Genomic DNA, 115343 nt, shown 5'->3' with positions numbered 1-115343 from the left:
CCTAGCTGCATTACATAAGGATTTGCAGAGGTTTCTAAAATAGATAACCCGCCAGCCAGAATAAATAAAGCAAGTAAAAAGTGGCTGTATAGCATTGTTTGGCTCGCCGGATAAAACAACAACGCGCCACATGCGGCCATGGCTAAACCAACCAGCAGACCTGTTTTGTAATTAAAACGACGATTAATTAGAGCCGCAGGCAACGCTAAGCAAAAATAAGCGCCATAGTAACTAAATTGCACCAATGCTGATTGCAGCGCACTCATCGAAAACGTTTTACTGAAAACCTTTACTAAAGGATCGGTCATGTTTGCTGCTGTACCCCATGCAGCGAAACAGGTGGCGAGCAAGATAAATGGCCATAGCATTTGGCGCGATACAATAGCTGATTGTGTTGGCATAGATCACCAGATTGTTGTGTTCATATTGTTGTGGCCGATAGTATTCACGACTCCAGATAATAAATCAACATAGTTGATTTATTATTTTAACTAGCGGATAGTATGGCAAAAAGGTCTAATAGGTGGGTCTTTAACCGTATTAAGAAGGATGCTATGAAGCGTAGTTTATTGCCGACAAGGCGAAGTAATAATGAACGAGCTATTTTGAGCTTGATTAGGCAATGTGAAACGCTGCCCAAAGCACAAATAGCGAAAGCGCTCTCGTTATCTGCACAAGCTGCTACGGTGAATATTAATAAGTTGGAAGAAGATAAATTATTGCTTCGTGATGCCCCTGTAAAAGGGCGAGTAGGGCAGCCAAGTGTGCCTTTTCGGCTGAATCCTGATGGCGCTTTTAGCTTTGGTTTAAAGATTGGACGCCGACGTTTTGATTTGATTGTAATTGATTTACAAAGCACGCAAAGAGCCAGTGTATCCGTTGAGGTCAATGTGCCTAACATTGACGAACTCAAGGCTTTTTTGAAAACCAATATCCCACAGCTATTGCGAGAGTTAGGCTGTGACTTAAGCACGCGAGTATGTGGTTTAGGAGTGGCAATGCCTTTTGATATTTGGCATTGGCATGCTGAGAATCCTGAGCAACAAGCGCAATTACTTGAATGGCAACATTTCGATTTAAAAACGTATCTAGAAACTGAATTTGAGCTACCCGTTTACATCAGTAATGACAATAATGCGGCGTGCTGCGCAGAGCTTAGCCTAGGTAATCGTCAAAATTACAGTGATTTTTTATATGTTTATTTGGGTGCGTTTTTAGGTGGCGCGGTCGTGATTAACCGCCAGCTTCTTGAGGGTAAAAGTGGCAACGCGGGCGCAATCGGTTCAATGTTAAATGCTCAGCATGAACAGTTGCTTACGTTATGCTCGTTGCTAGAATTACAAAAACAGTTTGACGCTGCACAGTTAAATTTATCGGTGTATCAGCTTACAGATAGTCAATTTAAAGAACATTATGCCCTGATACTACCTTGGCTTAAAAAGGCGGCTGAGGCGATAAGTGTGGCAATGCATCACAGTTTAAGTTTATTAGATATGCAGGCTGTTGTTATCGACTCACCGTTACCAAAAGACGCATTGGATGTTGTAAGGCAATTAACACTTGAAGCATTTGCACGCTTAGACAGCAGAGGGCTGCGTCTGTGTGACGTTAGTGTTGGGGTCTGTGGTGAAAAAGCGCAGTCAATAGGCAGTGCTCAACTTGCGCTTAGTCATCATTATTTTTGAGCAGCAATGAGTCACCCCATTACTGCTCAAAATGATTATTTCTTATATTGATTAAACCACGCAAGCGTGTATTCAATTTTAGAAATCATCCGTGATGGACGACCCGCAATACCATGCGGTGAACCCGGAACACGTATTAGTACTGTATCGACCTTACGTAGTTTTAAAGCTTGATAGAATTGCTCCGATTCAGAAATCGGTGTACGGCGGTCTTCTTCGCCAGTCATGATCAGTGAAGGTGTTGTCACATTTCCCACTAAAGACAGAGGCGAGCGTTGCCAATAGTGTTCAACATTATCCCACGGCATTCCTGGGAATTGGTTACGAATTTGACCAATGTAGCTGTCGGCTGTTAGCGTTTTACTTAACCAGTTGATAACCGGTTTTGTGATAGCAGCCGCATTAAAGCGATTTGTTAAACCCACCGCATACGCCGTTGCAATGCCGCCTGCTGAACCACCAGCAATGAACAAGTTGTCTTTATCAATAAAGCCTTTTTCAATCATGGCATCCACGGCGGTATTATGATCGGCAAAGTCTTCTTTTGAGCTGTATTTACCATCAAGAAGTAAGGCAAAGTCTTTACCGTAACTAGTTGAACCACGGTAATTTACATACACAACCACATAACCTTCAGCAGCATAGCGTTGCAGTTCGGCTGTAAAACTTGGGCCATAGGCTAAATGAGGACCACCGTGAATTTCAACCATCAGTGGGTACTGTTTGCTTTCGTCAAAGTCGGGCGGTGTGATGTACCAGCCTTGAATTGCTTGACCATCAAATTGTGATTTCACATTCAGTTCGTGCACTTTGCCCAGTTTTTTGTGGCCTAAAACATCTTCGTTTAACGAGGTTAACGTTTTGTTTTTGCCTTTGTACAAGTAACCTAAATCAGCAGGGCGGTATTCACTGCCGGTCGTGTAGGCAATGGCACCATTGCGTGCCATGCTAAAGCTACCACTGACATACGGGCGACCTATCGAGGTGCCTGAGACCGTGTCGGTTAAATCGGTGACTTTACCGCGGCTTGATACTTTAGCAAGCTTGCGCTTACCGAAGTCATCATACTGAATAACAAAATCGCCATCACCAAACCATTTGAAGTCAGCCACTGAACGATCCAGCTTTTCTGTTAGGTGTTTTACTGACTTATCATCTAAGTCAAGCACCGACAGTGTCGAGTTTATGTAAGGCACGGGGGCGTTATCACGGGCAATAAAGGCCAGCTCGTCTGCATCTTTAGCGTAATGAGGGTTACTTTCACGACCCGGAAGGTCTGTTAATTGCGTAAGTTCACCCGTTTTTACATTTATTTCGTATAAATCAGATTCAGTGGTGCGGTACTCCCACTCGTCATGGCGGTCTGAAGAAAAGACGACTTTGGTATTGGTTGGATCCCATGCTAATGGACCGCGGTGTTGGTAGTTGCCCGACGTTAATTGGCGGGGTGTACCACCCGAAACAGGAATCACAAATACATGGCGATAAGCGGGTTCTAAGAAACCAGCACCATCGGCTTGGTAACGCGCTTTTTCAATGACTTTGACCGGTTTTGACCAATCGGCACCTTTCGGTTTTTTTGGTAACTTAACCGATTTCGCAAACGCCGATTTACCTTCAGGAATGCTCATTGTAAAAGCAATGTGCTCAGCGTCATGTGACCACGTTAAGTCGCCTACTGATTTTGGTAATTGCGTTAACAGTGCTTGTTTGTCTTGTGCTAACCAGTAAACGTGTAATTGGTTTGAGCCACTTTTATTACTGGTGAACGCAATTTTTTGGCTGTCTGGCGACCACGTTGGCTGACTGTAATTGTGCTCATCAGAAAAAAGTGGAGTGTGTTGCCCTGATTTTAAATCGTAAAGCCAAAAGCTGCGTTTGTTACCATCTTTCATGATGTCGTAGCCACTTCGCACATAAACGATTTTTTTACCGTCAGGGCTTATTTGCGGGTCGCCCGCGTATTCAAGTTGGAAAATATCCTCAGAAACAAATTTGTCGTTCGCGTAAACCTGCGCTGTTGTTGCAGCACACAGCAAACTGGCCCCAATAATGAAGTGTTTTTTTAATTGCATGTTAGCGTCTTTTTTTAGCCGTAAAATTTCATCCTAAAAGCTGACCATAAATCACGCAAGGACAATGAGATAAAGCAGCACTAACTGAAGTTGAAAAACGCATCCCAGCGTTTATCTAAGCGTTGTTTTGCTGTTCTTAAATCAACGGCAAGGTATTGACCCTTGTTTTCACTGACCAATTCAAGATTGACCAGTTTATTAATTGCATCGTCTATTTCAAAATCAACAGTGCAGTGGTGATTGTTGCTAAACCAAGTTTCAATGGTGTCATCGAGTTGCTTGGCAGTCATGGCTGCGTTTGCGTGCAGTAAAAAGGTGTAGGCTAGGAGTGCTTCTTTTACGTCTTCTTCTTCGGCCGCATCGACCAAAGTATGAAACACGCCTGCATTATTATCGAGGTTTTTAAAGTACAGGTTATCGGCTAAGGCTTTCATAAAGCGAATTTTACGGTTTTTAAATTTACTCCACTCTTTAAAGATAAAACTGCCGAACACCCCCATACCAATGGCAAAGGTGATAAAGTGCTGTTGGCTCATATGCACTTCTTCGCTGCGCCAGCCACCCCAAAATGCAAGCATGGCAATTAACAGTAAAATTGATGCGCCAAGCTTAGTAACAAGCACCACCGCTCCCCCGATAAGGGCTGATGAGCCAATAATGAGTTTATCAATGGGGCGCATTTTTACTTCGCTGTTTGGAAACAGCATTTCTAAATCGGCTTTGGGGACGTTTTGAAACAATTTGACGATTGTTGAACTAGGCTCAAAACCCACCGGCATGCGGCCTTTATCGATAAAGTATTGTTGGTCTTTAAAGCGGATAAAAACCGCAACCCGATCGTAATTAGTAAACGATATGTGCTTTTTTTTCAGCCCCCACCAGGTACGTAACGTTTCGGTTTTTTGTGATTCGCCTCGGCGATAAAACACCACTTCAGCGAAGTCATCAAACTCGACTTCTAAACGCACTTTAAACAAAGACTCTTCGGTTAATGCCTCTTGTAAGTCTTGAGTCGTGATGGTTTCAAAATTAGCGGCATTGAGCACTGTGGCAAAGTGCTTAGCAAATTCGTTTTGGTACTTTCTGCGCGCCTCTTCATTAATCGACGTGAGTGAGCGAGTGTCTGAGTTAGGATCAAATGGCGCATAGCTATTTTTTAATGACTCAAGTAAGCCGTGATACTGATAATGAATAACACTTTGCAATAAGCTGCAAAACTCTAGAAATGAGGCACGGTGTTGCGCATCTAAATAATCATTGCATAGGGTGATAATGTCGTGCTTTCGAAAGGGAATAAAACGTGCGTTAGTCATTACATTGGGTATGAGTCGTTAGTGATGGCACAGATAATAAGAAAATATCGGCTTGAATGCGACACCTTATATCCTATGGTACTAATTTGGGTAATTTTATTACCCCTTATGTCTTGTTTTTAGATTAATTACTCCAGCCCAAATGCTGGTTTTTAGGTGAACAGAGTGTAATTTTCTGTACATCTATTTACCCTTTGATACTGTTTGTTCACTTGCTGTAAATTGTAGTTATGCCTATGAATGAGACGATGATTCCTCTTGAGGGGAGTGCTAATTCTGCTCCTGCCCCGATACTTTTGAAGCAATTATTTATTAGCTTCTTTATTGTAACTCTGTTGTGTATTGTGGTGGGTTATTTATCAATTTTTAATCGTCTAGAAGTCAATATTTATATAAATGGCGTACTCTCTGATGTGATTAATTTATTGATCCTAATTTTTATCTTTTCATTTGTACAAACGTCGGCGGTTGCTAAGTTAAGTTACTTATTTTTGAGCAGTGGGATCTATTTATGGAGTATTGGCTTAACCTTCGACTTTCTTGATGAGCTGGTTTATCAACCGGTATGGATTGGTATTTATATCGAAGACATGTTTAGAACAATTGGCATGTTAGTCACCAGCTTTGGGTTGTTTTTGGCTTTGTCAGACTTAGCAAAAGCGCACAAAAACTTAGCCGAAGAGCTTAAAACAGATGTACTCACCAAAGCCTATAACCGCCGCTATTTTTACCATTTTGTTCAGTTAAACCAAACCAAAACACACAGCTTAGTTATTATCGATATTGATCACTTTAAAGCAATTAATGATGAACACGGTCATGATGTGGGTGATCAAGTCTTGATCGACTTTGTTTATCAGTGCCGACAACAGCTTGATCCGAGTATTTTATTTGCCCGCATAGGGGGAGAAGAGTTTGCGCTTTATATTCCCACAGATGATCTCAATGTCGTGCAAACGATATGTGAGCAGTTATTAGGTTTAGCAAATAATGTGATGATTTCACCCGGTAAAACGCTCAGTGTGAGTGCGGGATCAGCGATAAAAAGAGCAACCGAAACCTTTAGCAGCACCATGAAACGAGCCGATCAGGCGTTGTATCAAGCTAAAAATCAAGGACGTAGCCGCTATATCCACGCACCGTAAGCGACGGTTAATCATTTTTGCTGTAACCTTAAAAGCAACACGATTGTTAAGGATAAATGATGGGTATAGCAAAAAAGCTTAAGCAAAAAACACGGCAGTTTGTTGATTCTAAACATATGCTGAGATCAATCACGATCGCCTCGTTTTTAGAATCGACTATTGTGCCCATACCTCTTGAAGCGGTGCTTGTGCCACTTATGCAAGCACGCCGCGAAAAGTTGTGGTTAATTGCGCTGATGGCGACAGTCGGGTGTATTATCGGTGCTGTATTTGGCTATGCGTTAGGGTATTACTTATTTGATGTAGTTGGGGATTGGGTTATCAATACCTTTTCAAACCCTGAGCAATTCGAGCAAGTAAAACAAAAGATGCAAGGGCAAGGATTTTGGTTTGTGTTGAGTCTTGGCATTATCCCCATTCCGTTTCAAATTGCGATGTTAGCCGCGGGGGCAACAAAGTTTTCGTTGGTGCTGTTTTTACTTGCGACCGTGATAGCACGCTCTATTCGATATTTTGGTTTAGCGCTTGTGGTGTATTACGCAGGTAATCATGCTGAACGCATTATTCAAAAGCATAAAACCAAAGCATTGGTAGGGCTGTCGATTTTAGTGTTACTACTTTGGTGGTTAAGTACGCTGATTTAATTTATTTCGTGCCTATAAATTTAGTTATTCTGTCTATACTTAGCGGGTAATGGACGCTAATTATAGACAGGATATATCATGAATACCTTTGTGGCTGCGTTGCCCATTTTTTTACTCATATGGATGATGGTTAAGCGCAGTCCCGTGCCTTCTTATGTTGCACTCCCTGTGTCGGCATTGGCTGGTGTGCTGCTTCAGTTACTTTATTTTCAAGCCGATCCTCGTTTACTCCTCGCCAACTCCTTTATGGGCATGTTGTCGGTACTGACTCCTATTTCAATTATCGCCGGGGCAATTTTACTTAATCGAATGTTAGCGGTGTCGGGTGGTGAAACCACGATTAAGCATTGGTTAGAGTCGATTAGCGGTAATCACGTTGCGCAGTTAATGATTATAGGGTGGGCGTTTGCATTTATGCTCGAAGGCGCGTCGGGGTTTGGCACCCCCGCGGCAATTGCGGCACCTATTTTAGTCGGGCTTGGCTTTTCGCCTTTTAAAGTGATTGTGTTTACGCTTATTTTAAACTCGATTCCTGTGTCGTTTGGGGCTGTGGGAACGCCAACGTGGTTTGGTTTTTCGGCACTTTCGTTAAACGAGCAACAGGTGTTGGCTATCTCTCAGTGGACAGCGCTGTGTCATGTGGTTGCCGCTTTGGTGATACCCATGATTGCGCTGTGTTTAGTATTGCCTTTTCACACGGTGCGCAAAAACAGCGTTTTTGTTTATTTAAGTGTGCTGTCATGTGTTTTACCTTATTGGTTGTTTGCGCAGTGGAATTACGAGTTTCCATCACTCATTGGCGGAGCAGTGGGGTTATTGGTGACTATATTTTTGGCAAAAAAGGGCATTGGACTGGTTAAGTCACAACAGCCCCCCGTCTCTAATAAGCCCATAGATGGCAAGGCGTTATTCTTGGCTTTTTTTCCGCTTGTGTTATTGATTTTGGTGCTTGTGCTGACGCGTATTCATCAGTTAGGTATTAAAGCACTTTTAAATGATGAAACCGTTTGGTTGAGTATTCATTTAGGATTTGCCCAATTTGAGCTCAGTAAAGCACTGATAATATCGTTGCATGAGCTGTTCGGTACAGCCGTTAGTTGGTCATATAAAACCTTGTTTGTACCAGCACTGATTCCGTTTGTGTTGGTTGTATTGGTGAGTGTTCCGCTGCTTAAGATGAATAAAAAGCAGGTGTCGCACATGGTTCATGACACCTTAAGCCGAATTGCATTGCCTTGTGTGGCATTAATTGGCGCGTTAGTGATGGTGAATGTGTTAATGCAAGGAGGGCATAAGGCGCCGATATTTTATATCGCCAATACGTTTGCTAATTTAACCGGTGAGCATTGGGTGTTATTTGCATCATACCTTGGTGCGCTAGGTACGTTTTTTTCGGGGTCTGCGACAGTTTCTAATCTTACTTTTGGGGGGATTCAATATGGTATTGCCCAACAGGTTGGGTTATCAGAAACCTTAGTGCTGGCTCTTCAATCGACAGGAGCGGCAATGGGCAACATGATTTGTATCAGCAACATTATTGCTGTGGCCAGTATTGTTGGGGTGAACAATCAAGAAGGCCCCGTGCTTAAAAAAACCTTTTTCCCTATGCTGATTTATGGGGCGCTGGTGGGCTGTTTTAGTTACCTGTTTTATCGCTAAGGTAATGCCACAGGTCACCTAACTCAATAAAAAAGGTGTTGAGGTAAGCCCAACACCTTAACGGAGTCACTTTAGCGGTTATTTCAGCGCTTTTTTCACTTCACGCCAGTCAATAATCTTAAAGTTTTGCGGTGCTTGTGGCATACGGTTATAGCCATCTTGCACAATTAACACTCCTTCAGGATAGCCCGGCATTGGGGTTGCTGTGACCGTTAATCCGTCGGTTTCTGAAACGCCGTCAATGGCACGTTCAAGGTTATTACTAATTGCGAATTTACCAGCAAATTCAAGGCGCGGCACGTTGCCGTCGATGATTTTATACAGCACATAGCTGTTATCTCCTTGACTAGACACGACTAAATAACGCGTATCTGTGGCGTGATAAATTTCCATGCCTTCTATGTCATCAACCAACATGTCGTTGATTGTTTGTAACATCACGGGCTGTGTGCCTGCTGTTGGTTCAGCGCCAATAAACCAAATACCTTCGTCTTCTTCACCTAAAAAGAGTTCACCGGTTTTATCATCCGCGCTGCAACCCTCTGGTTGGCTAGGTACATTAAATTCTCGCACCAGCTTGGCATTAACTGAGGTGGCGTTACCGGTTAATTTGTACTGTTGAAATAGTCCCGATTTATCATTCATGAACACGTAGTTACCCGTGGATGATGAATACATACACATACCGTAAATCTCAGTCAGTGTGGTGGGCAATTCGGCTAAGTGTTGCACCTTGTTTTGTGTATCAACGGTATACACACTGATACTGTTATGAGTGCGGTTACTGCCGGTGATCCACGTATGGGCTGGGTTATCAATGCTATTATTCTGGCGTACATCAACGTTATTTAAACGGCCCGTTTCTAATGCTTGAAGCTCGTTCCCTGCAAGGTTATACACCATTAAACCGCGGCGTTTATCAGTGCCAAGAATTAAGCTGTGCGCTTTATCATGTGTGTTGATCCATATTGCAGGATCGTCAGCGGCGTCTCCAAAAGCTCGCACAGCATCTGTTTGCGCTTGTGCGGTAATGTAAGTGACCGCCTGTTTGGTAGGTTTTACCTGTTCTTGATACGGCGTGTTGATGAAGCCTTTTACATAATGCCCCGATTCATCATCGTAAAAAACAATATCAGCTTTGGTATTGTTAAAGTGGACCGCTGCTGATTCGAGTGCTAAGTCACCTGCAAATTGCCAGCTGCTGAAGCGTTTATTTTTGCTCTCATAGCGATGTAGCGTGTTATCTTCAGTGGTTGTAAACCACAGGCTGCCATCGCTTGTCGTGCTTAAGCCGCCAATCTCAGGAACCAAGTTGCCAAATGGGGCCATAAGTGCGACAGGCGTTTTATCTGCGCGCGACTCGGCATCGGCATTAATTCGCCAAATACCCACTTCTCCCTCACTTAAGTAAAGGGTTTTATTGTGATCGTCGACCGCACAGCCAGATGTGTCACTTATTCCTGCAAATTCACGTAATTCAAGGTTTAAAGGGTGATTGTTTTTGACATCATAAACCAAGGTTTCGCGAATAAGGCCGCGCGCATCACTCACAAACGCCGACACCGCGTGTGTGGTAGAGTTTGAAAATAAACACACCGCTTCAGGTTTCGCTTTTGGTGGCGTAATTCTGCTTAACGTTTTTAATTGCCATTGGGCATCTTTTTGAAGTTTAAATATAACGGCTTGGTCTGCTTCATTGTCAATACTTGCGACAAGGTAGTGGCCGTTATCAAGCGCCTTCACCGACAAGGTTTCAAAGTTACCGCTTTGTAAAGTATGGCTGTTGCCCATTTCATCAATGAGTTGTAACCCTTGGCTTTCTGAGCTTATTAACCATGTGTTATTGGTGAGTGCTGCTGCTTGTGAACCTTGTACATTTTCAGTGGGTCCAAATGCGCGAACCTGATTAGCACTATCGACAGGGGCGTTCGTTTGGCTACAAGCCGCCACTGTACTGAGCAAAATAGCACTGGCGATAAGGTTAAATGATTGTGTGATATTCATGTGATTTCCCAAGATAAAACAAGGCAGCAATGAGCTGCCTTAAAACGGTCTATTAAAATTAAAATGCGTAACGCAGCATTAATTGAATAACAGGCCCTGCTTCTTCAGACTCCAGCTCATACTCGTCAAAGTCACGGTTGACTTGATCATCAAGCGTATCGAATTTGTTGAACGTTTCGTCTTTGCTTGCATCGAGCAAATTTGAGCCGACTAATCGTAGGGTGATGTCTTGCCAGCGTTTTTCTACGAATACCTCAAGGTCGGCTCCGTAGTGTGTTGTTACTTCTTCACCCACTATGCGGCCATACGCATCGCCTTGTTTACGGTATGTGGCACCAAATGAAGCGCCCAGATCTGGTAAGTCTTGAATAAAGCCAACGTTAAATACGTAGTCAGATTGGTCATTAAATTTACGTGAACCAAAATTGTCATTAACGTCAGAGTCAAGCCATGAATAGTTAAAGAAAATCCCTGTATTAGGCATACTTAAGGCTGTTAAAGGTGTTGATAAATCAAGCTCAATCCCTTTTACATTACCATCACCGGTGTTGCGCGGTTGTAAAATATAGGTGCCTTCGCCTTCAGAACCTTGTTGGCTGGTATTGGCAATTTCAATTAAGTCACTTACATCACGGTAGAACACGTTAACACCCACTACACCGCTTTTACCTAACCGGTATTCGTAGCCAAGATCCATCCCCCACGATGATTCGGGTTGTAGGTCTGGATTACCTAAAAAGTCGTTATCACCCAGCTCTTTTTCAAGCAGAGCAGGGGTAATGTAGTCAAAATCTGGGCGACGTAAGCTACGAGCCACAGAGGCGCTAACACGGCCGTTTTCAGAAACGTTGTAGCGTAAGTGGGCCGATGGTAAGAAAAAATCGTAATCATTCTTCGCCGTCACATAATTAACATTATCCGTGATGGTTGAGTCGGTTGTTTCGTAGCGTACCCCCATTTCCCACGAGAAATCTTGGTCTTCGTGTTTGATGAGTGCGAATACATCTAGACGGTCTTCTTTAAGCTTATTTACACCCCCCGCGGCGGCTTCAAATTCATTGTTAAAGCCGGCAAGCGACAGTGGGTTTTGACTAAATTGATCCCAACTTGCAAAACTTTGCTCATTTTCATCTTCTGCTTGATAAACCGCTGTATCACGCTCTTTACCTTGCACAAATGCACCAAACTGAATGGTTTTATTTTCACCAGCAAATAGGCTATGTTGCCATTGCAGTGACCACTCTTTATCGTCGATATCAACGGTTTCTTCCTCTTCTTCGAACACCATTGGGAGTTCTGAGGTGTCAATTTCGACCTCTTGCTCGTAGACCGACTCTTCGAAGCGGGCATAACCTACTTTAAATTTACTGGTGCCACCAAATAGCGGTAACTCGTAACCAGAGTTAATGTTGTAGTTAGTTTGATCAATGAAAGACACATTGGCGTTATCGGTTTCGAGATTCCCGCCTTCTACAATTGCGTTACTTGTTGCTGTTGGGTCATCGTATTCAAATGAGCGTTCATCTTCAGTCCGGTCGGTATCAACCCAAATGGCACTGATATCAAACTTGCTGCCATTATCAAAGGCAATTTCGTAACTGGCATTCAGTGACGTGTCGTCGCCATCGCGAATATCAGATTGATCTTCGCGGTTATCAAATTCTTCAGTTTTGTAATTTTCGTTGTTTTCAGGGCTATCGCCATACCGCAAGCTAGATTTTTGTTTTGGGTTATAGCGTCCTTGTAAGTTTGCGCCAAGTAACAAACGCCCACCGGCAAATTCAGTTCCGTACACACCTGCAAAGCTTTCTTTTAATTCGCCGTCGTCGTAACGCAGGCCGCCAGCACGAATATAACCACCGTCTAAGCTGTAGCCATCACGCAGAACAATATTAAGAGTTCCTGCAATTGCATCGGCAGAACGATTAGCACTTGAAGCGCGAATGATTTCTACACGCTCGATCAGTTCAGCAGGAATGCGGTCAACAAAGAATGAGCGATCAGCGCCTGCCCCTGGTACTTCTTCACCATTAATAAGTACTTTAGTGTAAGCCGGGCTCAAGCCACGCATACGGGCGCCATCTGACTCTAATACGTCAGATAAAAATGTCACACTAGGAACACGTTTTAAAGCATCACCAGCGGTAAGTGGCTCAAAACGTTGAAAATACTCTTGTGAGTATTCAAGGGTTGGGGCCAGCTCTTGTGAACGGTTGCGATAACCTATTTCACCATACACAACGAGCTCTTCTGATACTTTTACTTTCTTTTCATTGTTGGTGTCTGACTCTTGTGCAAAGGCACCGAATTGACATAAGGCGAGGGCGCTTACAAGTGCCTTCGTTTTAAACTGTTTCATGGATTTGCTCCTACTTGTCCTTGGTTTGGTGAGCAAAGTACCCAGCTTAAATGACGCAAATGTGACAGAAAACCGCTGGCAGCCTTTAAAAACAAGCTATTAGAGGCGTTTATAAAGCATTTTGAGCTGTAATCACCCCGCTTAATCAAGGTAAATACAGCGATTAAAGTCATCAAAAAGGGGGGAGTGTCGTTTTGCTGTCACATCATTGAGCTAATATGACCCTGCTGCTAAAAATGCGAACGGGTTAGCATGGCAGCACGATTCATAGTTAGGTGTCTTTCATGCGATTTAATCCTTTTATTCATCATCGGTTTTTAACAAATGCGGTTATTGCGCTATTTGTGAGCGCTTTTATCCTCAGTGCATATGACGGAGAGCGAAAAGCGCTGGCCGACATATCATGGCTGGATATTGTCGGCGAGGGCGGCATTGTGATGATGACGCTAACATGGATATTTGCACTGCTCATTTCGAGACCCCCCGGAAAAGTCACCTGCTTTTTAGTGTTAGGGCTTGGTCTTTTTATGTTTTCGGCCTCGCTGGACTTATTTGATGAATGGTTACATCAGCCAACGAATACGTGGCTAAGTCTGATTGAGTCTTTACCTGCACCCATTGGTATGGTTTTCACAAGCCTAGGTTTGTATCAATGGCACCAAGAGCAGTTTGTGCTTAATCGTCAGTTAAAGCGCCGTGAAGCAATGCACCGTGAGCATGAATTAGTGTGCTCAATTACTGGGCTTTATAAAGCCGATTACTTACAAACGGTGTTAAAAGAGCAGTTGAATGAGTCGCAGCCGTTGCAACTTGCGGCCATTGATATTCGTGGATTTGCCGATTTTAATGCCGAGTTTGGTTTTATCGAAGGTGACAGGTTACTGCGAGAAGTCAGTGAGCTTATGATAATGAATTGTCGTCTTACTGATGTGGTATGTCGCTATGCGGGTGATTGTTTTATGGTGCTAATGCCAAACACCACCGCGTTACAAGGCAAAGAGCTGGTGGCACAAATATCTTCGGCACTGAGTCACTGCGCATTTAAGGTTGAGGGCGAAAAACACGCGAAGTTTCAGCATGCAACCGTTGCGTTAGTGGGCAGTGAGCAAGGAGATACAGCACACTGTTTGAGCGCGCGTTTACACGCCGCATTACAACAACAAAAACAACACAGAGTCAGCCATTGTGAAGCAGTATCTTAATCAAGATGATAAGTATCTAACCGCGCAAGGTCTGATTACGACTCTGGTAGAGCTTGCTCTAAGTCGCGGTATTGGTTTACATAAATTACTCAGAGGCACGGGGGTATTTGAGCAAGACTTAATGAGTGTACAGCATCAGTTTAGTCTCTCTCAGCAATTGCGTTTATTGATGCAGTTTAAGCTGTTAATGAAATCGGCCGACAGTGGCTTTTTGTTAGGTAGCCAACTTGCTAATGACACCTCGGTTGTGGCGCAAGGTGTTTTGCAAAGTTTGAGCATTGGTCAAGCTCTAAAGCAACTAGACGCCTTGCGTATGCAACTTGCTCCGCTGTTATTTAGCCACAGTTATGTGCATAACGAGCAGTATTATATTGAGTTGCAAAATGCTGTGGGTCTTGATGATGAAATGAGCCAATATGTGCTCGAAATTTACAGTGCTGCATTTTATCAAACGCTTAAAAAAGTGGCTGGCGAGCGGGTGCCATGTCAGTTTGATTTCGCTTATAAACGGGCAAGGCACAGCCAAGAGTATGAGCAACATTTAGGGCTAAACGTTGCGTTTGAACAGCCCATTACTCGCTGGGTATTAAGCAAACAAGCATTAAGGCTTACAAACCCTACCTTTAGTAGTTTTCGCTTTTCACAAGTTAACTCTCAATTGGCAACATTAAACACAGCAAACAGCACCTTTGTTGAAGCGGTGAGCAGAGTCATTTATCAAAACCCAGCGCTTAATTTAGAACAAGTCGCAAGCCAGTTTGCAATGAGCTCTGCGACGTTTAAGCGAAAGTTAAAAGCTCACGGTGTACGTTTTTCAGCGTTGTATGAAGAACAAAGTAAACGCAAAGCCATATACTTACTGGCTATGCGTGAACAATGTAATGAGCAGGTCGCAATGCGCTTATCATTTTATGATATTGCTAATTTCAGGCGCGCGTTTAAGCGCTGGACTGGGCTTACCCCAAGTCAGTTGAAGGTATAAGCCGGTATTTCGTTATAAAGATTAATAAGGTATACAGCGAAAAGTTAATGCACATGACTGAGATGATACAAGGAAAAATAAATCAATGATGGGGCAGTTATTTTAATAAAGCTGCGTTAGACTGTTGTTATTGATGTATTTAACCGAGCTCTTAGATGATTGAGTATCCTGTTGATCAACTTCCACAACTCATTGATGAGTTGCTTCAGTGTGACACCACAACGCGAAAAAATAAGTTACTTGCCGACGCCAAAGAAAAACTGTCGACAGAACATCTCTCGCTGCTGTTTGAAGCATTACCCAAAGAACAACGATTAGAAATTTGGCAACTGCTTGACGAAGACACACAGCATGAAATCTTCATTAATTTGGGGGGAGACAGCTGTCGGTGGTTATTACAAAGTTTAGACGAAGCGCAAGGGTTTAAGTTACTTGATGAAGTGAGCGTAGAAGAGCTACTCGAACTTGAAGAAATTATTCCAGAGCGTTTTGTTGATTATGCGCGTCGCCAGCTTGATGAAGTACAAACAAAGCGTTACGAACTTGCTCAGCAGTATAACCCTGAGCAACTCGGTCACTGGTTAGACTTTGATGCGTTAAAAGTGTCAGAAAAGCAGACGGTGGCGGGCGCTCGTAAAATTTTGCAAAAAGGCTTGCCGCAATACACCGAAGTAATTTATTTGGTAAGTCGTAAAGGCACGTTGATTGGTGAAGTGCCTGTAAATGCCTTATTTAAAGCCAATGATGCCGATACCTTATTAGAGCATGCAAACCTAGATACATCAGCATTACATGCTGATGATGACTTATATGAAGCGGCAGAGGTCGTGATCCACAGTGAAAAAATGGCGATGCCAGTGGTGAATGCCGACAATAAGTTATTAGGGCGTCTAGCGGTGTCATCGGCCTATGAATTACGCCAAGAAGTGACCGACGAAGCCGCTGCGAAAGCGGGTGGTCTACGTGAAGACGAAGACCTGTTCTCAAGTGTCACCAAATCAGCGAAAAACCGCGGTATTTGGCTAGGCATTAACTTAGCGACTGCATTTTTAGCATCTTGGTTTATTGGTTTGTTTGGTGCCACCATTGAGCAAGTCGTGGCACTTGCGGTATTGATGCCAGTGGTTGCGTCGATGGGAGGCATTGCAGGTAGCCAAACATTGACCGTGATTGTGCGCGGTTTAGCGCTTGGACAGGTTACCGACTCTAACCGCAGAGCTTTATTGCAAAAGGAGCTTAGGGTAGGGGCATTAAATGGCTGTGTATGGGCATTGGTGATTGGTGTACTCACTTATTTTTGGTTTAACGACGGGATGTTAAGTGTGACTATCACTATTGCCATTTTACTTAATTTAGTGGCTGCCTCGCTGTCTGGCGTTGTGATACCGTCTATTCTAGATAAGCTTAAAATTGATCCTGCATTGTCTGGTTCTGTAATTTTAACCACGGTGACAGATATTGTTGGTTTTGTGACCTTTCTCGGGTTAGGAAGCCTGTTGCTACTATAAATCACAGTGAAGCCAATAGTTCTTCATACTTATTGGCTTCTATTTAACGGTATCAGTGGATACGTTGTTTACTTATCTTGTGTAAAACTAAAAATTGATACTAATAATTTTTGTATATAAAACGGATACTTAGGGTTAGAGCAGTCTACAATAATACGCAATTTAGCTAATTGGTATAATAAACACGCGATTGCACGTTAAAATTATCAAACACGTCAAAAAGAACTGTCATAAAGTATTACTTTTTGTTATTTTTTTGGTTGTGTTCTCACTGAGATGTTAGTGAATGAAGAAAACGTTAACCTTATTGTTAGGCTTCGGCTGTTTTTATGCGGCCGCGTCTGAAAATTTTAGCGATCACGAGGTATATTGCGCTCAGCAGTCGCAGGTAAGCTGCTTAGACTTCATTGAGCAGCAATTAGCCAGTGCGCAGCTTTATTCTGATAAATGGTATGAGATAAAGTCATACCAATTTGATTATTATTACGACAAACTGGCTTATCAAACGTTAAAAGACAGTACCGAACCTTTTATTGAAAAATCCGACTTACCCATCGTATTTCAAGTTCAAGTGTATTTTTACTATGCTAAATCAATGCACTATTTAGGTGACTATGAAACGGGCCGTAAATACGCAACGAAAGCCTTTGATAAACTGCAAGCCATTTATGACTCGTTTGGTAACCCTATGCGTATGGTCGAATTGGCTAACTTACAGCATGTGTTTGGCAACAAAGAAACTGCTTTGCATATTCTTGATAGAGCTGAGCGTCGTTTTGGTAAAAGTAAAGATCCTATTTTTCATTTTGAGCTGGCGTCAAACAAAGCAAATGTGTTCCATTCGTTAGGCGATATTGAGCGCGCTTTGGTTAGTCGGGTTTCTGCGGTTGAATGGATTTTGAAAACTGACCATAGCCGAAAAATATCAGTGGCAATGGGGAATCTAGCCCGCACTCATCAATTATTGTCACAATACGATAAAGCAAATCACTTTTATGTCGAGTCGCTAAACTACATGGACGCGAAGTCAGACCGACTTGTAATAGCAATCTATAAACTTCGTTTGGCACAAATTCACTGGCAAGCGGGTAACCGAGCTCAAGCTGCACATTGGTTTAAGCAAGTGCATAAAGAAGACATTCGCCCATCTCATGCCAAACTTTATACACAGCTCAAAACGCAGCTTTAGGCTTTATATAGTGTAAAAACACCCCGGTTTTTCAGTTTCACCCGGCGCTAAAATTTGCAAATGGGTCGTCTCATTTTGCTCCATCATTGGTTTCATAGCCTCATCAAATAACGTGGTAGCTTTTTCCATGTGCTTAGCTTGTTCATCTAACGCTTTGAAGTCGGCATCATGCGAGGCGATTAATTCATCAAGCTGTTTAGTTAGTTTATCTTGTTCTTTTAACAGACTTTTATTTATTCTAAGGTGGTTTTCATCTTCGACCACGGCTTTTTTTGTAATCGCTTCTATTTGCTGTGAATAGGCCGTGACTTGCTCTTCCATGTCGCTTAGTGGCAACTCCAGTGATTCAAGCTTTTCTTGTTCACGTTTTAATTGTTGATAGGCGGCAATTTGCTCGTTGTTTAACGTGCCTTCATGAACTTTTTTACAGTCTTTAAACGTGATAACACGGTAGTTGTTATCGTCAATAGTCGTGCTTGCGCTTGAAAGGCCAATACAGGCTGTGGTGGCTGCGGCTAATAGAGCTGATGTCGTAATGCGTACTAAATTCATGATGCTGTCCTAATGGGTTAAGTTATTAAGTTAGTCGCAGCAGGTCTGAAAAAAGTTGGTTACAAGCGAGATATTTTTACTCGCGGGCTTTACTTACAAAGTAGGACGCGGTGCTAGCCTAAGCCAGCACCGCTTATTTTTAGAAGCTATAGGTGATGTTTCCGTAGATAAAACGGCCATCTAAGCTATAAGGTGTGAATGCACTGTAGGTGAAAATTTGATTAAAGTCGCTGTAGCCTATATTGCTTACAGTATCTTGTGGATACTGATCAAATAAGTTGTTTGCGCCAACAGCAAATTTCCACTGTTCAGATGGGCGGTATGCGACTTCTAAGTCCGTGATCCATTTTGCATCAATGACTTCATCACCTTCTGGTGTGCTTGATGTATCCACAACTTCACCATAACGCGTAGCACGTAATGTTGTTTGAAAGTTTTCAAAGTCCCAGGTTGCCGACAAGTTCCACTTATCTGCTGGCGTGCCATCTTCAAAGCGGGTGATTTCACGGCGTGCAAAGTACTCGTAGCTGTCACCAAGCGCTTCCAGCTCAGCGGGGTTTTCTTTAACATGAGTCACTTCAGTATCATTAAAGTTAACAGCCGCACTTAAGCGTAAATCGCCGTAGCTTTCTAAGCCTAATGAATAGGTTGCAACAATATCAACACCTTGCGTACGTGAATCAATGGCATTGGTAAAGTAGCGAACACTTTGAGTATTAACTTCGCCTGCTTCGGCTAAAATAGCCTCTACTTCTGGGCCGCTTAAATTTTCAGACAAGACGATACGGTCATCAATGTCAATGCGATACGCATCAAGTGTTAAACTAAAACCGCCTTGCGTAAAGATAAAGCCTGCAGTCATGTTGACTGATTCTTCTGCATCAAGGTCACGAGCACCCAGTGCTTTTGCGGCAGGTTCATCAACAGGGAACAAACCAACTTCACTTGGAATACCATTTTCAAACACTGTGCTTACCGATTTGTAAGACGTTTGTGCAAGTGATGGTGCTCTAAATCCTGTGCTGATTGCACCGCGTAGCGACAGTGATTCATTAATGCTGTAACGCGAAGCCAGTTTCGATGTAAAGGTACTGCCAAAGTCACTGTAATCTTCAAAGCGACCCGCAAGAACCACATTCCAGTCGGTTGTTAGGTACGTATCAAACTCAGCAAATACCGCGACATTATGGCGGCTCTTGTCGGTGGCACTTTCTGGTGAAAAGCCCGCTAAAACTTGTGCGCCACCCGCCGCAACAGGGTTGCCTTCTTCATCAAGTACTGTGATATAAGAGGCTTTTTCACCTGCTTTGATTTGGTAGTTTTCGTGGCGGTATTCAGCGCCAATTGTCACAAATACATCGTCGGGTAAACCTAAATCAAGGGTATTGCTGGCATCCATGTTAACGAGGTATTGCTCGTAGACAAGCGCACCGTTATCAAACTCAGTTGGGCTATTTACACCCATTGAGGTGTTCAAGCTATTGCTTACCCCTAACGCAAAGTCATTACGACCATAATTGCTGCTTATATCCCATGCCCAGTCATTGGTTTCGCCGTTAAGGCCAATAGCAAATGAGTAGTCATCTACGTCGGTATCAATTTCTGGTAAGAAACCGTCTGGGTAAACCTCAGTTAAGTTACGAGAGTCTTTGGCACGACGGTAAAAACCCGCTGAGTTACCTTTACGGTTTGAGTAACTGGCAAATGAGTAAAGTGATAGCGAGTTATCAAACTCGTAACCTAGGTTATAAAACACAGCAATATCTTCGATATCAGCTTTACCAAAACGGTGGTTGTAGCGGTCAAAGTCGAATTCACGTGGGTCTAGGTTACCGTTTGCATCGCGGCTATATTGCTCACGCTGGTCAATACCTGAGCGGTTGGTTGGCTCGTTATTACGTGATTCAATTGAAATATTAATAAAGCCATTATCTGCAAATGAAAAACCCGCATTAGCGCTTGCGGTGCGTGAAATACCATCGTTTAATTTACGGTCAGCGCCTTTTGCAAAGCTTAAGTTGCCTTCGCTGTCTGTGCCTGTGCTTAATAACTGTGGCGAGCCTGCCATTTGCGTGTCGTACTCACCATAGGTGTAGCTTACACTACCGCCTTCATCGGCATCTTTTAGTACAATGTTAATTACACCAGCAATGGCATCGGAGCCATACTGTGCCGCTGCGCCATCACGCAGTACTTCTACGCGCTTAATCGCAGAGGTAGGAATATTATTTAAATCAACTGCCGTTGAACCACGACCCACTGTGCCACCTAAATTTAATAGTGCACCCGCATGACGGCGTTTACCGTTGACTAATACCAGTGTGTGATCAGGTGCAAGGCCACGTAATACAGCAGGTTTTGCGTGGTCTGTACCATCAGCAAGGGTCGCACTTGGGTAGTTGAAGCTTGGTAATTGAGAGGCCAGTACTTGGCTAATTTCAAGCTGACCTGTGCTTGCTAAGTCGCGGCTTGTTAATAAATCAACCGGTACTGTACTTTCAGACAGGCTACGTAAACTACGACGTGTGCCCGTCACTGAAATAACTTCAATGTCTTTTGCTGTATTTTCAGCAGGTTGCTCAGCAGCGATTGCAGTCACTGATGCAGCAAGCGTACTTGCAATTGCAAGTTGCAAAGGTAATTTGTTGAATAATGCCATTGTTGATTCCCATCTGACTTATCTATTTTAGCGCAGTGTAAAATGCAAAGTGGGAACAAACAAATAATATTAAAGTATAGTATATGCGTAACCAATACGACTTGTTAACTAGGTTTTTAGTTTGTTAATTAAGTGTTTATAGGCTCGTGCTAATTTTATTTCTGCCTTCTGTCTTTGCACGATATAACGCGGTGTCGGCTGCACAAATTAGCGCTTCTGATGTGCGATATTGATTATTATATTCACATGCAATACCTTGGCTTACACTTATTCTAAAGTCGCTCGGTAAACCAATGTCGGTAAATAGCGTATTATTTATTTTAATTTGAATATGTTTAGCGATGGCCTCTGCGGTGTCTTTTTGGCAGCGAGGTAATATAATGGCGAATTCTTCGCCACCATAACGCGCAGCTAAACAATCGCGAGAAGGCAATGATTCGGCAATTATACTCGCGACTTTTTGTAAGCATTTATCGCCTTTAACATGACCGAATCGGTCATTAAATAATTTAAAATAATCAATGTCGATTAATATAGTACTAATCGCTTGATTAGTTTGTACGCTTTCTTGCCAATGTTTTTTTAATGACTCTTCTAATGTAAGGCGGTTTGCAAGACCGGTTAAATGGTCAGTGGTGGCTTGTTTAACTAAGCGATTATATTGCTCTTTGTGTGATGATAAATCATGTAATACACAAATAAATAAGTTTTCTGCAATAGCTATATTTTTTGGCAAGCTTGAAATACATAAATCCGCTTCAAGGGTTTTACTATCGGCACGGTTAATTTTAACTTCGTTTGGCCCAAGGCTAATGGGCGAGTCTTTATGATCTAACCAACTGAGTAGGGTATACATGTATTTGTCACGGTCGGTGTCGTGTAGGTAATGTAACAGGTTTTGACCGATTAACGCTTCTTGGTTATCACCTAAAAGTTGTGCCGCCATCGGGTTTGCAAATTCAAATGTGCCTTGACCATTAATGATAAACACTCCCTCAGGAATGTTCTGAAACATTTGTACAATTAGTGCAAGTTGCTCTGAATTGATAGACTGCGACAGTGTATTTTTCGCTTCTGATTTAGCTGTGTTTGGTTGTTCATTTTTGTTAGTAGACACGTTCGTTTCCTTTTTGCCGATGCAAACGATTTTGGTGTCTATAAAGTTACTTAAAAAAGTGCAAATTAACCTTCCGGTAATCTTCTGGTTTTAAGTTATTGTTTATAAGTAGTAAAAGGCTCCTTGATGGAGCCTTATGTGGGTGTTGTTTAGTTTTCTTTTTCATTGTTTACTTGCGGATCGGCACTTTCATAACTTATGCCATTGCACTCTACAGTGAAAACCATACATGCTTTACCGCTATTCTCATCAGAATCTGAAATCTGAATCGTTTGGCCATTATCAGTAACAGAGTGGTTAAAGTCTTGCGCACATTCGCCCTCAATATTTGAAAAGTTAGCACCTGTAAATACAAATCCTGCTGCACTCGTTGTTTCATCTAATGTATAGATACCTAGGCTGTTTCTTTGGTTAACAGTACCGCCACCAGAAACTTGCTGACCGTCTTGGAAGTATGTAAATACAGCTTCATTTTCAGTGTTAAGTGAAACATTCACTGTAAAATTGTAAGTTTGATTTTCGCTCATGTTTTTCCCTTTAATTTTTATAGTTCAAAGTTAGTGATACCTAACTCAATCAGTTTGTTTTTTAGTGTATTGATTTCACTTTCTTTATTTAAGCAAGTATATGCTTGAATTAGGGGGTAGGTCATTTTAATGCTTTTACTACCATTATTGTTTTCTTCGATTGTATTAATAGTTTCTTGGCATGCTTGTTGTTTTGATATTTTGTCTTTAGCGAGCTTTGCTTTAATTAAATTAGCTTTTATTAGTGCAGAGTTGTTTTCTATTTTGCTAGTGTCAGATATTCTCTCAATAAAATCTGAGTTGCTTTCTAGTTTTAATAGTAGCTCTTCAGCTTCATTTAAAAGGTTTCGATTTATTAAATAATGAATCACACCTATTTGAACGTTTATTAAAGTCGTATCTGAAAATCCCTGTTCATCAATGTAACTTAAAACTTCTGGTACTCTGTCACTTGTTTTACTTTTATCTAATAGCATTAATTGATATGCAAGCGTTCTATAAAAAGTGCGTTGAAACTTTTGATTTTTTGGATCTTGGATCCTAGCTCTATTAATCGCATTAGTTGCTTTTTCTGCTTTTAAAAATGCCGCTCTCTTATTTGGGAAGTAGCTCAATAAAAAGCTTTGTTGCATATAAGTGTTTGCTAAATAATTATGTAAGCTTGCATCATTCGGTGACGTTTCAAGCATGTTGACTAGTTCTTGAGTGGCTTGTTCAAGCAGTTCGAGAGCTGCGTTTAAATTACCTAGCCTTTCTTCTGTGGTTGCAATCCAACTAATGGTGTCTGTTTTATCGCGTAATAAATTTTTGTTATTAGGTTTTAGCTCAAGGGCTTGGTTTTTAAGTTTTAAAGACTCAGTAAAGCTCTGCTTTGCGAGTGCGTAATTAAACTGCTTTAAATACAGTGAACCCAGTGAATTGTGTGAGTAAGATAGCTCCATAATCGAATTAAAGTCATTAGGGGCAAGCTGATACATTTTTTCGCTGTAAGCCAAGTAACGTTTAAACATTGGTTCAGTAGCTAGGTAATTACTTTGCTCATAAGTTAAGTTACCAAGCCAAAAAGCATTAGCCCCTGCAAGCATTAAAACATCAAGGTTGTTGGGTTGAATTTTTAGTAAAGATTCTAGGCGCGTTCGCGCATTTTCAAAGGCGGTGAAGGCTTCGTCGGTTTTGCCGCGCGAATAGGCGACTTCGCCCATGGCCTCTAAGGTTTGAGCGTATTGAAAGCGGTTATTAAACTGAGCTTGTTTATCGCTAAAGTCAAACAACGAGGCAGCTTCTTCGTCTTGATTGGAAAAATACTCAAGAGCCTTATTGCTAATACCATCCAGTAAATCCATACGATTAACGCTTCTGAGTTTGTCGGCAAATTCACCGACCATAAAACCCAATAAACTCTCAGCTTCTTGGCGTTTTTGTTTTGCTACTTGCTCTGCATGGTAGCTGCGCACGCTCATAAATGTGGCAATAAAGGTTAAGCAAACAAGTGCAGCCACCGTTATTTGTAACACGCGTTTTTTACGTTTCGCTTTATTGCTAGAAGCTTTAATTAACGCTTGTTCGTCGCTTGATAAGCTAAACATAGGGTTTTTAACTAGGCTGTGTGCTTCTTGCAGCGGTTTGCCTTGGGCTAATAAAAAGTCGCTGTGTTTTTGTTCAAGCAGCCAACGCTCGGTAGCTAGTTGCACGCGGCTCTTTATTGCTAAGCTTTGTTGGTGTTCTTGCACCCAATCGATAGCGCGTTGCCAATGGCGCAGCAACGCTTCGTGGGCAAGGCTAAAACAGGCTTGCTCATTTTTAAGGTGCGATACAAACAAACGGCTGTCGACCATGGCCTTAACAAGCTTGGTTGCAGCAGGGCTGGTTAATTCGCTCCAACGTGCTGCGCGGCTGGTGAGTGTTTCGCCATCTGGGTTTAGCGTGATCAGCTTTGAAAGGACTGCGGCAAGTTCAGTTTGTTGTTCTTTGGGTAATTGGCAAAATACCTGTTCGGCTTTTTGACCGATGGCTCCTTCGATGGTGCCTAGGGCTTGGTATTCAGTAAACAGCAGTTCGTTGTCTGGGCTGCGCTGCAAGTAAAGCTGTTGCAAAGTGTATTGCAGCATCGGCAGTGCATCAGGGTTATTGGCGGTGTCGTTACAAAGTTGTTCATCAAGCGGTGTGTGATGCTCTGGGTGATGTTGCCAACTTAAGCCTGCTGCAAGTGCTGGCAAACGGATCATTTGCTTAAGCTCAGAGCGAGTTGGCGCTAATAAGTCAAAATGTGCGCCATTGGCTTTACCTGCCATTAAACTTGGTTGACTCACCACTTGTGGGTAAAAATCATTACGACAAGCGCTAAAAATGATTATACAGTCACTGGTTGCTAAGCGCTCAATAAGTGCTAAAAGCTGGTTGCGCTCGTCATCGCTAAATAGCGGCGATGACAATAGCACTTCGAGCCTGTCGATAAATAAAAATAAATAGGGCGTAGTGTGCTCTGTATTTAGCGTTGCAAGGGCTGCTTTACAGCGGGTAATAACCTGTTCTGGATCTGTTAATAACAATTCAGCCAGTGTATCGGCGCTTATATCGCGAAGTACAGGTGCGTCGTTTATTTCTAAATCGAGCAAGGTTGAGGCTAAATCAAGCAGTAAGCGCTCTTTACTCACATCGGCAAAGTCGAGTTGGCAGTAACTGTGTACTCTAATGCCATCGTAGCCATTACTCGACATTAAAGCGGGCAATACACCTGCGTTAACTAACGACGATTTACCTGAACCACTGGCCCCCAATATTAAGCAAAACGCGCGACCAAACTCTATTTGAGCTGACACTCGCTGTAATAAGGTTTCTATTTGTTTATTACGGCCAAAAAACACATCGGCTTGCTCAGGTGCAAACGCACTTAAGCCAACAAAAGGCGAATCACCTTGCCAACTGGTTTGGCTGGCTTTTTGTTCTTCGTTGAGCACAAAGTTGATTTCGGCAATAACGCGGTAACCGCGTTTACGAATGGTCTCGATGTACTGCGGGTTACTTGCTTTATCGTCAAATGCTTTGCGTAGCTGCGTGATCACTTTATGTAGCGGGTTATCGCCAAGCGCTACATTTGGCCAACAGTGATTGATAATTTCATCGCTGGTTAACAGTTCACCTTGTTTTTCGCATAGCAGCAATAATACATCCATTGCTTTTGGTTCGATGTGTTTTACTTGCTCGCCACGTCGTATTGAATTTGTGCTGGGGGTAACTTGCCACTCACCAACGAAAAACAGCGCCGTACTCATAGTGTTATCTTCTTTTTATTAAAATTAATCGCCTGGACCGATTTTGTTCATGCCACGCACACTCTTGATTAATACTATATTATGAGATTCACGGCAAGTGCGTTGCCTTTTTTGAAACAAAAAAATCAACATATCGAGTGTATATATGTTTTTATAAAGTGTATTTAACGTAAGGAACGAAGAGATATTTCGGGATGAATAAAAAGAGAGTAGCAAGTTGAAGGGGGCGTTTTAACGCCACTCCTTCTACGCGATATGAAATCGCGGCTACAAATTTGACTAACTGGTTAACTTTCAACGCGTAACTTTTTCATTTGTATTGCGCTTAATGACCACATCATAAAGCCGCCTAAAAAGAGGGCTGCCGAGACATAACCCGTTTGACTGGGCAATGCACCTTGGGCAATGGCCATACCACCAAGCCAAGGGCCAATGGCATTGGCTGTATTAAATGCGCATTGTACGAGTGCACCTATCATGGCATGGCCTTGTGGTGATACATCCATTAATAGTGATTGAATAACAGTACCCAAACCAACACTAAAACCAATAAAGAAAATCACCGTATAAAGTAGCCAAATATTGTGGCTGGCACTGACATAACTTGCTGCAAATACGACGGCACCTATAAGTGCTGCCCCTGTGGTTTTTAGTGGTGAATGGTCGGCTGCCTTTCCTAACACATAGTTGCCTAAGGTGCAGCCAATACCAAACATGATCATAGCGATTGATATCGTGTAAGCGGGCGTATGAGTCACAATTAAAATAGTGTCGGCAATGTAAGTGTAAACACAAAATACGCCGCCAAAACCAATAATAATGATGCCTAAAATAGTCCATACTAGCTTGTTTTTCAGCACACTTAATTCGTCTAGAATTGAAGTGGGTGATGAGTTCTTAACGTTTGGTACGTATTTTACAATTAGCACTAAAGCAACAAGAGCAAGCACTGCGGTGCCAGCTAAACAATAGCGCCAACTAAAGTTTTGTCCCACTAACGTCACCATTGGTACACCCACGATGGTCGCCACGGTTAAGCCCATAAATACTTTTGACATAAAGCTGGCTCGTTTGTCGGCAGGGGCAATGTCGGCGGCCAGTAAAATAGCGGCGGCAAAATAGGCTCCATGGGGCAAGCCACTTAAAAAGCGAAATAAAATCAATTGCTCAAGAGAATGTGAAAAAGCACTTAAGCCATTGAATAAAAACATCATAGTAACAAACATAAGCAGGGCATTACGTTTTCGCATATTGGCTGTGGTGATCATAAAAAGTGGCGCACCCACCACCACACCAATAGCATAGGCGCTAATGGCATACCCACTTTGTGCCGGAGTTGATGAAAATGTTTCGCTAATAAGCGGCAGCATTGGCATCATTGAAAACTCAGAGAGGCCAAGAATAAATGTTCCTAAGGCTAATACGATTAAGATTGTAAAGGTGCTTTCGCGGCCTTGAGTTTTGGTGACGTTAGTCATGTAACTCCTTTAAAACATGTTTTAAGAGAAATAGAAAATGCCAGAACCATGTTGCGTTCTGATGATAAGAGGTGCGATGCGCTATTGTAATACAAATAAAATAGAGTAAACCAGTACTTTTTGGAACGTTCTATATTAGTTTGCTATAACGAATAAAGTTGAACTTCTTAAGGCTGAGCATTTCAAAATAAATACAAATATAAATCCCAACTATACTGTGTATATAGACTTGGCTTTGGAGGGAGTGGCAATGGAAAAGATATTCGCCTGTATTGATGGTTCAACTATCACCAGTGCAGTGACAGAGGCTGCTATTTGGATAGCCAAACGTACTTCGCACCCCATACGTTTTTTACATGCGCTAGAGCCTCCTTTGCAACAGGGTAGTGATGACCTTACGGCGATTATTGGCTTAGGTTCGCAAACATCATTACTTGAACAGCTTGCCAAACTTGAACAAGAGCGCAATAAAGTCGCTGCTCAACATGGCCATTTACTGTTAGAGGAAGCTGTAAAGAAAGCTGAGCATGCAGGGCTGACCGCTGTTGAAAAACAACAGCTTTCAATGAGTTTAGTCGATGCGTTACTGACACATGAAGACAGTGCCAGAGTAATGATTATTGGCCGTGCAGGAAAAGGACACGGTGATAATTTTAAGATGCTAGGGTCGCATATCGAAACCTTAATTCGTCAAGTTCATACTCCTGTGGCAATTGTGCCGCCGCAGTTTCATGCTCCCACTAATTTTATGCTGGCTTACGATGGCAGTGACAGTACTGACCAAGCAATAAGCCAAATTATTAAAGGGGGGATTTTAAAAGGCTTAGGTTGTCATTTAGTCATGGTCGATAAGCATGATGGTCATTGCCAAGATAAGCTGGACACCGCATCGGCACGCTTAGCAGAGCATGGGTTTAATGTGAGAGCACGCATGCTCGATGGCGATGTATATGAGGCGTTATGGCGTTACAAAAGCGACCATGCCGTTGATCTTATGGTGATGGGGGCATTTGGTCACTCTAAATGGCGACAATTCTTTTTGGGCAGCACCACATTAAAAATGCTTGAAGATAGCCGTATTCCGTTGGTGGTATTACGCTAGTATTTTTTGTGTTCTGTCAGTTTTGGCTGCGCAGCGGGTGCGACAATATGTCACGTGTTCAGCCAAATTAATGCGTTTTATAATCGGTTTATAAATTAACTTTTTATTTTATAGACTTATGAACACGCATTTAACTCCCCCTCGTTTTTTAGTTACTAAAGTTGCTGCATTGATTTGCGCTATTTTAAGTGTCTCTGCTGTTGCTGATGATTCGATTGAAGTGATCGAAGTGCAAGGTCATGCCCAAAATAGTCATCAATTGCTTGGCTCTGCCGATTCGCTGTTATCTGATTTAGGCGTTGATTTTTCAGCGGCGGGTGGTGTATCAAGCTTACCTGTATTAAATGGCATGATGGGAGACAGGGTTAAAGTATTAGTGGATGGTGCGGATGTCACTGCGGCGTGCGCTAATCAAATGAACCCACCCTTGTCCTATGTCTCAGCTAATCAAGTAACATCGTACAGTGTTGTTGCGGGGGTATCACCGGTTAGCAGCGGGGGCGATAATATTGCCGGGGTTATTCGTGTGAATACTATTGCGCCTGAGTTTAGCGATTCGGAGCAGCTGACTTGGCGCTCAGGTTATACCACCGCACAATATAAAAGCGTTAGCGACAGCCAAGCCTATGGGCTAGGTATGGGTATTGCGAGCAACAATGTAAGCGTGTCTTATCAAGGCAGCTTTGAAGAGGCTAACAGTTATAACGATGGTCATGGGGAGCGCGTACTCGACACGTTATATCGTGTGCAAAATCATGCATTAACAGGTGCTATTCGTGATGACAAACAGCAGGTTATAGTAAAATTTAGCCATCAAAAAATTCCCTATCAGGGTTTTCCAAATCAATACATGGATATGACGGATAACACAAGCTTTGGGATGGTGGCACAGTACCAACGTGATCTTGAAGAGGGCGCATTACATGTACAAGTAAATGCCCACGACGTGAAGCACAAAATGGGTTTTTTTAGTACAGAGAAACCCGGCATGATGCCTATGAATACCGACGCACAAGACTACAGTTATCAGTTGCACTGGCGTTTAGACTTATCTGCAGAATCGTCACTTTTGTTTGGGCACGAATATTACAGTTATCGTATCGATGATTGGTGGCCTGCTGTTGAAGGGTCAATGATGATGGGGCCGAACGAATACGTAAATATTAATGATGGTAAACGTAATCGTCTGGGTGCATTCGCAGAGTATGAAAGTCAAGTTAATCAAGCATGGTGGCTGTCGGCAGGCATGCGTATTGAACAGGTAACAACAAATACAGGCGACGTACAAGCCTATAACAAAGGGGCTATGGGCGGTGTGGGTCATATGAACTCAATGATGGACATGTCAAAAACCGATGCACAGGCTGCGATGGAATTTAATCAGCGGGATCGCAAACGTGACGATACTTTAGTTGATATTAGTCTGCTTGCACGCTACCAAATAAGTCGCAATGATGAGCTGCAATTTGGTTTTGCCCGTAAAAACAGAGCCCCTAATTTATATGAGCGTTACAGCTGGGGTGTTGGCACTATGGCAAGTACCATGATTGGCTGGTTTGGTGATGGTAATGGCTACATTGGTAATCCTGATTTAAAAGCCGAAACCGCTCATACGCTAAGCGCTAGCTACACTAAGCAGGCAAAAGATGATAGCTGGCAAATAACGGCGAATGCCTGGTACACGCAGGTAAATGACTATATTGATGCTGAAGTGACGCAAAGCTTTAACCGCACTGACAGTGCTCATACCAAGCGACATATTCTTACTTTTACTAATTTAGATGCGACGTTGTATGGGCTAAAATTAGCAGGCCTTATTGAGCTGTATAATTCGAAGCAAGCAGGTAAATGGCAGTTAAAAGGAGCGTATACCAGCAATTATGGCGAGCGCGATGACAGCCACGAAGATTTATATCAAATTATGCCATGGCACACAGAACTAAGCCTTGAACACGCGTATAAAGGCTGGGAAAGCACCTTGAGTTGGCAATGGGTTGACAGTAAAGACAAGGTGGATGAGCGCCGATTAGAAAACCAAACCGATAGCTATAATTTATTAGGCATTTCAAGTAAAAAAACATGGCAAAATTTAACCTTTAAGTTAGCAGTTACTAACTTACTTGATGCGTATTATCAGCAGCCACTTGGCGGAGTGAACATTGCTAATTATAAGCACGATATGCGCACTGGCTTTGAGCAGCTAGCAGGACAAGGTCGCTCCTATAATGCCAGTATCAGTTATCGGTTTTAGGCAAGGGGTTTTGTATTTGTAGGCGCGATGTCAAATCGCGCCTACAACCTGCTTACACGCTTCGTGTCACTTAATCGGCAAATAAATATCAGTTTGCAAATCACATTCATCCACCTCATGAATTAAATTGAGGTAATGAAAGAAACACGGAAAATCACGCACTTCTTCACCACTTTGTGGTAGCCACTCGCGGTATAAATAATACACTGTATCGCTAATCGTATCGTGTGAACCATTATGGCGCACTACGGCACAGCGTCCCGCTGGGATCTCGCCATTTCTGACTCCTTGTGGGTTATCAGGAATTGGCTTTGTAATGCTGCCGGCAAAGTCAAAACGAAAGGCATGATCTTCAGTTGTTGCAGGGTCACTGTATGGAATACCATAGGTGTTGCTGGTTTTAACCGGTGATAATCCTGAGCTTTTTCGCCAGTCAATAAAATGTGCGGCGGTATTCATAAGGGTATTTGCAGCGCCTTGATGGGTTAATAAAGCAACGGGCTGGGCTTTTAAGTCGACAATGTTTACATTCATAAAACAGTCCTTTTTATCAGGTAAAGAAAATTCAAACTGAGAGTGCCAGTTAGGCCAGTTTGGTTTGCTTCTGAATTCACTAGGAGACTGTGTAAAAGTGCGTTTAAAGGCGCGGCTAAATGCCTCTGGGCTATCAAACTGTGCTTCGAGTGCAATATCAATCACTTTGACTTGATGCTCAAATGCTAGTCGAAATGATGCACGTTTTAAGCGAGCAAGTTGCGTGTACTTAGTCACACTGACTCCCACTGAAGCGGCAAATAAACGGTGAAAATGATATTTTGAACAACAGGCTACATCACTCAAAGTGTCGAGTGATAAAGAGTCATTGAGATGCTGACTAATATAATCACAAACATGCTCAATACGTTGTTGTTGCTTCGTTTTCATGATGACTCGTTAATGCTTATTCAGAAGTGTGTTAAGTGTGTCATGACCCTTAAATGGTTACCTGATTGAAATTGCGCATTTTGAGTTTAATTGATATTGAGTAAATAGGTAGCGTGCTAGCAGGTGTTGCTTTAGGGCAAAATAAAGACGCGCTAAAGCACGACCTAAAAATAGCGGGGATGAGATGTGCCCCAGGTTTATGCTAAAAAATTATGTGATGTAAAATCGCGGCTACATCTCATTTTCTTGTTGCGCTAGTTTTTCACGCTCAGCTTTTGAAACATACGCAGGCTTACTGCTTTTGTGTAATTTAGCATTGGCGCGTTTGTCTTTTTGTTTCAGTTTAGTGAAGATCTTTTTTCTACGGTTCATGGTACTTTGTAAGTTATGGGATAGGCCAGTCAGTATTGTACAGAGCAATTGCTCAGAAGCCGAGCAGTTTTCGTCGCACAAGAGATATCATGTCGCGATTATAACCGTTACAATCAAGGTCTACTTGCGAAAACCTTCTAAAACTCTGGAGCTTATCTTGAAACATTCATTACTTGCTGCATTCTTATTTAGTGCCTTTTCTGGTCAGGCTGCCATCGCTGAACAAAGTGAACAACTGGCTAACTATGCGGTCGAGCGCTATCAACAAGCACAAATTCATACCCTCGAAAATCTAGTTTCGTATCCAACGGTCAATAAAGAGGGCCTAGCTACGCCCGATAATCCAGACTTTATTGGCTTTAAATCATTTTTAAAAATGAAAGCGGCGCAGTTTGGTTTTGATTATCAAGATTTAGGCTACACAGTATTAATAGGCATGGGCAACCAAGCTGAGAAAGTAACGATTGTTACGCACGGGGATGTTCAACCTGCTGATGCCAGTAAATGGCAACAAAGCCCGTTTAAAATGGATAAAACCTCTGAACCTGGAAAGCTGATTGCCCGTGGTACTGAGGATGATAAGGGCGCAATTGCCACAGCACTCCATGCAATGAAAGCCATTAAAGATAAAGGGGTTACTCTAAATAACCGTATTGAACTGATGGTATACCTTGCTGAAGAGTCGGATTGGGCGCCACTTAAAGAGTTTATGAAAACCTACCAGCAACCTAAGTATGCGGTGACGATTGATGCGTCGTATCCGGTCGTAGTGGCAGAAAAAGGCTGGAGTTTAATTGCGCCAACATTTTCAGCCACTTCAGCGCAAACAGGCTTATATGTCACTGATTTAAAAGGCGGTGCTTTTGTAAGTCAAATACCAGAAGATGCCAGTGTGTTAGTGCATAATGCGGATGCCGCGACTGTGGCAAAATTACACGATAACGTTGGTAAACTTAAAAACGTGAAAGTGGCGATAAAAGAACAAGAAGAAGGTTTATTGGTGCAAGTAAAAGGGACCTCAGCTCACTCGTCTGAGCCGGAGTCGGGCGAAAATGCCATAGCGCATCTTGCTGAAATATTTAAAGGACTAGACCTTGAAAACAACAGCGACGGTCAAGCAATCGAGTTTATTAACCAGTTAATTGGCCTTGACTTATATGGCGCTCAGTTTGGTGAAATTGCTTATCAACATGATTTTATGGGGCCTATGACTGTGTCGCCAACATTGTTATCACGTGATGGGAATGAAATTAAGCTGTCGGTTAATATGCGTCGCCCTGTCGGAAAGCAAGAAGACGTATTAAAGCAGCAAATTAATAATGCGCTGACTGCGTGGCAAACACGTAATAACGTGACATTAAAAGACACTGATATTGTTATTGGCACGCCTATGCTGTTAGACAGCGCACCGCATGCACAAGCTTTATTGGATATTTTTAAGCACTTTACGGGTGATGAAGACGCGGGGTTTGTGTCGATTGGCGGGGGCACAAATGCAAAGCTGTTTGATAATGCTGTATCGTTTGGGCCATCAATGCCAGGTAAAAAATACACGGGTCACTCAGAACATGAGTTTATTACTGAGCAGCAATTAGCGCTGAATTTAAAAATGTACACCGCGATGATGATAAAGCTCGGAAATATGTAATCATTTGCAAACGTAAAAACGCCACTTCAATGAAGTGGCGCTTTTGTTTAGTTAATTTAATTTTTGGCTAAGGGAAATTTCTGCATTCATCAGTTTTGATATAGGGCAACCTTGTTTAGTTTGCTGGCACAGCTCGTTAAACGTCTCTTCAGAGATATCAGCTATTTTTGCTGTTACCTCAAGAGCGATATGGCTGACCTCAAAACCATCATCGACTTCATCAAGACTGACGGTGGCTTTGGTTGTAATGTCATCGGCAGTAAACCCTGCTTCTGTTAATGCCAGCGACAGTGCCATACTGAAGCAACTACTGTGTGCTGCTGCAACTAATTCTTCGGGGTTCGTACCAGCCTTGCCCTCAAAGCGGGTATTAAACCCATACGGTTGTTTATCTAAAGCACCGCTTTGGGTACTAATACTTCCTTTACCTGATTTAATGTCGCCAGACCAGCTCGAATGTGCGGTTTTTTTAATCGTCATAGTCATCTCCTTTGTAATTATTTCGGCGAGTGTGAAATGCTTTCATGGTTTTCGCCGAAAAAAGTGTCACTTACACGATACGTTGCAACTTAAAGGCCAAGGTGACTGTGCACAAGCCGTTCGCTATGAACAAGTTAGTATGGCGTTAGCTGATTGGTAAGACGTTATTTTCTGTTTGCGTTCAATCTAACTTGGGACAATTAACACCACATAAAAATAACGTCGATTTATTTTGTAAATTTAGAGGACCTGATAGGGCGATGTTAACTGGCGGTTTTGGAATGACAAAATAGCCTTATTTTTTACTATTCCGTTTTCAATATTGATGGCGCGTCGAATTGTTTCATCTTTTTGCCATTGCGCTCTTCCCGCTAACACGCTGGGTAGATAAACAATTAACGCAGCAGAGATTGAACGTGTTGCACTTTCCCATAAATAGCTAGGCGTGTGGTCAACAGCGTAATAATCAATGGTTTTATAACGAAACATTGGTTCGGCAAATGACGTGGGTTTAGCAAAAAAGAACCCCATACCTTCATCGCAACTTACATCTATAATTAAGCTATTCGGTTTAAGGCAGTCAGCCTCTGACTCAATCACAAAATGCACTGGGTTCGCTGTTTCTTGAAAAGTGCCATTAACAATAATATCGGCTTCACTAATGAGGTCGATTAAGGGTCTGTGTGTTCCGTCGTGTTCTACGACCATCATCCGGGCTTCTCCCTCAGAGCCTTGACGTACTTTAACGTAATAACAGTTTAAAACCTCTTCACGAACTTCATGATCAGGGCGTTGAATACAAATTGTAATGTCTCTAAAACCATGAGCTTGTAACGCATAAATTGCGCCACGACTAACAGCACCAAAACTAAAAATAACGGTTTTGCGTTGATTTCCGTAATGACCGTCAACCCCTTTTAATTGCAATGCATGGATAACGGCGCAGTAACCAGCCATTTCGTTGTTTTTATAAAAAGTGTGACGACCCGCATGCCCATTTGGTGACCAAACAAACATATCTTCAAAGGCTATTAAGGTTAATTTTCTATCTAATGCTGCTTGGGTAATATCGCGTTGTTGAACACAGTGAGCATACCCCCACAGAGTCCCGCCTTCTTTTAATTCGTTTAAATCGGCAAGAACGGGTTTAGCGATAATCACTGTACCAAGGTCTTTTAAAAGTGCGCTGCGAGAGGCGATACCGCCTGTAAGCGCTGCGATTTCATCATCTGTTATATTAAAGTCTTTTCCGTAGCCTTGTTCAAAAATAAGCTGCTTTCTGTGTTCTTCAGGAATCCGTTTTAAGTGCTCTGGGTGAATAGGGTAACGTCGTTCATCTGTTTTGCGTGAAGTGCCAATGACGCCGATCTTTAATTTATTCATGCTACAACCTTGATTATATGTTCATTAACGCATGTGTTAATAAACTCGAAAAGGATTCACAGGCAAGCGAAAGCCTACGCTGTAAAGTGATGCATAGTAAAAGGTGTTAATAAGTGCTGAATGTTAAGCAGTGATAAATCAGGATTTTAACGTGCTATGAGTAACACGTTGGTTGTGCTGTAGTGTGCGCACACCGTGAGTATAACAGGATAACTGTTTGCTTTGTGAGCTTTAAGCCTCCTTTTAAATTGTTTTATTCCGCTTTGTTTTTAGTGTATTTACAACGTTCTGAGCAGTATTTAACGTGTTGCCAGTCTCGTTGCCATTTTTTACGCCATGCAAAAGGGCGCTGGCATACAGGGCATATTTTTGTCGGTAAGTTCACTTTTTTATGTGCCATTGTGTTGCCTTTGTAAACTGAGGATGTGCTTTTTGAGTACCGCTCTGGCACCATGTTTTACATCATCACGCTCTCTAAACGCCCACAACCTTTCGCGGGCTTCCTTTGCTGCTTGCGTTAAATCAACCATGGGCTCAGGGTAATCTTCACCCAATTTAAAATTATTAAATAACGCTTCCATTGGTGGCTGTTGCCATGGCTGGTGGATATACTCGATGGGTAAATTACTAAGCTCTGGGCACCATGTTTTAATAAATATGCCGTCTGCGTCTTTATCTTCGGATTGTTTTATGGGGTTGTACAGTCGAATCGTATTAGTGCCAGTGACAGAGGCTTGCATTTGTATTTGAGGATAGTGAATCCCGGGCTCAAAATCTAAAAAGTAGCGCGACAATATAAGACTGACACAATGCCAGTGAATATTTAAATGATGGGTCATAAAGCTGACTAACATCGCCCGCATTCTAAAGTTAATATAGCCTGTAGCTGCAAGACATCGCATACAGGCGTCAATAAGCGGGATGCCTGTGTTGCCGTGTTCAAACCGTGATAGGTGCTCGCTAACCTTGTCGTCATTTCGATAGGGGTAGTGTTGATACGCAGGATTTTGCGGTGCGAACTCCATGCCGCATTGAGTTTCAAACTTTTGCATAAAATGACAGTGCCAATGCAATCGTGATTCGAATGCATGCAGCGAACGGCGCCAACTCGAAGGGCGTTTGGGTAAGTAGTATCTGAGAGTTTGATACACTTGACGAAGGCTTAAGTTTCCCCATGCTAAATAGGGTGAAAGACGTGAGCACGACTCTTTGCTTTTTGATGGGCTCGAAATACCTTGTTGATAGCTCTGAGCTCTTGTCTCTATAAAGCTTTTTAATACGGCTCTGGCTGCGTGGGGTCCTCCGTGCTGAAACTGCTCATCATTTGTTTGATACTGTTTTACATGCTCGCAAGCACTGTAGCCCGAAGGTAAAATAGCATTAAAAGAATGCCAGTTAGGCGTGATTAAAGGTTGCTGCATCACGGTTTGCCAATGCTGCTGCCAATCAAATTGCGCTGGTCGTGCCCTTACGACTGCACCTAAGGGCGTTTCATGCCAAACAATAGCTTTTTCTTTGAGCCATTTATGCACTGCTTTATCACGTTCAAAGGTATTGAGTAAGCCAATTTCTTGATGACTGTATATGGCCTTAATATCAAACTCATTAGATAAAGATTCAAGCAAGGAGATCATGTCTTGATTGTAAATTGCAATTTCGGCTTGTTGTTTTTTTAGCTGTGCATTGAGATCACATAATGACTGATAAACAAATCGCCAGTGACGGTGGCTATAATGAGGATCATCTAACAAAATTGGCTCAAAATTATAGATAAGCAAACAGGGTAAAGGTGAATCGGCGGCCTGTGCGAGTGGTGCATGATCAGAAAGCCGTAAATCACGTTTAAACCATACTATATTGATTTTTTGTTTCCCTGCAGTGGGCATAGCTTGATAGTTAATTGCTTGAACACGTGATTGATACGTATGAGAACGCAGATATGATTATTCAAGGAGAGAAATAGTTGATTATGGCGAGGTGTACGATTGAATGGCGAGTATCTAAAAGTAAAAGCGGCCACTGTCATCGTGGCCGCTCCATTTTTTACAGGTTATCTGTAAATGAACTAATTTGTTGCTCTGCAGCTTGCAAGCTTTGCTCTGCCCCCGGCATTGCTAAGCCTTCGGCATAGATAAAGTTAATATCTGAGATACCCACAAAACCAAGTACATCTTTTAAGTATTTAGTTTGTGTATCCATGTCAGTGCCTTGGTATATACCGCCACGAGCAGCGAGTACAACGACTTTTTTGTTTTCAAGCAAACCGACAGCGCCTTGCTCTGTGTATTTAAACGTAATACCAGCGCGTGCGATACGGTCAATCCATGCTTTGAATGTTGATGGAATACCAAAGTTATACATAGGCATACCAATAACAATTAATTCGTTATCAGTAAGTTCTGCAATTAACTCGTCAGAGATAGCCGCCAGTGCTTTTTGCTCGTCGCTACGTTCGTTAGCGTCAGTCATCCATGCTGCCATTTCTGTTTGCGTTAAGTGAGCAATAGCATCGTTGCTTAAATCGCGAGTGGTGACAGCAATTTGTTGTTTGCTTGATAGTTGCTCAACAAATAGCTGGCTAAGTTTAGTCGAATTACCTTGTTCACCATTTAAAGATGAATTTAACACAAGTACTTTTTTCATCATGTCACCTAAGAAACTGAATTGATGTAACGATTATAATGAGGGTATGAATGAAATAATAATGGTAAAAATTGAGTGATACGTTCGCTTTAATAGAACGGTTGCAACGCTGCTATAATTTCTGTTCGCACTTTTTAAATGCTTAATGTTATGCTCATTTAACAATTTTAAAAAAAGGACTTTTATATGAAATACTTAATGCTAAGTATTTTTGTAGTACTGTGCTTGACTGCTCGCGCAGAAGAAAAGCCGTCACTGTCTGTTGAATCATTTGCTTCATTAAGAGCTACCAGCCAGGTTAAATTGTCACCAAGTGGCACGCACTTATCCTTTATTCGTAATATAAAAGGTGAGCTGGTGTTAATGGTGTACAACCGCAAAACACAAGAAGCCGTTCCCATTATTCGCGCTGATAATCATACGATTTTCTTTGATTGGTATACGTGGGCAAACGATGAGGTATTACTTCTCGGTGCACGCTATATACAACGTCAAATTGGCGGCCCTAAATATTCATCTACTCGCCTTTATGCGTACAATATTAATGATAAAGGCAAAGCAAAGCTTGCCATTAAGCCTAACTATGGACGTGATGAACGCCAACCCCAGTTTGCTGATCAAGTTATAAGTTTTTTACCTGACAAAAAAGATAAAATCTTGATTCAAGGCGACTTTGAAATAGCAAATACACCAGGAGTCTATGAGCTCGATCTTAACACGCTAAGAAAGAAAAGAGTTCAACGCGAGCGCAGCAAAGTGACCGATTGGATAGCTGACCGTCAAGGTAATGTGCGTATTGCTCGAAAAATGGATGAAGATGAATTTGAATATTTCCTGTATGACGAAGATTCATTAGACCGCCGCTCATTATTCAAATTTAAAGCATTTAGCCAAGAGAGTGTGACAATATTAGGCTTTGATAAAGACCCCAATATTATCTATTTTAAAGCCATTCAAAATGGCTATGACGCATTATTTAAAATGGATTTAACCACGAAAAAGCAAGAGCTCGTTTTTAGTGATGATAATTACGACTTTGATGGAGGGATTTTTTACTCTCCTCTGACGGGCGAAGTTGCAGGGTTTACTCATTCAAATATTGAAGAAGGGATCCGTTATTGGGATGACGATTTAAATAAGCTGTATACATCACTGCGTGCGGTATTACCGGCTGATAAGTTTGATATTGATATAATCGATACCAGTGAAAACCAGCGCCAATATGTACTTTACCTGACAGGTGATGGAAGCACGGGAACATATATGCTTGGTAACCGTGACACCAATGAACTCACCGTGTTCGCCAGCGCGTACCCAGACATTGATGACAGTGTTTATTCAGGGAAAGAAAAAATTAGTTATAAGGCACGTGATGGTTTAACGATTGAAGGGTACTTAACCTTGCCCGTGGGCTATAAAGAAGGGGATACGTTACCAACAATTATATTCCCTCATGGGGGACCTATGGCGCGTGACTACTCAGGTTTTGATTATTGGACTGCTTTACTTGCATACAATGGGTATGCCGTTTTACAACCGAATTTTAGAGGCTCAAGTGGGTATGGTCATGAATTTGAAATGGCTGCAGTGCAAGGGTTTGGTAAAAAAATGCAAGATGATTTGCAAGATGCCGCTCTTTGGTTAGTTTCACAAGGTATCGCTAATAAAGATAAAATTTGCATCGGCGGCGCAAGTTATGGTGGTTACGCCGCGTTGATGGCTGTTGTTAAGCATCCTGAAACATTTACATGTGCCGCGAGTTTTGCGGGTGTCACCGATTTAGAACGCATTGTGAGTAAAGCGCGTTACTTTACAAATAAAGAAATTGTGCGTAAGCAATTTGGTACCGACGACGATGAGTTGGCAAAATACTCACCGGTTAATTTTGCAAAGCAAATTAACCGTCCAGTTTTGCTCGTGCATGGTTCAGACGATAACGTTGTGCCTGTTTATCATAGCCGTGAGATGGAAGATGAGCTGAGCGATGAAGGAAAAAATGTCACGTATATTGAACTCGAAGAGGGAGATCATTATCTGTCACATCAGCCTTATCGTATTACAACATTAAAAGCGTTTTTAGATTTCTTTGATGAACATTTAAAAAGCGACTAAAAAAGGCGACTTAGGTCGCCTTTTTATTAATAAGCTAACTCTGCATCAATATTTCTGACTAAGTTTGAAACCCAGTTAATGTATTGGCGGTGAATTTTATCGCCATCATAATCTAAGTTGATCGAGTCTTTGTAATCAATTGAGTACTCAGTGGCGTTGTAGTTAATATCAACACGCAGCTGGTGCTTTCTAATATCAAGCTTTCCTAATATTTTACCGTCTTCGCTCGCGCGACATGTCCAGCCAAGTTTCATACATGCTTTGAGAATATTTGTTTTAACACTGTCAGCAGTGTGTGTTTTATTGGCGGTTTGTGGGACAGGGTTACTGTCGAAGTTACGAATAGGTACACTTGTACTGCATGCTGATAAAACAAGTGTAGCCGCAAGTACTAAGCAGAGCTTTTTCATGATAAATCCTTTTTATGTAATAAAAACGGCATGATTATGCGTTTTTTTTGAGGCGGGGTCTAGGCATCAGGTAAAAACCAAGCACTGATAGCGCCAGCAATACCCAGCACACTGTAAAATAGAATCAGCTCTGCGGTGCTTAAATACGCATTTAATAAGCCAACACTCCCAAGTGCCAATAATATAAGACCGATCACCGTATTACTTACCGATACATAATCGGTTCGTTTGTTGCCTTCAGCCATATCTACCAAGTACGTTTTACGACCAAGACGAACTCCCTGATGAGCAACAGTGAGCAAAAAATAACATAACGGGAGAAGCCAAAACTCACGGAGGGTTGCAGGGCTAAAGTGTGCGATTAAATAAACGGCTAAGCCATTGAGAGTGACTAACATGGCTGCAAAAATTAAAACGCGTCGACTTGATAGGTCACTCAACCTACCCCAAATGGGTGCTGAAACGAGACTTGCAAGCCCAGAAAGGGCCATAAAAGTAGCAAGCAAAGAAAAATCAAAAGCTTGTTCGCTGGCTAAAACAATATAAAAAGGAGCGCTAAGTGCAGAGCAAAGCAATAAAGCACGCGTAACAATGAAGTGGGCAAATTGTTTATCTTCGTACAGTAGCTTTAGTTTCTTAAACGCATGCAATAAACCATTTTTAGCTCCTTCAGTCGCCCCTTCATATTCTTTGATGCGACTGTAGCTCAGGGCAGCAAATATCCACATGAGGGCTGCCAGCATCAACGCAACATAAACACCATTTTCGTAGCCTAACGTTTGTAAATACCATAAGCCTAAACCAAACGTAAGTGTCGCAAAGCCTGCAAAACTGGCGGCAAGACCACTAATGTTGCCACGTTGCTGTTTGGGAATCACTTTTCCAAGTACATCTTTAGCGGCGATAGAGTTAAAGCCCCGAGCAAGGCTAAACACAACTAAAAGAGTGAGAATGGCATACCCGGCACTACTTCCTGTTAGGGTTAATGCGGTAATGAGCATTGCTACAATGCATAATGCTTGCACAATGGCGCCGACAACCCACACCCACTTGCGTACTTTAAGTTGGCGGATAACGTTGGCAATAGCAAGTTGCGGCAACATCGAGCCAGACTCTCTAATAGGAACTAGCCACGCAATGAAGCTGCTGGGCACATTAATGCTGTGTAATAACCAAGGCAAGGTTACTTTTGGGTTGAGCAGAGCATCGGCAAATTTACTAAAAAGTTGACTCACTAAAAGGGTAATAAAGTTACCTGGCACAACCTTACACGCGGCCTCATCAATGGCCTTGCAGGCGCGAGCGTCTTCGGTATTGCTGAGTCTTTGATAGATGTCTTCTTTACTGAGCTTTTTCATCTTTGAATCGGATAGAGGAATTTATGTAGCAAAGGGCTGCATAGCAGCCCCACTGTTAAAAATCGTTCTTACTGTGGCGTTCTACAAGTTGCTCAGCTTCATCACCCCACGTACGATTTACACGGCGACCTCGTTTAACTGCAGGGCGACGTTCAATTTGTTTTGCCCAGCGTAATACATGGCTGTATGACTCAACATCTAAAAACTCAGCAGCATCGTATAAATAACCCAGTACCAAACTGCCGTACCATGGCCAAATAGCAATATCGGCAATGGAGTATTCGCTACCAGCCATGTAATCATGATCACTTAAGTGACGATTTAATACATCTAACTGGCGCTTTACTTCCATGGTGAAACGGTCAATAGGGTATTGCATTTTAAACGGTGCATAACTGTAAAAATGGCCAAAACCACCGCCTAAGTAGGGTGCTGAACCCATTTGCCAAAATAACCAATTACGACACTCTGTTTTACTGGTATGGTCGCTGGGAATAAGCGCATCAAACTTTTCTGCTAAATACTGTAAAATAGCGCCCGATTCAAATACGCGGGTAACTGGCGTGGTGCTATGATCCATTAAGGCTGGAATTTTTGAATTCGGGTTGACACTAACAAAGCCAGAAGAGAATTGATCGCCATCCGCTATTTTAATTAAGAACGCATCATAATCAGCGTCGTCGATACCAAGCTCTAATAGCTCTTCGAGCATAATTGTCACTTTTTGACCGTTTGGTGTCGCAAGTGAGTACAGCTGCAAAGCATGCTTACCAACAGGTAAGTCTTGTTCATGGGTTGCACCCGCTACAGGACGGTTTGTTTTAGCCCATTCTCCCCCATTTTCAGCGTCCCATTGCCACACTTTAGGTGGCGTATAACTGTCGGTATTACTCATTGAAACTCCCTAAATTGTGCTTTAATGAATGTTGTTACGAGATTACCATCCTAGTTGATCAACCTAGTCAAGGGAAGTAGAGTTAGAAAATAGCATTATTACTGAGTGTAATAAGTACCTAAGTAATTAAATTTAAAGTAATTTAATACCGAAGTCGACGACTGTTAAGGAGCATGAGATGAAAAAACACGGTTTGGCCATTGGTTTAGAGCGCATTGGTAGTACCTTTTACCTAACTTTTAAAGTCGTTGGTAAGCTTACCCACGCTGATTACGAAACGCTCACCCCTTTAGTGGATAATGCACTTAAAGCAGTGCCTCGCGCAAAAATTAGAGCATATGTAGATATTACAGAACTGGAAGGGTGGGAATTACAAGCGGCTTGGGATGACTTTAAATTAGGGCTGAAACACAACAAGGAATTTTGTCGTGTTGCGGTACTGGGTAATAAAAAGTGGCAAAAAGTAGCCAGCAAAGTGGGTAATTGGTTCACAACGGGTGAAGTGAAGTATTTTGAAGATGCAATAATTGCAACCGAATGGTTGCACGAAAAGGTAATCAGTGACAGCAACTAATCAATTAAAGGTAGCGACATTTAATTTATACAATTATTTAGCACCCCCCGATGCGTTTTATGATTTTCAGCGTATTTATAGTGCTGAGCAATGGGCTAAGAAGCAGCGTTGGTTGGCTGATTATCTTCACAATCAGCAACCGGATATTATTGGCTTTCAAGAAGTGTTTAGTATTGATGCATTAAAACAGCAAGTGAACGATGCAGGCTATGCGCACTTTGCGGTGGTTGATGAGCCGAGCGTTATCGATGAGTTTATATATCGAGACCCGGTTGTTGCAATTGCTTCTCGCTATAAAATTATGGCTTTAACTGAGGTTGAACCCGACCCTCACTATGCACAGCAAATGGGGCTTGTCGGGGAGTTTTGTTACAGTCGTCGGATTATTCGCGCCACGATAGATGTGCCACATATTGGTTATGTCGATTGTTATGTTGTGCATTTTAAATCAAAGCGTAGCCTGCTTAATAGCGTTGAAGATAACAGCAAAACCGAGGAGCAAAATCTGCTTTTGCAGCTAAAAGACCAAGTAGCAGGGCGCTGGGCATCAAGCATACAAAGGGGCAGTGAAGCGGCGTTATTATTAATTGAAATTATCAATCGCAGATCACAGACAGACAATCCTGTTATTGTGATGGGAGATTTTAATAATGAACTGCATGATGGCGTACTTAACCATTTAATCACTGACTCATTGCGATTCACCGCTAGTCGACATAGCAAAGCGTTTACCGCCAAGTATGCGCTGCAAGATAGTTGGCAACTTTATCAACGCCATGTTGTAACGGACAATGAGAGAGAGGCAACCCATTACTTTGGTAGCAGCAGTTCGGTGTTTGATTACATTTTGCTTTCCAGAGAATTTGATGCAGGCTTTCAAGGTAGCTTCTACGAAGTCATCGACTATCACACCTATGATCAGCACTTAATCAATCCACAATTTGCCTACGATGATCAAAGCACCGACCATGGTGTGGTAATGGTTACATTAGCATTAAGGAGTTAAATTCATAACTCCTTAAAATTATCGAAGATGCTGTTTGTCTCGCTTTGCAAAGAGATAACCGATAAATGCACCGCTAATAGCGCCGAACAAGTGGCTTTCGAACGAGATATGAATACGCTGGGGGAATACACCCCAAATTAAGCCACTATAAAGTATGACGACAGCAATACTGATGAGAATCGCTTTGAATGAGCGATGCATAATACCATAGCAAATTAAGTAGCCCCACAAGCCATAAATTACGCCACTTAAGCCCACATGTATATTGCTGCGGCCAAATATCCACACTAACAATCCTCCAAGCAATGCAGTACTGACAAATACCAGCCAAAAGCGTTTTACACTGTATTGACATACTAACCATGCGAGAATTGCAAAGGGCACTAAATTACTAAAAAGGTGTGCCCAGCCACCGTGTAAAAAGGGGGCAAAAAATATGCCTGAAAGGCCCGATAGTTGGCGAGGCAAGATACCTAAGCCATTAAGGTTTATACCGGGCAGTGTATTGATAATTTGTAGTACAAGACACAGTAGCATTATGCCCAGAATAGCGAACCGTTTACTGCTGATAGGGGGAAGTTTAGTAGCTGATTTTTCAGTCATGGTTGAAGGCTCTTAAATCAATTCGACTGAATCAGTATAACGTATTAAGAGTGAAGGTAAACACCTTGTTTTGCAAGGTGTTTACTGGTTGTTATCTGTGTTTTTAGCCAAGTTTAGTAAGTAGTTTTTTAGCTGCAAGTTCTGAGCTTGCTGGGTTTTGGCCGGTGATCAATAACCCATCTTCGATAGCCAGCACGCCCCAGTCATCGGTTTTTTGGTATTGACCACCTTGTTTAATGAGTTCATCTTCAACAAGAAGTGGTACAACATTCGTTAGTTGTACAGCCTCTTCTTCAGAGTTACTGAACCCCGTCACTTTTTTGTCAAACACTACCGACTTACCCTCGGCATTTTTGGCATTTAATAAGACGGCACTGGCATGGCATACCGCACCAACAGGCTTATTAGAGTTTAAAAACTGTTCAATTAAACGAATAGAGTCTTGGTTATCAACTAAATCCCACAGCGGACCATGGCCGCCTGGGTAAAATACAGCGTCGAATTCATCGGCATTCATTTCGCTCAACGGTTTGCTGTTTGCCATTAAGATTTTTGCGGCGCTGTCTTCTTCAAAGCGTTTAGTTGCCTCTGTTGCAGCATCAGGAGCGGCACTATTTGGGTCTACAGGCGGTTGCCCCCCTTTCACAGATGCTAATGTAACGTCGACGCCTGCATCAATAAAGGCATAGTAAGGGGCTGCAAATTCTTCTACCCAAAACCCTGTTTTATGACCCGTGTCACCTAATTCATCGTGTGAAGTAAGTACCATTAAGATTTTCTTCGCTGACATAATTAATCCTCGTTAATTGTTTAATGAATAGCGTTGATATCACTATAGGGGTTAAAGCTAAGTTTAACAACGCAGATAAAATTGACTTCATTGGTTTAATTATTGATACAATCGAGCGAGGTTTTAGGAGAATGCCATGAATGTATCGTTTGAACAGTTAAAAAGTATGGTGGTATTTGCACATATTGTGCAGCAGGGGAGTTTAACGAAGGCAGCCGAGCAACTGGGTCTTTCGCGCGCTGTGGTGAGTTATCATTTAAAGAAACTAGAGCAGCAATTACAGCTTACCTTATTAAACCGCTCAACGCGTACTATGACCTTAACAGAAGCGGGTAAAGTCTATTATGAGCGTTGTCACGCAATTGCTGAACATGCCCAAGCGGCTAATTTGCATCTAGAAAACTTAAAAAATGAACCTGTCGGGGTGATAAAGCTCAGTTGCCCAGTGAATGCTGGTTTGCAGCTTATTGTGCCTGCGCTTGCACAATTTAAACGCTTGTATCCAAAAATCGATATTGATCTGCAACTAAGCGATGACGTTGTCGACATTATTAAAGAGGGGATAGATTTAGCGATCCGAGGTATTGCGCTTGCTGATTCAAGTTTACAAGCAACTAAACTGGCAACAATGAAAACGTGTATATGTGGCTCTGTTGGTTATTTTGCCAAGCACCCAGTGCCCGAAAGCATAGATGATTTAGCGAACCATACTTGGGTTGTGTATCAGCGAAGTAGCGCCACACTGAGCCTAGAAAAAGATAAGCGTCGCTTTGATGTTCCCCTTAAAGGCGGGATTAGCACTAATAATGCCGCAGCGCGCACGGCATTTGTTGAAGCGGGGCATGGTCTTGCAAAAATCCCTGTTTATGACGCGTGGCCAAAAGTAAAAGCCGGGCTTTTACGTACCGTACTGGATGAGTATAAATCGGCTGATATTGAATTGTATGGTGTCTTCCCGCCTGGGGCTGCGGGAAGCAAAAAATTGCGAGTATTGCTTGATTACTTAAAGGATTATTTTGCTAATCAAGTTGCCACGATGGGTATTTAAGCAAACAGGGTTAACGCAAAGTACGATTAAACAATGCAACAGCTTGTTGGTACATAGTTAAAGCGAGAGCTGGGTCGTAACGCTCTCCCTCATCGCGCATAAATGCATGTTGTGCGTTAACTTCTTGCCACTGGTAATTAATTCCGGTAGCAATGGCTTGTTGGTAAATTTTAAGGCGGCCTTCTTTTGGTACATGTGGGTCTTGTTTGCCCCAAATAAAGTGAATTTCTCCTTGTATATCTGCCATGCGCTCAAACGAGTTATTGCCTGATTGTGCGGGCAATGTGTCACTGTGTATGTCTGTTGCATATAAACAAAATGCGGCTTTGATATCAGGATTCAGTGCGGCACGATAAGCAAGGTGACCACCAATACATACACCCATCGCTCCCACATAGCCTGTGCAATACGCTTGCGCGCGGGCAAATGCGATAAGGGCTGTGGTATCAGTGTCCTGGCTTTCAAGTGGTTTAGCCCATTTGTCGGCATTGCCTTTATCTTTGCCTTCATCATCGTAGGCAAGCACCGTGCCGAGTGGGTTTAACTCATGAAAAACCTCAGGCACTAACACGATAAAACCATGGCCTGCGAGCATAGCGGCAGAGCGTGCAATGGGGGCTGTTTCTTGAAAAATTTCAGAGTAGAAAATAATACATGGGAATTGGCCTTCGACAGCTGGGCGGTAAATGCTGGTTCGCATCAGACCTGTTTGGGTATCTATGTCGTGGCTATGGTGTTGAATAATCATGTTAATCCTCTAAAAACGGTTTAACCAATAATACCTCAGCCCCACCTTTTGGACGAGTAAAAGCCCTTGAAATTTATTGATGCTCAGTTAATTCTTTGAGGCAGGGTACTGCATACAGCTTGCGTAATAGGTAAGAGTAGCAGGCCAATCAGAGAAAATAGCCATCACTCCCACTTGCTTAGCAAGGACGTCTATCACAGTCATCATTTGCCCATCTTGTTTAATCACAGGGGCAATCGACTGGTAATAATATCCACCACCATTACTTAATGGGCCTGAGCGCTCTAAACTCCAAGTAATGATGTTCAGTCCGGCTTGTTTAGCTTTAATAGCATACAGCGAGGGCACGATTTTACCTGACTGATCAAGACTTAATAGCATCCACATTGGCGGTGCAATAATGCGTACTCCATCGTCATACAGAGCCTGCATTGATGGCTGCCAGCTTGTTTCATCCATAGCATTAAAGTGTGCTTGCTCATCTCGGCCATCAAGGTAAATACTGTTGTTTGCAAATTCAGGGTGATTGTTTAGCCAATACTTCACATCGTTAAGATTAAATGATTGCGGATAAACATCTTGGCTATTCACGCCTAAGGCCTGATATTCATCAAGCATTTTTTGCGCATAATCTTGCTGGCTAAAACCATCAAAGGGCATGCTAACTGCTGGGCTTTTTAGCTCAGGGGTCATTTTCACACCGAGTTCTTTAAACAGCGCAATGCTTTGCTGGTGGGTCATTACTGTGCCACTGTTTGCATATAAATCAGTGCGCCAGTTTGGCGTTCCTTGCAAATACTCTGCAACCGTTTTTGCGTTTGGATTGGCGCCATCCATTTTTGCTTTTAACGTTAAAAACTCAGTTTGTGTGATATCGCTAGTGCAGCATTTAGCCTGAGCCGGTTGGCCGTCTTTGGCCGGGGTAAAAGGTTGGCTGCATTTTGCAGCGAGTTCTGGAATAGCTAAAATGTTGGTAGTGGTGTGTAAATCACATTGTGAATGACGACACACGAGTTGCTTATCTTTGGTAAAGGCAACGTCACATTCAAGTACGCCAGCCCCCATTCTTGCTGCGGCTAAATATGACTCTTTACTATGCTCAGGAAACTGCATGGGGGCACCGCGATGACCAATGACAAAATCAGTTTTGTAAAAAGGGCCATTGCCACATGCAGCAAGTTGCTGCTTTAACGGCCCATCAGGCATATTGTCGATTAAATAGTAAGGCCTAGCGCCAACTTGTACCACCTGATCTACAGGCAGATTCTTACAGCCTTGAATAATGAACACTAAACAACATAAAACAAATGCGCGCATAACAGCATCCCTCTAATCGAATAGAGTTTAGCTTATCATTACTCCATGGCAGTTTTATTAAGTTTCTGATTTATAATAAGTGCTAATAAGATAATCGCCGCGCCGATGGCAAGCTTGGTGATATCGGCATCACGATTCCAAATAACAATGTTAACTATTATCCCTGCTGGGATCAGTAGGTTATTCATTACTGCAAGCGCGCCAACATTCACAATAGTTGCGCCTTTATTCCATGCAAAGTAGCCAAGCCCAGAGGCAATCGTGCCTAAGTAAATGAGTACGCCCCATTGTGTCGTTGTGGTGGGCAGCTTGCTGGTATCGCCAAACAAACCGTAACAAATCAGTGCAACAATTAGGGCACCAATAAAGAACCAAGCAAATACCCGAGAGTGCGGTAGCTGCTCATCTTGCATCAAACGTTTGTAGGTTACTTGCCCGGTAGCAAAACAGATATTGGCAGCCTGAACCATTAACATACCAATGAGGTAGTTCTCATCAACGCCCTCGTAACGTATAGCGACGGCTCCCAAAATAGCCAGCATTGCGGCGAATAAAAATTTGGCATTAAAACGTTTTTCAAGCAAATCGTTTAACAGGGTGATGTAAAGTGGCGTCATAACAGTAAATAGTAGTACCTCGGGCACACTAAGGTACAAAAACGAATGGTAATAAAAGCTGTACATGACACCAAGCTGTACCGCGCCTATTGCCATGAGCTTTAGTGCTAAGGCTTTAGGGGTTTTTCGCCATTGTAAAAAGGGTAAGAACACGCACGTTGCTAAGCCTATTCGCATTAACACACTAAACCACGCATCTACTTGCCCTGCTAAATACACGCCAATAAGACTAAATGAAAAGGCCCACAGAAGGGTAACAGCGAATAAGTAAGTCATGTTGTTTTAGTTTTGTTATAAAAGGGGCAGTGTATATGAGATAACAAATAATTAAAATTGCCCATGACAATAATACGCAGCCATGGGCAATGGGGGGGTTAGGGTTGGTTTGCCACGAACGCTTTTGCTTGCTGTTTTAATCTATCCAAAGCATTACGGTCGTAAAATGTGTTATGACTGATCACACCGCTAAGCGTTTTGGTGTTTCGAATATCTGTTAGGGGATTTTGTGAAAGCAAAATGATGTCGGCCACTTTACCTTTGGTAAGTGCCCCATACTGTTTCTGTTTATTTAAAAATTTAGGCCCTGCAAGTGTTGCTGATTGAAGTGTTTGCAACGGTGTAAGACCATAATCAGTAAAGATTGCTAACTCTTGATGTAAAGAAAGCCCAGGATAGATAAACGAATTTAAAAAGCCTGCATCGGTGCCTGCAATAATGCTTACACCCGCTTGTTGTGCCAGTGGTAACAATTGTGCCGTTTTTGTGAAGCGAGCTTTTCGCTGAATGATTTGTTCAGGGGTATCTTTATTAGCTCTGTCTACACGCCATTGGTAGGTCGCTTTTAAGCCCTTGCCAATGTAATTTAAAAAAGCGTCTTGCTGATGATTATCTTCATCGAGATAGGCGGTGATCTTGCCACCAATTAAAGTAGGCACAACCGCTGTGTCGTTGCTAGCGAGTACCGTAAACTTTTCTCTGGCTGTAGATTCATCAAATTGAGCGGTAATAATAGGCAGAGCGGTGCGATAGGTGAGTTCTTTAGAGGCTACTTTGGCTGAAATATTCGCTTCGTTTTTGGCGGCTGCTTTTAGCATGTAAGTCATATGCTCGATGGCATCAAGACCTGCCTTGGAGACATCAGTCACAGACAACGAAAACGGGATATGACCTGAAATTTGGTAACCCCGTTTTTTAACCTCTTTTACTGCCTTTAGATAAAGCTCAGGCGTTAATGCACTGTCGGTAATTTTGATAAAGTCGACATTCATGGTGTCTAGCAAATCCATTGCTGCGTGCATTTCTTCAGTCGTCTCAACTTCTAAGTCGCCGGGCCAAATAGAGCCTTTTCCTTCAAGTTTGGGGCCTGATGTAAAAATAGTTGGGCCGACTAACTGACCTTGTTTGACTTGTTCACGCCAACTGAGAACTGACTCACTCAGATCAGCCGCAGCATCACGCACCGTTGTCACGCCGTGGGCTAAATAGAGGGGGAGTAATTGTTTGTTTTCTTCTATGAGCTTTTCACCACCGCCAAAATGGACATGCATATCCCAAAGACCCGGCATGACATACTGACCTTTTGCATCTATAAATGTTGAACTTTGATATTGGGTACTGAGTGGCTGGTTACTGCGTTGTATGATAATGCCATCACGAATAGCCAGTGATTGGTTTGCTGCGATTTCTCCAGTGTGCATATCAATGATCTGAGCGTTATCGATAACAATGTCGGCGTGCTCATCTGGGATTGATGAACATGCAGCTAAAGCTGAGCAAAGTCCTAAAAGTAAAGCGTTTTTCATGTGTGAACTTATGTTTTTCTTTGAGATTAGCAAAAACGAGTTAACTGACAATTGCTTTGAGGTGAATAGGAGTAAAAGCGGGGTGAAAAATTAATTAATACTTAAAAAGTATGAGGGGTGCCCCTCATACTCTAAACAACATTGAGGTTATTCAACTAAGCCACGACGCTTTAATAACGCGTCGGTTGTTGGCTTTTGACCACGGAACTCAATATAGCTTTGCATTAAGTCGCGGCTATTACCTTTAGATAAAATTTCTTTACGGAAGTGATCACCGTTTTTGCGGGTTAAGCCGCCTTTTTCAGTCATATGAGTGAATGCATCTGCAGCGAATACTTCAGTCCAAAGATAAGCGTAGTAACCTGCTGAGTAACCACCGGCAAAAGTGTGGCTGAAGTAGCAAGATTTATAGCGCGGCGGCACGGGGTAGTACGCAATACCATGTTTGTCTAACGCATCATGTTCAAACTTTTGTACGTCTGTGATATCGGCATCAACACCGAATGAGTGCCATTCCATATCAAGGAGTGCCGCAGCTAAATACTCAGTTGTATCGAAGCCTTGGTTGAACTTTTGTGACTCAAGTACTTTTGCAAGTAACTCTTTTGGAATTGGCTCACCTGTTTTGTAGTGCTTGGCATAGTTCGCAAGTACCGTCGGCTCAACATTCCAGTCTTCGTTTGCTTGTGATGGGAATTCGACAAAGTCACGAGACGTTTTTGTCCCCGCTAAACTTGGGTATTTTACGTCAGAGAATAAACCATGAGCAGCGTGACCAAACTCATGAAATAAAGTTGTCACCTCAGAGAAGGTCATCAGTGTTGGTTGGCCTTCTGCAGGTTTGGGGATATTTTGCGCATTGTAGATGACAGGCTTGGTGCCTTTTAAACCACTTTGACCTACATAGGCACTCATCCATGCACCCCCTCGTTTGCCTTCACGTGCATATGGATCCATGTAAAATAGGCCAATGGCACTGCCATCTTCATTGAATACTTCGAACACCATGACGTCTTCGTGATATACAGGCAAATCTTTACGCTCTTTAAAGGTGATACCATAGAGTTTATTCATGGCAAAGAACAAGCCATCGTGGATCACTGATTGCATTTCAAAGTAAGGCTTAACTAAAGCTGGGTCTAAGTCGTACTTTTCTTGACGTACTTTTTCTGCATAAAATGCCCAATCCCAAGGTTGTAGAGCAAACGTTTCACCTGATTTATTGATTACCTGTTGAATTTGCTCCGCTTCCGCTTCGGCTTTAGCAACTGCCTTTGGTGCTAAGTCATCTAAAATACCGTATACATTTTCTGGCGTTTTCGCCATTCGCATCGTCAATACATAAGAAGCCCAATCTTTGAAACCAAGTAATGCCGCTTTTTCAGCGCGCAATTTGGTTTCCTTGAGAATGATAGGGCCGTTTGTTGCTTGCGCACGATTTGCAGATGTAGTCCAAATTTTTTCACGCAGTTTACGATTTTCAAGGCTTTGTAAAATAGGTTGGCGAGTGGTGTTCACCAGTGTGATCATATAACCTTCTTTACCCGCTTTGTCAGCCGCGGCTGCAAGGCTTGCAATTTCACCATCAGATAAACCAGCAAGTTCGGTTTTATCTGTGACTAAAATTACATCTTCTTTGAACGATTTTAAGAGATTTTGTGAAAAATCGGTTGAAAGTTTTGCAAGTTCAGCGTTGATTTCACGCATTCTTACTTTGTCTGCTTCGTTTAGTTTAGCGCCCGCGTTGATAAATTTTTTAAAATAAAAATCGACTAAATGTTTGTCTTCAGCACTGAGGTTTTCTGCATTGTCATAGATAGCTTGCACACGATTGAAGAGCGCTTGGTTTAGATAAATATCGTCGGTATGAGCAGATAAAATTGGCGCCATTTTAGCGTCAATGCGTTGGTACTCGCTGTCAGAAATTAATCCAGATAAGTTAAAAAAGGCATCGGATACGCGATCTAATAGCTCACCTGATAACTCCATTGCAACGAGTGTATTTTCAAATGTTGCAGGCTCTGGGTTATTGGCAATCTTTAAGATTTCAGTTTTTTGCTCGGCAATACCTGCTTCAAATGCAGGTTCGTAGTCGTTTGTTGATATTTTATCAAACTCAGGAGCCATATATTGCAAAGGGCTCGGCTTGAAAAATATAGACTCAGTATTCTTTTTTTGTGTTTCAACAATAGGTTGACTTTGTGTGTTAGCTTGCTCTGGACTACAAGCTGATAATAAAAATACACTAGCAACGGTGGTGGCTATTAGGGTCTTACGCATGATGGCTCCAATAATGTGGATAAATTTTCTATAATCTATCAAATTTTTGATGCCAAATAATAATATTTATCTTTTATTTTTCGTATTTTAGAAATAATTAGTCGATTTGGTGTGGGTGGCGCTAAAAAAGCCATCAATTAGTGTGATGGCTCGCTAGATAAAAAGTGGTATACGCTGTCCCATATTGATGGATGCTTTAAAGCGTGCCATAAGTTAGTTGTAACCCAAGACAAACTTTTTCTCTGAACCAAAATTTTCTGGCATGGCGTTGCCGAACTCTTTGTTAATTAATGCTAATGAATGTTCTTGTTCGGCAAGTAAGTTCAAAATGCGGTTGCGATACTCTAGACTTGATTCAAAAAGGTTTAAGTCAACGAGTGGCTGTAATGTTGCAAGTTTTTGTGTAAGTGTCATTTGTGACATTGTGCTCTCCTCATGCTATTAAAAGCTTTCACTATGTATATAGCACTTATGGTCTAAAAGAGTTAATAAATAGCGCTTTTTGCGCATAAAGATCTTAGAATTTACTAAGATTTCATCTATTATGCCGTGTTAAACTTAGTGACAACTGAATCAAACACGACTTTTTACTAGGAATGTTCATTTATGACCCTTGCTGATTTGCAATCTGCATTATCGTTTGTTTTGTTTACATATAACGATGTACAAATCACTGTGCTAAAAGTTATTCAAGTACCTTTGGTGCTGTTTTTAATGTGGTTTGTGGTCACATGGATAGGTCGATTAATTAAAAAAGCACTGTTGGCAAAAAACCTAGGGCCAGACACAGTTCATTTATTCACGCGTATTTACCTTGTTGTTACCATCGCAGTGCTTGTGTTTACTTCACTTGAGGTACTGAATATTCCGTTAACGGCATTTGCATTTGTCTCTGGTGCGATAGCAATTGGCGTCGGTTTTGGTGCACAAAATATCATTAACAACTTTATTAGTGGCTGGATACTCATGTGGGAACGCCCGATTAGAATCGGTGACTTCTTAGAGGTGGGTGATGCAAAAGGCGTGGTTGAGACAATTAATACACGTTCAACTCGTATTCGTCGCAATGATGGCGTGCATATGTTGGTACCAAATAGTCAATTGCTCGAAAACACAGTCACTAACTGGACGTTGATTGACCGTAATGCGCGTTCATCGGTAAACGTGGGTGTTGCATATGGCTCTGATGTGGTGTTAGTTGAAAGGCTGATTAAGCAAGTGCTAGATGAGCATCCTGCTATTTTAAAAAAACCAGCCTCGTCAGTATTGTTCGATGACTTTGCTGACAGTTCACTCACGTTTAGTGCAATATTTTGGGTGTGTGCTGAGTCTGAAGCCCCGCTTCGTCAGGTACGCAGTGAATTACGCTTTAGCATTTATAAAATTTTTGCTGAGCATAATGTAACGATAGCTTTCCCACAGCGCGATATTCATATTGATGGGCAGATAGCCTTGAAAAGAACACATTCAAAATAACAATAAGAAAAGCGGCATTTGCCGCTTTTTTTACGTTGCCTCATGCAGTTTTTTAAGTTTAAACGACAGAAGCACCATGATGAGTCCAAACACAATCGCATAGCTAGCAACGAGCCATAGTAATGTAATGATACCGGCACCCGGATTAAACATAAGGTAGCCACCAAAAACAATTGAGATAACCCCACTGCCAATCAAAAGCCATTCATTGCTTATTTCTTTACGTAGCTTACTTGCAATGACAATTTCAATGACACCAATAGCGATAGCCCAAGCTGCAATAAAATAAAGCATTAGAATCGCAGTGACATTGGGGGCAAATAAGGTCACTAAAGCTGCTGCAATAGAAATTAGACCGCCTATGAGGAGCATCCACCATAGCGGGTTATCTTTTTTAGAAGCAAACGCTAACCAGGCTCTAATCGAGCCATCAACAAAAAAGTATGCAGCAAAAATAAACATCAATACGGCGAGGGATGCTTCAGGCGCAAGCCAGCCGCATAAACCAAAAATAATAGCGATAACACCGTGAATGAATAAGGAGGACCAATGTGGAACCAGCGAATTTGAAATGTGCATGATAATTTTCCTTTGCTTAAGTCTCTCTATAACTAACATTTCAGATACAGCTTGCAAAGAAATTTAATTATTTTTTGTACAGTTAATGAAAGCATGCTCTAATTTAAAAAGATAAATTTTTCTATGGTTTAAAGTTTTTCGGACAAGGAAAGAAGTGTGAAGAGTATAGCTAAGAAGTTTACGCTAGAGCTAGTTGGGTTATTACTGTGTTGCATGGTACTGTTTTCGCAGCCTGTGACTGCAACGACAACTCCCGAAGTGACCGTTAAGTCGCTTATCGATAAAGACAATAAAGAAGAGCACACCGAAACAAAACCCGAGAACCAAACCCAACAAGCCGTTACCTCACAACCTGATTCTAAGTTAGTTGAACCGACTGATGAATTACCGTTCGATGCCTTTTCTCGGATGACCCCGCGAAGTTCAATGCAAGGCTATTTAAAAGCAACCCGTGCCCGTGACTTTGAACGTGCCAGTTTTTACCTCGATTATCGTAACCTGCCGAAAGATGTTGAAGCTATTGGTAAGGCACAACTTGCCGAAAACTTATCTGTGGTCCTCGACCGAACCTTATGGGTTGATGTTGATAGCTTAAGTAATAAGCCAAAAGGAAAGCAAAATGAAAGTGTGCCGAGTTATCGTGACTTAGTGGGAGAGATCTCGACATCACAGGGCAAGGTGCAAATTTTATTGCAAATCGTGCCAGATGAAAAAACAGGCAACCGTATTTGGAAAATTTCAAATGCAACGGTAAGTCAAATTCCCTTACTGACGAAAGAGTATGGATATAATCGAGTGGGTGAATGGTTATATAAGCGCTTGCCTGATGTCGAGTTTTTAGGGGTAATGCTCTGGCAGTGGATTTATTTTGCATTCACATTTTTGTTATTTTTAGTGGTTGCAGTCATTTTAACGCGCATAGTGACCTTTGTGCTTGCGCATTTAAAGGTTCCAGTCGAAAAAGATGTCGTACGGTTTATTAACGGGCCTGTTTGTTTATTACTGGCCGTATTAATGTCGCGATCGTTAAGTGATCAATCTAATGTGACCATTGCCGTACTGGCTCTATTTCATGGCGCAACGGTGTTATTAATAGCTTGGGCATGGGTATGCTTAAGAGCGGTTGATATCGCCAAGCATAGGCTAAGTAATCGCTTCATTATGCAAGATAAACCACAGGGAGTGTTTTTATTACGTCCTGTAAGCAATGTACTTAAAACCAGCATCGTCATTATTGTGCTGTTTATGTGGTTTGAGAATTTGGGGTTTAATGCGACGACGTTATTGGCTGGTTTAGGGATAGGTGGCTTAGCAATTGCGCTTGCAGCACAAAAAACGGTCGAAAATATTATAGGCGCAATCACCTTATATATCTCGGCACCGGTCAAAATTGGTAGCTTATGTAAATTTGGCAGCCACCTTGGAACAATTGAAGAGATAGGGCTTAGAGCCACGCGTATTCGTACATTAGACCGCTCTGTTATCTATGTGGCCAATGCTAAATTTGTTGATATGCAACTGGAAAATATTTCTGAGCGAGAGCGTATTTCGTATCGGCCAAAGCTGATGCTTAGTGCAAACACACCCAAGCAGAACTTAGAAAGCTTCATGCAGGCAGTGAGAGAGTTATTAGAGAAACATCAACACATAGCGTTTGAGCCATGTCGGGTACGCTTTAAAGGCTTTACACCTTGGGCTTTGCAAGTTGATGTACTAAGCTACGTAGAGACTGTTGATTTTGCATTTTATATGGAAGTAATTGAGGAGTTGAACTTGGCTATTTTGGGGTTGTTGAACGAGCATCATTGTGAGCTTGCTAACCCAGAATTTGCGCGAGTAACCGATTAGTGACAATGAACGCTTAAATGACAGTCGTTATCATTTGTGCATAATGTATACACATTCTTGTATTTAATTGAACAGGACATATGTCCGCTAAAATAAAAAATATTTGCATAAAATCCTCTAAATGTGTCGATGTTGTCGCTAACTGTTGTAAAAAACTTGTTTATTTATCATTTTTAATGCAGTAAAAGCGTTATGAAGTGTTATAATCGTCAGCGTTCGTTCAGCCTCTTTACCTCGTTTTGCACTCTCGATTAAGAGGTCCGCGCAGCTTATTACAAGGCGCGAAAAATTGGCCGAACCCGTCAAATGAATTGACGCAACATCATCACCGTTGAATAAGAGTGCATTAAAAAGGTTAAAACCCGACATGAAAGCAATGAAAAGATCTACGTTAGCAACCCTAATTAATGCAACGTTGTTCTCTGCAGTAGCAGGTACTTCATTTTCTTCTATTGCAGAAGAAGCCACTGCTGAAAAAACCAACCAATTAGAAGTCATTCAAATCACCGCGCGTAAGCGTGTAGAGAACGCACAGGAAGTACCTGTTGCTGTTTCGGCTCTACAGGGTGATAAGCTTGATGCTTATAGTTCAGCTGGTATGGATATTCGTTTTATGAATGCGAAAATTCCAAGCTTATCAATTGAATCTTCGTATGGTCGTACATTCCCTCGCTTTTATGTTCGTGGTCTAGGTAACACTGACTTCGATTTAAATGCTTCACAACCGGTATCGCTTGTTGTTGATGATGTCGTTCAAGAAAACGCAATCTTAAAAGGCTTTCCTGTATTTGACGTGGCACGTGTAGAAGTACTTCGTGGTCCACAAGGTACGTTGTTCGGTCGCAACACGCCAGCCGGTCTTGTCAAGTTTGACACAGTAAAACCAAGTCAAGAGTTTGACGGGTTTAGCTCAGTTTCTTACGGTACTAATAATGCGATTGACTTTAGAGGTGCTGTTGGTGGTGGCCTGACAGATAATTTATCAGCTCGTGTTTCTGTTTTATGGCAAGATAAAGATGATTATATTGATAATCGCGCCCCAGGTTTTGAACAAGATGACATACTAGGTGGCTATACCGATAGAGCTGCTCGTATACAGTTCTTGTATGAAAAAGACGATTTTTCAGCATTACTTAATTACCACGTTCGTAACATGGAAGGTACTCCAATTCCATTCCGTGCGAATGCCATCAAAGCGGGTTCAAACGACTTAGTCGATGGCTTTAAAGACGATGTGGTCTATCATGATGCCGCTGCACGTGAATTCCAAAGAGTAGATGCTGAAGGTGTAAGCTTAAAACTTGAGTATGATCTTGAAGCCCATACGATTACTTCAATCACAGGCTGGGAAAGTGCAAAAGTTAACTCTCGTGGTGATATTGATGGTGGCTATGGCGCAGCATTCTTAGGCGACTACCAAGGTCCTGGTATTATTCCTTTCCCTTCAGAAAGTGAAAGTGGTTTACCAAAGCATGACCAATACACACAAGAACTTCGTATCTCGAGTAATTTTGTCGGTGATTTTAACTATCAAACGGGCTTATTCTACTTCGACGAGTCAGTAAGCATTGATAACTTTGGTTATAATACTTTGGCTGGTGGTGCATTGAATGGCTATGTTAATCAGCAGCAAGATACTAAAGCTTGGGCTGTATTTGGTACGGTCGATTACACTTTAACCGACGATTTAAAGCTAACAGCGGGCCTTCGCTACTCAGATGACGATAAAGACTTTGTTGCGGTCCGTAAAATTGTACCAGCTGATTTAAACGAATGTAACAACGACTTAATGCAGTGCCAAACTGATATAACGCGTACAGAAGATGCGAGTGATGATCATATCAGTTGGGATATTTCAGCTTCTTACAAGTTAAATGATGATGTAAATCTATATGCGCGTGTTGCTAATACATTCCGTGCACCTAGTATTCAGGGCCGTATTACTTTTGCAGACGAAGTAACCAAAGCGGATTCAGAAACCGTGACATCTTATGAAATGGGTGTTAAATCAGATGTATTAGACGGCCGTGGCCGTGTTAATGCGACCGTGTTCTATTTTAATATGGACGACCAGCAGTTAACTGCTGTTGGTGGTACAGCGAACACAACTCGCTTACTTAATGCTGATAAAACAACTGGTTATGGTTTTGAGCTAGACACAGAGTGGATGTTAACTGATGAGTTAAACGCAACATTTAACTTAAGTTATAATAACACTGAACTTAAAGACAAAAACGTATCTATTGCGGTTCCACAGCGTCCAAGTTTAACAATTACCGACCCGGTTGTTGATGGCAAAGCGTTTATTGATGGAAACAGCTTACCACATGCACCTGAGTGGATTTCAAACCTTACACTACGTTACAGTAAAGAACTCGCTGGCGGTGAATTCTTCACCTATGCTGACGTGTCTTACCGTAGCGAAATCAACTACTTCTTATATGAGTCAGTTGAGTTTGAAGGCAAGTCATTAACAGAAGTGGGTTTACGTAGTGGTTATGCATGGTCAGAAGGTGACTATGAGTATGAAGCTGCTGTATTTGCACGTAACTTATTTGACGAGCAACAAGCAATTGGTGCAATCGACTTCAACAACAACACAGCAATGGTTAATGAAGGCCGCTTTGTTGGTGTAGAGTTTAAGGTTAAGTTCTTCTAACCTTAAACGTTACGTTTTTAAAACCCGCTTTATAGCGGGTTTTTTCGTTTATAAACCTTCTTGTTACTGATAAAGTACGGGTTATAACTTAATTTATAAGAGAACTATCATGGCTGGATTTTGGAATTACCGTGTCATTTTTTGTGAAGCGACTAAAGATGAGGCTGCACAATATCAAATTCACGAAGTTGAATATAATCTCAATGGCAAAGTGACCAATTGGTCTGAAACAGGTGCCGCACCGTTTGGTCATACTGTTGAAGAACTAGAAGCCGATGCAGATCGTTTAAAAACCGCTTTTTCAAAACCTATATTGAAAGTGGTTAGAAAGCAGCGTGGCTATGAGTTGGTTGATGTTGAAACGGGTGAAGAGGCTTTTGCAGAGCCACCTGCGGGTTTAACTGAGTAACATATTATATTTATCGAAGGTGCCAAATGGCACCTTTTATCTTTTAGACTGTAAAAGGAATGAGGATGACTTTAAAAGCAGTATTGTTTGATATGGATGGCACACTTGTCGACTCTGAAAGTGTGCATTTTAATATCTGGAATGACATTTTAGCGCCGTTTGGCGTTCACTATGATGAAGCCACTTTTTGCCAGCGATTTTCGGGCAGGCCAACCCTTGAGGCAGCGAAAGAAGTGGTTGAAAACTATCAATTAACTATTTCGCCTCAGGCGCTTACAGACGCGAAATACACTGCATTTGGTCATTTTGTGAGTGCAAACTTACCGGCTTTAATGCCACACGCAAAAGACGTGCTTGAGCAAGTTAAAGAAAGTGGTTTAAAAATGGCCTTAGTAACAGGAAGTGCTAAAGATGAAGCGTATCCGATTTTAAAGGGATATGGCATATTTGATTGGTTTGATTGTATTGTCACGAAAGACGATGTCAAAAACCCTAAACCTGCAGGTGAACCCTATCAACTCGCCCTTAAAAGCCTGAATATTAATGCCGATGAGGCTATCGCTGTTGAAGATACATTTACCGGTGTTACAGCAGCAAATAACGCTAATGTTAGTGTGTTTGCAGTGCCTAATCACTTTACCGTTGAACACGATTTTTCAAAAGCAGCCGCGGTCATGGCAAATCTTCAAGAAGTTTTCAAATGGGTACAAACTAAACTATAGTAAAGGAAAACGTGACTACTCGATTATGGTCACGTTGTTATTAATTACTGCAAGGAAGCAATTATGATTACCTTTATTAAAAAACACCTGTCCGTGTTTTTACTCGTTATCAGTTTTTCATCCACCGCAGCAGTCACCCCAGATGTTCTCCTTGCTAATGTTTATGATGCAGACAAGGTAAATATTAATGATTACTTAGTGAGCGAAAAGTATGACGGTATAAGAGCCATTTGGACAGGAAATAAACTTGTCACTCGTAATGGTCACCTCATCCATGCACCCGTTTGGTTTACAGCCCCATTGCCTGATGTTTGGCTCGATGGTGAGTTGTGGACGAAACGCCAAGATTTTGCCAACCTTAGCGGGATTGTTCGCACACATCAACCGAACGATAGCGAGTGGCACACAGTAAGTTATCAGGTATTTGATATGCCTGATGCTACGTTGCCATTTAGTCAGCGGTATGAGAATTACGCAGGCTTAGTAACGCAAATTAACGCAGAGCATATCAGAGCAGTCAAACAAAGACGGTTTACCGATAACCATCAGCTAAGCTTATTTATGGATGAGCTTGTTGCGAAGGGCGCTGAAGGCGTAATGTTGCACCTTGCTTTAGCTACACATAAAGCGGGTCGCAGTGATGCTTTGTTAAAGCTTAAGCCTTATCTTGATGCAGAAGCGGTCGTGATTGCTCACTTTCCTGGCAAAGGTAAGTATAAAAATATGTTAGGTGCACTTAAGGTGCGCAATGCCGAGGGTGTTGAATTTAAAATAGGTTCGGGGTTTTCTGATAAGCAACGGCAATTTCCTCCTGCGATAGGTAGCACCATTACTTATAAATATCATGGATTTACTAAAAATGGTTTGCCACGTTTCGCGAGCTTTTTACATGAGCGAGTACCGCTGTAACGTTTAAGCATTCAAAAATGGCCGCGACTATGGTAAATTTCGCGGCCTTTTTGTTGATGTATAGGTGATAGAATGTTTGCAGGCTTTGATTACGGAAGCTCTAATTGTGCAATAGGTGTGATGAATAATGAGCAGCAAGTATCATTGGTGCCGCTTGAGCAGGGCAAACACTATTTACCATCAACGTTATATACCCACCATAGTGCACTTGTTGTTGATTTTGTTGCGAAACATTTGACAGGGAGCGATCAAGAAGCTGAATTTAGGGCACAGCGCCAAGCGCTACTCAATACCATACCCCGAGTGAAGTCTGATTTAGATATTCAAACAGGCGATGAAACCTTATTTATTGGTCGTGAAGCGATTAGCGAGTATGTTCAATTTCCAGAAGAAGGTTATTTCGTTAAATCACCCAAGTCATTTTTTGGCGCAGTCGGCTTAAAGCAAGGTCAAATTAACTTTTTTGAAGACATAGCCACAGCGATGATCTTAAAAATTAAGCAACGTGCAGAGCAGTCTTTACAGCAAAACTTAACTGAAACAGTGATTGGTCGGCCTGTAAACTTTCAGTCAGTGGGCGGAGAAGAGTCAAACCAACAGGCACTGGGAATTTTAGAACGAGCAGCAAAACGTGCGGGTTTTAAAGAGGTATCATTTTTATATGAGCCACTGGCTGCGGGGATTGATTATGAAACGTCGCTACAGGCTGATAAAAAAGTACTGGTAGTTGATATTGGTGGGGGCACCAGTGATTGCTCATTTGTGCAGATGGGTCCAGGCTTTCGTCAAAATCAATGTCGCGACAATGACTTTTTAGCACACAGTGGTAAACGAGTAGGGGGCAATGACTTAGACATCGCCCTGAGCTTTCATGGCTTAATGCCATTATTAGGCTTAGGCACTGAGTTTAAGTCAGGCTTACCTTTACCAAATCAGCCATTTTGGCAAGCGTGCAAAATTAATGATGTGAACCTGCAAAGCCAATTTTATAGTGACGCTCATCATCGAGAACTTGTTACGCAATTGCGCGAAGTGCAGCAACCTGATTTATTTAAGCGCTTAATTCATTTACAGCAAAATAAGCAAGGTCACCAGTTGGTCCAGCAAGGTGAGGCTGCAAAAATAGCACTTTCATCAACAGACACATTCAATACTGATTTAAGCTTTTTAGATTCAGAGTTGAGTCAATGTTTAACGCTCAATGATTTAGCTTTAGCGGTAGAAGATTCAATAAACCAAATTGTGGCACTGGCTAAACAGGCGATACAAGAGGCCGGCACTTCACCCGACGTAATTTATTTAACGGGAGGCAGTGCCCAGTCGCCATTAATTAAAGCAGCGTTAAAAACACATCTGGGAAATATTGATATGCTCAATGGTGACCATTTTGGCAGCGTAACAGCCGGATTAACTAAATGGGCACATACGCTTTATCGCTAAATGTGCTCATTGATAAAAATTACAATGCTACTTGGCGCGTAGCTAAGTACTTCTCGTAATCAGGTAGCGTACGATTAAGCTCACTTTCCATCATTGGTGAGCTTAAGAGCATATCTGCACTGACTTCATTACACGCTACAGGTATGTTCCACACTGCAGCTAAACGCAGTAACGCCTTTACATCGGGGTCGTGAGGTTGAGAAGCCAGTGGATCCCAGAAAAATACCAGCATATGCACTTCGTGTTCAGCGATTTTAGCCCCTAGTTGCTGATCTCCACCCATTGGGCCACTTAACAGCTTAATAACCTCAAGACCTGTTGTACGCTCTATTAAATGGCCTGTTGTGCCTGTGCCATATAAAGTGTGTTTACTTAATATCGCTTTGTGTTTTTCACACCATGCTTTCAGTGCTGCTTTTTTACCATCATGGGCAACAAGGGCAATATTTTTTTTGGCGGGTAAGGCTTGTTGTTTTTGTTCCATAAGTGCTCTTATATTAGAAGGTTAATTGCCAGTGCAATAAAGACCAGTCCTGTGATTCTATCAATCCAAAGTTGGGTTTGCGGGTGATCACGAAAGTAACTGGCTATCTTATCGCCGAAATAAATATACGTGCAGTCGATAGGAAAAGCAAAAAGAGGATAGAGTAATCCAAAAAATGCTAACTGAAATGTGGTTGACGATAAGCTTGGGTCGACAAACTGCGGTATAAAAGCAATAAAAAACAACGCAACTTTTGGGTTAAGCACTTCGGTCATCATGGCTTGAAACATGACATTCTGTTTTTTACTGGTGCTTACATGGGGCTTATCTTCGCATTGTGGATTAGGCTGACTAACCGTTGCTTTTAACGTCGTTAATCCTAAATAACACAGGTAGGCAGCACCTAAATATTGAACCGTGGTATAAGCAACTGTAGAGGCTTTTAAAATAGCGGTTAAACCTATAACAGCAAAAAAGGTATGCACAACCCCGCCTAACGCAAAACCAAATGCGCTTTGCAAGCCTGCCGCTCTTCCATTTGCAAAGGTTTGTGCCATTAAAAAAGCGTTAGAAGGACCGGGGGCAATAGCGATTAAAAAACTGGCGCCTAAAAACGACAGTAAAAACTCAGGATTGATCATTGGCACAGGTGAATAAAGCTAGGTGCTTGATGTTAACAAGTTTTCAAGAAAAGAAAAAGCGGGCAATGTTGCCCGCTCATCGAGGTTGGGGAAAGTATTAGAACGCGACTGTGCTATTGTTTGAGCAAACAGTTGTGCTTTGTGCTTCACATACTTGATAAGTGTAAGAACCGCCGCCTTTCGCTGTAATTGTGTCTGTGTAACTGTTGTTATTTGCTACAGACGTTACTTTGCTGCCGTTACGGTAAATATCTACATTACTGGTTGCTGCGCCATTCCAGCTAAGATCAACATACGCAACACCTTTTGATTTATAACCTGATGTTGATAAGCTAATTTCATCACCACCCGGTGTCGTACCGCCACCGTTATTACCACCCGCACAGCCATTAGCTGTTAGGTAAGCATCAGCCGCAGCCGCTTTAACAATACCGTGGCCGAAGTAAACGTCGTGACCCGCAGCGCCTTGGTCTTCGGCTGTTGCTTTAAGTGCAGCACGGATTTCAGTACCAGTACATTGTGGATGATTTGACCAAACCAGCGCTGCCACACCTGAAACTGCAGGGGTTGCCATTGAAGTGCCGCTCATGTAGCCGTAATCGCTAGTACCAATGTTAATGCTAATGTTCGTGCTTGCAAGTAAAGCTGCACGGTCTTCAAGTGCTGCGCCTACGGCTGGAATGCTTGTGTTGTTTGTATCGCCTAACGTACCGTATAACATACCCGCTTCGTTATTGATGATAACTGCACCAATACCGCCAGAGTTTTCACAGTTTGCCACTTTGTCGTAGAACGAAATGACACCACGGTCAATCATACATACTTTGCCTGATGCCGCTGTATCAACGCTTTCTGCTGTACCCATATAATAAGCTGTACCCGCAGCATTTCCTGAGTTTTCCATTGCAGATGTAGCATAGCCGGTATTATCCGCGGTTAAGCTTGCAGCCGTTGCCATGCCAGCAGGGTATGTAGATAAGGTATCAACACCACCCGCAGTGACTTCTACACAGATTGTTTCGTCAGTCGTTACATTTTTACCACGGCCCGACGTACAGCTTGGGAATTGTGAGAAATCAGCAATTTGATTGTTTGCATCGTTTGCACCTACCATCATTACTGATGGGTAACCAGCAGGGTATGAACGAACACTGTTTCCATCATTACCCGCTGCTGCTACAACAAGGCCGCCAGCGTTTGTGAAGTTTGCGAATGCATTTGATTCTGTGCTGTTTGAGCCACCACCGCCAAGGCTCATACTGATAATATTAGCGCCTGCTTGAGAACATAAATCAGCTGCATGAGCTAGATCAGACGAGTAACCCCATCCCTCAGCGTTAAATACTTTGATGATGTGCATAGCAACACCCGGAGCCATACCAACAACACCTAGGTTGTTGTCAGCAGCACCAATAGTGCCTGCTACGTGAGTACCGTGAGGACCGCCGTTGTCAAACCAGTTGCCTGTGCCACTATCGTTATCACCTGTGATATTACCCCACACAAAATCAGGGTTTGATGCATCAAGGCCTGAGTCAATGACACACACTTTCATACCGGCATTGGCATCAAATGTTACTTGATCAGCTTGTGACTGATAAACTGCATAGGGAGTTAACTGTTGCTGCATTGCATTGCCAGCATCATCATTGTATACCGCCATGGGTACACGTTTATGATCTTCTTCAATGAGTTTAATATGTGGGTTATTAAGTAAGCCTTTAACGCTTGCTAAATCGTGACCAGTAAATTGTGCTGCAATAAAGCCATTACCATCAACTTTGATATCACCACCCAGTTTTTTAGCAAGGGCTTTCACCACGCCTTTTTTATTGTTGTCTACTTGGATGATATAACGGTCGTTTGCTGCGTGTGCAGTTCCTGCTGCGCACAGACCACTGATGATTAACGCTAAAGCTAATTTATTCTTTTTCATATTTCGTATCCCAAACGTGTTATTGAGTTAACTAAATGTTAACTTAATTAAACAATAATTTAATAAAACCGTGGGTACAAGTAAAATTATCCATAAAAACGGAACAAAAAATTCTAGAAACAGGTCTTTTATAATCTAATGTTATATTGAGAAGTCTAAACGGGTAAATAGAATATAACTATTCTCATTTACCCGTATTTGGTAACGAATGTGAACTAAACTCTATGACAAGTGTTTGTGTTTTAAGAGTAAATAAGCAAAAGGTATAAGCATTAAGAAGTGCACACCAATTAAAACGGGCGTAACTAAGTTTAAATACTGTGTTATAAACACCAGTAAACTTGCGCCACTCATTTGCATTAAACCAATAAGTGCAGATGCAGTCCCCGCTTGTTTTGGGTATAAGCTTAACGCTCTACCGGCTGATGACCCTAAAGTTAATGCAAAGCCAAATGCAGCTATAAACATGGGGAACATGAGGGCAATAGCGCTACGCTGCTGGCTTAAAATGAGCATTAAACCGCCAGAGAGCACTAATAACATAAGGCCAATTTTTAATGCGCGTTTAGGTTGTCGCTTTATATACAGAGGCATTATGAAACTAGCTAGAATGCTAAGCACGGCGTTACAGGTAAACCAAAAAGTAAAATCGCTGACGCTACCGCCTAATTCAGTAATAAGCCAGCCGGGTGCTAAGGTCACAAACACCAAAATTGCTGACATAGTCACTAAACAAATTAAGCTATGAAATAAAAACAGAGGGGTGCTGATTATGGGAATAAAGCGCCGTAAATCAAGAATGTGACCGCTGTATACACTGTCGGCAGGGCGTGTTTCTTTATAAAGTATTAGCGTAATAAGTAAGCCTGCGAGGGCAAAGGCAGCCATAAATAAAAAGTTCATACGCCAGCCAAATTGCACCGTTAACCACGCACCTAAAATAGGGGCGAGGGCAGGGATAAAACACACGATACCATTGAGGTAAGTAATTATCTGACCGCTGCGCTCACTGCCAAATCTGTCTCTAACTATGGCAAATGCTACGACAAAGGTTGCACAGGCGCCCAAGCCTTGCAGTGCTCTTGCAAACATAAGGCTGGTAAAGTCAGGAGATAGGTAAGCGCCATACGCAGCCAAACCATATAAAGTTACTCCTGCAATGGCGACAGGTTTACGGCCAAACTTATCTGCTAAAGGACCTGCAATTAACTGCCCAAGTCCTACGGTCAGCATAAAAATTGCGACGGTTTGTTGTACTTGTTTCTCCGATGCATGAAACTGGTCTGCAATAGTTGGAAAAGCCGGTAAATAAATATCAATAGCTAACGGGCTAAAGATAACCAGAAGGCCTAAGATGAATAGTAAACTGGGGTTTTTGTGCTGGCGTGACTGCATTCGCTCTCCTTAAAACGGTATTTTATGTGCCCCTTAAAGAAAAGAAAAGCGTTGATGCGGGTTATTGTGTGATACATACGTTGTCATTCGTTTGCGCGAGTAATGGTTACTTTAAATTTTCATTTCGCTATCTGGTCTGATGTGTTAGTTTTTATTTCTAATAAAAAAATTGGATAGATGTCGTGAGCTCACAATCGAATCTGTTAAAAATTTGGTCGAAGTGCCAGTCTTTGCCAAAAGGAAAATGGCTTTTTAGTAAAGCCGTGTGTTTTAAAGCGCCTTACTTTGCTTCAATAAAGCCTGTCGTCAATGAATTGAAATTGGGCTATTGCAGTGCAACGGTTAAAAATCGCCGTGCGATACATAATCATATTGGTACGATACATGCCATTGCTCAGTGTAATATTGCTGAATTATGTGCAGGGCTAATGGTTGATGCCACCGTACCTGCTAAAACGCACCGTTGGATCCCAAAAAGTATGACGGTTAATTATTTAGCAAAAGTGGATAGTGATATGCGCGCAGTGGCTGAGATAGATTTCCCTAGGCAATGGCTAGATAAAGAAGATTTAGTTGTACCCGTTAAGGTGTATAACAGCCGCGATGAATTGGTATTCACCGCAGACATTACAATGTATATAACGGCTAAAAAGCGTTAAGACTTGTCAGCGGCTTGTTTATTAACAAATGACAAGTCGTTGTCATCATCGACTAGCAGCGAGGATGTACTTTCTTCGCCTGCTTCAGGTTTAATAGGGGCAACGTTGTCTTCTTCGTGTCGATGTTTTAGGCTGCCTTCTATCATTGCGCCTGCTTCAATGCTTAAAGTGTCGTGAAAGACATCACCATGCACTTCGGCACTACTTTCAATCATCACTTTGTTTGCAATCAACGAACCAATAATTTTACCTTTAACGACCACGCTATCAGCTTCGATCATGCCTTCAATCATACCGGTTAGGCCAATCACTAAATGCTTTACACGCAAATCACCTTCAATGCGACCATCAAGTTGAACTTCACCTTGGCTGGTGAGTGAGCCCGTCAAACGCATATCTTCTGCAATGATAGAGGGAGTGTGGTTGGTTCTTTTTAAAGATGAGCTACTGCTGGTTGCTGCTTTTTTTTTCTTACCGAACACGAGAAAGCGCCTTTGTTATTTTAACTGGATTGACATGTTTACCATTCACTAAAACTTCGTAATGTAGGTGCGTGCTGGTGCTTCGACCAGTGCTACCCATTAAACCAATTACATCGTCTTTAGTGACTGTTTGGCCTTTTTTCACCTTAATTTTATTTAAGTGACCAAAGCGTGTTACGAAGCCATTTTTATGTTGTAGCTCGATAAAATTACCATAGCCGCCATTGCGACCTGCGCGAAGTACGGTGCCATCAGCAGGCGCAAAAATTTCTGTTTTGTGCCAACCTGCCAGGTCTACTCCTTTGTGAAAAGCGCGACGGCCATTCATTGGATCTTTACGTAAACCGTAACTGCTTGAAATATAGTAATCGGCTGCAGGCAGTGTTTGCGGTAGTTCACTTAATAAATTTTCTAAATTGTTTAATGCCAAGAGTTTGTCTGCAATGGCCAAAAATTGACTGGGTATTTTAGACTCATCAAATAAGTCTAACGGACCCCCTTGTGCAGTGTCGGTATCTTCAGCTACAGAACTGCGAGCAAGTGCGCTGTCTAATCCTGCCCCTTCAAGCATTGCGATAATCTCTTCGTGGCGTTGCTTAATTTGCTGATCTAAAAAATTGAAGGTGTAGTCATAGCTCTTATTAAGGCGTGTAATGCGCATTGAGGCGCTTTCGTATTGTTTTGCCTGTGCAGGTAGTTGCTCGTCTTCTAATGGGGCATGAAACTCGTCTGCGTTCTCTTGAATCGGCAGTAGGATAGGTTCAGCCTCATTATTTAATGCTGGTTTGTTCATTGACTCAGGTAAAGACTCAATCATGCTTTGCAGTAAAGCTTGTTTTTGCTCTAACACCGCCAATTGTTCAAGTTGTTTTGTGTAAATGGCTTGCTGTTGTTGGTATTGCTTTTGCCATTCTTGTTGTTTGCTAAGCTGGGTTTGCTCTATTTGAGACATTTTGTCAGCTTGCGAAATGATTTGTAATGTTGACACGCTCAACCAAACAAGAGCGGTTAAAACGACGAGTAAAGTCGTTAATTGTACCCAAGGTGCTAATATAAGGTGTTTTACTTCGCCGTTTTGACGGATCAGCAGCTGTCGAGCTGGAAAAAACGTGCGATAAAAAGACTTAAGTTTAACTAACATGGCGTACATAAATCGGCTAATAACCGAGCTAAGATAGCAATCTGAACTAAAAAAGCTAGCAAAAAATTGTAACTCAGTTAAAAAAAGTACAAAAAAAAGGGCAAAAAATGCCCTTAGTTTATGAAAATAGATAAGTATTTCTATTTAGCAGGTAATACGGTGCCTTCAACTCTGCCGAAGCCAATACGTGCAAAACCTTCTTTTTCACACCAGCCACGCATAATAACGTTGTCACCATCTTCTAAGAAAGTACGTTGTTCACCGTTCTCAAGTGTGATTTTTTCTTTACCACCACGTGAAAGCTCTAATAAAGAACCCGCTTCTTCGTGCTCTGGGCCAGATTGCGTACCCGAACCTAGCATGTCACCAGGTTGGAAGTTACAGCCGTTTACCGTGTGGTGTGTGACCATTTGTGCCACTGTCCAGTATGAGTGCTTGAAGCTTGATTTAGAAACTAGCGTTGGAGCGTGACCTTCTTTACGCATTTTTTCAGTTTCAATTTGCACATCCATCTTAATATCGAACGCGCCAAATTCACGGTTGTGCGTCGATTCTAAGTAGTCCATTGGTTGCGGATCATTTTCATCGCGCGTCCACTGTGTTCTATACGGTGCAAGTGCTTCTGTTGTTACAATCCATGGTGAGACAGTTGATGCAAAGTTTTTCGCAAGGAATGGACCTAAAGGTTGGTATTCCCATGCTTGCAAGTCACGTGCTGACCAGTCATTGAATACACAGAAACCAAATACATGGTTTTCAGCGTTTTCGATGGCAATTGCATCGCCCAGCTCGTTACCATTACCTAAGTAAATACCGAGCTCTAATTCGTAATCTAGGCGTTTACACGGGCCAAATGAAGGTACTTCAGCGTCAGGTGCTTTTGTTTGACCATTTGGACGGTGGAATGTTTGACCTGATACATCAATCGATGAAGAACGACCATGATAGCCAATGGGTACCCATTTATAGTTAGGCAGTAAAGGATTATCAGGACGGAATAAGCTGCCGACAGCCGTTGCATGGTAGATAGAGGTATAAAAGTCTGTGTAATCACCAATGCGACATGGCAGTGCAAATTCTATATCAGCCTGTGCAATGAGGGCGTCAGTAAGCTGAGCTTGCTCTTTGGCGCCTTCGCGAAGTGCGTTTGATAATGCAAGACGCAGTGCAGACCAGTATTGCTGACCTAAACCCATAAACTCATTAAGCGTTGCTTTGCTAGCCGCTGCAACAGCAACCTGTGCATCACCTGAGAAGATACCAAGTTCATTCACTTTCGCTAAATCAATTACTTGATCGCCAATAGCAACGGCACCACGAAACGCTTCGTCTGAGTTTTTACGACGAACTTCTGCGAATGGTAAGTTTTGAATCGGGAAGTCACAGTTCGCTTCGTTTGCTGAACTCACCCAGCTTTTTAAATTAATATCATGGGTTTCGTTAATTAGGCTCATACTCTTTCCTTATTAGTTCGCGCTGATGTGTTAGATAGTGATATGGAGGCAATCTGCGCAATTTAAACAGTTACGTTGAAAACAGAAATCAAAACGACAAAAAGCAGCGTGTTAAACACGCTGCTTTTTTGGTTACGTGTGGTTTAGATTACACCACGACGCTCTTGATCACGTTCAATAGACTCAAACAATGCTTGGAAATTACCTTCACCAAAACCACCGTCGTCTACACGTTGGATCATCTCAATAAAGATAGGACCAAAAAGGTTCTTCGAGAAGATTTGTAGCAAGTAGCAGTTTTCGCTCTGGCTATCGACAAGAATTTGGTGCTCACGGATTTTTTCTTTGTCTTCTTTAACCCAAGGTACACGGTCAAAAATGGTGTCGTAGTACTCAGGGATGATATCTAGCGTTGCAATTGTTGATTGGTCTAGCTTATCAAGTGAACCTACTAGGTCATTCGTTAGGAATGCTAAGTGTTGTACACCCGGACCATTGTACTCATTTAGATACTCATCGATTTGGTTGTTGTTGTTATCTTTACCTTCGTTGATTGGAATAGAGAAGGTTCCGCACGGTGATTTAAGTGCATAAGATAATAACGCTGTTTTTTGACCTTTAATGTCGAAATAGCGAACTTCAGTAAAACCAAATACATTTTTATAGAAGTTAGCCCATGTTTCCATGGTGCCTTTGTAGACGTTATTTGTTAAATGGTCGATACGAAGGAAGCCCTTGTCTTCAACAACGTTTTGCTCTTCTAAGTCTTCGAAATCAGACTCATAGATTGAACCTTTGTCACCAAATTGTTCGATGAAGTAGATTAAGCTGTCACCAATACCGTAAATTGCAGGGTAAGGTAAGTCTTTGTGTGCTGAATCAGTGGCAGGTTTTGCGCCACGTTCAACCGCTACTTCAAATGCTTTTTGAGCATTCTCTACACGCCAACCCATTGAACAGATTGCTGGGCCGTGGCTTTTAGCAAATTCGGCCGAGAAACCTTCACGCTCATTGTTTAGTAAGAAATGAATGTCGTGCTGGTTATAGTAAACAATGTCTTTACCTTTGAATTTTTTTAGTTTCGAGAAACCAAAATCAGTAAATACTTTGTCCATGTAATCTGCATCAGGTGTTGCGTATTCAGTGAATTCAATGCCCACTAAACCTAACGGATTATTTACTTCGCTCATTGTCATTACTCCCGCAATTATAAGCACTGCGCTAAAAAAGTTATTGTTGTGTAATGAGCGGATGATTAACCAGAAAACCGATAAGGGGAAGATCTGAGGCTTATTTAGCGACGGTGTGTTTTGTAAATTAAATGGGACAATGATTTTAATTTCAACAATCACCCTAGGCTTAAGCAAATAGAAAGGCTTAATAGGACGCATGATGCACATTGTTTTTCGTTATTAAGCTTTTGAATTTAAATGCTTTAAATGCTTTTTTTAAAGGAGTTAAAAAGGCCAATATTGGCCTTTTTATTTAGCTTGTGTGTATTAATTAGTTTACACTTTGGCGTTGTTTGTTAAAAAACTTACTGCGTTGTTGTAACCACGGATTATTCATTATTTGTGGTGCCGTTTGGTAATGACGTTCAACAACGTTATTTAAGATGCGTGTTGAGCGGACATAATTCAATTGTTGTTTTGCTGCGCCTAAGGTGGCTATTTCATTGTCTGTCATGGCTCGGCCTGCAAACAGCAGCGCATTTAAATACCCAGGCTCCGTTTCATAGTCATTATCGGTCAGCAGTAAGGTTGCTTTATCAATCGCCCAGCGCTGGTTTATTTCGCCTTCGTCTTTCACACCGATAAGCTTACCATCTAGGTAAATTTTTAGTGCTCCGTTAGTCGGCGCTGCATAGAATACAAAAGCAAGGCGATGCCACTCACCAGCGTTTAGGTTACCAAAGTAACCACTCTTAGTTGTAGCAATACCTATCGCGTTAGCTTTATTCGTATATAAGTCGGCATCGCTTATATTGGTGATATCGGTTTGTAACAGAGCGCGCCATTGTTGACTGCTTTGTTCAGGCCACAGTAAATCCATGACGAGTGTGTAATCGGCAATCAATCCGTCATTGGTAAAGTCGCCATTGGCAGCACTATTTGCAGTTAGTAGTAAGCCTTGACTTGGACTGTGCCGAGAAAACGCTAATACCCCTGATATACCGTCTTTTAAATCAGCAATTTGTAATGCGCTGGTCGTCGAAAATTGGCTGTTTTCTTCTCCCCAATTACGTTGTTCTGGGTCGAAGAAGTTAAGAGCTGCGGGACCTAAGTCACTTTTAAACCCTTGGCTCGGATCATTAAAATTCCAGACAGTGACTACATCCTCATTTTCGCAGGCACTCAGTGTATTCTCTGTGTCTAAATATAAACACTGGCTGGTACGAAAACGGGCATAGTTATCCAGTATCCACCAACTTTCGGCCAATAAATTTGCCTCTAATGCTGGCACAGTCGGGAAGAATAAGGTGCTATTGAGGGCAGGGCCTTTAAAAAGTGCCACTTGATACTGTGCAGCATCGTCAATACTCGCGGGGGCTAAGTAAACCCACTCAGGTTGGCTTTGTACCATGGCTTTAAGCTCAGCGCCTGTGACATTGACTTGGTAAATTGCATTGAAGCCTGATGTATTTGAGGGTTGGCGCTCAACTTTAAACGCGGCATGAAAATCTTCTTGTGTGAGTGTGCCGGGCAACCAGCGATCTTGTACTTGGCTTGCATCAAAAAGAGCTGCATCAATAGCTGCAAATTGTTGTTTTGTTGCTTTCGCTGTGAGCAGGGCTACTTCCTCAGCGCTTGGGTAGTTTTCAGACACAGCAATTTCGGTATTGGCGTCGGGGGCATAGCGGCCCATAATTTCGTCTATTGCTGTTTTTGTGTCTGTGCTAACTGTCATTATGTCGCTGGTCGATACCGTATTGTAATCAACATCGATGATACTTTTATCTTTAAGGTCGAAGGTTAAGGTTAAATCGGTTAGACCTTGGGCAAAAAAGTTTGGCTGAATTACAAGACTGCCGTTTTCGAGAGTTTGATAATTTTCGCCGCCATGGGTGTGCCCACCGAGCACTAAGTCAATGCCAGATACAGTGGTAGCAATACGCGTATCAGTGCCTTCCCCAAGGTGGCTTACCATCACCATGTAGTCTACGTCTTGTCGATATTGATTAACGATTTGCTCTGCCACTTCCTGCCATTGCCAATTCATTTTGAAGTTAGCAATAAAATCTGGAATTGGATCATCTTCAATCGGATTATCAAGCTCATTCCATGGCACTGAAGTCATGCCAAAAAAACCAATACGCAGACAGCCTACCTTTACCACTGAAAAATCAACTGCTGCAAATTCAATGTCGGCATTACCGTCGTATTCCGTGTTGCTGGCAAGCACAATGGCATTATCGTCATCGGCAAAATCAAGTAATTGCTCAGGACCCCAGGCGTAATCGTGGTTACCAATAACCCTCACATCAAATGCCATTGCTTTAATGGCTTCAACCGTAGCTAAGCCTTGCGATGTTTGTTCAGCAACCGTGCCTTTTTCATAGTCATCCCCACCATTCGTAAAGAGGGTGTTTGGGTTCGCTTGCTTTGCATTGTCGTAATAACTGCGGATACGACTAAAAAGCTGCTCTTTAAACCCAAAGCGAGCATGTAAGTCAGCTACATGGATAAAGCGGACGGTTTGTGACGTTGCGTTATCATCACATTGTTCACCAATCGTTTTACTGACCGCAGGCACACTGCGCGACTTTAAAGCAAATGTGCCAAAGTCAGTGATTTGACTGACTGCAAAGTCATCGTCATTTTTTATTGTAGTAAGGGGCTGCCATTGCTCATTTTTTAAAATTACGATGCTAAAAGCAACATCAGTTTGTTGCTCTGGTAGCTTAATCGCTAAGGTTAGTGGGTCTGAAAAAACCACATTATTCGGTCTGAATGTATAGCGCGCAGAGACAATGCCTTGGTCAGTATCGGTAGGTGTCGCAGCTGTTGATGTATACGTGAACGTTGTGTCTGTTGTGACGGTATTCTTTGGGGCTGTGAGAATGACTTTGCCATTATCAAACTGCTCAGTTAAGCCATTATCGGCAGAAATAATTAACCCGGTTTGAGTAGGGGGGACTGCTGTTTCTTTTGTTGTTTTGTCACCCCCGCAGGCTGCGAGTAATGAAATAGTTAAAAAAACTGACAGTTGAATTAAAAAGCGCAATGTAACGTCCTTGCCGATATACCGATTAACGTTGGATTATAGTATCAGTATTGAGGACGGGGAAGTAGCCTTTAGAAAGAAAATCCCCACAGCAGGCGCTGTGGGGAAACGTATTATTGCTTTTCAGCAGTCACTTCTAGCTCTTCTGCAAGAATGTGTTCTTGTGTGTGAGGCACATGCTGACCTTCAGCACCGTGCATCCACTTAACAAGTTTATCGCTTAATAAGTACATGATGACAGCAGAGATGATTGCTGTCGCACCTAAACCAATAAAGATACCCATTGCATTTTCAACAGCCGCTTCGCCTTCGCCTAGGAAAGAACCTACGAAACCTGCAATCTTGTTTGCAACAGCTGTACACAGGAACCAAATACCCATAAGCATTGACGCTAAACGCAGTGGTGCTAGTTTACTTACCATTGATAAACCAATTGGTGATAAACATAGCTCACCAAGTGTATGGAATAAGTAAAATAACACGAGCCACATCATGCTGATTTGCAGGTTATCGCCTTGACCTTGCGTCATTAGTGCCAAAATCATGGTGATAAAGCCAAGTGCTAAGAAGATAAGTGCAATAGCAAACTTAACTGGTGAGTTAGGCTCACGCTTATCAAGTTTTAACCAAATAATGGCAACGAGCGGTGCAAATACAATGATGAAAATAGAGTTTAACGATTGGAACCAAGATGCAGGTACTTCAAAGTCAAATAGCATACGGTTAGTGTAGTCGTTGGCAAATAGGTTCATAAGACCACCTGCTTGCTCAAACCCCATCCAGAAGATGATACTGAATACACTCATTGTGAAGATAACTTTAATACGGTCAGTTTCCACTTTAGTCAGTGGCTCTTTCGTGTTTGATTCTGATTGTGCTTGTGAAAGCTTAGCAGAAGGAACTACACCGATATCGCCTAGGTATTTGTTGCTCAGTGCAAGTTGCATTAGTACAGAGATCACCATACCGATACCTGCCACTACAAAGCCCCATTGCCAGCCCATTGATGCAGCAGCATAGCCAGCGATAAGTGGACCAAGTGCACCCCCTAAGTTGATACCCATGTAGAAAATAGTGAACGCGCCATCACGACGTTGATCACCTTCTTTATATAGGTCACCTACCATTGTTGAGATGTTTGGCTTAAATAAACCATTACCTAAACACAGTAGTGTTAAACCAAGATAGAAAACGTTTTCTTCTTGGCCTGCTAAATAGCTGTGAGGAATACCCATGGTAAAATGGCCAGCAGCCATTAATAAACCACCTAGGATAATTGCTTTACGCTGACCTAGCACGTTATCAGCTAACCAACCACCAAGTAATGGCGTAATATAAACAGCCATAGTGAAGGTACCGTAAAGGCTCAATGCATCAGCATTTGACCAACCAAAACCACCTTCTTGAACAAGTGCAACTAAGTACAGCACTAAAATGGCACGCATGCCGTAATAACCAAATCGTTCCCACATTTCTGTGCCGAACAACAGGAATAACCCCTTAGGATGCCCTAAAAAGTCACCTGCTTTAGGTAATGAACTCATATTTACTTCCTAACTTTAAGTTTTTGTTGAGGCCTTGTTATTTTTGCATTGGTCGTTCTGTGTATTTTATTGTTGAACGGGCGGCCATGTGTGTGATGCAGCTAAGATAATGGTTTGTTGTTCAAGTTATGAACTTGAGGGTAAGAGACACACCCTTATCCTAGCTACATGCGCGCTACAGTATACATAGACCTTCAGTTCAGGGGAAGGGTTATAGGCCAGTGTTTAGTAGCTTTGGTAAGGTACAACGGGCTTTCCAGGGAAGGTCAGTTCACTATAAACCGGCTTAAAGTAGTACCTAAAATAGAACTGTGCATAGTTTGGTTCGTAAAAATCTGCACGATCTAAATTTAAATACCCGCCAAAAAACCAATGGGGTGTAAAACGGTATTCAAAACTGGCTCCTAAGTTATAAGAAAGCCCATTACTTTTATCATCTTCAAAAATAGGTGTCACTCCGGTTACATCTGTTTGCGCGTGTGCTTGAGCCTGCAAAAGAGCATCGTTCGGGAAAAATTCAATTTCGTCAGTCGTTGTTGTTGACCACGATACACCCCCACGAAGACGATAAATAAAATTGTGACCAATTCGGTGATCATAAACCACAGGAAAAGAAGCCCCTAAGTAGTTTTGCGGGCTGTAATAGCCACCATGACCCCACGTTTCTTCACTTAAATTATATTTATAAGACCAGTGTAATAGGTTAATGCCCAAGCTTAACTCTTGATCCCGCTGTCGGATGGCTCGGTAGTAACTGCCCCCCATAAGACTGTAACTTTGATTGTCTTTAACGTTTTTACCTTTGAGCAATTGATAGTTTGTGCTGCCCCAAAATCCCCAGTCGAGTCCTAGATCGTGAGAAAGGCTGAGCTGAAGTTGTGTAGCGCGTACGCCACCCCACACTTGGTTAGTGAATACATCTTCTAGACCAGCATACGATAAAACTGAGCTGGTGACAGGGCGTTTATTCACTGTAACACCATAGCCAAAATCACCAATATCGCCGTTGTAATCAATGCCCCAAACAATGTCCTCAACTAAAAAGCCCAGTGGGGTCGTGCCAATATCAAAGCGCCACTGTTCGTTTTGCCACGCAAGGCCAATATCGATACCTTGTTGCTTCGGCTTAATACTGGTCAATGGGCAATCGAAAATACACAACGCACCTTGTCCGTAGCGGCTACCCGCGAAGGTTTCATCAAAACGTGTTTCTTGACTTGAAATCGTCATCGGATCGAGTTTAACAATACCGGTGCCGCCAAAAAGCGGGAAACCAGCCTCTATGGGAGTGGCACCGGCCCCTAATGATGACTCATTTTGAGTGCTGGTTTGGCTGCTAAGGTTGATGGCCGCAGTAATATACGCCTGCTCATCGCGCTCAATACGTTGCAACTGGCGTTTCGCATTATTGACGTACCAAGGTGCATCGTCGTTCAGCGCGTAAAGCGCATAATTTTGTTCATCACTGAGAGTGGTCTGGTTGTGTGTTTGCGGGGCGATTGCAGTACGATACCAATTCTCTGCACGGGTAGTTTGTTCAAGCGAATCGGCAACGGATGCGGCTTGATAATAAAGCTCGGCATTATTGTTTGACTTGGCGAGCAATTGTTGAGCGAGCTTGAGGGCTGTTGACTGGTTTTCAACATTACCGAGGGCAGCCATTAGCTGTTGTTGGCGGTATGCTTCTTGTGCATTAACAGCATGGACCTGTTCTGTAATGATGTGATCCGCTAAAAGGTGCTCACCTTGCTCTCGACTTAATTTAGCAACTGCCAATGCGGTATCAATCGAAACACTGAATCCGGCCGCAGTGTGTTGTTGGTATCGGTTAATTGCAGCGTCGCCTTCACTTTGTTCAATATACGCAGTGATAAGGGCTTCAGCTAATTGGGGATTATTATTGTGTTGCTGATCGAGTGAGCTCAGTTTTGCAATACGACGTTGTCCTTGCTCGAAGGTGTTAATGTAGTCAATTTGCAAAGCTAACCACTGCGCTTGCTCGGCCTCAGTTGCCTTAGTGGGTAATTGGTAATGCGCAAGCCATGTGTCGGTGTCTGCTTGATTAGCGCTTTCGATAAGCCAGCCACCATAGAGCATATGCCAGTAAGGGTTGAGACTTGGATCGCGCGTAAGCGCCTTCTTTAACTGTCGAATAGCATAGTTATTTTCATTAATTTGTCGCCACTGAGTTGCCAGCTCTGCCTGCATAAGCGGGGTGAGTGGTTGCGCTTCTAATTCCGTGAGTTTATAAATAATTGTGGCTTTATTCGTTGCCGTATTATTTGTCGCAAGCTTTTCAAGTTTGGCATTAATACTCAGTTGCTCTGTTAATACATTAATTTGCTCAGTGCGTGCGTTATTTGGAATATAATCAAGGGTTGCTAATGCCCCCTCGTAGTCATTCAATGAGCGTAAAAACAAAGCATGGCTGTAGCGAAGTTCAGCATCAAGAGGGAACTGCCATAAGGTTTTTTTGTAAAGAGCTTTGGCATGATCAACCAACCCCTGTTGTTGGTATAAGTTTGCTAGATCATAGTACAACCAACTTTGGCGCGGGCTTTGTTTTATGGCGACTAATAAGCGTTGTACTGCTCCATCGAGGTCACCTTTAGCGGTTAATGCATCGGCTTGTTCACGTAATTGCTGAGTTTGTAAAAGTGTATAATCTTGGGCTATAAGCGCTTGCTGCTGAGTGCTTAAGCCATTATAAAACTGATGGCTTCTCGTATAATTACCATCTGACGCACTGAGGCGAAGCATTGCGCTTAGGGTCGACTCTGCCAGTGGATCGTTTTTTAATACTTGCTTATACAAATTCATAGCCGTTTGATATTGACCACTTTGTTCAGCAAGTTGTGCGCGGTAAAACAGCACGGTGTCTGGGTCTTCATCGAGAGTGTCGGCTAAATTTAGCTTAAGTTCAGCACGTTTAAACTGTGATGCACTGAGTGCCGATTTTGCCTCATCGATGTACTGCCAAAATCGTGCTGTGTTTGCTAAGCCTTTTAATACGGTAATACGATTTACATCTGTGCTGAATTGTTGTGCTTTTTTAAAAAAGTTGTAAGCCTGCTCATTATTGCCTTGCCGAAGATTAAGCAAACCCAAACTATTATAGATTTCTGGGTCTGTTGGACGCCCTGATAACGCAGAATTAAAATACCTCTGTGCTTTTGAAAAATCTTTCTTTTCAAGTGCTTGGTTGCCTCTAACCCACGCTTTGTAGGCAGGATCTGCAAGCTTTCTTTGCTCTGCTTGGTATTTTTTTTCAAAATCACTAAATTGTAACTGCCCCTTACTGCTTTTTGGGTACGCTTCAAAATAACGTGCATAGGCACGCATGGTTTGTTGGTTAAGCGGCATGTCTTCGAGTGCTGAAAGCCAAGCAAATTCGGCTTCTACACCATATTGATTACTGTGTGCGTAGTGACTTAGCAGGTCAATCGCCTGTGCATTTTCAGGATTTTTCTTAATAAGATGACGGGCATAAGCTAACTCAAAACGGCCACTATTTGGGTAGCGTTTCATTAAAGAGCGATACCCCCTTAGGGCGTGTTGATATTGGCTGCTGTCTTGGGCTAGCCAATTAATATGCTCAAGCTCGAACTCGATATTCGGATAAGTCGATTTAAATAACGTATTGTAAATTTTAACAGCCGCAGCATATTGACCCGCACGCGCACGCAGGCGAGCCTGTTGAATCGTGGCTTTATCTTCGTTATTTACTCTGGCTAAAAGTGCAAGGCTGTCAACACAGGGGTGGGGCTGTTGAGCAATGCCTGCAAGCAAGTTGTTGGCTTGCTCTGTTTCTTTCAGCGCATACAGCACGCGTATCTCTGCACACTGCACTTGCGTGTCTTTAGGCGCGATACTCAACAGCTTATCTAAACTATTGGTCATAAGTTCAGTGTCTAGCTCTATCTCACCGAGTTGCACTTGGCTTATTAACCAATCAATAGATTGGGTATCAAGGCTGTTTTGTGTCGAAGAGGCGATTGCACTCGGACTTGCTATAATTGCAGCAAGTAACCATTTTATTGGCATTCAGCACTCCAGTTCGTAATGAGTTCGCCATTTTTATCAATGCTGAAGCGTTTGTTTAATGCGCTCGTGCCAAATAAATACAACACACTGTCATAGTAGCGGCTACTAATAAAACCGGTGTCCATCATCATTTGCTGTTGTAATGCGGTGATTGATTGCGATGCATTCTCTGCCGCTAAAAATGGCAACAGTGCAGCCCCAAAGCCGATAGGTCCCGTACCTGATACTTTCCCCGTGACAGTCTGTGTTTCTAGGGGCACTTTGCCTGAAGAAACAATGTGCTCAACCATGGGGGTTAATTGTTTCATTAATGCTGATTTGTAAGGCGCATCTTCAGCCATCAAACTGGCCCATAAATAGACCCGTATTGCATTATAACTTCCAAGAGCGGGTGCGTGTTTATCATGAAAAAAGCCTTGCTTTGCATTGTAATTAACCCAGTCAGGGCTAAACCCTTTAGCGGCCGTGCTAATAAGCATATTGGCAGAGTTGTCATGCAATTGCTGCCAAGGAGAGTGCGGATAAAGTTCAGCAAATTGCTTAAGGATAAACAGTGGGGCATAGCTTGGATTAAGCTTCCAAGTGTTTTCGTCCTTAAAGCCATTAGGTCCAGGCAGTAATGTAATCCCCAGTTTAGGAAGCTGTGCGGTTTCTTCACGAATAATACGTTCTGCAAGCACACTGCTTAGCACTGCATAGCGCCTGTCTTGCCATAGCTTGGCTGCTTGAGAAAGGGCATATGCTATCCATAAATCAGAGTCAGAGGCTGGGTTTGAATCTAAAATTTTACCTTCACCTTCCTTTATACCCCATTTCCATGCAGGCAGGCGCGTACTTAAATCGCCTTCAGAAAGATTAACTTCCGTCCACTCTAATAATGTATCAAAGCTGGCTTGATCGTTGGCAACTAAGGCGAAGAAAAGTGAATATGATTGACCCTCCGATGTCGTTATATCATATTCGCTGCCTAAATCGATAACACGTCCTTTAGGCGAAATAAAATGCGTTTTAAACGTATTCCACTGTGGCCACGCTGCACAGGTTAATTGTGCAAAAGCGGGTGTTGAAAATGCTAAAACGAATAGCAAAGAAGCAAGAGTTTTCATTATGCTTTATCTCCTTCAGATAAACGTTTCTTTGTTAACAACATTAATAGTCGCCATAACATAAATGAAATGAGCAGTAGGGTAAGAATTGATAAAATAGCCAACAACAAAGGTTGGTCTGAAAAATGGAACCAAATTAGCGTGTGGATTGGCACGTGGCCAACAAAATACTGGTCATCGGTTTTTATGGTTTTAATGCCTTGGTTATTAATAATTGCAGAGCTACCCATTATTTGTGATGTTTTCGCGTTATCTAATAGTGCATCTGTAAGCAATGAGTAAGCATTGTCGTTAGTGGCAATTAAAGACACTACTGAGCGGTCAGAATCAAAAGGCGATTGGAAACCAGATATAATGGCTAAACGGCCCAAACTCCGTATATTGACTTTAATTTTTTCGGCATCGGTACTGTCATAAGCACCATTATAAATAGCTTGATCGACAATACGTTGATTATTATCAATCAATACACTGAGAGAGCTGTTTTCGGCGACCGAGCTTAAAAATGAATCTGGTTTACCAATAATGACAATATCTTTGTCAGCAAAATCTAGCTGACTACTTGGAAATTGAATACTCAAACGATGAGCAGGATAACCGGTAATCGCCCCTAAATGGCCTGTAAAATTCAGCAGTAAGCTAATCGCATTTGTAGAGCTATTAGCCTCCATCACTAAAGTGCTTTGATGTAAATCGGCATATTTCGTAAAGGGGAAACCGCCACTCGCAAATGCTCGTAAATTGGGTAAAGCAATATAGTGATGGAAGTTACTCACATCAATTGTAGAGCTGCCATCGATTGCACCAAATTCGCCACCGGCAGGAATCGCACTGCATTCGCCTGTTTTTACAACGGCAAAGTTAAAGTCATAAGTGAGTTGATTGTTAGTGGTTAAATCAAGCCCTGTTAGCTCAAAATCTTGGCGTGATTGGCTCGGGTTTATGTCTGATAATAGCGGCAGTAAGGTTTGCGTAGTAATGGTTTTACCATGGTCGTTCTCAAGAATAAAACCATCTACAAATTTGCCATTTATAAGCATATTTAAGCGCGACAACATGCCATGCTCAACAGGGGTATTGCGGTAGTTTAGCGTAATGGGAATGCCATTTTCGCGCCATGTAAATAAGTCGGGCGCAAAGCGTAAGTCTAAACGGACAGGTTGTCCACGAAAGCCTTGTGATTGTAATTGGGTCGGGTATTCGATAAATTCATCAAAACTCACAGCACGGTCTGAACGAACCCACAGCGGCGCATCGTAAGCTTTTCTTAAAGGCAGGCTGGCAATTGCGTCAACGGTGGCGCTTCGACCTGTCATGACTTTATAGCCAAACACTAATCCAACAACTGCCTCTTTTAATTGCTCTGTGTTTTTGCCTAACACTAATAAAACTTTTGCATAGCGATGTGTCGGGCTGCTGATGATTTCGATTGTTGGCTTATCGACATCGGGATAATTTAGTAAAAAGTCAGGCTTATTATCATTGGTTGCAAACACCACGCTATGTTCAGTGGGCGTACTATTGATATGGACAGGAAACTGCGCTTTACGCCATTTCGCTTGCGCACCAAAAAAACTTGATAGTGCAGCGGCAGCTTCCAGTGTTGGCTCATCGGGTTGCGAAGAAAAAATAAATGGCAATGTCAGCTTGGTGTAATCACGCGAGTCAAAAAACGGCGCCGGGAAATACTCAAGTAAACTTTCAAGTGCAAGTGATTGGCTCTCAATGCTGATATGACTACTTTTGCCAATTTCTGCCCAAATTGTTTTACTGTAATCGTCTTGGCACACTAAATCGTAGTAACCGATGAGTTCAAAACGCACTTGGTTAAAATCTTTAATTAGCTTGGGATTAAGCGCAACACTGTGCTCGGTTACACTGCCGAGTACCGTATTTTTATCGTCAATAGGTAATACAGTGACTAAGTTTTCATTGAAAAATATTTTTAGATGCGAGACTCGGCCTATTAAAGAAGGTGAGTAAGTATATGAAAAGTTAAGCGTTAACTTTTTCCCGAGCCTGTCTAAACGATTGGTAAACTCAACACGTGTATTACTACTCACGCCATCGAGTTTAAACTTACTAAGCCCTAACTGTTCAAAACTGAGCGTTAAACTTTCGACAGGGGCACTTTCAGGGTAACCATCATCAAAAATAGATTTATCAGGGAGTGGCTCTGCGCTCATAGCCCAGCCAGATAAACTGAGAGTGCCAACTGCTAATAACAAGGTTAATAGTGATTTCATCATGATGGTTTAAACGCTTTTGTTGGTTTTTTAGGTAATAACGAGGCCACAAAATATAAGACCTGCGATACAAATACAATGACGGGTCTTAATTCATTTGGAGCGTGGAAAATCAAGTTCTTAAAGCCTCGAAGGCTGGTGTAAAATACATTTGAAAAACTGTATGACGGTTTATCGTGTTTAAAGTTTTCTTGCCAATCAAGCCAGGCATCTGCACGAGAGAAGGTGCATTGAATAAACGCTTTTTGTTTTTCTAAATCTAGATCACGAAGCGTTAAGCCCAATTGTTTGTCGCGTGTGTTGCAAATGTAGGTGGCAAATGAATACTGCTTAAAGCCTCGGCTCATTAGTAGTTCAACTTTATCGTTTACACGGCACAGGTGGCTATGTTCTGTTTCAAGCCCGACGCCGTTATCAGAGTAATCGGTGATTTTGACCTTTATCGTGTGTCCGTTGGCTAATCTAATTGCAGCAGGGAAGTTAGCTTTAATTCGGTGTGAGCTACGTACTTGTTTTGCTTCAGCTGCAACGGCAACCGCAGCACCCAGAATTATAACGTTGTAGCTTGCCCATAACATACTGATAATTAACACACCTATCTGTGATGTATCACCAAAAAAGAGTCTGAATACGCCATAAGTCATGCCGATAACATTGATAAGTAAAAGGATGATGTAAGGCCTTGAAATAGTCCAGTCGTAATGATCGGTGTCGTTTAATCCCCCTTTTTCAGTCACATTAAACTTTCCTTTATTAGGGTTAATTAACGCAACTGTGGTGGGTTTTAAAATATACCACGCAAGAACAGACTCATAGACCTCCCCCCAAAAAGAGTAACGATACTTACCTTGAATACGAGAGTTAGTAATTTTTACCTGCAATAATGTTGGCACTATATATAAGAAAATAGCCACAAAAGGCGCATAGATAATTTGTGCATTGAAGTAAATTAGTGCAAGCGGGGCCGTTAAAAAGACAATGCGAGGGATACCAGATAAAAAGTGTAACATTGCATTGAGATAACAGAGTCGTTGAGCAATATTCAGGCCTTTACCAAACAACGGGTTATCTAAGCGGAAAATTTGCGCCATCCCTCGTGCCCAGCGAATTCTTTGACCCACATGTGCCGATAAACTGTCAGTAGCCAACCCTGCAGCTTGTGGAATATTGATATAGGTGGTTTTGTAGCCTGCACGCTGCATTCTTAATGCAGTGTGAGCATCTTCGGTGACGGTTTCAACGGCAAAACCGCCTATTTCTTCAAGCGCACTTCGCCTGAGTACAGCACACGAACCACAGAAAAATGTAGCGTCCCACATGTCATTTCCGTCTTGAATTAAGCCATAAAACAGCATGTTTTCATTCGGGATTTTTCGATGGTTTTTTAAATTTCGTTCAAATGGATCCGCAGAGAAAAAGTGATGTGGAGTCTGCACTAGACACACTTTGCTGTCGTTAAGAAATTGCCCCATAGTCATTTGTAAGAAAGAGCGGGCAGGGATGTGATCGCAGTCAAAAATAGCGATATATTCGCCCTGTGTCACTTTCATAGCCTGATTCATATTACCCGCTTTAGCGTGATTATTGTCTGAGCGAGTTAGGTAGCCAACCCCAATTTGTCTTGCAAATTCAGCGAATTCAGGACGCTTACCATCATCTAAAATGTAGATGTTTAACTTATCAGCAGGCCAGTCGATGCTTTGGGCAGCAATAGTGGTAGGTTTAACGACACTTAATGGCTCATTGTAAGTCGGAATATAAATGTCGACGGTTGGCCACGTTGACGTGTCTTCATTAAGTGGTAAAGGCTTACGTTTTAGTGGGTTAATGGTTTGAAAAAAGCCTAAAATAAGCACCAGCCACGCATAGCTTTCAGCTAATAATAAGCCAATACCTAACGCTAATGCGACGGGGTCATCCCAGTTAAGCGTGTCGGTGTAGCGCCACCATAAATAACGTGTTGATGTTGTGACTGCCAGCGTGATCATGGTGATGGTGGCCATCTGTCCTTCAACGCGCCTTAGCGAGTAGGCAACGATAAGCAGTAAACTAATGAACACCGCTTGTGCTTCGATACTGAAAGGCACCGTGACAAAAACTGCCACAGCAAAAATGAGTATGGTGAAAAACGCGATTTTCAGTATGCGATTGTTCCAAATTTCAGCTTTACTAATACGCTGGTAAGATTCTGCTGATGGGTTTGTTTTAGCAAACAGCCAAAGTCGCTTAAATGCACGCACTAATTTTTTGTCGACAAGGCGCAGTATTCTGAGTGAATGCTTTATTTTTCGCCATGTTTTACGCTGCTCATAGCTTATCTGTGCCTGTGATGTTGTTGTGGTGTTGAACAAGGCTAAATAAATACTTTGCAATAAAATGCGTACACAGTTACTGGGTGTGACAACGGGGCGCGTTACATGCGGATAAAAGTACTTTAACTTTTGTTTTATTTGGTTTTTTCTGTTTTTGTCCAGTTTTATAAACAAGGATAAAAATAACACCAAAAAAGGCAGAATAAATGCCCCAAGTAGGCTTATTTTATGCTGATTAAAGTAGCCATGAAATTTAAAAAACACAAAACGAGTTATCTTCTTTGTAAATAAGAAGCCTAAGCAGGTTTTGATGATACGTTCAGGTAATTTCATTGCTGTTGGCTTATGATTCATTATTGTTTGCACGACTAACGAGCCAACCGGCTAAGGTTTCAAAGTCATCGTTGGCAACACTGTATGGAGCACAATTAATCGCCACATTACGAAATGCGGTTGCTTCCATGATAGCTTCGTCTTTGTTGATGTATAAAGGCGCAAAAAGAGGTAATTCAGATTGCCATAGCTGTAATAAGTCAGACTCTAATTCAGACGCTGAATTAAAACGATTAGTCAAGAAGTAGTGCTGCCACGATGAACCAGACTGCTTTAAAAAATTCAGTTGCTTATACATCAAACTATGGCATATGGCGTCACAATTGATGACTTCAAGAAAAATATCTTCAGAGTCAAGCGGGTATTCAAGTGCATTAATATGTGCAGGGCAATCAAATAAGAACCACGCGTCATCGCTGTCATGAAGTTGCTGGCAATGATTTATTATATCTTTAAAGCTGCTTTTTGTGTTTGAGCCACTTCCGTACGGTAAGAACGTGACGCCGTCATTATCTTGATGGAACTGCTCACTGGCAGATGCAAAATCGGCGTAATCACTCCATCCTAGTAAATGGTCCCATGCAAGCCCTAGGTGTAAGCCTATGTCGCTTTTAGGATCGAGATCTATTACATAGACTGTTTCATGTGATTTTCTTAAAGCACACGCAAGGTTTGCCACTACCGATGTGGTTCCAGTACCTCCTTTTATCCCTTTCACGAAAATCTTTTTCATTCTTTAGTATGTGCTTTTGTTAAATAATTTATCTTGTTGTGTATCTTTAATAGATAAAGCGATATCTTTAATTAAAGGATATTTATCGATCGTTTGACGGTTTTTTTCAACGTCGACTATTTCAATATAACCTTGATTTTTTCCGCCAAATTGGCGTAATAAATTGTCAATGTCATTTTTTGTTAAAACAGTTGATTTTTTAAATGCAAAGTCATTCATCTAATAGACCTATAACGGCAAAAACTGAATTTAATTTGTCTACGATACATGGACATAAGCCGCATTATATATAGAATAGCGCTTAAAACTAGCGCTAAAGTATCTTTTAAAAGGATTTTCTGGTGCCCCATTTACAAATTACAGGATTACAAAACGCTTACTCAGCGCTCAAGCGCTGTGCAAATTATGCACTGTTGGCATCTTTAGACAATCAGTTATTAGAGTTAGTAAGACACCTATTAGCTAGTAATAAAGACCCTGTTTTCCTGCTCTCTGAGCACGTTGAGGTGTTTTTTGAGAGTGAAAATAACACGCTATTATTTAGCCTTTTTGAGCAAGGTTTGCTGCATCCTTTTCATTTACATCACGATGCAAATTTAGCAAAAAACTTACATTTCTCTCGCGGCGTGATTCAGGAATTAAAACAATATAAAGAGCTTCGAAATAGTACACTGATTTTACACTTGGATTCAGAGCTGCTAGTACCTCTTACTGAAGCGCAATTAACTAAAAAGCTCGGGTTTTACCGTGATTTATCTATTGCTAAAAACGTAACAGTTATATTCTTGATTTCGGGCTCGCGTATTAGTGATGTAAGGCGCCAGTTTCTGGCTTTAAATACGCTTTTTGATGGCCAAATTTTTATTACTCAAGAAGCCTCAATTCGTACCTTAGAATATGACTATTGGAGCCATAAAGATGGCGTAATTGCGGGTCATTCTATAAATTGTGAGCTTTTGCAGGGGCAATTGAGCGTTTTTGATGCTCATTTAGAAGAGTCGAATGAGCAAACATCATCGCAACAAGGATTAGATGAAGATGAGGTATGGCTTGTTAAACATGCGTTGCCGCAAGGGACGAAGTTACCGCTGTCTTATAAAATAGTCGAAGATAATAATGCACTGTATAAACTAGGCCTTACAAAAAAAGCTGCTACATTAGTGTTTTCGGTAACGCGCTACACTGATTTGTCTGCATTGGCTGGTGAGTGCTTTTCGCTTCGCAAACAATGTGGTCGAAAGTTAAAGCTAGTCATTCAAAATGTAGATGGCATTATTCGCCATCAAGATGAGTGCCTCTTTTTAACGTTAGGCGTGAACCTTATTTTATACAGTTTCTCTGAGCCTTCGCGGTTACAATCACAAATTCAATCAATCCAAGGATTCCAGTTTTCAAGACCACTTCCTAACTCAATTGATGAGGTATTGAAATACAGTGAAAACGTACTGACTAAAGGGTATCTGCCGATAAATAAATTTGTTGAACAAGTTGCTAAGCATAGTGACTCAGCTGCAAATTTAGGTGTTAGCGGGGTGCTTGTTATGTTACAACTTTTACCCCGTATAGATGCAATACACCCGCTGCATTTGTTTCATGTAAAACGTGAAGGGGATATTTTTAGCTTTGCTGACGATTATATTTACCTGTATTTACATGCGTGTCGTGAGCATGACGTAGAAAGTGCGATTAAGCATTTATTTAAGCTTGAAATTAGCGACTTTTTTATGTCGAAAAATGTGATTGCAGATCATTTCTACATTCAGCAAGAATGCCGTCATCTGCAGCGCAGGTATACCAATGTTGACGTGCCTGATTACACCGAGCAATTAAAAGAAAATGTCAGTTATGTTTTTGATGCTAAAACAGCTGATATTTCTTCATTGAATAAGGAGACTCCTGAATTTAAAAAGGTGATTAGGCCTATCTCTAAACCCGTAAAAGTAACTTTAAAAGGTGAGCAAATATGAGTTTAAATCAGTTCTTTATTACTTTTATTATCGCTTTATTATTGGGGGTTTTGATTAGTAATACAGGTAAAATCTTGTTTAAAAAAATAGTAAGCATTTACCGTACATTGACTTTTAGGCATGTGTTATTAACGCCCTATACTCCCAAAAAACAGAAAAAGGATTCTCAGTGAGGCTTTCAGGATTAGGTGTTTGGAACTTATACTTTTTAGTAAAGTTTTTTCTTTATAGTCGTGGTGATATTTCATTTGATCTCGTCGCAAATTTAGCGTTTTTTGCTTTTTTAGCCGTGTCATTTCAAATCAAATGGTTAACGTATTTAAAACAGAGTATCAGTGTCGTAGTTGGGGCTGCACTTTTGTATCACGATTCGTGGCTCCCCCCCATTTCACGTTTAACTAAACAAGCTGAAAATGTACAAGACTTCAGCTTTGCTTACTTTGCGGAGATTGCGACGCGAGTGATCAGTGTTGATATATTACTGGGGCTGTTTGTTTTAGTCGTGGTGTATTGGTATTCAGTAAAATGGATACGCTACACCAGTATTTCAGTGGTCGGGTTTATTTACGTTTATTGGCTGAGTGCGACGACAGTAACAGATACACTCTCAACCCCTGTGGTTGTGAATAATCAATCAACGAAAAAACAGGTACCTGTCGCAGTGTCGAGTTCGTCACCACAAAAAACGTTTGATCAACAACTCGATGATTTTTATCAGCAACAAACTCAACTAAAAAGCCAATTTCCGACTAATTTCAATGGACAACCCTTTGACGTGGTTGTGCTTAATATTTGCTCTTTGGCCACTGCGGACCTGGACGCCATTGGTGTGAGACCGCGTGATTTATTTGATAACTTTGATATTTTGTTTAGTAATTTTAATTCAGCAACCTCATACAGTGGTCCTGCAGCAATAAGGTTACTGCGTGCGAGTTGTGGGCAAACTCCTCAAGACCAATTGTTTAAACCTGTAGCTAAAGAGTGTCAATTATTTAGTAACTTATCGCAGCTAGGTTACAACACGAGCGTGGCATTAAATCATGATGGTCATTTTGATGACTTTATTGGCTTGATCAAACAATACGGTGGCGTGTCAGTGCCTAATTTGGATTTTAGTCAATTTCAAGCTGCGCAATATGGTTTCGATGGAAAGCCTATTTATTCAGATGCCGCTATCTTAAGTAATTGGTTGGAGAGCCATAAAAATACCAAGCAGCCACGTGCGCTTTATTACAACACGATTAGCTTGCATGATGGTAATCAGCTAGCGGGCCGCTCTCGCATGAATAGCCTAAAGAGTTATCCAATTCGCCAGCAGCATTTATTTAGTGATATTGATGACTTTATTAGTCAGCTTGAAAGAGAAGGGCGCAATGTACTGTTAATGGTTGTGCCTGAACATGGCGCAGCATTAGAGGGTGATAAACTACAATTTGCAGGTCTTCGTGAAATCCCAAGCCCGTCAATTGTGTCTGTACCCACTGCCGTGAAGTTTATTGGTCCTGATGTTAAACACAGCGGTTTGAATGATGTACAACAGACGATGAGCTATTTTTCGTTGTCTGAACTTATCAATAACACCATGAAACTGGATGTATTTGCGGGTACGGTGCCTGTTAAGCGTGTGCTTGATAATTTACCAAGTGCTCCGGTAGTCGCTGAAAACCAAGATACCGTTATGATGTACATTAAAGGACAGCCTTATATCCAATTAGATGGCCAAGAGTGGACCAAGTACCCAAGCAATTGAGTTTTTTGCACACGTTTGTCCAAAAATCTTTACAATAGACTACCCAGAAATGGGGAGTTAGCGTATTATTCTCATACTATAGGTTCCCGTTCTTTGAGGATGTAATGCGTTTAGATATTCACTGTGCCGACCGAATTGGTATCGCACAAGAAATTCTCAATATTTTGGTAAGTTACCAGGTCGATTTAAAAGGTATCGAAGTTGATTCGGTTAATTGCCGAATGTATGTGAGTTTTCCACCGATAGAGTTTGAGCAGTTTCAAAAAATTATGCCATCAATTCGTTTAATTGATGGCGTAAAAGATGTGCGAACAACTGCATTCTTACCTTCTGAGCGAGAACATAATGAGCTAAATACACTGCTGAGAGCCTTGCCCGACGGCGTTATTTCTATAGACGCAAAAGGATGGGTGCGTTTATGTAATGATGCAGCATGCCGTGATTTACAGTTATCAGAAAAAGAAGTCATTGGCGCTAATATAAATAATTTATTGAAAGGCTTTAACTTCACCCGCTGGCTTGAGGGTAAAGAAGTATTAGGACAAACCACGCGTGTTGAAGTGGCAGGTGAAGACTTTATTGCCGATATTCTGCCTATTTCAGTTCCCCAAGGCGTTGAAGGGGATGTGCTTGCAGGTGCTGTTATTAATATTAAATCGCAAAGCCGTCTTGGTCAGCAGGTCAGTGCTTTTCGTCGTTATGGGCAAGAAAGTTTTGCCACTATTCATAACTTTAGTACTGCTATGCGTCGTGTTGTCAGAGAAGCACGGAAAATGGCGCAACTCGAAGCACCTATTTTAATAACCGGTGAAACAGGTACGGGTAAAGAGCTTTTAGCGCGTGCTTGCCACTATGCGTCTAATCGTTCTGTAAAACCTTTTATTGCTTTATCGTGCGCCTCGTTACCAGATGATGTTGCTGAATCTGAACTGTTTGGCTATGCAGGTTACGAGGAAAATGCAGCCCCAAAACGAGGCGTGTTAGAGCAGGCTGATGGCGGCACCGTATTCTTAGATGAAGTGGGTGAAATGTCGACTCAGTTGCAGACTAAGTTATTACGCTTTTTGCAGGATGGAACTTTTAGAAAAGTAGGCGATGAAAACGAAGTTAAAGTGAATGTTCGTATTATTGCGGCGACTCAAAAAGATTTGCCAGCCATGGTTCAAGAAGGCACCTTCAGAGAAGATCTTTACTATCGTATCAACGTTTTGACTCTTGAAATAGCGCCACTTCGTGATAGAAAAGCGGATGTGGGTCCACTTGCTGAGCATTTTATTCAAAAATACGCTCAGCAAAACGGTCATTCGGTGCCTGTTTTATCGGAAGAATGTTTACGGTTTTTACAGGATTATCCGTGGCCGGGTAATGTGCGACAATTAGAAAACGCGATTTATCGCGCTGTTTCATTGTTAGATGATAATGAGCTTAGAATTGAGCATTTACAATTACCAACATTTACACATGATTTAGGCTATTTGGAGTCAGACTTTGAGGGCACACTTGACCAAGCCGTAAAACGCTTTGAAGCCACGTTACTTCGTAAGTTGTATCCGGCGTATCCAAGTTCTCGTCAGCTAGCGAAGCGTTTAGGGTTAAGCCATACCGCGGTGGCTAATAAGCTTAGAGATTACGGCATTAATCGTAAAACGGTGAAAGTGTAATTACCCTATGGGCACTATTGTTTAGTGCCCATGTCTTTTGTGACGCCATCAATGGCGATGTTTTTTATACCCTCGTTATCAAATTTAATAACAATACTGATATTGTTGCGCGCAAAAAAGTAGTCTCGGTTATCTAGGCTTATCACATAATCGCCCTTGACTGCTTCAGAAAACTGACGTTTTTCTAATGCCAGAGTGTGCTCGCCAATTTGCCAACGAAACCCTTCGAAGAACCCATTATTAAATTCCTGTACCCATATTTGTTGCTCATCTTTACTTAATGTAATGGCGACAGAGTAAGACTCAGGCAACGACATATCATAGGTTTTATTACCAATGGTGAATTTCTCTGTGTCTTGTTGCCAGCCAAAACCAAACTTAAAGGGTTTCTCAACCCCGGTAGGGTAACTTAAAGTCCCTTCGCCCGGGTAATTAAAATCAGCAAAGGCAGATTGAGTATATAAGCTTGCAGTCAACAAGGCCGCTAAATTAATAAATTTCATTAGATTATTCTTTTTTTATACTAATATATGCACAGATTAGAGCAGAATATTCGCCATAGCAATATGCTGTGATACACTTTGCTCATTAACAACTGGTTAGACCTTTATCGTGAACCTCTATTTCCGACTCATTTTATTGTTTTTTAAAATTAAACGTAATCGTGATTACCAAGACTTACTTGATACGATTGATATTGAATTTAAAGCATTACCCACTGATTGTGATATAAATTTTCATCTGACTAACTCTCGGTATTTAGGCATCATGGATTTAGCACGTACTTGGATGACTGAGCGGGTTGGATTGTTGCAGCATATTATGAAGCGTCGTTGGTTTCCAATCGTTAACGCGACGGCAATCACCTACATTCGAGACATTAAACCGATGCAAAAATACACAGTAAGCACGCGTTTAGTTGGATGGGATCATAAGTATTTTTATATTGAGCAAAAGTTTCATTCAGAGCGTGGCTTACATGCCATTGCTTATGTACGCGGTGTATTCAAGCGTAAGAAAGGAGTGGTTAGTGTTGAAGAAATGCTTGAAGTTGCTGGGTTTAAAGGTGTTGCGCCTATTTTACCGACAGAGATAATGCATTGGAAAGAAATGCTTGAGCAAAAAAAGATCACTAATCAATGATGTTAATACACTGCCAATACACTCACTATTAGCGCGTACAGGTATAATGCTCAAAGTAAAAAAAATGCCAGCGATTTGCTGGCATTTTTGAGGCTTTGAACACAATTTATTTCGCTGTACACACCGTGTGGCTAACAAACGTTAAGTCGTTTTATAACGAATACTGTCTCTGCAATGATCTATTCTGAACAGGTATCATTTTACTGCTTTAGAGTAAGTGTATTCAAACGAGGAACGGTCCTGTTTATATGCGAAATACCCTAATAATTAGGTAACTTATTGACGATAAAACAGTTGTTTTATCTTTGGGAAAATTCTGATTTTTCAATTGCTTTGGAGGTTTAAAATGCTAAACCTCCTTTAGTATGGTTTTTATTTTACTTTGTCATTATTTAGTTAATCTTGTTCTGACTTGTTCGCAAACCACCCCGCTTTTTGATTTCGATTTAACTTACCCAATACTTTTATGGCTTTTTCTAATGTGATGCGTTGATCAGCAATGTCTTGGTAAATTTGATTCGCGCGCTTTTTACGTTTAACAGCAGCTCCTGCATCTAAAAAAGATTCAACGACTTGGTTAAAGTAACGTGTAAAAGCATGTTGATGTTGTTGTGTGTGTTGTTGCTTGTTATCTGTTTTATCTAGTTTGTTGAATAGGCTTGTGATCTCAGCTTGGCAAAACTCATTTTGCGCCAATGCACTTTTCTTTAAAAGCGCTAGTTTTTCTTGAAGATAATCAATATCTAAACGATTGAAAGACACAATCATATTTAAATTAGACAGTGTACTTCTAAACTCTTTGGCCGTGCATTGCTCATCAAAAAGGTGTTCTACCGAGTGTGAAATCTTTTGCCACTGTTGCCATGCATAAACATAATTGAGGCCGACACCTTTAATATTTTGCATCCCAACAATGACTTGATGAGTATTTGCTAATGCTAAGTCAGAGATTGTGTCGGTGAGTGCATCCGCAGATAAACTACTATCATCAAGCAAGGTCACTTTTGATTTTGCAATACTGAGTAGTTGCTGCTTGATTTCTTCACTGTGCTTAGATATGTCTTGTTTTAAAGAGTCTAAGGTTGTTCGGGCTTGATAATGTTTTAGGTTTAATAGGATTGTCGAAATTTCCTTTTTACTCGCATCCGTGAGTACTTCGCTGATATCGGTTTTATTTACAGAAGTGCGGTGCGCTAACAAGAGTAATTTCTCAGCAATATCTTCATCATAGGCGATAACTAAACGTGCCTTTAGTTGACAAGATGACATTAAATTAAGCTGAGTGAGTAAAATCTCAAGGGCCTTGGTGTCATTATTGCTGATAATTTTATCGATGCGCTCTGTGAGTGCTTGCAGGTAATAACTATAAAAGCCATCGACGTTAGTACCAATGACAACGATGCGGTCAAATCGCAAATCATGGCTTAAAATGCCGGCAAACACCTTGGAGCGTGCCACACGATCATTACGGTTATTGATTAAGGCGATCACTTGCGTATCTGCTTTATTATTTAAATCATAAAGGCTCAATCGCTGCCAATTTTCTAGTGTTGCTAGGCGCTCATTGGCTGACATGCTATTAACAAACGACTGAGATATTGCGCCTATGCGTGCCTGTGGATAGTGTTGCAATACGCCGATATCAGGAATAATGCGTGCAGAGGTTTCTTTAAACACATAGTCTTTACTAAGGCCGATGTGTTGCGCCATTTTACACACAAGGGCAATATTAGCGGGGTGTTCTTGATATGGGTATAAAGCACGAATATCGTCAGTAACTTGCATACCATCTGCCCAATGCACTTGAATTAAACTGGCATTTTTTCGTTTGGCATTGAGTTCTAAAATCGGCGCCATATTTTGTTCACTGGTAAAAACAAGACTATTCTCACCAATGAAATGACTTGTTTCGTTTGCAACATCAATGCCTGTGGGGCCTAATATATCTTCATGATCTGGGTATGCATTGGTTATTGTTGAAAAGTTATCTTGCATCCAGTTTCTCAGAATACGGACATAACGAGGTGTTAACCCCATGCATTCCCACAAAAACACATCGGCCTTAACATTTTTTGCAAAATGAAGCACATCACCTTGCTCCCAAATACTGGCTTTATCGAATGGTCTGAACAAGGGGATTTCGAATTGCTCACCACTGGCTCTTGCATAAATTAATGTGGCTTCACAGCCTGTTGTTTTACTGATTAGCTTTAAACTCAAGCTACTAAACAGTGCTGATTTTAATCGCTCTGTACCTGATTTTCCGCGAGTACCCCAACCACCAATAGATACAGGAATTTGCGCTCTGTCGGCGCGAATTTGGCGGCTCACTTTTATGTGGCGTGTCCAAAAGTAACCTATGAAAGCCAGCACGAAAAACACCAGCTGACCAATACTGTTTTGATAAATTGAATAGGCATATTCTTTAAAACTCACCCAAATATTAAACATAAAAGGGGTAACGGCGAGTTTTTTATACAGAGTCGCAATACTTGATTCTACCGGGAAGTCGCTATCGAGTACCGCACCATATTGTTGGAAATCAAATGTAAATCCTTTCGCTCTTAAAGCATTTAAAAAATTATTTTGCTCTATGTCAGAGCCGTTTCGTAAATTATTAAGTTCTTCAAAGTTAAGTGAAATCCAGCAGTATGCTTGAATGCGTTTAAATACTGTTTTGGGTGGTGTTACGACTAATATGCCATCAGGGGTATAGGTTTTCGCTGGGGCTTTTAAGTTATCTTGCGATAAAGTACTTAAAAGAAAGTCGAGCAATGGCAAATGAGGACGCGAACTAAATTGTAGGTCATCAAATCGCGGTTCGCCGGGGACATCTGTTTGGCTAATTTCTGCGACAGTGCAGCTAGGAACATGCATGTATGCACTGGGTTTTCTTGCTTGTAAATGGTTATAGCTTTGGCGCTTACCTGTACTGGGGTTTTTAAATTCATGCCAAAAGCGCCAAAAGCGGAAGCCGCGTTTATAACCTTGATTTATGTGCCAACCTTGTTTCTTTTGACTCACATTGTAGGCTTCATATTTTTGCGCCTGTTGACTTAAAAGCCGGCCTAGTAGTGCCTCGTCAATGTTTTGGTTATTGATTGACGAATGGGTGTTTAAGTTTGCCTCGAGTTCAGCAACGTGTTGTTGGTGCATAAAACTGACAAGCTGTTCACGGACACGGCTAATAATCCGCTTTATGGCAAGGTTTTGTTGTGCTTCAAGGTGTTTATTTAAGGTGTCGATGAAGCGCTTGAAAATCGTATTGGCTTGTTGCTCTTCACACTCAACCTGTAAATTAAACATAATACGTGGTGCAAGTTCGAGCAATAAACGTTGCTCTGCAAAATGTTGAGCTTGCATAAGTTGCTGTTGCCAAATAATCAAGCTGTGTTGCCCATCGCTAAATCGGGTTGCGGTTAATTGTTTAATTAATGTGAGCCTAATTGCGAGGTGGGTTTCTTTTTCTAAACGCTCGGTTATTAGTGCAAGTGCGAATGAGCACGGCAAAATAAAACATTGTTCTATCACACTTTGACGCACGCGCGGGTAGGGGTGAGCTGCCAGCAACTGTAACAGGTTTTGATTTGCCTCATTGAGCGTTTGTTGTTTACTGATGATGGCTGAAAAAGCGCTTAATAAAAATAATTGCTGGCGGTCAGCTTTACCCGTCTTTGGGACCTCTAAGTCAATGTGCGAACGCATGAAATAACGGGTAAAGGTGGGGCGAAGGTTGATCAATATTTCTAATATATCCACTTTGGCTGCATGTGGTGTGGTTGATTTCTCAAGTGAGAGTAACAGCATTTCAACCAGATCCGCGCTAAATTCCGGATCGTCCACATGCTCGCTTAATAAAGTAACTTGGTTTGCCAAGGCTCTAAAAAGAGAGTTTTTTATTGCATCATTATCAGTGTGTTCGAGTAAATCTAAAAAAAAGCTTTCTAAATTTACGGTTTGCCATGACTGCTCTATTTCATGTAAATGAAGGCATAAATAACGGTGCGTTAAGTCGCCCAGTTTACCAATTAAAAACTTTAATGATTGCTCAAGTTCAGACACTTTATCTTGATAACGGTTGATCATGGCCCCTTCATCAAACCAACGTGTGAAGGCTTCTTGATCTTGTTGTAACTGTTGTTTATCAGCCCCTAACGTGGCCGCATAATCCAGTATATGGAACTGTCTTTCTGCTTTGAGTTCGGCATGACTTAGCTTTTCTATAAAACGGCTGTGATCTGCATCTAACTTTGTAAGTTGATGTTGTAGGGTATCTATTTTATGAGTTAAAAAGGCAATTGCTTGCAGTAATAGCCAGTCATCTTCGTCGTGTCCGTCTGGTTGGTTCTTGATCAATTCCCATTGACTTAGCTCGTTGACTAATTGACGGTATTTTTGCCTGTAGAGATCTAACCAAAAGCTTGCGATATCTGCAAAAAGTAAGGTTTCTAAGCGTTTTTTAAGTTCTTTACTGCTCATAATCTCTTCGCTCTAGCAAATGGTTAAGTTGAAGTGTCGGAAAAATAATTTCATCATGGGCATAGGGAGCAAAGCCAGTATGCTGATTATTGCCCGATGAAAATTCCAGACTGATATTATGGTTATTCCATCCCCAGTCTTGCTGCCAACTGATTTTTAGCCAACCCTGTGAGAAGGAGCCTATATCAATTTGCTTTTGCCAAGCTACCCGACTGATGTACTGCCACGTGGCTGTTGCACGATGATCATCGGCAAAACGGTAGTAGCTATCAAGACCAACTTGCAAAATGTGACCATGGTAATATTGGTTCCAACTGCTGTTAAACCGCAAATAATCAAGACTTAGCCAATCATCATTTGAGCCAGATGCAACACCAAAGTTGAGGTAGTTATCTACCCAAGGTTGGTAGCGATATTGGTAAGAGCCTTGCCAGCCAGAAGCATGATTTTCACGATAAAAATTAAAAATGTTAGAGTTTAGTTTCTCGTCATTAAGGTAGTCGTTTAAGTCTGCGCTACTGATGTGGATAAAAGGGGCAACAGACCATTGATGCCGATGCACTGTATCTTGGCGCCATACTTGTCCAATACTAATCGCGCCATTTAACGCGTATTGGCTATCAGAGTTATCACGACTAAGCTGCCATCGACTTGTGATCTGTGAATCGATAAACCAATGGCTCGTGTCATCAAGCCAAGAGTGGTAACCATTTAAGGCAATGAAGTCATGCTGCTTTTCGTCAAACGCATAATAGCCTTCTAATTGATACCAATGTTGTTGATCATTAAAGCGAAGCCTCACACCTATGTCGGTTTCTTGTTGTGCAGGAATGTCTTCTGCACTTTGAAATATATGTTGTCGATCATAGCGAATAAAGCCTTGCAGGTTGGTCTCATCGCTATGCAAAGTGGCTTGCTTATTCACTATTTTAGGTATTGATGGGGCCTGATAAGTGACTAATTCTGGCAGTGGCGTATTGATGTCAGAAAAACTCGTAATCTTGTTGTTTCTTTCACTTAAATGCCAACGATAGAGGCGTACATACTTTAATTGATCCGTGCGCACTTCAATTTTACCTGCTGGATGGAAAAAACGACGCTCGCTGCGTTTGTTTTCATTCATCTCTTCTAGTTTTACTAATGTATCGGCAGGTAAGTTAGCAATAAGTGGCGTATCAGCTGATACAGTATAAAACGCTAAATTTGTTGGTAGCGGCAACGCTCTCCATTGCCCCGCAATATATTGCTCTGCTTCAATAGCAAGCTGTTGCGAAAGGTATGGGTTGAGCCAACGTACGGCAATTGTATTGTTGTTTAACTCTCGCTTATTAAAAGTGAATGGAATGCTTTGCTGCTCAGAAACAGACCACACCTTTTGTTGATTTGCTAACTGAAAAGAGATATTTGCTCTATTTGCACGCGCTAATTCTGCGCTAGAAAAGTTAAATTTAAAGCGAATTTGTGTGCCTTCAGTCTTCGTTAAATCAACGTATAAAGTATGAAAAGGGCGTAATAAAATCCCTTGCTCAGGTGCGGATTGAGTCGTGTGTTGAGCAAACCTGTCGGCAAAACTACGTTGTTCAGTCTCTTGCATATTAAACAGGCGTGTACCAGCGTAATCGAGCATGTTTTCAATGGGCTGCCACTGACCAAAGCGTTCAATTCTATTTTGTAAGAAAACCGAATGGGCAGAGGGGGGAAGCGTGTCGATTCGTTGCAGCAGTTGTGTGTACTGATTATTGCTGAGACGTTTTTCAGATAGTAGATACAACCCATTGATAAGGAGTTTGTTTGGCGTTGTATCGTACGCATGAATAAGCGAGCTAATATCATCGCTGGTTGCTTGAGTGGTGGCATCAGAATAATAATCAAAAAGTGCAAATAACTGCTTTGGAATAACACTTATATCAAGGTAAGCAGCTTGATTGGTGGTCACAGTGAGCGTTTCACCGGCTTGCAAGCTAATAACCAAATTAGCGGCAATAGAGACTGCTTGCTGATTACTGACGAATTGGGATGTGGCCGCTATATCACTAAAAATGGGCATTAACTTATGCTGATACTGACTATCAGCTTTTAACCACGCGGTATGATATTCACCACTTTGATCGGCTTTAGTCCGCGCCTTTATGCTTAAATGCATTGCGTGGTTAGCGGTAAATACCCAAGGTATATCGTTATTAACGAGGGTGCTTTGTTGCTTTCCTTCTGGGTTAATAAACGCGTATTGCGAGCCAATAAAGCGCTGGTAAAGTGCCTCTTCAGGTTTTTCAAGTTCCGTTAAACTCTGATAATTGAGCGCACTAAAACTGTGTTCAACCTGTGTTTGCGCCTGGGTGTGATGTGCAAGCCATACTGCTAAACGGTTCTTTTGCTGTTTTACTGCGAGGTTTATAAGTTGAGCTTCACATTGCTCTATTGTCCTCACGTTCCCCGCACATAATGCAAAAAGTTTATGCTCGATTTGTTCTGCTTGATAGGCACGAACAAGGGCTTGTGCGGCATAGTGTTTTAACTGAGCGTGCTGCGCGCTTTTATACAAGCCTTCAAGGTAACTGTTGGCAAGGTGAAACTGATGTTGTTCACGCAGTATGGCTACTCTTAGCTGCCATGCTTGAATTGCAATATCAGGGTCTGGGCTTGTGCTCAACGGTTTTAACAAAGCCAGTGCTTCTAGAGGCGCTGATGTAGCAATATGTTGTGCTTTTGTGAGTGACGCTTGCCAGTCTATATCGGGGTTATTTTGCAAAGCCGGTGTATAGGGTTCGATTGAAGCCACATAGTCGTCATGTTGTTTGTTTAAATAACGACTCAATAAATTAGCGATAATAGGGCTTGTTTCACTGAGGTCTCCCTGTTGCTGATACAGTAATTCGTCACTCGGTAAGGAGGCGAGTGTTCTCGCATACAGGGCAAAATCGATAGGCTTCGAGGTGTTGGTTAGCCTTTTAATCGTTACCGATGAGGTTGAAATAGGCACCGAAATCATAAGTGTTTGATAATGTTCGGTCGCTTTTAGGTTTATAAGCCAATTACGCTCACCCGCGGTTAACTGAAATTGGGTGTCTTGTTGTGTTTTTGCAATAAGGGTTAACCACGGCGTTGCACGTTGTTGAATGCTTAAATCGAACTCAATGGGTTGGTGTCCAAGGTAGGTTAATTCGCGCACTTGTTGATTAATACGTGGGTAAAACCGCTCATCAACGAGGCGTTGCTCCACTAATTCGCTAATGGTTTTGCTATGCATTTGTAGTGATGAATGCTCTGTGCTGCCTGTGAGTTTTGATTGCACTGTCATCATCGATAATAAGTTGTAATGACGTTTTATAGAAAGCGGGTTGTTTTGTGTGTACACATCATCGCTAAACACACTAAAAGAGTGTGTGTTATAAACCGATTCAATCGCTTCATTTGCGGTTGTTAGCCAATAGGGGAGTAACAGTTTTTCTTGTTCTTTTTCGGCTGCGCGGTCATCATAAATAGCGCGGTGGCTTTGCTCTATTTTAATATACGCATTGGTGTGACTTTTAAGAGTTAAATACTGCCCAGCCGCAATGGCAAGGTAGTCACTGTTTACAAGTCCAACATCGTATTTGCTAAATTCAAATGCTTGGCTATTTATGGTATTTACTCTGGCAACCAGTTCGTTATCAATAGATGCGTACACCACACCATTAGGATCGGGCTGCTGCATATTTTGACGTACAGAGATCGTTAGTTTTTTTGCGGCAGGAAAAAACAGCTTCACTTCTTCATTTTTTTTGAGCGCATAATACCGTTCATTTCCTTGGGCTGAGCTTAGTTGTATGGAAGGAGCGGCTATTTTTATGGCGCGCCTAAAGCTGTCTCTTGCGCCTTGGTAATGGCCTATCATGGCAGTAAATTCAGCACGCTCGTCGAGATGATTTTGTATGGCAATAATGCGGTTATGCCCAGTGGCTGGCAGCTGACAGCGTTTGGTATTACAAAGTAAGTCGCTGTGAACGCGTAAGCGTTGTTGTAAATACTGCGTGTTCCCTGCACTTAGAATAAACTGATTTAAAAGTGCGGGGGCTATTTCAAGCCAATGACCTTCTGGTAGCCACAAATAACGGTGCTGTTTGGCATCAAAAGTTAGGTGCTGCGTTGTCGCCAAAGGCGATAAGTGTGGTGATGTGTTTAACCAAGTAGGGGGCATCAGCACGGCGTGTTTTGGCTGTGAGGCTTTGGCTGGCTGACATAGCAGCAGCGTTATACTAACGAGAGCAATTACGAAGTAAGGCATTGTTTAAACAGCTTTAATAAGTGGTTATCAGTGATTAATTTTTCGCGAATTTCGCGGCTTAATTCAATATGGATAAATTGACTATTGCTTGGCGCAAGGGTTGTGAGTATATTTTTTGTTCCTCCAAGCTCATAAATATCTCGGCCATAGAGCATCACAGCAACGTTTAGTTTTTCATTTAAGCAGTCGGTGATATTACGGGTAAATAACGATGCATTTTCACGACCTTGACTGACAATAATGTCGGCTTTTCTGCCTTGATTAGTTTTACGTTTTTCTTTGGCGAATCCATGTAATTGGAAAATGGTAAAAGACTCAACGGTATCCGCATAGGCTAAAATAAATGCATTTGCAGCACTTTCTTTATATTTACCAAAGTCAATCAGCACGCCATTTGCGTCGCGACTTGTGCGGTGCTTGGTATTGGTAAGGAGTACCTGGCAGTCATTAAATAGGGAGCGTGCAATATCTAAAGTATGCAGGTCATAGAAGCGGTGTGGGGCATACGCAATACAGGCATATCCGGTTTCTTTAAAATGTATTTCACCGCCAGAATCTAATGATTCCTTTGCGTATAACCCCCCATCCTTTAACGTGAAATGGGAAGGGACGGCCTCGCTATTTTTTAACCACTGTTGAAAGTCGGTATGAAGTTCAGAGATGTTTGATTCAGCTTGGCATGCCGAGACCAATAACCCCATGATAATGATGATAAACTTAATATTCATTGTTCCACCACCTTACTTTTTGCTCCCCCAGCGGGTACTCCTGAAGTATCGATAACCAGGCTGTCTCAGATGCGCTAATTGTCAGTGAGTGCAGTTTATTTATGTCACTTGATACCGTATGCGTGACGCTAGGGTAGCTATTTAATTGGCTATTTTTTGGATGAATTAGAAACGCGTTAAGTAATTCTGAGCTATGCAATTGAACACGCTGTTTAGCGATACTGTACTCGCTGGTTAATCCTGATTTGTAATTAGCTTTTTCAAGAATGTTAAACTCAATAGGCTGTGCACTGCGCGAACGAAACAGCTTAAAGACCACACTCATTGGTTGTTCTTGCGCATCAAAGTTGAGTGTTAAAGGCGTATTTTTATTGAGTTGATAGAGGCGTTGTTTAATCCACGGTCTCTCACCATGCCAGTTTTGATAGGTTGCCGTTGCTTTATTTTGTAATTGTTTTAACTCAGTCGCTGACACATCTGATGCATTACGTTCTTGAGCACGGGTATTAGACAACCTAAAAATCAGTTTGTTATCACCCGTATCAGAATAACTGGCTGGGGTCTTAGGTGTGTAAAGTCCAAAGTTAAAAATTTGTGCCGGTTGTTTAGGTATAAAGTAACGGTCAGGGCTAAGTGCGAGGGCCACATTTGAAATAGGCAGTAGAGTGTAAAGCTCTCTTGGCTGATAAAAGGTCGTCATTGGCTCAACTTCAGCAGGGGGCGTAAAGGTTCGAATATTGGCAAAACGTGCCTGCTGCGTTAATTCAAAGTGATTATTCGCGCGTAGTTCGTACCACGCTGCAATATCATAAAATTGATCAATCGGCGTTGTGATATTTTGATGAGCAACTACACGCTGATAATGAAATTGTGCGTAACGAGCGCGCAACAGGACATAAGCGTCTTTATTCGCGTTTATTTGTACTCGATACGCATTAGCTGGCGTGCGCAAATAATACGAGGTGAGTAAACCAACACGCTGCCTTTGCGTTGTATCGTCGATAAGGCGATCGTAGTGTGAGACGTCGCCTTTATGCGCTAAAGAGTAGCGTTCGATTTCTGTGTGTGTTTGATCAAATAAAACGACCTCTAACTGACTTGTTTCTAAAGCACGTACGTCTAGCTTTAAGTCACTTTTGGGGTCAATATCAAACTCGACATTGCCTAGCTCATTTATTAAATAACTGCCAGCATAACTCGTTAAAATTGGGGTGTCTGAGAGAGTTTGCCATTGAGTAAGTATCGCTTCATCACTACAAATACTCACTAATCCAGCTGCAATGAGCTGTGTTTGATAGCGGTTTTCAATATCGGTAGGAGCAAAGCTGACAGGCGTCGGCGCCGAGAATTGCAGTTTGTCATACCACATTAAATGTGGCAGTTTTGCGCCTTCTTTGACGGTGAAAATAAGGCTGTCGGGTTCATCTAAGCGAACGCTGGCGCATAAACCCTCTTCGGTAAAGTAAGCACCTAAATCGTGCTGCTCAGCACTAAAGTCATAGGTCAACACGTTATAGGGGAGGCTTTCGTAGAGAATATCAGATTTAAAGTCGATATCTGGAATACCTTGCGGGGCGATTTTCTGCCACCAATAAGCCATCGCATTACTGATTTCGTTACTGGTTAAGGCATTTTCACCTAACGTTAAATAGTTTGTTGCCCGTTGACGGCGATCTAATGGTCTTTTAAGCCATGTGTTAAGAGGATCAATACTTTGTTCAGGGGTTTTAGCATGCACACGAACGACCACTCCTTGAAGATTAGCCTGTTCGGGGATCATAGTCAGCTCTAAGCTGGTCGCATGTGGGTAATGAGCTATGGGTAAGTAAAAAGATTGTCCCGAGGCAACACTCAAGGATTGTTTGTTTTCAATAATTTGCTTAACTTTTTGGCCGTCTAAGTCGGTGTACAGCTTAGACGCATGATGATAAACATCGTCTAAAATCACACGCTCTTGTTGGTCATACAGAACATACTTAATAGCGTAGTTAACCGGTTGATCAAAAGAAATCGAGTTATCAAATACGGCATTAGAAAGAATGCGCAACGAGTGGGTCCGCTGATTCGAAAAATTGAATCGCAGCGGCTTATCGCTACTCAACCATTGCACATTAGAGCGTGTTTCTTCGCCTGTGCTGGCACCAATAGGCTCAGCTGAATCGAGCCAAACAAAAAAGTGTCGACCTAAGAACAGTAGGAAGAATACCACACTGACAATAACAAGTAGCGCAAGCAAGCGTTTAATTAAATACACTGTCGCCTCCGCTCATCATAAGATTAAACCCATCTAGGTCAAATAGCTGATTTTTAGTGGGGTAATATATGGCTGTGATTTTGCTGTTGTGTTTGAACATTAAAGCATATTTATTGACATGCTCTAACTCAATTGTGTGCAGTGAACATTTATTCATTTCGTTGCATAATCGTGCTAAAGACGTGAGACGTTGGTTCGCGGCGTAGCTATCAATAATGCTCTTCATATTTTGCTTATCAAGGTCGCTTAACGCTTGCCAGTTCGATGGCGACAAAGTAGCGAGATTGATCACTGTTAGTGTTGGGGTGTTCGAAATAGCCAGTAAACGCTGTAACAAACTGGTTTGGCTTACTGAAAATTGTGTTTTGAAATCAGACGCTAACCACAAGGTTGCCAGCTCGCTATTCGCATTAAATTGTTGATAGCCCGCTTGAGGAGAGTTACCAATTTCAAGCCCTCTGGTTGCTGCTTGTCCTTCAACAACTTGATACTTAATTCCCAAAGCTGTTAACTGATTACTCAGTTGATTCATCAGTGGTGTGGCAAGCTCATTAATCTGTGTCGTCGAGAACGCGATAGCATTCGGGCGCACCCAAGAAGGCGCGCTGTGGCTTCTTATCTGAATGTTTAAACTGGGTGTCATTTCATTAAAGCGTAAGTAGCTTTGATGAACGATATTAAATAACGACCCTACATTATCGACGGCTAATACATTCGCTTTTGGATGTGCATACGGATGAGCACCCGCAATTGCTAAGTAAGCTGCATTGGTGCGGCTGAACAACTCGCTGGCAACAGCCAATGTATTACTTTCAAATAAAGGGCGGGGAACACTAAGAGTGATAGACTCATGTTCACTTAACTTAAAGATATATAAGCCCTGACCTTGCTGATACGCTTGGTTTTTGTCCTGAGGGCTCAATAGTAAATAGCGGCCGCTCATTGTCTGGACCTGTTGTAATTGGTAGTTAAGTAACTCAGCAGTGCCATTAATTTGTTTTAACTGATTTAGGTTATTCTCATTGAGAGGATTATTTCCTATCTGTGCAATTAATTTATACAGTGGTTTGAGTATTTCGAACTCCCAAAGGGCCACTTGGTTTTTAGACAGTGGTTGATATTTAAAACTGCCTTTTTCACTGATATGCACAGAAAAATCATCAATTATTTGGTTAATGTCTCGTTCTAATTTATTAAACTGAAGTGTGCTGTAGCGTTTATTATCGCGATAAGCATTGGCTAATATACTCGCGTAGTTGTCGCTATCTAAAAACACCTCAAGCAAGGAGCCCGAAAATTGTGAGGTGGGTAGACTATTTACTGTTGCGCTACCAAAGAACGTTTCTTCAGACCCCATAAATTGGTGAATTTCTCGTTGGCTTATTGATGCAGGAAGTTGATTATAAATCCAATATTGGCTCTGTGATTTTGCTGGAGAATCAGTTAAAGAGACTTTAGTAAAGTGGTTAGACTCACGTACCTGCAATACTTCATCAGTGTTAAGTGCTGTAATAAATGCTTGATAGAAAGGACTTTGTTGATTCTCTTGCGCTAACGTTTGTTGTGGTGTCTTTGCGGTACCATAAACCAGCGCTTTGCTTTTGAGGTGCTGAAATATAAGCCCTGCTGAATCACTTGCTAAACTTTCGGTGATAGGAAATGGTACGGTGATCAATAAAGGCGCTGATTGCGGATTTTTATTTAATACGAAAAGACCGTGCTGCTGATCTTCAAACGTGTCTATTATATAAATATAGTCTTCATCACTTTCAAGTCTGAATCCTATCGGGTTAAACAGCGCGTTAAGACTGGCTATCGATTGATTATCTTTAATCGCCTGATTAACTTGGTAAACCCCATATTTAAAATCAGTGACAGCTTGATTTGCTTTATAGCTACTCACGGTGACTTTGTTTGACTGTGCGGTATATAAATAACTTTTGTAACGGCTGATTTGCTGGTCAAGGGTGAATACGTGGTGACTTTGAATTTCTGAAGTTTCAGTGTGTTTTGACAGCATTGACGGTACAAGCATCACAATAAAACCAACCAAAATAGCAAATGCCCCCCCAACGACTGAAGTTTGAAACGTTGCCCTGATCACCAGCCCTAATGCGTTTTTTTGGTAAATTTTGAGTGCAAGTAAGGTGGCAAGCATATAACCAAATGCAAACGTATCTGTGACCTTTATAGCGGGGAAATACCACACCACAATGTAGTTGAGAATTAGTTTATACACGAAGCCAATAGTGAAGAAGAATAGCAGTAATCGAGCGCCTTCAATATTGGCGTGCTTAAGGCGAGTAAAGTGAATTAACGAGCCGCCTAACACTAAAATGACCGCTGTTTCAGCGAAAGAGGTCAACAGTTTACTGGGTTGAGTTAACTGAAGTGCTAATAAGGCGGGTAGCATTATTCCGTTAAATTCCCAGCCGTATTTTATGTTTGCTCTTGAGGCAATAAAGGCTGTGATCACTAAAATAATATAGGCCTTGGGAGCGGCAATAATGGATGCCGCAACGGCTTCGTACATAATACCTAAATTAGCAATACTGAAATTAGTAAACGGCATCAGTACGAAGCGAACGAGCACGAAGGTGATCACAAGTTGAATAAAGGTGACTTTTAGACCGTATTTGAAGCCGCCATTCCACATTACATTCGCTGTTAAAGCAATAATCACAAGACCCAAAGAGTACAGTTGTGACGCGTAGTCTAGGGTAATATCCCACTGACTTAATTGATTGGCAACGGGAGGCCACACTAACGTGTCCATACAAACACGTACTAAAATACTCAGCAATATAATGGCAAAAAACCGGTCACGACCAAACATCTCGCCATAACCACATTTTTCCATTATGTAATGTGCGCTAAATCGCATTAAGCCATAAACAACGATTGCTTCAATAATGATAACGACGGCAGATGTGGGACTGATGATGAGCAAAGGCACGATATAACCTGGCACCACAAGCCCCGTTAATGGGAAACCAAAACGTAAGTTCAATAGACAAACAACGGCCGTACCCACCCACACGGTGGTAATAACTGACTGTCCAAGGCCACTGCCTGCAGGAAAGAGAGCTAAGACAAAGTCCATTATTGCTCACTCAGGGTTTCATCAAAACCGTCGTCGAGTTGTGGCTCATTCTCAAAGGTATCGAGAAATTCAAATAAAATACCCGATACTTGAAATGGTTCACCCGAAGCGGTTTGCGATCCATCGGTATGAATCGCTTTTATATTTAAAACATAATGTTGATTATTAAGGACTGCCGGTAAATGAATATCCGCCTTATTTAATGTGACATAGCGCAATTTACCTTTGGCTACTTCGCTATCAAGGGCGCAGCTATGACATAACAAATCTAAGGCTGTCATTTCAAAAATGGTAAGCTGATGTTGCTTAGCAAAGTGTTCTAACGCTGCATTTGTTTGTACGACTTGACCGAACAGGTTAAAGAGAACCGTTGCGCAGCGTGTATGATTAAACACCAACTCTAAGGTTGTTAACTTTTGCTCCATGTCATTGAGCGAACGTTTAACTTGCTGATCGATTGGCTCATGCAGTTTGAACGAGACAAGTCTATTGAGTAAGTTCTGATTTTTCGCCTGAGTTGTTTTATAAATATGATAATGAAAGAGCAGTTCAGCGACTTGTGCTGCAAATTTGTTCACATTTTTCTCAAAGGCGTGTCGATCAAAAGTCTCATTTGGAATAACCGATAAAGCCCAAAAACCCCGAACATCACCCGCGTAAACAAGGGGGACCATAAACTCTATTTCGGTGTTGAGCACATTTTTAAAAAAAGGTCGGCTAATCTTTACAATACCCAGTGCTTTTAATGCGTCACTGTACGGGGATCGTTTGTAGTCACGGCGCATTTCTTGGATATTGTCGAGTTCGCAATTGATCGCTCTTATTTCAACAATGCGATGATCATCTTCTTTTCTCGCCAAAAAAATTGATTTTTCGAGATCTAATTGCTGGCTTATTAGTTGAATTATTGGATCCCATGGAGAGGCTTGCTCAATAAAGGTTTGCGGTAAAAAACGGCCCATCATTTTCTGTTGGATATTATTTACAACCCCCGTTAGCGCTTTATCTTCAGATAGTTTTCGTACAATCAAAGCCGAAAAAAGGGTCGAAAAGATAACAATAATGTATTGGCCAACAGGGATATAAACAGCTGCAAACTCGATACCAAGGTAACTGACCACGACCCAGAAAAGGCAACTTGCCAAGGCAATGACAAATGAGTAAATAACAGCCAGTTTTTGAAAGCTAAACAGCAGGCTAATTACCAGAGCAAATTCAATGAGGGCGCTATAACTAGGTTTAAGCTCTATCACCGTGGTTGTTTTTTCGATACTGTCTGCGGCATAGGCCATAAGCAGGAGAGGATCGTTCAATCCCGTTAACTTAGGAGCATGAATATTTACATTAAACGCAGAACTTGTTTGGCCAACAATAATGACTTTATTCTTTAATTGTTCACTCATAACATCAGAGCTTAGAACCCGCTCAGCACTGAATTTAGGGAGAGCACTGACCGCTAATTTAAAATCAATTAGCCGAGGTTGCTGACCTTCATAGCCAAAAACAGTTTGCCAGATGCTATTACACAGAGACTCTTTATCATTAGCTGGGATTCGCATGTGGTAACTTGACCACATTTCAACACGTGGTACACAGTATTCGCTTTGTGTTATAGGATAATAAACACGGTTTGTAATTGAAGGTGTTATATTTTGGTTTGATAAAACGATAACGGCTTTGGGGTTATATTCAGTGATTTTTTCAATAAGTTCTGAATGGTTTTCAGCCAAGTTTTTACTTGTTATAAGTACGATATTGGTGTGCTGCGTTTCACCAAACGATGCTAACTTTTGATAGAAATAAGCATTACTAGCTTGAAAAAGATTCAAAACATTATTAATCACCACTAAAGCAAACAAGCCAAGCGTAAGCCAAAAAATATGGTGATTCTTTAATAACAATAATCGTTGAGCGACAGCCACGCCTCTTCCTTAATCAAGTGAAGTAAAAGTGAGTGTTAAGCTTGCTGTATCGTTTACAGAGACCCTTAAAAAGTCATATCCGTGCATTTTATCTGTGTTCCACTGACTGTTTTGCAGTACAACGCTTTTTTGCCATGAAATCATCGCAATATCATCAAAGCGAGTCATGGCCTCTCCCTTATTAGGAGCATAGTGCCTAAATTGTAGTTTTACACCCCGAGGTGGTTGTTTTTTTTGACCTAATGTAAATTCATCAGATGGTAATGTGAAATCGTGACTAAAGGATTGCCATGCTCTGTCACCACCTTCACTAATTAAGACCTGATTTTGTGAAAAAGCCAGATCATCTACCCCTGTGGTATAGGTGAGTAAGCTTTCTACCTTGCCGCCGTTTTCAGATTGAATGTAACCAAATAAAGAAAACTGCTTGCTAAGCATTGGTTGAAAATTTTCATCAGTTAGCTCCATCACACGCATTGTGTGTCTAAAGGGAATAATTGAGGGGGTATTATTAAATTCATCGCGTGTTGAGCATAAAGCTTGAATGCCATTGTGCGGGTTTTCAGTGCAGGGTAAAACGCTATTACTGCTATGATCCCAGCGGCTAATTTCAAATGCATCGCTGTCGTTATCCCAATCTTCAAAGTCCCCAAAGACCATTAAATCTCGCCCAAAAGTAAGCTCATTTAAAGTGCCATTGGTGACTTCTATTGCCGATAGATAGGCGGCAGAAGAGGGAGCATACTCACGTAAATCAAGGATAGGAGTCTGTGAATTTACTTCAACGCTGACTTTGTGATTGCGTTTGGTTGCGTGTGCTTTTTTAAAGTACACCTCAGCATAATTATCGCGGGGGATAAGCGTAATATTATCGTCTGAAAATTCGGCTAGGCGCCTTAATAAATAGTGACTTAAAAAGCCCGTTGTAAAACGTGGTTTGTAATCTTCAATAAAGATAGGGTAGGCAAATGCACGCTGAACGGTTTGAGTTTGTGAGTCTAGTTCGACCATCACCGTTACCCCTAATAAGGTATCGAGGCGAGCTTGATCAACCACGAGGTTACCTAACCCTAAAATGGCAGGCACATTATTATATACCGCAAAACCTTGTGCTACATGAGGGTGGTGAGCAATGAGTAAGTCGGTATTTTGCGTTGATAAATCAATTAAGTGACTTGCAATAAAACGCGAAGGAGAATAAGTGTATTCGTCGCCACCATGTATTTGCGCAATAACAAAATTACTTGGGTGTATTTTTTCAAGCGTTTCTTGCACGTACTCTGCATTTGTTAAATCTGCGGCACCGCCTTTCATTGCATCGGTGACGTAAGTAAGTTCGTGTTCTTTTCCGGTAACTGTTGTAGCGGCAAAGAGTACTAAGTTGAATGTGTCGAGCTGAGCTGTAATAGGGCTGAATGCAGCAAATTCATCAAGACCTGCACCACTATACAGCAGCCCTGTGTTTGATATTTCAAGTAGTGTGTCTTCTAAACCTGTTTGTAAATAATCGTAGATATGATTATTACCAAGTCCTACGTAATCAATCCCAATTTCTGTTAAGCCTTGTAACGAATCAGGTAACGAAAAAAAGCTAAATTCTTTGGTCGGATGAACGACAGCAGGGTTACTGGTAATCGGTGACTCTAAATTGACTGAAGCAAAATCTGCGTATTTAAACAGGGGAGCAACATCTTTAGTAATTGCGATGCTATCTGCTGCGGCTGTCGCTGGACGAATGAGTGCGTCACTCACATTGGGGATTGTGGTGCCCATTGTTGCGAGACTCGGGTCTAAGTAACGACGTCCAAACATTGAATCACCCCCAAATACCAGGCTTTTACTCGTTGCAGGTTTGGCGTGGAGTTTGATTTGTGTGGTTGTCGAGTTTGGGTGATTTACAAGAATACCTACTTTGGTAAAGTAACCATTCTGTTGAATTGTAATGGCATGATTACCGTAACCCAGCTTATCAATGAATACCTGACCATCATTGTCAGTCGTATATTGTTGCTCTGCAATAGTCAGAGGAATGTTACTTAAGGGAGTTAAGTCGTCATTAACGACAGTCAGCGAAAAACTAGCATGGCCTGTTAAAAGTGATTCACGTGCGTCGATCACATCTTGCTTTTGTTGTTGAGGTTTATCCTCACTTGGATCTTTTACTTTGCATGCCGCTAAACCAAGACAAACAAATAAAAGCAAAAAATTCACGACTACTTTAAACAAACGATCCTCGTTTTTACTTTATTTACATTTCTTTAGGGCAATATTTACTGCGGACGCATTCTATCGACGTTAACAGATTGGAACAACCAAATATTGGCTCTGAAAATTCAGATATTGTCCTCATAAATGCAACATGCCATCTACTTTTATAACCAAAATTGTAATTTTAGTGCTTTGTTTGTGCACCGAGTGTTAAGTGTAGTTTAGATTTAATACTTCGCAGAATTTTACCTTTAATTTTATACAACTAGCGCTGTGAAGAGAGGAATAAAAAGACAATAAAAAAGGCCTTTGCGGCCTTTTTGTGCGTATGGGCTTTCACAAAATGAAAGTTAGAATTTGTATTTAACACCTAGCATAGTAACAACTGGATCGATTTCTACCGTTGATGTGAGTGCTTTTGCGCCATCTGCATACACGGTTGCATCAGTATCGATATCGATTAATGCAACCATACCGTGTAGACCCCAGTTTTCATTCATCATGTAGTTGAAACCAGCTTGTGCTGCAAAACCAAATGAATCATCTAATTTTACTTCTACATCGTTCGTACCCAGCGTTGCTTTTAACGCTGCTGAAGCCTGCTCATCAAAGAACGTTGTATAGTTGATACCGACACCCACAAATGGACGGAATTTGTAAGTAGAATCTAAAAAGTGATATTGCGCGATCAACGACGGTGGTAATTGTTTAATGTCAGCAATCTTGTTGCCAGCTAAGCCACCCGTGCCTTGAACATCATGACTAAATGGGGTTGCTGCAACTAACTCAAGTACCCAATTATCATTAAATGCGTAATCGATAGTGATACCCACTTGTGTATTGTCATCACCACGTAAACCTAAAGTAGGTGCTTCGTTGATTTTTGAACTGTCGTTATCAGGGTTAACATTAATCGCACCGACGTTGACGCTTAAGTTAGCGTTTGCAACAGGAGAGAGTGCTAATAATGAAGTCAGTAATGCAATGCTTAATTTAGTTTTCATGCTGTTCTCCACGAACTACTTGTCTTGTTTAGTTGAGGCTATTATTACCGAGTCGACACAGCTAAAACCTGTTCTAGATCAAAGTTTCAAAAATGTTTGAACGAAGTGAAGCTTTTTTTTGATTTAGATTAAGTTTTTAACCAAGAACAGAAAAAAAGTAATTGACTCTTATCGGTTTTTTGAACCTCTAGAGTCGATCTTTTTTATTGTTTATTTGTATTTAGTACATCTTAATCATTACTAAAAAAGGCCTGCAATTGTGCCCTTCCTTGGCAGAGAGGGGCATTATTCATCATGGTTTTCGCAACAGTAACGTGCTGTGCAAAGCAGGCTTATTAATGAATGCAAATG

The 115343-nt window shown here is 41.8% G+C and carries 83 protein-coding genes (1 of these 83 cut by a window edge); 28 read left to right on the top strand and 55 right to left on the bottom strand.

From position 1 onward, the window contains the following. A protein-coding gene (gene fucP, locus BWD47_RS08000) for an L-fucose:H+ symporter permease (protein ID WP_075593767.1) crosses the window boundary here: on the bottom strand, positions 1 to 401 show its start. The gene continues 880 nt to the left of window position 1, outside the view; only the first 401 of its 1281 coding nucleotides appear in the window; the start codon lies at positions 399 to 401; its stop codon lies off the left edge, out of view. A gap of 153 nt (positions 402 to 554) precedes the next feature. Between fucP and BWD47_RS07995 the strand changes: the two genes are divergently transcribed. Further along, on the top strand, positions 555 to 1685 hold the full coding sequence (locus tag BWD47_RS07995) for an ROK family transcriptional regulator (RefSeq protein ID WP_065978599.1): 1131 nt from the start codon (positions 555 to 557) through the stop codon (positions 1683 to 1685). Between the two features lie 35 nt (positions 1686 to 1720). Here BWD47_RS07995 and BWD47_RS07990 read toward each other — a convergent pair whose 3' ends face one another. After that, positions 1721 to 3760 (bottom strand): S9 family peptidase, encoded by a 2040-nt coding sequence (locus BWD47_RS07990; protein ID WP_075593766.1) that lies wholly within the window; start codon positions 3758 to 3760, stop codon positions 1721 to 1723. A gap of 80 nt (positions 3761 to 3840) precedes the next feature. Continuing rightward, positions 3841 to 5073 carry a TMEM143 family protein gene (locus tag BWD47_RS07985; protein WP_075593765.1) on the bottom strand — a complete coding sequence of 411 codons (1233 nt, stop codon included), beginning with the start codon at positions 5071 to 5073 and terminating at the stop codon, positions 3841 to 3843. A 236-nt stretch (positions 5074 to 5309) separates the two neighbouring features. Here BWD47_RS07985 and BWD47_RS07980 point away from each other — a divergent pair, with 236 nt between their 5' ends. The 3 genes from BWD47_RS07980 (at position 5310) to BWD47_RS07970 (ending at position 8521) form a co-directional block, all read left to right on the top strand. Continuing rightward, a complete protein-coding gene (locus BWD47_RS07980; RefSeq protein ID WP_162898042.1) occupies positions 5310 to 6218 on the top strand; it encodes a GGDEF domain-containing protein in 909 nt (302 codons plus the stop codon). A 59-nt stretch (positions 6219 to 6277) separates the two neighbouring features. Beyond that, entirely contained in the window at positions 6278 to 6862 is a 585-nt protein-coding gene (locus tag BWD47_RS07975) for a YqaA family protein (protein ID WP_036966814.1), read from the top strand. 78 nt (positions 6863 to 6940) lie between these two features. Next, entirely contained in the window at positions 6941 to 8521 is a 1581-nt protein-coding gene (locus BWD47_RS07970) for an L-lactate permease (RefSeq protein WP_230235390.1), read from the top strand. 78 nt (positions 8522 to 8599) lie between these two features. Here BWD47_RS07970 and BWD47_RS07965 read toward each other — a convergent pair whose 3' ends face one another. Both BWD47_RS07965 and BWD47_RS07960 read right to left on the bottom strand, forming a co-directional pair. Then, the gene (locus tag BWD47_RS07965) at positions 8600 to 10525 is read right to left on the bottom strand and encodes a phytase (protein ID WP_075593764.1); all 1926 of its coding nucleotides are present in this window, start codon (positions 10523 to 10525) and stop codon (positions 8600 to 8602) included. Positions 10526 to 10583: 58 nt separating this feature from the next. Continuing rightward, positions 10584 to 12884 carry a TonB-dependent siderophore receptor gene (locus BWD47_RS07960; RefSeq protein ID WP_075593763.1) on the bottom strand — a complete coding sequence of 767 codons (2301 nt, stop codon included), beginning with the start codon at positions 12882 to 12884 and terminating at the stop codon, positions 10584 to 10586. 284 nt (positions 12885 to 13168) lie between these two features. Between BWD47_RS07960 and BWD47_RS07955 the strand changes: the two genes are divergently transcribed. From BWD47_RS07955 to BWD47_RS07940, 4 genes are all read left to right on the top strand, one after another. Then, on the top strand, positions 13169 to 14086 hold the full coding sequence (locus BWD47_RS07955; protein WP_036966826.1) for a sensor domain-containing diguanylate cyclase: 918 nt from the start codon (positions 13169 to 13171) through the stop codon (positions 14084 to 14086). After that, positions 14070 to 15068 (top strand): AraC family transcriptional regulator ligand-binding domain-containing protein, encoded by a 999-nt coding sequence (locus BWD47_RS07950; RefSeq protein ID WP_075593762.1) that lies wholly within the window; start codon positions 14070 to 14072, stop codon positions 15066 to 15068. The genes BWD47_RS07955 and BWD47_RS07950 overlap by 17 nt, the downstream gene beginning before the upstream one ends. A 155-nt stretch (positions 15069 to 15223) precedes the next feature. Beyond that, entirely contained in the window at positions 15224 to 16576 is a 1353-nt protein-coding gene (locus tag BWD47_RS07945) for a magnesium transporter (protein ID WP_036966832.1), read from the top strand. A 286-nt stretch (positions 16577 to 16862) separates the two neighbouring features. After that, complete coding sequence (locus tag BWD47_RS07940; protein WP_075593761.1) at positions 16863 to 17765, top strand: lipopolysaccharide assembly protein LapB; 903 nt, start codon at positions 16863 to 16865, stop codon at positions 17763 to 17765. 3 nt (positions 17766 to 17768) lie between these two features. Here the strand turns inward: BWD47_RS07940 and BWD47_RS07935 are convergent, their stop codons facing one another. The 6 genes from BWD47_RS07935 to BWD47_RS07910 all read right to left on the bottom strand — a co-directional run bounded on the left by BWD47_RS07935 (position 17769) and on the right by BWD47_RS07910 (position 27370). Then, positions 17769 to 18317 (bottom strand): hypothetical protein, encoded by a 549-nt coding sequence (locus BWD47_RS07935; RefSeq protein ID WP_075593760.1) that lies wholly within the window; start codon positions 18315 to 18317, stop codon positions 17769 to 17771. 139 nt (positions 18318 to 18456) lie between these two features. Then, a complete protein-coding gene (locus BWD47_RS07930) occupies positions 18457 to 20976 on the bottom strand; it encodes a TonB-dependent siderophore receptor (RefSeq protein WP_065978592.1) in 2520 nt (839 codons plus the stop codon). Between the two features lie 136 nt (positions 20977 to 21112). Beyond that, entirely contained in the window at positions 21113 to 22093 is a 981-nt protein-coding gene (locus BWD47_RS07925; protein WP_075593759.1) for a GGDEF domain-containing protein, read from the bottom strand. 149 nt (positions 22094 to 22242) lie between these two features. Next, complete coding sequence (locus tag BWD47_RS07920) at positions 22243 to 22620, bottom strand: DP-EP family protein (protein WP_036966844.1); 378 nt, start codon at positions 22618 to 22620, stop codon at positions 22243 to 22245. Positions 22621 to 22637: 17 nt separating this feature from the next. Beyond that, on the bottom strand, positions 22638 to 25892 hold the full coding sequence (locus tag BWD47_RS07915) for a winged helix-turn-helix domain-containing protein (RefSeq protein ID WP_036966847.1): 3255 nt from the start codon (positions 25890 to 25892) through the stop codon (positions 22638 to 22640). A 287-nt stretch (positions 25893 to 26179) separates the two neighbouring features. Next, a complete protein-coding gene (locus BWD47_RS07910) occupies positions 26180 to 27370 on the bottom strand; it encodes an MFS transporter (RefSeq protein ID WP_036966850.1) in 1191 nt (396 codons plus the stop codon). Between the two features lie 250 nt (positions 27371 to 27620). On the opposite strand from BWD47_RS07910, the gene BWD47_RS07905 reads away from it, so the two are divergent. Then, the gene (locus BWD47_RS07905) at positions 27621 to 28472 is read left to right on the top strand and encodes a universal stress protein (protein WP_065978588.1); all 852 of its coding nucleotides are present in this window, start codon (positions 27621 to 27623) and stop codon (positions 28470 to 28472) included. A gap of 118 nt (positions 28473 to 28590) precedes the next feature. Further along, positions 28591 to 30723 carry a TonB-dependent siderophore receptor gene (locus BWD47_RS07900; RefSeq protein ID WP_075593758.1) on the top strand — a complete coding sequence of 711 codons (2133 nt, stop codon included), beginning with the start codon at positions 28591 to 28593 and terminating at the stop codon, positions 30721 to 30723. Between the two features lie 66 nt (positions 30724 to 30789). Here the strand turns inward: BWD47_RS07900 and BWD47_RS07895 are convergent, their stop codons facing one another. Further along, positions 30790 to 31647 (bottom strand): GyrI-like domain-containing protein, encoded by an 858-nt coding sequence (locus tag BWD47_RS07895; RefSeq protein ID WP_065978586.1) that lies wholly within the window; start codon positions 31645 to 31647, stop codon positions 30790 to 30792. Between the two features lie 231 nt (positions 31648 to 31878). Continuing rightward, on the bottom strand, positions 31879 to 32019 hold the full coding sequence (locus tag BWD47_RS07890; RefSeq protein ID WP_074988980.1) for a DUF2986 domain-containing protein: 141 nt from the start codon (positions 32017 to 32019) through the stop codon (positions 31879 to 31881). Positions 32020 to 32233: 214 nt separating this feature from the next. Between BWD47_RS07890 and BWD47_RS07885 the strand changes: the two genes are divergently transcribed. Further along, entirely contained in the window at positions 32234 to 33667 is a 1434-nt protein-coding gene (locus BWD47_RS07885) for a dipeptidase (protein ID WP_230235588.1), read from the top strand. A 51-nt stretch (positions 33668 to 33718) separates the two neighbouring features. Here the strand turns inward: BWD47_RS07885 and BWD47_RS07880 are convergent, their stop codons facing one another. After that, positions 33719 to 34147: an OsmC family protein gene (locus tag BWD47_RS07880; RefSeq protein ID WP_036966864.1), complete on the bottom strand. Its 429-nt coding sequence runs from the start codon at positions 34145 to 34147 to the stop codon at positions 33719 to 33721. A gap of 31 nt (positions 34148 to 34178) precedes the next feature. On the opposite strand from BWD47_RS07880, the gene BWD47_RS20250 reads away from it, so the two are divergent. Beyond that, positions 34179 to 34307, top strand: a complete 129-nt coding sequence (locus BWD47_RS20250; RefSeq protein WP_256719279.1) for a hypothetical protein — start codon at positions 34179 to 34181, stop codon at positions 34305 to 34307. An 80-nt stretch (positions 34308 to 34387) separates the two neighbouring features. On the opposite strand, the gene BWD47_RS07875 is transcribed toward BWD47_RS20250, so the two are convergent. The 4 genes from BWD47_RS07875 to BWD47_RS07860 form a co-directional block, all read right to left on the bottom strand. Continuing rightward, positions 34388 to 35530 (bottom strand): N(5)-(carboxyethyl)ornithine synthase, encoded by a 1143-nt coding sequence (locus BWD47_RS07875; RefSeq protein ID WP_075593757.1) that lies wholly within the window; start codon positions 35528 to 35530, stop codon positions 34388 to 34390. Between the two features lie 253 nt (positions 35531 to 35783). Next, positions 35784 to 35930 (bottom strand): DUF2256 domain-containing protein, encoded by a 147-nt coding sequence (locus tag BWD47_RS07870; protein WP_074988977.1) that lies wholly within the window; start codon positions 35928 to 35930, stop codon positions 35784 to 35786. After that, complete coding sequence (locus BWD47_RS07865; RefSeq protein WP_075593756.1) at positions 35920 to 37416, bottom strand: cryptochrome/deoxyribodipyrimidine photo-lyase family protein; 1497 nt, start codon at positions 37414 to 37416, stop codon at positions 35920 to 35922. Before BWD47_RS07865 ends, BWD47_RS07870 begins: the two co-directional genes overlap by 11 nt. A 157-nt stretch (positions 37417 to 37573) precedes the next feature. Further along, positions 37574 to 38173, bottom strand: coding sequence for an FMN-dependent NADH-azoreductase (locus BWD47_RS07860; RefSeq protein WP_036966872.1), 600 nt, complete (start codon positions 38171 to 38173; stop codon positions 37574 to 37576). A 186-nt stretch (positions 38174 to 38359) separates the two neighbouring features. Between BWD47_RS07860 and BWD47_RS07855 the strand changes: the two genes are divergently transcribed. Further along, positions 38360 to 40285 carry a S9 family peptidase gene (locus BWD47_RS07855; protein ID WP_075593755.1) on the top strand — a complete coding sequence of 642 codons (1926 nt, stop codon included), beginning with the start codon at positions 38360 to 38362 and terminating at the stop codon, positions 40283 to 40285. Between the two features lie 26 nt (positions 40286 to 40311). Here the strand turns inward: BWD47_RS07855 and BWD47_RS07850 are convergent, their stop codons facing one another. The 3 genes from BWD47_RS07850 to yghU are packed head-to-tail and all read right to left on the bottom strand — an operon-like array spanning position 40312 to position 42948. Then, on the bottom strand, positions 40312 to 40695 hold the full coding sequence (locus tag BWD47_RS07850; protein ID WP_036966879.1) for a hypothetical protein: 384 nt from the start codon (positions 40693 to 40695) through the stop codon (positions 40312 to 40314). Positions 40696 to 40754: 59 nt separating this feature from the next. After that, positions 40755 to 42053, bottom strand: coding sequence for an MFS transporter (locus BWD47_RS07845; protein WP_036966882.1), 1299 nt, complete (start codon positions 42051 to 42053; stop codon positions 40755 to 40757). Positions 42054 to 42108: 55 nt separating this feature from the next. After that, complete coding sequence (gene yghU, locus BWD47_RS07840) at positions 42109 to 42948, bottom strand: glutathione-dependent disulfide-bond oxidoreductase (RefSeq protein WP_036966885.1); 840 nt, start codon at positions 42946 to 42948, stop codon at positions 42109 to 42111. 178 nt (positions 42949 to 43126) lie between these two features. Between yghU and BWD47_RS07835 the strand changes: the two genes are divergently transcribed. Then, a complete protein-coding gene (locus tag BWD47_RS07835; RefSeq protein ID WP_036966888.1) occupies positions 43127 to 43522 on the top strand; it encodes an STAS/SEC14 domain-containing protein in 396 nt (131 codons plus the stop codon). Beyond that, entirely contained in the window at positions 43509 to 44528 is a 1020-nt protein-coding gene (locus tag BWD47_RS07830; protein ID WP_036966891.1) for an endonuclease/exonuclease/phosphatase family protein, read from the top strand. Before BWD47_RS07835 ends, BWD47_RS07830 begins: the two co-directional genes overlap by 14 nt. An 18-nt stretch (positions 44529 to 44546) precedes the next feature. On the opposite strand, the gene BWD47_RS07825 is transcribed toward BWD47_RS07830, so the two are convergent. Both BWD47_RS07825 and BWD47_RS07820 read right to left on the bottom strand, forming a co-directional pair. Then, on the bottom strand, positions 44547 to 45131 hold the full coding sequence (locus tag BWD47_RS07825) for a rhomboid family intramembrane serine protease (RefSeq protein ID WP_065978581.1): 585 nt from the start codon (positions 45129 to 45131) through the stop codon (positions 44547 to 44549). Positions 45132 to 45234: 103 nt separating this feature from the next. After that, a complete protein-coding gene (locus BWD47_RS07820) occupies positions 45235 to 45921 on the bottom strand; it encodes a type 1 glutamine amidotransferase domain-containing protein (protein WP_075593754.1) in 687 nt (228 codons plus the stop codon). Between the two features lie 136 nt (positions 45922 to 46057). Here BWD47_RS07820 and BWD47_RS07815 point away from each other — a divergent pair, with 136 nt between their 5' ends. Next, a complete protein-coding gene (locus BWD47_RS07815; protein ID WP_065978579.1) occupies positions 46058 to 46969 on the top strand; it encodes a LysR family transcriptional regulator in 912 nt (303 codons plus the stop codon). 10 nt (positions 46970 to 46979) lie between these two features. Here the strand turns inward: BWD47_RS07815 and BWD47_RS07810 are convergent, their stop codons facing one another. From BWD47_RS07810 to BWD47_RS07785, 6 genes are all read right to left on the bottom strand, one after another. Next, entirely contained in the window at positions 46980 to 47717 is a 738-nt protein-coding gene (locus tag BWD47_RS07810) for a dienelactone hydrolase family protein (RefSeq protein WP_065978578.1), read from the bottom strand. Positions 47718 to 47804: 87 nt separating this feature from the next. After that, the gene (locus BWD47_RS07805) at positions 47805 to 49034 is read right to left on the bottom strand and encodes a glycerophosphodiester phosphodiesterase family protein (protein ID WP_075593753.1); all 1230 of its coding nucleotides are present in this window, start codon (positions 49032 to 49034) and stop codon (positions 47805 to 47807) included. A 38-nt stretch (positions 49035 to 49072) separates the two neighbouring features. Then, positions 49073 to 49927, bottom strand: a complete 855-nt coding sequence (locus BWD47_RS07800) for a carboxylate/amino acid/amine transporter (RefSeq protein ID WP_065978576.1) — start codon at positions 49925 to 49927, stop codon at positions 49073 to 49075. Positions 49928 to 50025: 98 nt separating this feature from the next. Then, positions 50026 to 51453: an amidohydrolase family protein gene (locus BWD47_RS07795; RefSeq protein WP_065978575.1), complete on the bottom strand. Its 1428-nt coding sequence runs from the start codon at positions 51451 to 51453 to the stop codon at positions 50026 to 50028. A 147-nt stretch (positions 51454 to 51600) separates the two neighbouring features. After that, positions 51601 to 53733 (bottom strand): M3 family metallopeptidase, encoded by a 2133-nt coding sequence (locus BWD47_RS07790; protein WP_075593752.1) that lies wholly within the window; start codon positions 53731 to 53733, stop codon positions 51601 to 51603. A 213-nt stretch (positions 53734 to 53946) separates the two neighbouring features. Beyond that, positions 53947 to 54156 (bottom strand): hypothetical protein, encoded by a 210-nt coding sequence (locus BWD47_RS07785; RefSeq protein ID WP_036966917.1) that lies wholly within the window; start codon positions 54154 to 54156, stop codon positions 53947 to 53949. A 183-nt stretch (positions 54157 to 54339) separates the two neighbouring features. Between BWD47_RS07785 and BWD47_RS07780 the strand changes: the two genes are divergently transcribed. Continuing rightward, a complete protein-coding gene (locus BWD47_RS07780) occupies positions 54340 to 55209 on the top strand; it encodes a mechanosensitive ion channel family protein (RefSeq protein ID WP_036966919.1) in 870 nt (289 codons plus the stop codon). Between the two features lie 30 nt (positions 55210 to 55239). Here the strand turns inward: BWD47_RS07780 and BWD47_RS07775 are convergent, their stop codons facing one another. Next, positions 55240 to 55788, bottom strand: coding sequence for an HdeD family acid-resistance protein (locus tag BWD47_RS07775; RefSeq protein WP_036966921.1), 549 nt, complete (start codon positions 55786 to 55788; stop codon positions 55240 to 55242). A 156-nt stretch (positions 55789 to 55944) separates the two neighbouring features. On the opposite strand from BWD47_RS07775, the gene BWD47_RS07770 reads away from it, so the two are divergent. From BWD47_RS07770 to yegD, 6 genes are all read left to right on the top strand, one after another. Then, positions 55945 to 57636, top strand: coding sequence for a mechanosensitive ion channel family protein (locus tag BWD47_RS07770; RefSeq protein WP_244887004.1), 1692 nt, complete (start codon positions 55945 to 55947; stop codon positions 57634 to 57636). A gap of 367 nt (positions 57637 to 58003) precedes the next feature. After that, positions 58004 to 60295: a TonB-dependent receptor gene (locus BWD47_RS07760; RefSeq protein WP_036966926.1), complete on the top strand. Its 2292-nt coding sequence runs from the start codon at positions 58004 to 58006 to the stop codon at positions 60293 to 60295. 109 nt (positions 60296 to 60404) lie between these two features. Beyond that, positions 60405 to 60704 (top strand): hypothetical protein, encoded by a 300-nt coding sequence (locus BWD47_RS07755; protein ID WP_036966929.1) that lies wholly within the window; start codon positions 60405 to 60407, stop codon positions 60702 to 60704. A 65-nt stretch (positions 60705 to 60769) separates the two neighbouring features. After that, the gene (locus BWD47_RS07750) at positions 60770 to 61426 is read left to right on the top strand and encodes an HAD family phosphatase (protein WP_074989565.1); all 657 of its coding nucleotides are present in this window, start codon (positions 60770 to 60772) and stop codon (positions 61424 to 61426) included. A gap of 63 nt (positions 61427 to 61489) precedes the next feature. Beyond that, positions 61490 to 62335: a DNA ligase gene (locus BWD47_RS07745; protein WP_075593751.1), complete on the top strand. Its 846-nt coding sequence runs from the start codon at positions 61490 to 61492 to the stop codon at positions 62333 to 62335. A 72-nt stretch (positions 62336 to 62407) separates the two neighbouring features. Further along, positions 62408 to 63775, top strand: coding sequence for a molecular chaperone (gene yegD, locus BWD47_RS07740; RefSeq protein WP_065978847.1), 1368 nt, complete (start codon positions 62408 to 62410; stop codon positions 63773 to 63775). A 19-nt stretch (positions 63776 to 63794) separates the two neighbouring features. Here yegD and BWD47_RS07735 read toward each other — a convergent pair whose 3' ends face one another. The 4 genes from BWD47_RS07735 to BWD47_RS07720 form a co-directional block, all read right to left on the bottom strand. Beyond that, entirely contained in the window at positions 63795 to 64259 is a 465-nt protein-coding gene (locus BWD47_RS07735; protein WP_036966937.1) for a methylglyoxal synthase, read from the bottom strand. Positions 64260 to 64267: 8 nt separating this feature from the next. Continuing rightward, a complete protein-coding gene (locus BWD47_RS07730) occupies positions 64268 to 64900 on the bottom strand; it encodes a LysE family translocator (protein WP_036966939.1) in 633 nt (210 codons plus the stop codon). 97 nt (positions 64901 to 64997) lie between these two features. Continuing rightward, positions 64998 to 66836, bottom strand: coding sequence for a S8 family serine peptidase (locus BWD47_RS07725; RefSeq protein ID WP_036966941.1), 1839 nt, complete (start codon positions 66834 to 66836; stop codon positions 64998 to 65000). Positions 66837 to 67058: 222 nt separating this feature from the next. Further along, positions 67059 to 68231 (bottom strand): multidrug effflux MFS transporter, encoded by a 1173-nt coding sequence (locus BWD47_RS07720; protein WP_036966943.1) that lies wholly within the window; start codon positions 68229 to 68231, stop codon positions 67059 to 67061. Positions 68232 to 68413: 182 nt separating this feature from the next. Between BWD47_RS07720 and BWD47_RS07715 the strand changes: the two genes are divergently transcribed. Next, the gene (locus tag BWD47_RS07715) at positions 68414 to 68890 is read left to right on the top strand and encodes a hotdog fold domain-containing protein (RefSeq protein WP_036966946.1); all 477 of its coding nucleotides are present in this window, start codon (positions 68414 to 68416) and stop codon (positions 68888 to 68890) included. On the opposite strand, the gene BWD47_RS07710 is transcribed toward BWD47_RS07715, so the two are convergent. The 12 genes from BWD47_RS07710 to bcsR all read right to left on the bottom strand — a co-directional run bounded on the left by BWD47_RS07710 (position 68887) and on the right by bcsR (position 88728). Then, complete coding sequence (locus tag BWD47_RS07710; protein WP_074989562.1) at positions 68887 to 69372, bottom strand: polymer-forming cytoskeletal protein; 486 nt, start codon at positions 69370 to 69372, stop codon at positions 68887 to 68889. The genes BWD47_RS07715 and BWD47_RS07710 overlap by 4 nt on opposite strands. Next, positions 69362 to 70513, bottom strand: coding sequence for a M23 family metallopeptidase (locus BWD47_RS07705; RefSeq protein WP_036969122.1), 1152 nt, complete (start codon positions 70511 to 70513; stop codon positions 69362 to 69364). Before BWD47_RS07705 ends, BWD47_RS07710 begins: the two co-directional genes overlap by 11 nt. Before the next feature lie 140 nt (positions 70514 to 70653). Next, positions 70654 to 71967, bottom strand: coding sequence for a fumarylacetoacetase (gene fahA, locus BWD47_RS07700; protein ID WP_036966951.1), 1314 nt, complete (start codon positions 71965 to 71967; stop codon positions 70654 to 70656). A 143-nt stretch (positions 71968 to 72110) separates the two neighbouring features. Next, positions 72111 to 73157 carry a 4-hydroxyphenylpyruvate dioxygenase gene (hppD, locus tag BWD47_RS07695; RefSeq protein WP_036969124.1) on the bottom strand — a complete coding sequence of 349 codons (1047 nt, stop codon included), beginning with the start codon at positions 73155 to 73157 and terminating at the stop codon, positions 72111 to 72113. A gap of 313 nt (positions 73158 to 73470) precedes the next feature. Next, on the bottom strand, positions 73471 to 76191 hold the full coding sequence (locus BWD47_RS07690; RefSeq protein WP_075593750.1) for a metallophosphoesterase: 2721 nt from the start codon (positions 76189 to 76191) through the stop codon (positions 73471 to 73473). Between the two features lie 113 nt (positions 76192 to 76304). After that, positions 76305 to 77735, bottom strand: a complete 1431-nt coding sequence (locus tag BWD47_RS07685; protein WP_075593749.1) for a peptide MFS transporter — start codon at positions 77733 to 77735, stop codon at positions 76305 to 76307. 225 nt (positions 77736 to 77960) lie between these two features. Then, on the bottom strand, positions 77961 to 81779 hold the full coding sequence (locus BWD47_RS07680; protein WP_075593748.1) for a cellulose synthase subunit BcsC-related outer membrane protein: 3819 nt from the start codon (positions 81777 to 81779) through the stop codon (positions 77961 to 77963). Further along, on the bottom strand, positions 81770 to 82885 hold the full coding sequence (gene bcsZ, locus BWD47_RS07675; RefSeq protein ID WP_075593747.1) for a cellulose synthase complex periplasmic endoglucanase BcsZ: 1116 nt from the start codon (positions 82883 to 82885) through the stop codon (positions 81770 to 81772). Before bcsZ ends, BWD47_RS07680 begins: the two co-directional genes overlap by 10 nt. After that, positions 82885 to 85134: a cellulose biosynthesis cyclic di-GMP-binding regulatory protein BcsB gene (gene bcsB, locus BWD47_RS07670; protein WP_065978852.1), complete on the bottom strand. Its 2250-nt coding sequence runs from the start codon at positions 85132 to 85134 to the stop codon at positions 82885 to 82887. Before bcsB ends, bcsZ begins: the two co-directional genes overlap by 1 nt. Further along, the gene (gene bcsA, locus BWD47_RS07665; RefSeq protein ID WP_081759708.1) at positions 85131 to 87797 is read right to left on the bottom strand and encodes a UDP-forming cellulose synthase catalytic subunit; all 2667 of its coding nucleotides are present in this window, start codon (positions 87795 to 87797) and stop codon (positions 85131 to 85133) included. Before bcsA ends, bcsB begins: the two co-directional genes overlap by 4 nt. Beyond that, positions 87787 to 88509 (bottom strand): cellulose biosynthesis protein BcsQ, encoded by a 723-nt coding sequence (gene bcsQ / locus BWD47_RS07660; RefSeq protein ID WP_036966968.1) that lies wholly within the window; start codon positions 88507 to 88509, stop codon positions 87787 to 87789. The genes bcsA and bcsQ overlap by 11 nt, the downstream gene beginning before the upstream one ends. Positions 88510 to 88512: 3 nt before the next feature. After that, positions 88513 to 88728, bottom strand: a complete 216-nt coding sequence (bcsR, locus tag BWD47_RS07655) for a BcsR/BcsP family cellulose biosynthesis protein (RefSeq protein ID WP_036966971.1) — start codon at positions 88726 to 88728, stop codon at positions 88513 to 88515. A gap of 122 nt (positions 88729 to 88850) precedes the next feature. On the opposite strand from bcsR, the gene bcsE reads away from it, so the two are divergent. The 3 genes from bcsE (at position 88851) to tyrR (ending at position 93887) form a co-directional block, all read left to right on the top strand. After that, on the top strand, positions 88851 to 90476 hold the full coding sequence (bcsE, locus tag BWD47_RS07650; RefSeq protein ID WP_036966973.1) for a cellulose biosynthesis protein BcsE: 1626 nt from the start codon (positions 88851 to 88853) through the stop codon (positions 90474 to 90476). A 169-nt stretch (positions 90477 to 90645) separates the two neighbouring features. Beyond that, positions 90646 to 92226, top strand: a complete 1581-nt coding sequence (gene bcsG, locus BWD47_RS07645) for a cellulose biosynthesis protein BcsG (RefSeq protein WP_065978854.1) — start codon at positions 90646 to 90648, stop codon at positions 92224 to 92226. Between the two features lie 104 nt (positions 92227 to 92330). Next, positions 92331 to 93887 carry a transcriptional regulator TyrR gene (tyrR, locus tag BWD47_RS07640; RefSeq protein ID WP_036966980.1) on the top strand — a complete coding sequence of 519 codons (1557 nt, stop codon included), beginning with the start codon at positions 92331 to 92333 and terminating at the stop codon, positions 93885 to 93887. 14 nt (positions 93888 to 93901) lie between these two features. Here tyrR and BWD47_RS07635 read toward each other — a convergent pair whose 3' ends face one another. Next, a complete protein-coding gene (locus BWD47_RS07635; protein WP_036966984.1) occupies positions 93902 to 94390 on the bottom strand; it encodes a hypothetical protein in 489 nt (162 codons plus the stop codon). A gap of 109 nt (positions 94391 to 94499) precedes the next feature. Here BWD47_RS07635 and BWD47_RS07630 point away from each other — a divergent pair, with 109 nt between their 5' ends. Further along, a complete protein-coding gene (locus tag BWD47_RS07630) occupies positions 94500 to 95030 on the top strand; it encodes a thioesterase family protein (protein WP_075593746.1) in 531 nt (176 codons plus the stop codon). 396 nt (positions 95031 to 95426) lie between these two features. On the opposite strand, the gene BWD47_RS07625 is transcribed toward BWD47_RS07630, so the two are convergent. The 8 genes from BWD47_RS07625 to BWD47_RS07590 form a co-directional block, all read right to left on the bottom strand. Then, entirely contained in the window at positions 95427 to 99509 is a 4083-nt protein-coding gene (locus tag BWD47_RS07625) for a poly-gamma-glutamate synthase PgsB (RefSeq protein WP_075593745.1), read from the bottom strand. Beyond that, complete coding sequence (locus tag BWD47_RS07620; protein WP_075593744.1) at positions 99499 to 103773, bottom strand: hypothetical protein; 4275 nt, start codon at positions 103771 to 103773, stop codon at positions 99499 to 99501. Before BWD47_RS07620 ends, BWD47_RS07625 begins: the two co-directional genes overlap by 11 nt. After that, positions 103758 to 104501 (bottom strand): hypothetical protein, encoded by a 744-nt coding sequence (locus BWD47_RS07615; RefSeq protein WP_075593743.1) that lies wholly within the window; start codon positions 104499 to 104501, stop codon positions 103758 to 103760. The genes BWD47_RS07620 and BWD47_RS07615 overlap by 16 nt, the downstream gene beginning before the upstream one ends. Next, the gene (locus BWD47_RS07610) at positions 104491 to 106755 is read right to left on the bottom strand and encodes a hypothetical protein (RefSeq protein ID WP_075593742.1); all 2265 of its coding nucleotides are present in this window, start codon (positions 106753 to 106755) and stop codon (positions 104491 to 104493) included. The genes BWD47_RS07615 and BWD47_RS07610 overlap by 11 nt, the downstream gene beginning before the upstream one ends. Further along, positions 106742 to 109858, bottom strand: coding sequence for a poly-gamma-glutamate biosynthesis protein PgsC/CapC (locus BWD47_RS07605; RefSeq protein WP_075593741.1), 3117 nt, complete (start codon positions 109856 to 109858; stop codon positions 106742 to 106744). Before BWD47_RS07605 ends, BWD47_RS07610 begins: the two co-directional genes overlap by 14 nt. Next, a complete protein-coding gene (locus tag BWD47_RS07600; protein WP_075593740.1) occupies positions 109858 to 111780 on the bottom strand; it encodes a hypothetical protein in 1923 nt (640 codons plus the stop codon). Before BWD47_RS07600 ends, BWD47_RS07605 begins: the two co-directional genes overlap by 1 nt. Positions 111781 to 111789: 9 nt before the next feature. Next, positions 111790 to 114006 carry a CapA family protein gene (locus BWD47_RS07595; protein ID WP_178387087.1) on the bottom strand — a complete coding sequence of 739 codons (2217 nt, stop codon included), beginning with the start codon at positions 114004 to 114006 and terminating at the stop codon, positions 111790 to 111792. Between the two features lie 332 nt (positions 114007 to 114338). After that, complete coding sequence (locus BWD47_RS07590) at positions 114339 to 114992, bottom strand: OmpW family protein (protein WP_075593739.1); 654 nt, start codon at positions 114990 to 114992, stop codon at positions 114339 to 114341. Between the last annotated feature and the right edge of the window lie 351 nt (positions 114993 to 115343).

The sequence above is a fragment of the Pseudoalteromonas sp. PAB 2.2 genome (assembly GCF_001938575.1).
GTDB classification, from domain to species: Bacteria; Pseudomonadota; Gammaproteobacteria; order Enterobacterales; family Alteromonadaceae; genus Pseudoalteromonas; species Pseudoalteromonas lipolytica.
Note: the sequence above shows the minus strand (reverse complement) of the source record. Positions and strands in the feature narration are given on the sequence as shown.

Excerpts from the sequence above, each read along its gene's own strand:
- BWD47_RS07995 (WP_065978599.1), top strand. The coding sequence starts at position 555 with ATGAAGCGTAGTTTATTGCCGACAAGGCGAAGTAATAATGAACGAGCT.
- BWD47_RS07990 (WP_075593766.1), bottom strand. The coding sequence starts at position 3,760 with ATGCAATTAAAAAAACACTTCATTATTGGGGCCAGTTTGCTGTGTGCT.
- BWD47_RS07985 (WP_075593765.1), bottom strand. The coding sequence starts at position 5,073 with ATGACTAACGCACGTTTTATTCCCTTTCGAAAGCACGACATTATCACC.
- BWD47_RS07980 (WP_162898042.1), top strand. The coding sequence starts at position 5,310 with ATGAATGAGACGATGATTCCTCTTGAGGGGAGTGCTAATTCTGCTCCT.
- BWD47_RS07975 (WP_036966814.1), top strand. The coding sequence starts at position 6,278 with ATGGGTATAGCAAAAAAGCTTAAGCAAAAAACACGGCAGTTTGTTGAT.
- BWD47_RS07970 (WP_230235390.1), top strand. The coding sequence starts at position 6,941 with ATGAATACCTTTGTGGCTGCGTTGCCCATTTTTTTACTCATATGGATG.
- BWD47_RS07965 (WP_075593764.1), bottom strand. The coding sequence starts at position 10,525 with ATGAATATCACACAATCATTTAACCTTATCGCCAGTGCTATTTTGCTC.
- BWD47_RS07960 (WP_075593763.1), bottom strand. The coding sequence starts at position 12,884 with ATGAAACAGTTTAAAACGAAGGCACTTGTAAGCGCCCTCGCCTTATGT.
- BWD47_RS07955 (WP_036966826.1), top strand. The coding sequence starts at position 13,169 with ATGCGATTTAATCCTTTTATTCATCATCGGTTTTTAACAAATGCGGTT.
- BWD47_RS07945 (WP_036966832.1), top strand. The coding sequence starts at position 15,224 with ATGATTGAGTATCCTGTTGATCAACTTCCACAACTCATTGATGAGTTG.
- BWD47_RS07940 (WP_075593761.1), top strand. The coding sequence starts at position 16,863 with ATGAAGAAAACGTTAACCTTATTGTTAGGCTTCGGCTGTTTTTATGCG.
- BWD47_RS07935 (WP_075593760.1), bottom strand. The coding sequence starts at position 18,317 with ATGAATTTAGTACGCATTACGACATCAGCTCTATTAGCCGCAGCCACC.
- BWD47_RS07930 (WP_065978592.1), bottom strand. The coding sequence starts at position 20,976 with ATGGCATTATTCAACAAATTACCTTTGCAACTTGCAATTGCAAGTACG.
- BWD47_RS07920 (WP_036966844.1), bottom strand. The coding sequence starts at position 22,620 with ATGAGCGAAAATCAAACTTACAATTTTACAGTGAATGTTTCACTTAAC.
- BWD47_RS07915 (WP_036966847.1), bottom strand. The coding sequence starts at position 25,892 with ATGAGTACGGCGCTGTTTTTCGTTGGTGAGTGGCAAGTTACCCCCAGC.
- BWD47_RS07910 (WP_036966850.1), bottom strand. The coding sequence starts at position 27,370 with ATGACTAACGTCACCAAAACTCAAGGCCGCGAAAGCACCTTTACAATC.
- BWD47_RS07905 (WP_065978588.1), top strand. The coding sequence starts at position 27,621 with ATGGAAAAGATATTCGCCTGTATTGATGGTTCAACTATCACCAGTGCA.
- BWD47_RS07900 (WP_075593758.1), top strand. The coding sequence starts at position 28,591 with ATGAACACGCATTTAACTCCCCCTCGTTTTTTAGTTACTAAAGTTGCT.
- BWD47_RS07895 (WP_065978586.1), bottom strand. The coding sequence starts at position 31,647 with ATGAAAACGAAGCAACAACAACGTATTGAGCATGTTTGTGATTATATT.
- BWD47_RS07890 (WP_074988980.1), bottom strand. The coding sequence starts at position 32,019 with ATGAACCGTAGAAAAAAGATCTTCACTAAACTGAAACAAAAAGACAAA.
- BWD47_RS07880 (WP_036966864.1), bottom strand. The coding sequence starts at position 34,147 with ATGACGATTAAAAAAACCGCACATTCGAGCTGGTCTGGCGACATTAAA.
- BWD47_RS07875 (WP_075593757.1), bottom strand. The coding sequence starts at position 35,530 with ATGAATAAATTAAAGATCGGCGTCATTGGCACTTCACGCAAAACAGAT.
- BWD47_RS07870 (WP_074988977.1), bottom strand. The coding sequence starts at position 35,930 with ATGGCACATAAAAAAGTGAACTTACCGACAAAAATATGCCCTGTATGC.
- BWD47_RS07865 (WP_075593756.1), bottom strand. The coding sequence starts at position 37,416 with ATGCCCACTGCAGGGAAACAAAAAATCAATATAGTATGGTTTAAACGT.
- BWD47_RS07860 (WP_036966872.1), bottom strand. The coding sequence starts at position 38,173 with ATGAAAAAAGTACTTGTGTTAAATTCATCTTTAAATGGTGAACAAGGT.
- BWD47_RS07855 (WP_075593755.1), top strand. The coding sequence starts at position 38,360 with ATGAAATACTTAATGCTAAGTATTTTTGTAGTACTGTGCTTGACTGCT.
- BWD47_RS07850 (WP_036966879.1), bottom strand. The coding sequence starts at position 40,695 with ATGAAAAAGCTCTGCTTAGTACTTGCGGCTACACTTGTTTTATCAGCA.
- BWD47_RS07845 (WP_036966882.1), bottom strand. The coding sequence starts at position 42,053 with ATGAAAAAGCTCAGTAAAGAAGACATCTATCAAAGACTCAGCAATACC.
- yghU (WP_036966885.1), bottom strand. The coding sequence starts at position 42,948 with ATGAGTAATACCGACAGTTATACGCCACCTAAAGTGTGGCAATGGGAC.
- BWD47_RS07835 (WP_036966888.1), top strand. The coding sequence starts at position 43,127 with ATGAAAAAACACGGTTTGGCCATTGGTTTAGAGCGCATTGGTAGTACC.
- BWD47_RS07825 (WP_065978581.1), bottom strand. The coding sequence starts at position 45,131 with ATGACTGAAAAATCAGCTACTAAACTTCCCCCTATCAGCAGTAAACGG.
- BWD47_RS07820 (WP_075593754.1), bottom strand. The coding sequence starts at position 45,921 with ATGTCAGCGAAGAAAATCTTAATGGTACTTACTTCACACGATGAATTA.
- BWD47_RS07815 (WP_065978579.1), top strand. The coding sequence starts at position 46,058 with ATGAATGTATCGTTTGAACAGTTAAAAAGTATGGTGGTATTTGCACAT.
- BWD47_RS07810 (WP_065978578.1), bottom strand. The coding sequence starts at position 47,717 with ATGATTATTCAACACCATAGCCACGACATAGATACCCAAACAGGTCTG.
- BWD47_RS07805 (WP_075593753.1), bottom strand. The coding sequence starts at position 49,034 with ATGCGCGCATTTGTTTTATGTTGTTTAGTGTTCATTATTCAAGGCTGT.
- BWD47_RS07800 (WP_065978576.1), bottom strand. The coding sequence starts at position 49,927 with ATGACTTACTTATTCGCTGTTACCCTTCTGTGGGCCTTTTCATTTAGT.
- BWD47_RS07795 (WP_065978575.1), bottom strand. The coding sequence starts at position 51,453 with ATGAAAAACGCTTTACTTTTAGGACTTTGCTCAGCTTTAGCTGCATGT.
- BWD47_RS07790 (WP_075593752.1), bottom strand. The coding sequence starts at position 53,733 with ATGCGTAAGACCCTAATAGCCACCACCGTTGCTAGTGTATTTTTATTA.
- BWD47_RS07785 (WP_036966917.1), bottom strand. The coding sequence starts at position 54,156 with ATGTCACAAATGACACTTACACAAAAACTTGCAACATTACAGCCACTC.
- BWD47_RS07780 (WP_036966919.1), top strand. The coding sequence starts at position 54,340 with ATGACCCTTGCTGATTTGCAATCTGCATTATCGTTTGTTTTGTTTACA.
- BWD47_RS07775 (WP_036966921.1), bottom strand. The coding sequence starts at position 55,788 with ATGCACATTTCAAATTCGCTGGTTCCACATTGGTCCTCCTTATTCATT.
- BWD47_RS07760 (WP_036966926.1), top strand. The coding sequence starts at position 58,004 with ATGAAAGCAATGAAAAGATCTACGTTAGCAACCCTAATTAATGCAACG.
- BWD47_RS07755 (WP_036966929.1), top strand. The coding sequence starts at position 60,405 with ATGGCTGGATTTTGGAATTACCGTGTCATTTTTTGTGAAGCGACTAAA.
- BWD47_RS07750 (WP_074989565.1), top strand. The coding sequence starts at position 60,770 with ATGACTTTAAAAGCAGTATTGTTTGATATGGATGGCACACTTGTCGAC.
- BWD47_RS07745 (WP_075593751.1), top strand. The coding sequence starts at position 61,490 with ATGATTACCTTTATTAAAAAACACCTGTCCGTGTTTTTACTCGTTATC.
- yegD (WP_065978847.1), top strand. The coding sequence starts at position 62,408 with ATGTTTGCAGGCTTTGATTACGGAAGCTCTAATTGTGCAATAGGTGTG.
- BWD47_RS07735 (WP_036966937.1), bottom strand. The coding sequence starts at position 64,259 with ATGGAACAAAAACAACAAGCCTTACCCGCCAAAAAAAATATTGCCCTT.
- BWD47_RS07730 (WP_036966939.1), bottom strand. The coding sequence starts at position 64,900 with ATGATCAATCCTGAGTTTTTACTGTCGTTTTTAGGCGCCAGTTTTTTA.
- BWD47_RS07725 (WP_036966941.1), bottom strand. The coding sequence starts at position 66,836 with ATGAAAAAGAATAAATTAGCTTTAGCGTTAATCATCAGTGGTCTGTGC.
- BWD47_RS07720 (WP_036966943.1), bottom strand. The coding sequence starts at position 68,231 with ATGCAGTCACGCCAGCACAAAAACCCCAGTTTACTATTCATCTTAGGC.
- BWD47_RS07705 (WP_036969122.1), bottom strand. The coding sequence starts at position 70,513 with ATGTTAGTTAAACTTAAGTCTTTTTATCGCACGTTTTTTCCAGCTCGA.
- fahA (WP_036966951.1), bottom strand. The coding sequence starts at position 71,967 with ATGAGCCTAATTAACGAAACCCATGATATTAATTTAAAAAGCTGGGTG.
- hppD (WP_036969124.1), bottom strand. The coding sequence starts at position 73,157 with ATGAGCGAAGTAAATAATCCGTTAGGTTTAGTGGGCATTGAATTCACT.
- BWD47_RS07685 (WP_075593749.1), bottom strand. The coding sequence starts at position 77,735 with ATGAGTTCATTACCTAAAGCAGGTGACTTTTTAGGGCATCCTAAGGGG.
- BWD47_RS07680 (WP_075593748.1), bottom strand. The coding sequence starts at position 81,779 with ATGCCAATAAAATGGTTACTTGCTGCAATTATAGCAAGTCCGAGTGCA.
- bcsZ (WP_075593747.1), bottom strand. The coding sequence starts at position 82,885 with ATGAAAACTCTTGCTTCTTTGCTATTCGTTTTAGCATTTTCAACACCC.
- bcsB (WP_065978852.1), bottom strand. The coding sequence starts at position 85,134 with ATGATGAAATCACTATTAACCTTGTTATTAGCAGTTGGCACTCTCAGT.
- bcsA (WP_081759708.1), bottom strand. The coding sequence starts at position 87,797 with ATGAATCATAAGCCAACAGCAATGAAATTACCTGAACGTATCATCAAA.
- bcsQ (WP_036966968.1), bottom strand. The coding sequence starts at position 88,509 with ATGAAAAAGATTTTCGTGAAAGGGATAAAAGGAGGTACTGGAACCACA.
- bcsR (WP_036966971.1), bottom strand. The coding sequence starts at position 88,728 with ATGAATGACTTTGCATTTAAAAAATCAACTGTTTTAACAAAAAATGAC.
- tyrR (WP_036966980.1), top strand. The coding sequence starts at position 92,331 with ATGCGTTTAGATATTCACTGTGCCGACCGAATTGGTATCGCACAAGAA.
- BWD47_RS07635 (WP_036966984.1), bottom strand. The coding sequence starts at position 94,390 with ATGAAATTTATTAATTTAGCGGCCTTGTTGACTGCAAGCTTATATACT.
- BWD47_RS07625 (WP_075593745.1), bottom strand. The coding sequence starts at position 99,509 with ATGAGCAGTAAAGAACTTAAAAAACGCTTAGAAACCTTACTTTTTGCA.
- BWD47_RS07620 (WP_075593744.1), bottom strand. The coding sequence starts at position 103,773 with ATGCCTTACTTCGTAATTGCTCTCGTTAGTATAACGCTGCTGCTATGT.
- BWD47_RS07615 (WP_075593743.1), bottom strand. The coding sequence starts at position 104,501 with ATGAATATTAAGTTTATCATCATTATCATGGGGTTATTGGTCTCGGCA.
- BWD47_RS07605 (WP_075593741.1), bottom strand. The coding sequence starts at position 109,858 with ATGGACTTTGTCTTAGCTCTCTTTCCTGCAGGCAGTGGCCTTGGACAG.
- BWD47_RS07590 (WP_075593739.1), bottom strand. The coding sequence starts at position 114,992 with ATGAAAACTAAATTAAGCATTGCATTACTGACTTCATTATTAGCACTC.